General features: G+C 71.1%; 98 protein-coding genes (1 of these 98 cut by a window edge). 62 read left to right on the top strand and 36 right to left on the bottom strand.

The features are described 5' to 3' along the window. Positions 1-29 precede the first annotated feature (29 nt). Positions 30-923, top strand: coding sequence for a LysR family transcriptional regulator (locus HB662_RS03440; protein ID WP_168047138.1), 894 nt, complete (start codon positions 30-32; stop codon positions 921-923). Between the two features lie 4 nt (positions 924-927). On the opposite strand, the gene HB662_RS03435 is transcribed toward HB662_RS03440, so the two are convergent. Both HB662_RS03435 and HB662_RS03430 read right to left on the bottom strand, forming a co-directional pair. Next, positions 928-1,923, bottom strand: a complete 996-nt coding sequence (locus HB662_RS03435) for a Bug family tripartite tricarboxylate transporter substrate binding protein (RefSeq protein ID WP_168047136.1) — start codon at positions 1,921-1,923, stop codon at positions 928-930. Between the two features lie 2 nt (positions 1,924-1,925). After that, positions 1,926-2,768, bottom strand: a complete 843-nt coding sequence (locus HB662_RS03430; RefSeq protein WP_168047134.1) for an IclR family transcriptional regulator — start codon at positions 2,766-2,768, stop codon at positions 1,926-1,928. A gap of 123 nt (positions 2,769-2,891) precedes the next feature. On the opposite strand from HB662_RS03430, the gene HB662_RS03425 reads away from it, so the two are divergent. The 5 genes from HB662_RS03425 to HB662_RS03405 all read left to right on the top strand — a co-directional run bounded on the left by HB662_RS03425 (position 2,892) and on the right by HB662_RS03405 (position 9,751). Beyond that, positions 2,892-3,158: a (2Fe-2S)-binding protein gene (locus HB662_RS03425; protein WP_342449433.1), complete on the top strand. Its 267-nt coding sequence runs from the start codon at positions 2,892-2,894 to the stop codon at positions 3,156-3,158. Beyond that, a complete protein-coding gene (locus HB662_RS03420; protein ID WP_168047130.1) occupies positions 3,155-4,549 on the top strand; it encodes an FAD-dependent oxidoreductase in 1,395 nt (464 codons plus the stop codon). The genes HB662_RS03425 and HB662_RS03420 overlap by 4 nt, the downstream gene beginning before the upstream one ends. Continuing rightward, complete coding sequence (locus HB662_RS03415; protein ID WP_171970204.1) at positions 4,546-5,664, top strand: NAD(P)/FAD-dependent oxidoreductase; 1,119 nt, start codon at positions 4,546-4,548, stop codon at positions 5,662-5,664. Before HB662_RS03420 ends, HB662_RS03415 begins: the two co-directional genes overlap by 4 nt. A gap of 89 nt (positions 5,665-5,753) precedes the next feature. Then, entirely contained in the window at positions 5,754-7,787 is a 2,034-nt protein-coding gene (locus HB662_RS03410; RefSeq protein ID WP_168047128.1) for a hydantoinase/oxoprolinase family protein, read from the top strand. Continuing rightward, positions 7,787-9,751: a hydantoinase B/oxoprolinase family protein gene (locus tag HB662_RS03405; protein WP_168047126.1), complete on the top strand. Its 1,965-nt coding sequence runs from the start codon at positions 7,787-7,789 to the stop codon at positions 9,749-9,751. Before HB662_RS03410 ends, HB662_RS03405 begins: the two co-directional genes overlap by 1 nt. Before the next feature lie 24 nt (positions 9,752-9,775). Here HB662_RS03405 and HB662_RS03400 read toward each other — a convergent pair whose 3' ends face one another. After that, positions 9,776-10,444: a cyclic nucleotide-binding domain-containing protein gene (locus HB662_RS03400; protein WP_168047124.1), complete on the bottom strand. Its 669-nt coding sequence runs from the start codon at positions 10,442-10,444 to the stop codon at positions 9,776-9,778. A 264-nt stretch (positions 10,445-10,708) separates the two neighbouring features. Between HB662_RS03400 and HB662_RS03395 the strand changes: the two genes are divergently transcribed. From HB662_RS03395 to HB662_RS03350, 10 genes are all read left to right on the top strand, one after another. Then, a complete protein-coding gene (locus tag HB662_RS03395) occupies positions 10,709-13,405 on the top strand; it encodes a nitrate/nitrite transporter (protein WP_209443073.1) in 2,697 nt (898 codons plus the stop codon). Positions 13,406-13,418: 13 nt separating this feature from the next. Further along, positions 13,419-17,141, top strand: coding sequence for a nitrate reductase subunit alpha (locus HB662_RS03390; protein WP_168047120.1), 3,723 nt, complete (start codon positions 13,419-13,421; stop codon positions 17,139-17,141). Next, positions 17,141-18,772 carry a nitrate reductase subunit beta gene (narH, locus tag HB662_RS03385; protein WP_168047118.1) on the top strand — a complete coding sequence of 544 codons (1,632 nt, stop codon included), beginning with the start codon at positions 17,141-17,143 and terminating at the stop codon, positions 18,770-18,772. Before HB662_RS03390 ends, narH begins: the two co-directional genes overlap by 1 nt. A gap of 2 nt (positions 18,773-18,774) precedes the next feature. Continuing rightward, entirely contained in the window at positions 18,775-19,485 is a 711-nt protein-coding gene (narJ, locus tag HB662_RS03380) for a nitrate reductase molybdenum cofactor assembly chaperone (protein ID WP_168047116.1), read from the top strand. Between the two features lie 5 nt (positions 19,486-19,490). Continuing rightward, entirely contained in the window at positions 19,491-20,189 is a 699-nt protein-coding gene (narI, locus tag HB662_RS03375; RefSeq protein ID WP_168047114.1) for a respiratory nitrate reductase subunit gamma, read from the top strand. Beyond that, positions 20,189-21,010 carry a peptidylprolyl isomerase gene (locus HB662_RS03370; protein WP_168047112.1) on the top strand — a complete coding sequence of 274 codons (822 nt, stop codon included), beginning with the start codon at positions 20,189-20,191 and terminating at the stop codon, positions 21,008-21,010. The genes narI and HB662_RS03370 overlap by 1 nt, the downstream gene beginning before the upstream one ends. 107 nt (positions 21,011-21,117) lie before the next feature. Beyond that, positions 21,118-22,401 (top strand): molybdopterin molybdotransferase MoeA, encoded by a 1,284-nt coding sequence (locus tag HB662_RS03365; protein ID WP_168047110.1) that lies wholly within the window; start codon positions 21,118-21,120, stop codon positions 22,399-22,401. Positions 22,402-22,405: 4 nt separating this feature from the next. Next, positions 22,406-23,113 carry a carbonic anhydrase gene (locus HB662_RS03360; RefSeq protein WP_168047108.1) on the top strand — a complete coding sequence of 236 codons (708 nt, stop codon included), beginning with the start codon at positions 22,406-22,408 and terminating at the stop codon, positions 23,111-23,113. After that, a complete protein-coding gene (locus tag HB662_RS03355) occupies positions 23,110-24,276 on the top strand; it encodes an NnrS family protein (protein ID WP_168047106.1) in 1,167 nt (388 codons plus the stop codon). Before HB662_RS03360 ends, HB662_RS03355 begins: the two co-directional genes overlap by 4 nt. Before the next feature lie 43 nt (positions 24,277-24,319). Beyond that, the gene (locus tag HB662_RS03350; protein ID WP_168047104.1) at positions 24,320-24,667 is read left to right on the top strand and encodes a carboxymuconolactone decarboxylase family protein; all 348 of its coding nucleotides are present in this window, start codon (positions 24,320-24,322) and stop codon (positions 24,665-24,667) included. Between the two features lie 4 nt (positions 24,668-24,671). On the opposite strand, the gene HB662_RS03345 is transcribed toward HB662_RS03350, so the two are convergent. From HB662_RS03345 to HB662_RS03335, 3 genes are all read right to left on the bottom strand, one after another. Beyond that, positions 24,672-25,370, bottom strand: a complete 699-nt coding sequence (locus HB662_RS03345; protein ID WP_209443072.1) for an NnrU family protein — start codon at positions 25,368-25,370, stop codon at positions 24,672-24,674. A gap of 115 nt (positions 25,371-25,485) precedes the next feature. After that, positions 25,486-26,583 carry a YeeE/YedE thiosulfate transporter family protein gene (locus tag HB662_RS03340; RefSeq protein ID WP_168047102.1) on the bottom strand — a complete coding sequence of 366 codons (1,098 nt, stop codon included), beginning with the start codon at positions 26,581-26,583 and terminating at the stop codon, positions 25,486-25,488. A 1-nt stretch (position 26,584) separates the two neighbouring features. Further along, positions 26,585-27,070 carry a DUF302 domain-containing protein gene (locus tag HB662_RS03335; RefSeq protein WP_168047100.1) on the bottom strand — a complete coding sequence of 162 codons (486 nt, stop codon included), beginning with the start codon at positions 27,068-27,070 and terminating at the stop codon, positions 26,585-26,587. A 504-nt stretch (positions 27,071-27,574) separates the two neighbouring features. Between HB662_RS03335 and HB662_RS03330 the strand changes: the two genes are divergently transcribed. Both HB662_RS03330 and HB662_RS03325 read left to right on the top strand, forming a co-directional pair. Next, positions 27,575-29,056, top strand: a complete 1,482-nt coding sequence (locus HB662_RS03330; protein ID WP_168047098.1) for a SulP family inorganic anion transporter — start codon at positions 27,575-27,577, stop codon at positions 29,054-29,056. 17 nt (positions 29,057-29,073) lie between these two features. Further along, a complete protein-coding gene (locus HB662_RS03325; RefSeq protein WP_168047096.1) occupies positions 29,074-29,928 on the top strand; it encodes a universal stress protein in 855 nt (284 codons plus the stop codon). A gap of 37 nt (positions 29,929-29,965) precedes the next feature. Here the strand turns inward: HB662_RS03325 and HB662_RS03320 are convergent, their stop codons facing one another. The 5 genes from HB662_RS03320 to HB662_RS03300 are packed head-to-tail and all read right to left on the bottom strand — an operon-like array spanning position 29,966 to position 34,815. Further along, positions 29,966-31,243, bottom strand: a complete 1,278-nt coding sequence (locus HB662_RS03320; protein ID WP_168047094.1) for an ABC transporter substrate-binding protein — start codon at positions 31,241-31,243, stop codon at positions 29,966-29,968. Between the two features lie 31 nt (positions 31,244-31,274). Then, positions 31,275-32,105, bottom strand: a complete 831-nt coding sequence (locus HB662_RS03315) for a carbohydrate ABC transporter permease (protein WP_168047092.1) — start codon at positions 32,103-32,105, stop codon at positions 31,275-31,277. Continuing rightward, positions 32,102-32,977 (bottom strand): carbohydrate ABC transporter permease, encoded by an 876-nt coding sequence (locus tag HB662_RS03310; protein ID WP_168047090.1) that lies wholly within the window; start codon positions 32,975-32,977, stop codon positions 32,102-32,104. The genes HB662_RS03315 and HB662_RS03310 overlap by 4 nt, the downstream gene beginning before the upstream one ends. Next, positions 32,974-34,128, bottom strand: a complete 1,155-nt coding sequence (locus HB662_RS03305) for an ABC transporter ATP-binding protein (protein WP_342449432.1) — start codon at positions 34,126-34,128, stop codon at positions 32,974-32,976. The genes HB662_RS03310 and HB662_RS03305 overlap by 4 nt, the downstream gene beginning before the upstream one ends. 60 nt (positions 34,129-34,188) lie before the next feature. After that, positions 34,189-34,815 (bottom strand): TIGR00725 family protein, encoded by a 627-nt coding sequence (locus HB662_RS03300; protein WP_168047088.1) that lies wholly within the window; start codon positions 34,813-34,815, stop codon positions 34,189-34,191. A gap of 75 nt (positions 34,816-34,890) precedes the next feature. Between HB662_RS03300 and HB662_RS03295 the strand changes: the two genes are divergently transcribed. After that, on the top strand, positions 34,891-35,670 hold the full coding sequence (locus HB662_RS03295) for a DeoR/GlpR family DNA-binding transcription regulator (RefSeq protein ID WP_168047086.1): 780 nt from the start codon (positions 34,891-34,893) through the stop codon (positions 35,668-35,670). 9 nt (positions 35,671-35,679) lie between these two features. On the opposite strand, the gene HB662_RS03290 is transcribed toward HB662_RS03295, so the two are convergent. Both HB662_RS03290 and HB662_RS03285 read right to left on the bottom strand, forming a co-directional pair. Next, the gene (locus HB662_RS03290) at positions 35,680-36,996 is read right to left on the bottom strand and encodes an NtaA/DmoA family FMN-dependent monooxygenase (protein WP_168047084.1); all 1,317 of its coding nucleotides are present in this window, start codon (positions 36,994-36,996) and stop codon (positions 35,680-35,682) included. A 43-nt stretch (positions 36,997-37,039) separates the two neighbouring features. Then, positions 37,040-38,329: an NtaA/DmoA family FMN-dependent monooxygenase gene (locus HB662_RS03285; protein ID WP_209443071.1), complete on the bottom strand. Its 1,290-nt coding sequence runs from the start codon at positions 38,327-38,329 to the stop codon at positions 37,040-37,042. Positions 38,330-38,562: 233 nt separating this feature from the next. On the opposite strand from HB662_RS03285, the gene HB662_RS03280 reads away from it, so the two are divergent. The 4 genes from HB662_RS03280 to HB662_RS03265 all read left to right on the top strand — a co-directional run bounded on the left by HB662_RS03280 (position 38,563) and on the right by HB662_RS03265 (position 43,095). After that, positions 38,563-39,471 (top strand): LysR family transcriptional regulator, encoded by a 909-nt coding sequence (locus tag HB662_RS03280; RefSeq protein ID WP_168047080.1) that lies wholly within the window; start codon positions 38,563-38,565, stop codon positions 39,469-39,471. A 116-nt stretch (positions 39,472-39,587) separates the two neighbouring features. Then, positions 39,588-40,751, top strand: a complete 1,164-nt coding sequence (locus tag HB662_RS03275) for an FAD-dependent monooxygenase (protein ID WP_168047078.1) — start codon at positions 39,588-39,590, stop codon at positions 40,749-40,751. A 17-nt stretch (positions 40,752-40,768) separates the two neighbouring features. After that, positions 40,769-41,761: a Bug family tripartite tricarboxylate transporter substrate binding protein gene (locus HB662_RS03270; RefSeq protein WP_168047076.1), complete on the top strand. Its 993-nt coding sequence runs from the start codon at positions 40,769-40,771 to the stop codon at positions 41,759-41,761. Between the two features lie 101 nt (positions 41,762-41,862). Next, positions 41,863-43,095: an NAD(P)/FAD-dependent oxidoreductase gene (locus tag HB662_RS03265; RefSeq protein WP_342449431.1), complete on the top strand. Its 1,233-nt coding sequence runs from the start codon at positions 41,863-41,865 to the stop codon at positions 43,093-43,095. 13 nt (positions 43,096-43,108) lie between these two features. On the opposite strand, the gene HB662_RS03260 is transcribed toward HB662_RS03265, so the two are convergent. Then, positions 43,109-44,716, bottom strand: coding sequence for an ABC transporter substrate-binding protein (locus tag HB662_RS03260; protein WP_168047072.1), 1,608 nt, complete (start codon positions 44,714-44,716; stop codon positions 43,109-43,111). Between the two features lie 14 nt (positions 44,717-44,730). Next, positions 44,731-46,254 carry a serine hydrolase domain-containing protein gene (locus HB662_RS03255; RefSeq protein WP_168047070.1) on the bottom strand — a complete coding sequence of 508 codons (1,524 nt, stop codon included), beginning with the start codon at positions 46,252-46,254 and terminating at the stop codon, positions 44,731-44,733. A gap of 129 nt (positions 46,255-46,383) precedes the next feature. Here HB662_RS03255 and HB662_RS03250 point away from each other — a divergent pair, with 129 nt between their 5' ends. The 8 genes from HB662_RS03250 (at position 46,384) to mnhG (ending at position 54,572) form a co-directional block, all read left to right on the top strand. Beyond that, positions 46,384-47,844: an amidase gene (locus HB662_RS03250; RefSeq protein WP_245185387.1), complete on the top strand. Its 1,461-nt coding sequence runs from the start codon at positions 46,384-46,386 to the stop codon at positions 47,842-47,844. Positions 47,845-48,025: 181 nt separating this feature from the next. Beyond that, positions 48,026-48,505 carry a PTS sugar transporter subunit IIA gene (locus HB662_RS03245; RefSeq protein WP_168047068.1) on the top strand — a complete coding sequence of 160 codons (480 nt, stop codon included), beginning with the start codon at positions 48,026-48,028 and terminating at the stop codon, positions 48,503-48,505. Between the two features lie 9 nt (positions 48,506-48,514). After that, complete coding sequence (locus HB662_RS03240) at positions 48,515-51,481, top strand: monovalent cation/H+ antiporter subunit A (protein WP_168047066.1); 2,967 nt, start codon at positions 48,515-48,517, stop codon at positions 51,479-51,481. Next, on the top strand, positions 51,481-51,825 hold the full coding sequence (locus HB662_RS03235; protein WP_168047064.1) for a Na+/H+ antiporter subunit C: 345 nt from the start codon (positions 51,481-51,483) through the stop codon (positions 51,823-51,825). Before HB662_RS03240 ends, HB662_RS03235 begins: the two co-directional genes overlap by 1 nt. After that, on the top strand, positions 51,822-53,432 hold the full coding sequence (locus tag HB662_RS03230) for a monovalent cation/H+ antiporter subunit D (RefSeq protein ID WP_168047062.1): 1,611 nt from the start codon (positions 51,822-51,824) through the stop codon (positions 53,430-53,432). Before HB662_RS03235 ends, HB662_RS03230 begins: the two co-directional genes overlap by 4 nt. Continuing rightward, the gene (locus HB662_RS03225) at positions 53,429-53,947 is read left to right on the top strand and encodes a Na+/H+ antiporter subunit E (RefSeq protein WP_168047060.1); all 519 of its coding nucleotides are present in this window, start codon (positions 53,429-53,431) and stop codon (positions 53,945-53,947) included. The genes HB662_RS03230 and HB662_RS03225 overlap by 4 nt, the downstream gene beginning before the upstream one ends. Beyond that, positions 53,944-54,225 (top strand): K+/H+ antiporter subunit F, encoded by a 282-nt coding sequence (locus HB662_RS03220; RefSeq protein ID WP_168047058.1) that lies wholly within the window; start codon positions 53,944-53,946, stop codon positions 54,223-54,225. Before HB662_RS03225 ends, HB662_RS03220 begins: the two co-directional genes overlap by 4 nt. Next, positions 54,222-54,572, top strand: a complete 351-nt coding sequence (gene mnhG / locus HB662_RS03215; protein WP_168047056.1) for a monovalent cation/H(+) antiporter subunit G — start codon at positions 54,222-54,224, stop codon at positions 54,570-54,572. The genes HB662_RS03220 and mnhG overlap by 4 nt, the downstream gene beginning before the upstream one ends. 9 nt (positions 54,573-54,581) lie before the next feature. On the opposite strand, the gene HB662_RS03210 is transcribed toward mnhG, so the two are convergent. Beyond that, complete coding sequence (locus HB662_RS03210) at positions 54,582-57,260, bottom strand: HAD-IC family P-type ATPase (protein WP_245185386.1); 2,679 nt, start codon at positions 57,258-57,260, stop codon at positions 54,582-54,584. A 138-nt stretch (positions 57,261-57,398) separates the two neighbouring features. Here HB662_RS03210 and HB662_RS03205 point away from each other — a divergent pair, with 138 nt between their 5' ends. Further along, positions 57,399-59,672: a xanthine dehydrogenase family protein molybdopterin-binding subunit gene (locus HB662_RS03205; RefSeq protein ID WP_168047052.1), complete on the top strand. Its 2,274-nt coding sequence runs from the start codon at positions 57,399-57,401 to the stop codon at positions 59,670-59,672. A gap of 57 nt (positions 59,673-59,729) precedes the next feature. On the opposite strand, the gene HB662_RS03200 is transcribed toward HB662_RS03205, so the two are convergent. Together HB662_RS03200 and HB662_RS03195 are read right to left on the bottom strand one after the other, a co-directional pair. After that, positions 59,730-59,936, bottom strand: a complete 207-nt coding sequence (locus HB662_RS03200; protein WP_168047050.1) for an HVA1 family protein — start codon at positions 59,934-59,936, stop codon at positions 59,730-59,732. Next, entirely contained in the window at positions 59,933-60,997 is a 1,065-nt protein-coding gene (locus HB662_RS03195) for an SDR family oxidoreductase (protein ID WP_168047048.1), read from the bottom strand. The genes HB662_RS03200 and HB662_RS03195 overlap by 4 nt, the downstream gene beginning before the upstream one ends. A 156-nt stretch (positions 60,998-61,153) precedes the next feature. On the opposite strand from HB662_RS03195, the gene HB662_RS03190 reads away from it, so the two are divergent. The 6 genes from HB662_RS03190 to HB662_RS03165 all read left to right on the top strand — a co-directional run bounded on the left by HB662_RS03190 (position 61,154) and on the right by HB662_RS03165 (position 68,225). After that, positions 61,154-62,353, top strand: coding sequence for a M20 aminoacylase family protein (locus HB662_RS03190; protein WP_168047046.1), 1,200 nt, complete (start codon positions 61,154-61,156; stop codon positions 62,351-62,353). Between the two features lie 135 nt (positions 62,354-62,488). After that, positions 62,489-64,279 carry a peptide ABC transporter substrate-binding protein gene (locus HB662_RS03185; RefSeq protein WP_168047044.1) on the top strand — a complete coding sequence of 597 codons (1,791 nt, stop codon included), beginning with the start codon at positions 62,489-62,491 and terminating at the stop codon, positions 64,277-64,279. 12 nt (positions 64,280-64,291) lie between these two features. Then, positions 64,292-65,251 carry an ABC transporter permease subunit gene (locus HB662_RS29900; RefSeq protein WP_168047042.1) on the top strand — a complete coding sequence of 320 codons (960 nt, stop codon included), beginning with the start codon at positions 64,292-64,294 and terminating at the stop codon, positions 65,249-65,251. Further along, positions 65,217-66,146, top strand: a complete 930-nt coding sequence (locus tag HB662_RS03175) for an ABC transporter permease (protein WP_168047039.1) — start codon at positions 65,217-65,219, stop codon at positions 66,144-66,146. The genes HB662_RS29900 and HB662_RS03175 overlap by 35 nt, the downstream gene beginning before the upstream one ends. A 115-nt stretch (positions 66,147-66,261) precedes the next feature. After that, on the top strand, positions 66,262-67,254 hold the full coding sequence (locus HB662_RS03170; RefSeq protein ID WP_168047037.1) for an ABC transporter ATP-binding protein: 993 nt from the start codon (positions 66,262-66,264) through the stop codon (positions 67,252-67,254). Beyond that, on the top strand, positions 67,251-68,225 hold the full coding sequence (locus tag HB662_RS03165; RefSeq protein ID WP_168047035.1) for an ABC transporter ATP-binding protein: 975 nt from the start codon (positions 67,251-67,253) through the stop codon (positions 68,223-68,225). Before HB662_RS03170 ends, HB662_RS03165 begins: the two co-directional genes overlap by 4 nt. On the opposite strand, the gene modC is transcribed toward HB662_RS03165, so the two are convergent. Genes modC through modA form a run of 4 tightly spaced genes read right to left on the bottom strand, consistent with a single transcriptional unit; the run spans position 68,222 to position 71,434 of the window. After that, positions 68,222-69,310 carry a molybdenum ABC transporter ATP-binding protein gene (gene modC, locus HB662_RS03160; RefSeq protein WP_168047033.1) on the bottom strand — a complete coding sequence of 363 codons (1,089 nt, stop codon included), beginning with the start codon at positions 69,308-69,310 and terminating at the stop codon, positions 68,222-68,224. The genes HB662_RS03165 and modC overlap by 4 nt on opposite strands. Then, positions 69,310-69,966 (bottom strand): HAD family hydrolase, encoded by a 657-nt coding sequence (locus HB662_RS03155; RefSeq protein WP_168047031.1) that lies wholly within the window; start codon positions 69,964-69,966, stop codon positions 69,310-69,312. The genes modC and HB662_RS03155 overlap by 1 nt, the downstream gene beginning before the upstream one ends. An 11-nt stretch (positions 69,967-69,977) precedes the next feature. Further along, complete coding sequence (gene modB / locus HB662_RS03150; RefSeq protein WP_168047029.1) at positions 69,978-70,670, bottom strand: molybdate ABC transporter permease subunit; 693 nt, start codon at positions 70,668-70,670, stop codon at positions 69,978-69,980. Further along, positions 70,670-71,434: a molybdate ABC transporter substrate-binding protein gene (gene modA, locus HB662_RS03145; RefSeq protein ID WP_168047027.1), complete on the bottom strand. Its 765-nt coding sequence runs from the start codon at positions 71,432-71,434 to the stop codon at positions 70,670-70,672. Before modA ends, modB begins: the two co-directional genes overlap by 1 nt. A gap of 91 nt (positions 71,435-71,525) precedes the next feature. Between modA and HB662_RS03140 the strand changes: the two genes are divergently transcribed. Then, a complete protein-coding gene (locus tag HB662_RS03140; protein ID WP_168047025.1) occupies positions 71,526-71,870 on the top strand; it encodes a winged helix-turn-helix domain-containing protein in 345 nt (114 codons plus the stop codon). A 4-nt stretch (positions 71,871-71,874) separates the two neighbouring features. On the opposite strand, the gene HB662_RS03135 is transcribed toward HB662_RS03140, so the two are convergent. The 3 genes from HB662_RS03135 to HB662_RS03125 are packed head-to-tail and all read right to left on the bottom strand — an operon-like array spanning position 71,875 to position 74,139. Further along, positions 71,875-72,699 (bottom strand): substrate-binding domain-containing protein, encoded by an 825-nt coding sequence (locus tag HB662_RS03135; protein WP_168047023.1) that lies wholly within the window; start codon positions 72,697-72,699, stop codon positions 71,875-71,877. A gap of 16 nt (positions 72,700-72,715) precedes the next feature. Next, positions 72,716-73,438: an ATP-binding cassette domain-containing protein gene (locus HB662_RS03130; protein WP_168047021.1), complete on the bottom strand. Its 723-nt coding sequence runs from the start codon at positions 73,436-73,438 to the stop codon at positions 72,716-72,718. After that, positions 73,438-74,139: an ABC transporter permease gene (locus HB662_RS03125; protein WP_168047019.1), complete on the bottom strand. Its 702-nt coding sequence runs from the start codon at positions 74,137-74,139 to the stop codon at positions 73,438-73,440. The genes HB662_RS03130 and HB662_RS03125 overlap by 1 nt, the downstream gene beginning before the upstream one ends. An 85-nt stretch (positions 74,140-74,224) precedes the next feature. On the opposite strand from HB662_RS03125, the gene HB662_RS03120 reads away from it, so the two are divergent. Then, positions 74,225-75,097, top strand: coding sequence for a helix-turn-helix transcriptional regulator (locus tag HB662_RS03120; protein ID WP_168047017.1), 873 nt, complete (start codon positions 74,225-74,227; stop codon positions 75,095-75,097). Here HB662_RS03120 and HB662_RS03115 read toward each other — a convergent pair. Beyond that, the gene (locus HB662_RS03115; RefSeq protein WP_168047015.1) at positions 75,087-76,274 is read right to left on the bottom strand and encodes an MFS transporter; all 1,188 of its coding nucleotides are present in this window, start codon (positions 76,272-76,274) and stop codon (positions 75,087-75,089) included. The genes HB662_RS03120 and HB662_RS03115 overlap by 11 nt on opposite strands. 180 nt (positions 76,275-76,454) lie before the next feature. Here HB662_RS03115 and HB662_RS03110 point away from each other — a divergent pair, with 180 nt between their 5' ends. Then, positions 76,455-77,489, top strand: coding sequence for a YeiH family protein (locus tag HB662_RS03110; protein WP_168047012.1), 1,035 nt, complete (start codon positions 76,455-76,457; stop codon positions 77,487-77,489). A gap of 6 nt (positions 77,490-77,495) precedes the next feature. On the opposite strand, the gene HB662_RS03105 is transcribed toward HB662_RS03110, so the two are convergent. Next, positions 77,496-79,391 (bottom strand): AI-2E family transporter, encoded by a 1,896-nt coding sequence (locus tag HB662_RS03105; protein WP_168047010.1) that lies wholly within the window; start codon positions 79,389-79,391, stop codon positions 77,496-77,498. Between the two features lie 121 nt (positions 79,392-79,512). Between HB662_RS03105 and HB662_RS03100 the strand changes: the two genes are divergently transcribed. The 12 genes from HB662_RS03100 (at position 79,513) to HB662_RS29595 (ending at position 91,475) form a co-directional block, all read left to right on the top strand. Continuing rightward, positions 79,513-80,448, top strand: a complete 936-nt coding sequence (locus tag HB662_RS03100; protein WP_168047008.1) for a methyltransferase domain-containing protein — start codon at positions 79,513-79,515, stop codon at positions 80,446-80,448. A gap of 91 nt (positions 80,449-80,539) precedes the next feature. After that, positions 80,540-81,517 (top strand): Bug family tripartite tricarboxylate transporter substrate binding protein, encoded by a 978-nt coding sequence (locus HB662_RS03095; RefSeq protein WP_168047006.1) that lies wholly within the window; start codon positions 80,540-80,542, stop codon positions 81,515-81,517. Positions 81,518-81,556: 39 nt separating this feature from the next. After that, positions 81,557-82,576 (top strand): Ldh family oxidoreductase, encoded by a 1,020-nt coding sequence (locus tag HB662_RS03090; protein ID WP_168047004.1) that lies wholly within the window; start codon positions 81,557-81,559, stop codon positions 82,574-82,576. Positions 82,577-82,639: 63 nt separating this feature from the next. After that, positions 82,640-83,782, top strand: a complete 1,143-nt coding sequence (locus HB662_RS03085) for a 2OG-Fe(II) oxygenase (RefSeq protein WP_168047002.1) — start codon at positions 82,640-82,642, stop codon at positions 83,780-83,782. A gap of 44 nt (positions 83,783-83,826) precedes the next feature. After that, a complete protein-coding gene (locus HB662_RS03080; RefSeq protein WP_342449430.1) occupies positions 83,827-84,573 on the top strand; it encodes a TrmH family RNA methyltransferase in 747 nt (248 codons plus the stop codon). 53 nt (positions 84,574-84,626) lie between these two features. Further along, complete coding sequence (locus HB662_RS03075; protein WP_168047000.1) at positions 84,627-85,877, top strand: flavin monoamine oxidase family protein; 1,251 nt, start codon at positions 84,627-84,629, stop codon at positions 85,875-85,877. A 45-nt stretch (positions 85,878-85,922) separates the two neighbouring features. Next, positions 85,923-87,008, top strand: coding sequence for an ABC transporter permease (locus HB662_RS03070; RefSeq protein WP_342449429.1), 1,086 nt, complete (start codon positions 85,923-85,925; stop codon positions 87,006-87,008). 65 nt (positions 87,009-87,073) lie between these two features. Beyond that, complete coding sequence (locus HB662_RS03065) at positions 87,074-87,820, top strand: ATP-binding cassette domain-containing protein (RefSeq protein WP_168047607.1); 747 nt, start codon at positions 87,074-87,076, stop codon at positions 87,818-87,820. After that, the gene (locus HB662_RS03060; protein WP_168046996.1) at positions 87,820-88,836 is read left to right on the top strand and encodes an MlaD family protein; all 1,017 of its coding nucleotides are present in this window, start codon (positions 87,820-87,822) and stop codon (positions 88,834-88,836) included. Before HB662_RS03065 ends, HB662_RS03060 begins: the two co-directional genes overlap by 1 nt. Beyond that, positions 88,833-89,435, top strand: coding sequence for an ABC-type transport auxiliary lipoprotein family protein (locus HB662_RS03055; protein WP_168046994.1), 603 nt, complete (start codon positions 88,833-88,835; stop codon positions 89,433-89,435). The genes HB662_RS03060 and HB662_RS03055 overlap by 4 nt, the downstream gene beginning before the upstream one ends. 139 nt (positions 89,436-89,574) lie before the next feature. Beyond that, positions 89,575-90,327 (top strand): hypothetical protein, encoded by a 753-nt coding sequence (locus tag HB662_RS03050; protein WP_168046992.1) that lies wholly within the window; start codon positions 89,575-89,577, stop codon positions 90,325-90,327. A gap of 455 nt (positions 90,328-90,782) precedes the next feature. Further along, entirely contained in the window at positions 90,783-91,475 is a 693-nt protein-coding gene (locus HB662_RS29595) for a DUF2939 domain-containing protein (RefSeq protein ID WP_168046990.1), read from the top strand. On the opposite strand, the gene HB662_RS03040 is transcribed toward HB662_RS29595, so the two are convergent. The 3 genes from HB662_RS03040 to HB662_RS03030 are packed head-to-tail and all read right to left on the bottom strand — an operon-like array spanning position 91,459 to position 94,266. Beyond that, positions 91,459-91,668, bottom strand: a complete 210-nt coding sequence (locus HB662_RS03040) for a DUF2783 domain-containing protein (RefSeq protein WP_168046988.1) — start codon at positions 91,666-91,668, stop codon at positions 91,459-91,461. The genes HB662_RS29595 and HB662_RS03040 overlap by 17 nt on opposite strands. Next, positions 91,665-93,275 (bottom strand): FAD-dependent oxidoreductase, encoded by a 1,611-nt coding sequence (locus HB662_RS03035; RefSeq protein WP_168046986.1) that lies wholly within the window; start codon positions 93,273-93,275, stop codon positions 91,665-91,667. The genes HB662_RS03040 and HB662_RS03035 overlap by 4 nt, the downstream gene beginning before the upstream one ends. 4 nt (positions 93,276-93,279) lie before the next feature. After that, positions 93,280-94,266 (bottom strand): MBL fold metallo-hydrolase, encoded by a 987-nt coding sequence (locus tag HB662_RS03030; protein WP_168046984.1) that lies wholly within the window; start codon positions 94,264-94,266, stop codon positions 93,280-93,282. Between the two features lie 183 nt (positions 94,267-94,449). Here HB662_RS03030 and HB662_RS03025 point away from each other — a divergent pair, with 183 nt between their 5' ends. Then, positions 94,450-95,190, top strand: coding sequence for a Crp/Fnr family transcriptional regulator (locus HB662_RS03025; RefSeq protein ID WP_168046982.1), 741 nt, complete (start codon positions 94,450-94,452; stop codon positions 95,188-95,190). A gap of 102 nt (positions 95,191-95,292) precedes the next feature. Then, the gene (locus HB662_RS03020; protein WP_168046980.1) at positions 95,293-95,952 is read left to right on the top strand and encodes a hypothetical protein; all 660 of its coding nucleotides are present in this window, start codon (positions 95,293-95,295) and stop codon (positions 95,950-95,952) included. Between the two features lie 33 nt (positions 95,953-95,985). On the opposite strand, the gene HB662_RS03015 is transcribed toward HB662_RS03020, so the two are convergent. From HB662_RS03015 to leuC, 5 genes are all read right to left on the bottom strand, one after another. Next, positions 95,986-98,313 carry a xanthine dehydrogenase family protein molybdopterin-binding subunit gene (locus tag HB662_RS03015; RefSeq protein ID WP_168046978.1) on the bottom strand — a complete coding sequence of 776 codons (2,328 nt, stop codon included), beginning with the start codon at positions 98,311-98,313 and terminating at the stop codon, positions 95,986-95,988. A gap of 91 nt (positions 98,314-98,404) precedes the next feature. Then, entirely contained in the window at positions 98,405-101,587 is a 3,183-nt protein-coding gene (locus tag HB662_RS03010; protein WP_168046976.1) for an efflux RND transporter permease subunit, read from the bottom strand. A gap of 6 nt (positions 101,588-101,593) precedes the next feature. Beyond that, on the bottom strand, positions 101,594-102,823 hold the full coding sequence (locus tag HB662_RS03005) for an efflux RND transporter periplasmic adaptor subunit (protein WP_245185385.1): 1,230 nt from the start codon (positions 102,821-102,823) through the stop codon (positions 101,594-101,596). Between the two features lie 70 nt (positions 102,824-102,893). Continuing rightward, positions 102,894-103,487 (bottom strand): 3-isopropylmalate dehydratase small subunit, encoded by a 594-nt coding sequence (gene leuD, locus HB662_RS03000; RefSeq protein ID WP_168046974.1) that lies wholly within the window; start codon positions 103,485-103,487, stop codon positions 102,894-102,896. After that, positions 103,487-104,857: a 3-isopropylmalate dehydratase large subunit gene (gene leuC, locus HB662_RS02995; protein WP_168046972.1), complete on the bottom strand. Its 1,371-nt coding sequence runs from the start codon at positions 104,855-104,857 to the stop codon at positions 103,487-103,489. The genes leuD and leuC overlap by 1 nt, the downstream gene beginning before the upstream one ends. 55 nt (positions 104,858-104,912) lie before the next feature. Between leuC and HB662_RS02990 the strand changes: the two genes are divergently transcribed. The 5 genes from HB662_RS02990 to HB662_RS02970 all read left to right on the top strand — a co-directional run bounded on the left by HB662_RS02990 (position 104,913) and on the right by HB662_RS02970 (position 109,254). Further along, on the top strand, positions 104,913-105,800 hold the full coding sequence (locus tag HB662_RS02990; RefSeq protein ID WP_168046970.1) for an SMP-30/gluconolactonase/LRE family protein: 888 nt from the start codon (positions 104,913-104,915) through the stop codon (positions 105,798-105,800). Beyond that, positions 105,797-106,318 carry a dihydrofolate reductase family protein gene (locus HB662_RS02985; protein ID WP_209443070.1) on the top strand — a complete coding sequence of 174 codons (522 nt, stop codon included), beginning with the start codon at positions 105,797-105,799 and terminating at the stop codon, positions 106,316-106,318. Before HB662_RS02990 ends, HB662_RS02985 begins: the two co-directional genes overlap by 4 nt. Positions 106,319-106,415: 97 nt before the next feature. Then, positions 106,416-107,387 carry a Bug family tripartite tricarboxylate transporter substrate binding protein gene (locus HB662_RS02980; protein ID WP_168046968.1) on the top strand — a complete coding sequence of 324 codons (972 nt, stop codon included), beginning with the start codon at positions 106,416-106,418 and terminating at the stop codon, positions 107,385-107,387. Then, on the top strand, positions 107,384-108,073 hold the full coding sequence (locus tag HB662_RS02975) for an IclR family transcriptional regulator (protein ID WP_209443069.1): 690 nt from the start codon (positions 107,384-107,386) through the stop codon (positions 108,071-108,073). Before HB662_RS02980 ends, HB662_RS02975 begins: the two co-directional genes overlap by 4 nt. After that, positions 108,070-109,254: a CaiB/BaiF CoA transferase family protein gene (locus tag HB662_RS02970; protein WP_168046964.1), complete on the top strand. Its 1,185-nt coding sequence runs from the start codon at positions 108,070-108,072 to the stop codon at positions 109,252-109,254. Before HB662_RS02975 ends, HB662_RS02970 begins: the two co-directional genes overlap by 4 nt. Positions 109,255-109,260: 6 nt before the next feature. Here the strand turns inward: HB662_RS02970 and HB662_RS02965 are convergent, their stop codons facing one another. Next, positions 109,261-110,250: a Bug family tripartite tricarboxylate transporter substrate binding protein gene (locus tag HB662_RS02965; RefSeq protein WP_168046962.1), complete on the bottom strand. Its 990-nt coding sequence runs from the start codon at positions 110,248-110,250 to the stop codon at positions 109,261-109,263. A gap of 128 nt (positions 110,251-110,378) precedes the next feature. On the opposite strand from HB662_RS02965, the gene HB662_RS02960 reads away from it, so the two are divergent. Both HB662_RS02960 and HB662_RS02955 read left to right on the top strand, forming a co-directional pair. Next, positions 110,379-111,623, top strand: a complete 1,245-nt coding sequence (locus HB662_RS02960) for an amidohydrolase family protein (RefSeq protein ID WP_209443068.1) — start codon at positions 110,379-110,381, stop codon at positions 111,621-111,623. 710 nt (positions 111,624-112,333) lie between these two features. Beyond that, a protein-coding gene (locus tag HB662_RS02955) for a hypothetical protein (RefSeq protein WP_168046958.1) crosses the window boundary here: on the top strand, positions 112,334-114,039 show its 5' portion. It continues 70 nt past the right edge of the window; 1,706 of the gene's 1,776 nt are visible here — the first part of the coding sequence; it begins with the start codon at positions 112,334-112,336; its stop codon lies beyond the right edge, outside the window.

The following is a 114,039-nucleotide window of genomic DNA, read 5'->3' as shown; positions in this document are numbered from 1 at the left end:
TGGCAGGGCCAGGTGCCGGGAGCCACGCCATGAATGCACGCGACATCGAGATCTTCTGCGAGATCATGCGCAGCAACTCCCTGAGCCTGGCCGCCAAGGCGCTGGGTGTCTCACAGCCCGCCTTGTCGCAGGCCCTGCGGCATTGCGAGGATCGCATCGGCTATGCGCTGTTCCGCCGCCATGCCGGCCGCCTGACCCCCACGGCGGAGGCGACCGCGCTGTGGCCGGAGGCGGAGCGCCTGTTCCATGAACTCCGCAGCTTCCGCAGCCTGGCGCGCGACCTCGGCGGCAGGCAGGGCGGGCTGCTGCGGCTGGGCACCACCTCCTCGCTCGGCGTGTCGCTGGTGCCGAAGGCGGTGGCGCAGCTACGGCAGGAATGGCGCCTGGCCCGCATCTCTGTGAACCTGATGCCGGTGCGCGAGCTGGGGGAGGCGCTGCTGGCGCGCCGGCTGGATGTCGGGCTGGCGCTGACCTCCGTCGAGGTGCCGGGGCTGGACCATGTGCAGCTCGGCAGCGTGCCCTGCATCGTGCTGCTGCCGCAGGATCATCCCCTGGCCGCGGAGGCCGCGCTGGGTCCGGCGCAGCTTGCCGGGCTGCCCGAGATCGGCTTCGGCGGCTGGCAAGATTTCGGCCACAGCCTGGACCTTGCCTTCGCCGCGGAGGGTATCGAGCGCCGCATCGCCGTGGAGATCGGCAATACCGTCGGCGCCGTGGCCATGGTGCGGGAGGGCATCGGCTTCGCCATCGTCGATGGCTTCGCCCGCTTCGTGCTGCCGCAAGGCGTGGTGGCGCGGCCCTTCCTGCCCCGGGTGGACCGCGCGGTGGTGCTGCTGCGCAGCCGCATGCTCGGCAATCCGGAAATGGTGGACCGGCTTGCCGAGGTCATGCGGACGCTGTGCCAGGCGGGGCCGCCGCCCGGCTGAAGCATCAGTCCAGCCTTGCGCCGCTCGCCCGGACGATCGGCAGCCAGTAGCGGATTTCCTCCTGCAGGAAGGCCGCGAAGCGGGCCGGCGTATAGCCGGGCATCGGCGGCAGGCCGAGGTCCGTCTCAAGCCGCCGGGCGACCGTCGTGTCGGTCAGCGCGGTCTCCACCGCCGCCGCCAGGCGCTCGACGATCGGCATCGGCGTATTGGCCGGCGCGAACAGGCCGAACCAGGAATAGGCCCGGTAGCCCGGCAGCCCGGCCTCCGCGCTGGTCGGCACGTCCGGCAGCAGGGAGGAGCGTTCCTGCGTCGCCATCACCAGCGCACGGATCGTGCCGGCATCATGGTGCGGCTTGATCAGGCCGGGGACATCGGCGGTGAAATGCACCACGCCGGCCAGCAGGTCGTTGAACACCGGCCCGCTGCCGCGATACGGCACATGCAGCGCCTGCGTGCCGGTCTGCTGCAGGAAGGCGACGGCGGAGATGTGGCCGGAGGCGCCATTGCCCGCGCTGCCATACTGGTAGCGGCCCGGATTGGCCTTCAGCAGGGCGATGAATTCCTGCAGCGTGCTGACGCCCAGGCTGGACTGCACGGCGATGCCGATCGGCGCCATCACGCAGGGCGCCACCGGCACGAAATCCTTCACCGGGTCATAGGGCAGCCGGCTGTACAGCCCCTGCGCCAGCACCAGGTTGGACACGGATGCCATGACGAAGGTGTAGCCATCTGGTGCCGCCTTGGCGACGTAGTCGGCGCCGGTGGTGCCGCCGGCGCCCGGGCGGTTCTCGATCACCACCGGCTGGCCGAGCAGCTCGCTCAGCTTCTGCGCCACGATGCGCGCGCTGCCATCGGTCGCGCCGCCGGCGGCGAAGGGAACCACGATCCGCACCGGGCGGGACGGCCAGGCCGGCTGCGCGGCGGCGGTGCGGGACAGGGCCGGCAAAGCGAGCGCGGCGGCGAGCACGCTGCGGCGCGACGGCAGGATGATGCGTTGCATGGTCATGTTTCTCCGTTTCTGGAATGCCGTGTGCGGCGGGGCGGCAGGCTCATGCCCGCTTCGATGGATTGGACTTCCTGCTTCAGCAGGGTGAGCCACGCCTGGCGGTTGGCGGGCTCAAGCCGGGTGGTGATGAAGTTGATGGCGATCGCCGCGGTCACGTCGCGCCCGGGCGGGCGGATCGGCATGGCGATCACCGACAGGCCCTGGATCAGCGATCCGTTGGCCAGCATGTAGCCCTGTTCCCGGATGCCGCCGAGGCTGCCGCGAACCGCTTCCACGGTGGTGCCGTATTCGCGGTAGCGCGGCGCATTGGCGGCCAGGATGGCCTCGACCTCCGCCGCCGGCTGGCAGGCCAGGATCGCCAGGCTGCCGGAGCCGATGCCGAGCGGCAGCAGCCCGCCGGTGCCCTGGGTCAGGCTCTCGATCACGTAGCTGCCTTCCTGCCGGTCCACGACCACGGCGTTCAGGCCGCTGCGGACGATCAGGAAGGTGGTCTCCTGCGTCTCGGCGGCGATCCGCAGCAGGGCCGGACGGCACAGCCGCCGAAGCCCGCTGCCATCCGCCGCGCGCCCGGCCAGCGCAATCAGCCGCGTGCCCAGGCGGTGGCGGCGCGTCGCTTCCTCGCGGTCCACCCAGCCATGCTGTTCCAGCGCCGCCAGCAGCCGGTGCACGGTGGAGGCCGAGAGGCCGAGGCCGGTGGCCAGCCGCGAAAGCTGCTCCCCGCCATCGCCCGCCTCGCCCAGCCGCTCCAGCAGCCGCACGACGCGGTCCAGCACCTGAATGCTGGAGGTGGCCGTTGCGTCAGGCTGCGGTTCGGGCGTGAGCGTTTCGGGGTGGTCCAAGAATGCGATCCACGGTCTGGGCTCCTCGGATATAATTCCACATGATGGAAAAGAGAAGCTTTTCTTTCCGTCTGACAGAAACTACGATCGGCGCCGATGCGGCAGGAGGTGGCCTTGCGGTTGGTGCGACTGGTCGATCAGGACCGCCCCGAAATCAGCTTCACCTTCGAGGACCGCGCGATGACCGCGCGCCAGGGCGATACGTTGCTGACCGCCATCCTCGCCGGCGACGGGGCCTTCCTGCGGGAAAGCGAATTCGGCGATGGCCACCGCGCCGGCTTCTGCCTGATGGGCGCCTGCCAGGATTGCCGCGTGGTGCTGGAGGGCAGCGGTCGCGTCCGCGCCTGCACCACTTTGCTGCAACCCGGCATGCGGGTGCGCCGCGCATGAGGGTCGCCGTGGTCGGAGCCGGCCCCGCCGGGGTGCGCGCCGTGGAACAGCTGGTCCGCGCCGGTCTGCGCCCGGTCTGGATCGACGAGGCGCCGGATGGTGGCGGCCGCATCTACCAGCGCCCGCCCGCCGGCTTTCACCGCACGCCCAAGGCGCTGTACGGGTGGGAGGGCGGCCGCGCCGCCGCGCTGCATGCGACGCTGGATGCGCTGAAGCCGCAGGTTGATTGGCGGCCGGAGACGCTGGTCTGGAACATCCAGCCGGGCCTGCTTGATCCGGGCCGGCTCGATACGGTGAGGGATGGCGCGGTCGAGCAGCTCGGCTTCGACGCCGCCATCCTGTGCACCGGTGCCATGGACCGCGTGATCCCCATCCCGGGCTGGACCCTGCCGGGCGTCACCGCCATGGGCGCGGCGCAGATCGCGCTGAAGACGCAGGGCTGCGCCATCGGCCGCCGCGTCGCCTTCGTCGGCAGCGGGCCGCTGCTGTGGCTGGTGGCCTATCAATACATGAAGTCCGGCGCCGGAATTGCCGCGGTGATCGACACCACGCCGTGGCGAACGAAGCTGCACGCGCTGGCCGGGCTGCGCGACGGCGCGGCGACGCTGGCGAAGGGCGCCTGGTACGTCGCCCGCCTGCGCGCCGCAGGCATCCTGGTCCGCGAAGGCGCCACGCCGATCGCGATCGAGGGCGAGGACGGCGTCACCGGCCTGCGCTGGCGCGACGCATCCGGGGTGGAGCAGCGCCTGGATTGCGATGCCCTGGCGCTCGGCTGGGGTGTGCGGCCGGAGACGCAGCTTGCCGATCTGGCGGGCGTGCCGATGCGCTTCGATGCGCCGTCGCATCTCTGGGTGCCGCAGCGCGATGCGGCCGGGCGCAGCGCGGTGCCGGGGCTTTACCTGGCCGGCGACGGCGCGGGCATCGGCGGCGCCGATGTGGCGGAAATGGCCGGCGCCCGCGCGGCGCTTGCCTTGCAGGAGGATGCGGGCATGAAGGCCGATGTCGAACTGGCCACACGGCTGGACCGCCGGCTGCACGCGCAGGCGCGGTTCCGCGCGGCGCTGGACCGCGCCTTTCCCTTTCCCGCGCGCCTCGCCGCCACGATGCCCGACGCGACCATCCTGTGCCGCTGCGAGGCGGTGCGGGCCGGGGAGCTGCGCCAGGCGGCGCGCGCCGATGCGGCGACCGGCGCGGCGCCGGAGGTGAACCGCGCCAAGGCCTTCACCCGCATCGGCATGGGGCGTTGCCAGGGCCGCATCTGCGGCGCGGCGGCGTCGGCGGTGCTGGCCGATGCCCTGGGCTGCGACGTCACGGAGGTCGGCCGGCTGCGCGGCCAGGCTCCGGTGAAGCCGCTACCCATGCCGATGCCGATTCCGGCGGGGACGCCATGAGCGGCGTGGTGGAGACCGAGGTTCTCGTCATCGGCGGCGGCGGCGCGGGCTGTTCCACGGCGCTGCATCTGGCGCTGCGCGGCGCCAAGGTGGTGCTGCTGGAGCGCGGGCTGGTCGGGTCCCAGGCCTCCGGTGCGAATTACGGCGGCGTGCGCCAGCAGGGCCGCCACCCGGCGGAGCTGCCGATCGCCAAGCGGTCGCATGCTATCTGGCAGGATCTGCCGCGGCTGCTCGGCACGGATTGCGAATTCGTCGCCACCGGCCATCTGAAGCTCGCCCGCAGCGCGGCGGATGAGGCCGACCTCGTCGCCTATCTGGACGTGGCGCGCGACTACCAGCTTCCGGTGCGCTTCCTGGATCGCGCGACGCTGCATCGGGACTATCCCTGGCTCGGCGCCTCCGTCGTCGCGGCGTCCTTCGCGCCGGAGGATGGCTCGGCCAATCCGCGCCTGCTGTCCCCGGCGCTGGCCCAGGCGGCCCGCGCGGCGGGTGCGGCGATCCGCGAGCAGATCCAGGTCACCGCCTGCCGGCATGAGAATGGCCGCTTCGTGGTGGAGGCGGGGGATGCGGTGTTCCACGCCGACACGTTGGTGAACACCGCCGGCTTCTGGGGCGGCCAGGTCGCCGAATGGTTCGGCGAGCCGGTGCCGGTGCGCCCGCACACGCCCAACATGGGCGTCACGGAGCCGATCCCCTATTTCATCCGCCCCAATATCGGCGTCGCGGGTGGCGGCATCTACCTGCGCCAGATCCCGCGCGGCAATGTCATCTTCGGCGGCGGCCGCGGCACCGGCGATCCCGCGGTGCCCTTCTCCCGCGCCACGCCGGAGGCGACGCTGGCGGCGATGCGCAAGGCGGTGGAGATCGTGCCTTCGCTGGCCGGTGTCTCCGTCATCCGAAGCTGGAGCGGCATCGACGGCATGATGCCGGATGGCATCCCGGTCGTCGGTCCCAGCAGCACCACGCCGGGCCTGTTCCACGCCTTCGGCTTTTCCGGCCACGGCTTCCAGCTCGGCCCGGCAATCGGCGCCATCCTCAGCGAACTGGTGCTGGATGGCAGGACGGATGTGCCGCTGGAGCCGCTGTCCATCCGGCGTTTCCAAACCACCCCATAAGCCAGCCTTATGCGCGACGCCGGATTCACCGTCTGGCACGCGCCGGGAACATGGCGGATTCTCCGCGCGACGTGACGGAAAGGCAGAAGATGGCTTGGCGCATCGGCGTTGATATTGGTGGCACCTTCGCGGATTTCGTCGCGCTGGAGACCGGAACCGGACGGCTGGAGACCCTGAAGGTGCTGACCACGCCGGCGGAGCCTGGCCAGGATGTCGCCACCGGCCTGCGCCGGCTGGCCACGGAAGGGCTGGTGCCGGCGCAGGTCGAGCGTTTCGTGCACGGCACCACGGTCGGCGTGAACACCATCATCCAGCGCCGCGGCGCGAAGCTGGCGCTGTTCACCACCGCCGGCTTCACGGACATGCTGGAACTGGCGCGGCTGCGGATGCCGGATCCCTACAGCCTGTTCTGCGAGCGCCCCGCACCGCTGGTGCCGCGCGAATCCGTCTTCGGCATCACCGAGCGGATGGATGCCGAAGGCCATACGCTGACGCCGCCCGACCGCGCCTCCGTCGCCGCCGCGCTGGACGCCGCGCTGGCGCAGGGCTGCGAGGGCGTCGTCGTCTCCTTCCTGCATGCATGGCGCAATGCGGCGCATGAGGATGCGGTCGCCGCGATGATCAGTGAGATCGCGCCGCAGCTCTTCATCTTCCGTGGCAGCGAGGTGTGGCCGGCGATCCGTGAATATGAGCGCACCACCACCTCCGTGCTGAACGCCTATGTGCATCCGCGCATCGCCGGCTATCTGGAGCGCGTGCAGGGCCAGTTGACCGCCGCCGGCATCGCCGCGCCGCTGCTGCTCACCACCTCGGCCGGCGGCACCATGACGGCGCAGCGCGGGCGGCGGGATTGCGTCGGCATGCTGCTGTCCGGCACCGCGTCGGGCGTCGTCGGCGCCGGCGTGGTGGCGCGTGCGGCGGGCGAGAAGCTGGTGCTGACGCTGGATATCGGTGGCACCAGCGCCGACGTCGCGCTGCTGGAAGATGGCGCGCCCTCCTTCGGCAGCGGCCAGGCGATCGGCGAGTTCCCGCTGGCGATCCCCACCGTCGCGGTGATTTCCTCCGGCCAGGGTGGTGGCTCGATTGCGCGGGTCGATGCGCATGGCGTGCTGCAGGTCGGCCCGGAGAGCGCCGGCTCCACCCCCGGCCCGGCCTGCTTCGGCCGTGGCGGCAACCATTTCACCGTGACGGATGCGGCGCTGCTGTGTGGCATCCTCGGCCAGGGGCAGCTCGGCTTCGGCGCCATCGCGCCGGACCGCGCCTTGGCCGAAGCCGCCGCGCTGCCGATCGCTGAGCGTCTCGGGCTCGATGTGCCGGCGGTGGCGGAGGGTGTGCTGCGGGTCGCGATCAGCGGCATGCTGGTGGAGATCGACAAGCTGCTGGCGCGTGCCGGCGCGCATGCCAGCGAGCTGACCCTGATGCCCTTCGGCGGCGCCGGCCCGATGCTCGGCGCCTTGCTGGCGGAGGCTGCGGGCATCCGCCGCGTGCTGGTGCCGGCGGTGCCGGGCACGCTCTGCGCGCTGGGTGCGCTGGCCGCCGATCTGCGCCGCGACACCATGCGCAGCCTGCTGCTGCCACTGGCCGAACCGGCGCTGCCCCTGCTGCACGAGACCTTCGACGCGCTGGCGCGGGAGGCGCGGACGACGCTGGAGGAGATGGGCGGCGACGGGGACTCCACCATCAGCCTCGGCGCCGATCTGCGCTACCAGGGCCAGTCCTTCGAGGTGCCGGTGCCGCTGCCCGCGACCTGGCGGGAACAGGGCACCGCCGCCGATCTCGCAGCGCTGTTCCACGCCGCGCACAAGGATGCCTTCGGCCATTGCGATCCGGAAGCGCCGGTGGAAGTGGTCGGCCTGCGCGCCGCCGCGCTGCGCCGTGCGCCGCCTTTGCCGGTACGCGACGACACCGTGAGCGAAGCCGAGGCGGTGCCCGAGGCCACCATCCCGCTGCGGCTGGCCGGCGCCTGGCATGATGCGGGCCTGTACCGGCGCGAGGCGCTGGGCGCCGGAGCGCGACTCAAAGGCCCGGCCGTGGTCACGCAATCCGATTGCACCGTGCTGGTCCCCACCGGCTGGCAGGTACGCGCCGATGCCCAGGGCAACCTCGTGATGGAGACGATCTGATGCGCACCGACCCCATCACGCTGCAGGTGCTGCGCAACCATTGCCGCGCGGCCGCCGAAAGCATGGCGACGACGCTGTATCGCACCGCGCATTCCACCTTCGTCAAGGAGACGGAGGATTTCACGGTCCAGTTTCTCGACGCGCAGGGCAAGACCTGCGCCGTACCGCTGGACCTCGGCGCTACCTGGTATCCCGGCGTGGATTACGAGGCGGCGATCGGCCTGGTGCCCGGCGGCTACGCGCCGGGCGACATCGCGATGACCAACGATCCCTATTCCGGCTACCTCGCGACGCATTCGCCGGACACCAACATGTGGAAGCCGGTGTTCCATGAGGGTCGCATCATCGCCTTCGCCGGCGGCCACATCCACAATGTCGATGTCGGCGGCGCGGTGCCGGCGAGCCTGTCGCGCACGCTGACGGAAGTGCACCAGGAAGGCATCCGCGTGCCGCCGTCGAAGCTGTTCCATGAAGGCGTGCTGGACGAGAAGCTGCTGCGCGTCATCCTCGCCAATGTCCGCGTGCCCGACCAGAACTGGGGCGACCTGAAGGCGCTGATCGCCGCGGTGAACACCGGCGAGCGGCGCATCCTGGACCTGGTGCGGCGCTTCGGGGTTGAGACGCTGGTCGATGGCATGGCGGACCTGCTGGACTATGGCGAGGCGCAGGCGCGCGCCGTGCTGGCCGGGCTGCCGGATGGCGAATACGCCTTCGCCGATTATTGCGACGAGGACGGGCCGGATGGCGACCCGCTGCGGCTGAAGCTGACGCTGCGGATCACCGGCGATTCCGCCGTGCTGGACTTCACCGGCACCGATCCGCAGACGCTGTCATCCATGAACGTGCCGACCGGCGGACATGCGCGGCATTCGCTGGTGATGGTCGGCGTCTATTACGTGCTGTCGGCGCTCAGCCCGAAGATCATGCTGAATTTCGGCACGACGCGGCCCTTCACCTGCATCCTGCCGGAAGGCAGCGTGGTGAACCCGCAGCATCCGGCCGCCGTCGGCATGCGCAGCCTGACCTGCGCGCGGCTGCGCAGCCTGGTATTCGGCGCCTTCGTGCAGGCGGCGCCGGAACGGCTGCCCGCCGCGCCGGCCGGGTCCTCCTCCATCATCAACATCTCCGGCGAGAACCGCCGCACGGGCAAGCGTTCCATCGTGGCGGTGGCGCCGATCGTCGGCGGTGGCGGCGGCATGCCGCATCGCGACGGCACCGATGGCTCCGGCGCCGATGCCGCCTACCTCAAGAACAGCCCGATCGAGATCACGGAATCCGAGGCGCCGGTGCGCGTGCTGCGCTACGGCTTGATGCCGGATAGCGGCGGCGCCGGGGCACATCGCGGCGGCATGGCCACCGTGCTGGAGTTCACCACGGATGCGCCGGATGCCGTCGTCACCGCGCGCAACCGCGACCGGTCCGTATTCCAGCCCTGGGGCACGCTCGGCGGCCGGCCCGGCGCGGCGAGCACATTCGCGCTGAATCCCGGCACCCCGGCGGAACACGACCTGCGAAACACGGATCTGTTCAACCTGCCGCCGGGCGGGGTGGTGCGGATTGTCTCGCCGGGCGGCGGCGGGCGCGGCGACCCCTTCACCCGCCCCGCCGAGGCGGTGCTGGCCGATGTGCGGTCCGGGCGGGTCACTCCGGAAGCTGCGGCGCGCGACTACGGCGTCGTCATCCGCGATGCCGGGGTGGATGAGCAGGCGACCGCCGGCCTGCGCGCGGCGCAGCCGAGCAGGGCAGGCCAGCGCTTCGATTTCGGCCCGGCCCGGCTGGCGCATGAGCGTGTCTGGACGGAGGAGGCTTACGCCGCCCTGCACGCGATGCTGGCGAAGCTGCCGGTAAGTTGGCGTTCGCGGTCGAAGAAGGCAGTCTTCGCCGCGCTGCGCGGCACGCCGGATTCAACGCCGGCGGAGGTGATCGCCCGGCTGCAGGACCAGGCCGCCGCCCGGCGCGGCTGAGCGACCATCCGGCGACGCTCAGGCTCATTTCTTCTGGTTCCTGAGCAGCCTGTCGCGGTCCGGCACGTCGATGCGCTTGCCGGCGCTGCGCAGCAGGCCATCGCCTTCCATGCCCTTCAGGGTGCGTGACAGGGTCTCCGGCGTCATCCCCAGCCGGGCTGCGATTGCCGTCCGCGGTTCCGGCAGTTCGGCCGACCCGGCGCCCGCCTCCTCGGACACGCGCCGCGACAGGAAGCGGGCGACGCGGCGCTCGGCCGGCCGCAGCTTCAGGTCCACCACCTGGTCCACCATCAGCCGCCAATGCCGCGCCAGCAGCTCGACCGTGGCGCGGGCCAAAGCGGGGTCCTCCGCCATGCCCGCGCGGAACGCCTCGGCCGGGATCATCAGGACGCGGACATCGGTCAGCGCCGTGGCGGAGGCGAGGTAGGGCAGCTGCAGCACGACGGGTGGCACCAGGAACAGCTCACCCGCCCCGAAGATCTCGACGACCGTCTCCGCGCCGCTCTCGTCGCGTGCGACCAGGCCGACGGAGCCGGCCAGGACAAGGTGGAGGAAATCCGCCTGCTCATCCTGCTCGAACATCACCGCGCCGCGCGGCAGTTGCTGGGCGAAGGACGGCCGGAGCAGGCGGGCCATCGCAGCTTCCCCGGCGACGACGAAGAACGGGCTGCGGCGAATGAGGTCGATGTTCATCGGTCGGTCCACGACGAGGCTCCCGTGACGCTAGGGGTGGTCGTCAATCATTCTCTTGATCCATATCATGAAAAGATCCGATTTCGGTCACCGATTCGCTTGTCCGGCTTAGCTTTGAGCCAATTTCTATGGGGCATCCTCACCGCGACTTGATTTGAATCAAGACGGCTGCTTCGTCACGGCATCAGGGTCCGCCCGCACGGCAAAAGGTGTGGGCAGATGGACGGCGCAGTTGGCGCAGCGGTACGGGACCGGGACCGGAGCATGGCGCTCTGGTCCAGCACGGCGGCCTTCACGGTCTGCTTTGCCGCCTGGACGATCTTCTCGATCATCGGCATCCAGGCGAAGCGCGATCTCGGCCTCAGCGAGTTTCAGTTCGGCCTGCTGGTCGGCACGCCGATCCTGACCGGCAGCCTGGTGCGCCTGGTGCTGGGCATCTGGGCGGACCAGCATGGCGGGCGCCTGGTCTTCACCGGCGTGATGCTGGCCGCCGCGGCGGCGACCTACCTGCTCAGCCATGCCTACAGCTACGAGACCTTCCTGCTGGCGGCGCTCGGCGTCGGCATCGCCGGCGGGTCCTTCTCGGTCGGCGTCGCCTATGTCTCGAAGTGGTTCCCGCCGGAGAAGCAGGGCACGGCGCTCGGCATCTTCGGCGCCGGCAATGTGGGCTCCGCGGTCACCAAGTTCCTGGCGCCGACGGTGATGGTTGCCTTCGGCTGGCAGATGGTCGCGCAACTCTGGGCGCTCGGCCTGCTGGTCGCCGCGATCGCCTTCTACGCCACGACGCGCGACGATCCGGACCTGGCGCGCCGCCGCGTGGAAGGCACGAAGCCCGAGAGCTTCACCGCCATGCTGGAGCCGCTGCGCAACGTGCAGGTCTGGCGCTTCAGCCTGTACTACTTCTTCGTCTTCGGCGGCTTCGTTGCGCTGGCGCTGTGGCTGCCGCGCTATGTCATCGAGACCTACGGGTTCAGCATCCAGACCGCGGGCCTGATCGGCGCCGCCTATTCCGTGCCGGGCAGCATCTTCCGCGCCTATGGCGGCGTGCTGTCGGATCGCTACGGCGCGCGGCGCATCATGTACTGGACCTTCGGCGTCGCGGTCGCCTGCACCTTCCTGCTGTCCTACCCGCCGACCGACTATGTGGTGCAGGGCATCGGCGGCCCGCTGCGCTTCCGCATCGAGACCGGCGTCTGGGGCTTCATCGTGCTGGTCTTCGTCCTCGGCTTCTTCATGAGCTTGGGCAAGGCCGCGGTGTACAAGCACATCCCTGTCTACTACCCGGGCCGTGTCGGCGCCGTGGGCGGCATCGTCGGGCTGATCGGCGGCTTGGGCGGCTTCATCCTGCCGCTGGCCTTCGGCCTGCTGAACGACCTGACCGGCATCCGGCAGAGCTGCTTCATGCTGCTCTTCGCCGTGGCCCTCATCAGCCTGGTGTGGATGCATGTCTCGGTCCGCCAGATGGAGCGCCAGGCCGCGGCGCCGCTGCTGAAGGCGCTGCCCGAGCTGCCGGAGATGCAGCCGATCCATGGCCCGGCGCAGCAGGGCGCGCTGGCCGGCCGTGCGATCGAGGACTGGCAGCCGGAGGATGCGGATTTCTGGGCCCGGCGCGGCCGTGCCGTGGCGCGGCGCAACCTGTGGGTTTCCATCCCCTGCCTGTTCCTGTCCTTCGCGGTGTGGATGGTGTGGTCCGTGGTGGTGGCCAAGCTGCCGGCGGCGGGCTTCCGCTTCAGCACGGACCAGCTGTTCTGGCTGGCGGCGCTGCCGGGCCTTTCCGGCGCCACGCTGCGCATCTTCTACAGCTTCATGCCGGCGATCTTCGGCGGGCGGCTGTGGACCACGCTTTCCACCTGGTCGCTGATGATCCCGGCGCTCGGCATCGGCTGGGCGGTGCAGGATGCGACGACGCCCTACTGGATGTTCCTGGCCCTGGCGCTGCTGTGCGGCTTCGGTGGCGGCAACTTCGCCTCCTCCATGGCGAACATCGCCTTCTTCTTCCCGAAGCGGGAGAAGGGGAATGCGCTGGCGCTGAATGCGGGGCTCGGCAATCTCGGCGTCAGCGCGGTGCAGGTCGCGGTGCCGATCGCCGTCTCCCTGGGCATGTTCGGCGCCATGGCGGGCGGCCCGCAGGTCACGCCGCAAGGCGGGCAGATCTGGCTGCAGAATGCGGGGCTGATCTGGATGCCGCTGATCGCACTCGCCGCCTTCGCCGCCTGGTTCCGCATGGATGACCTGGCCGCGATGAAGGCGAGCTTCGCCGACCAGGCCGTCATCTTCCGCCGGCGCCACAACTGGATCATGTGCTGGCTCTACACCGGCACCTTCGGATCCTTCATCGGCTTCTCTGCCGGCTTCCCGCTGCTGGCGCGCACCGAATTTCCGGCGGTCGATGCGCTGTCGCTTGCCTTCCTCGGGCCACTGGTCGGCGCGCTGGCACGGTCGATGACCGGCTGGGTGTCCGATCGCTGGGGCGGCGGGCGCGTCACCTTCTGGGTGTTCACCGGCATGGTGCTCGGCACGCTGGGCGTCATCCACTTCCTCGGTGCCAAGCAGGAACCGGGTGCCTTCATCGGCTTCTTCGCCAGCTTCCTGGTGCTGTTCACGCTGACCGGCATCGGCAACGCCTCCACCTTCCAGATGATCCCCGCGATCATGGGGCGGGAGATGTCGCGGCTGATGCCGGACGCTACGGCCGCTGCGCGGCGGGCGCAGGGCGAACGCGAGAGTGCCGCGATCATCGGCTTCACCTCCGCCATCGCGGCCTTCGGCGCCTTCTTCGTTCCCAAGGCCTATGGCAGCGCCATCGCGCTGACCGGCACGCCGATCGCCGCGCTCTACGCCTTCGCCGGCTTCTACCTCACCTGCATCGCCCTGACCTGGGCCATCTACACCCGCAAGGGCGGGCTGCTGCATGACATCGAGCGCGCGCCGCGCGCCGCCGCCATCCAGCCCGCCGCGTAAGGAGACCACGACGATGTCGCATTTCCTCGACCGCCTCGGCTTCTTCAAGCGCGCCGCGGAACCCTTCGCCGATGGCCACGGCCAGGTGGTGGACGAGCCGCGTGGCTGGGAGGACGCCTACCGCCAGCGCTGGTCCACGGACAAGGTGGTGCGTTCCACCCATGGCGTGAACTGCACCGGGTCCTGTTCCTGGAAGATCCACGTCAAGGGCGGCGTGGTGACGTGGGAGACGCAGCAGACCGATTACCCGCGCACGCGGCCTGGCCTGCCGAACCACGAACCACGCGGCTGTGCCCGCGGCGCCAGCTATTCCTGGTACCTGTACAGCGCCAACCGCGTGAAGCACCCGCTGATGCGCAAGCGCCTGCTGAAGCTGTGGCGCGCGGCGAAGGCGGAGCACGCCGACCCCGTCACCGCCTGGGCCAGCATCCAGGCCGATGAGGCGAAGCGCCGCGACTACCAGAAGGTGCGCGGCCTCGGCGGCTTCGTGCGCGTGGACTGGGCGGAGGCGGAGGAGATGATCGCCGCCGCCAATATCCACACCGCGAAGCAGCACGGGCCGGACCGCATCATCGGCTTCTCGCCCATCCCGGCGATGTCGATGGTGAGCTACGCCGCGGGCAGCCGCTACCTGTCGCTGATCGGCGGCGTCTGCATGTCCTTCTACGACTGGTACTGCGACCTGCCGCCCTCATCCCCGCAGACCTGGGGCGAGCAGACGGACGTTCCCGAAAGCGCCGACTGGTACAATGCCGGGCTGATCATGATGTGGGGCAGCAACGTGCCCCAGACCCGCACGCCCGACGCGCATTTCATGACCGAGGCGCGCTACCGCGGCGCCAAGACCGTGGTGGTGACGCCCGACTATTCCGAGGCTTCGAAATTCGCCGATCTCTGGCTGCACCCGAAGCAGGGCACCGATGCGGCACTGGCCATGGCGATGGGGCATGTGATCCTCAGCGAGTGGCACGCGCAGGGCAAGGGCGACTACTTCCTCGACTATTGCCGCCGCCTGACCGACCTGCCGATGCTGGTGCTGCTGGAGGAGAAGGATGGCGGCCTGGTCGCCGGCCGCCAGCTGCGCGCTGCCGACCTGGCGGATGGCCTTGGCGAGGCCAACAACGCAACCTGGAAGACCGTCGCGGTGGATGATGCGACGGGGCGCCTCTATGCGCCGATGGGCTCCATCGGCTTCCGCTGGGGCGAGGAGGGCAAGTGGAACCTCGAGGGCCGCGACGCGCGGACGCTGGAGGTCACGACGCCGCGCCTCACGCTGCTCGGCAGCGAGACGGTGGCCGATGTCGGCTTCCCCTATTTCGGCGGGCGCGCGCCGGAGTTCTTCAATCCGACCGCGCATGACGAAGTGCTGACGCGCCGCGTGCCGGCGATGCCGGTGACGATGGCCGATGGCAGCACGCGGCTGGCGACGACCGTGTATGACCTGTTCCTCGCCAATTACGGGGTGGAGCGCGGCTTCGGCGACGGCGCGGACAGCTTCGACGAGGATGCGCCCTATACGCCGGCCTGGGCCGAGAAGGTCTGCGGCGTGCCGCGCGGCCACATCATCGCCACCGCGCGCGAATTCGCCGGCAATGCGGAGAAGACGCAGGGCAGGTCGATGGTCATCCTCGGCGCTGCCGTGAACCATTGGTACCACGGCGACATGATCTACCGCGGCATCATCAACCTGCTGGTGATGTGCGGCTGCATCGGCAAATCCGGCGGCGGCTGGGCGCATTATGTGGGGCAGGAAAAGCTGCGCCCGCAGACCGGCTGGGTGCCGCTGGCCTTTGCCACGGACTGGACGCGTCCGCCACGGCAGATGAACTCCACCAGCTTCTTCTATGCCCATACCGGCCAGTACCGGTACGAGAAGCTGCGCGTGGAGGAACTGCTCGCCTCGACGGCACCGGCCGGCATGACGGGATCTCTGATCGACTTCAACGTGCGCGCGGAGCGCATGGGTTGGCTGCCCTCCGCGCCGCAGCTCGAACAGAATCCGCTGCGCCTTGCCGCCGCGGCGGATGCGGCGGGCCTGGCGCCGGCGGATTATGTCGCGCAAGGCCTGGCCGCGGGTTCGCTGCGGATGTCCTGCGAGGACCCGGAGAACCCGGCCAACTGGCCGCGCAACATGTTCATCTGGCGCTCCAACCTGCTGGGCTCCTCCGGCAAGGGGCACGAGTATTTCCTCAAGCACCTGCTCGGTACGACGAACGGCGTGCAGGGTAAGGATCTTGGCGAGGAAGGCGGCGTGAAGCCGGATGAGATCGTCTGGCGCGACGCGCCGGATGGCAAGCTGGACCTGCTGGTGACGCTCGACTTCCGCATGAGCACCACCTGCGTGCACAGCGACATCGTGCTGCCGACCGCCACCTGGTACGAGAAGCACGATCTCAACACCTCCGACATGCATCCCTTCATCCATCCGTTGAGCGCCGCGGTGGACCCGGCCTGGGAAAGCCGCACCGACTGGGCGATCTTCCGCGGCATCGCCAAGCGGTTCTCGGAGCTTTCGGTCGGGCATCTCGGCGTGGAGAAGGACGTCGTCCTCAACCCGCTGATGCATGACACGGCGCAGGAGCTTGCCCAGAACGACGTGCGGGACTGGAAGCGCGGCGAATGCGCGCCGATCCCGGGGCGCACCATGCCGGCCGTGGTGGTGGTGGAACGCGACTACCCCGCCACCCATGCGCGCTTCACGTCGCTCGGCCCGCTGCTGGAGAAGCTGGGCAATGGCGGCAAGGGCATCGGCTGGAAGACCGGGCATGAGGTGGAATTCCTCGGCACGCTGAACGGCACCCGCGACGTGCCCGGTGCCGGCCAGCGCCCGCGCATCGAAACCGACGTGCAGGCCTGCGAGGTCATCCTCTCCCTCGCGCCGGAAACCAACGGCCATGTCGCGGTGAAGGCTTGGGAGGCACTGGGGAAATTCACCGGGCGCGACCACACGCATCTCGCTGCCGGCAAGGCGCATGAGGCGATCCGTTTCCGCGACGTGCAGGCGCAGCCCCGGAAGATCATCAGCAGCCCGACCTGGTCCGGCATCGAGAGCGAGGAGGTCTGCTACACCGCCGGCTATACCAACGTGCATGAGCTGATCCCGTGGCGCACGCTGTCCGGCCGCCAGCAGCTGTACCAGGACCATCCCTGGATGCTGGCCTTCGGCGAAGGGCTGTGCGTCTACAAGCCGCCGGTGGATCTGAAGGCGCATCTCGCCATGGTCGGCGCCAAGCCGAATGGAGAGCGCGAGATCGCGCTGAACTTCATCACGCCGCACCAGAAATGGGGCATCCATAGCACCTACAGCGACAACCTGATCATGCTGACGCTGAACCGCGGCGGCCCGGTGGTGTGGCTGAGCGAGATCGACGCGGTGAAGGCCGGCATCGTCGACAATGACTGGATCGAAGCCTTCAACCTCAACGGCGCGCTGACCGCCCGCGCCGTGGTGTCCCAGCGCGTCCCGGAAGGAATGGTGATGATGTACCACGCGCAGGAGAAGATCGTGAACACGCCGGGCAGCGAGGTGATGCTGACCCGCGGCGGCATCCACAACAGCGTCACCCGCACCACGCCGAAGCCGACGCACATGATCGGCGGCTACGCGCAGCTGTCCTACGGCTTCAACTACCACGGCACCATCGGCACCAACCGCGACGAGTTCGTGGTGGTGCGGAAGATGGCGAAGGTCGACTGGATGGACGAGCCCGCAACCACCACCCCGGAGACCGTGTGATGAAGGTCCGTGCCCAAATCGCGATGGTGCTGAACCTCGACAAGTGCATCGGCTGCCACACCTGCTCCGTCACCTGCAAGCAGGTCTGGACCAGCCGCGAGGGTGTTGAATACGCCTGGTTCAACAATGTGGAGACCAAGCCCGGCATCGGCTACCCGAAGGACTGGGAGAACCAGGACAAGTGGAAGGGCGGCTGGACGCGCAAGCGCAACGGCAAGCTGCAGCCCCGCATCGGCGGCCGCCTGCGCGTGCTGGCGAACATCTTCGCCAACCCCGACATGCCGCAGATCGACGACTACTACGAGCCCTTCACCTTCGACTACGCGCATCTGCAGAGCGCGCCGGAAGCGAAGGCGATGCCAACCGCGCGCCCGGTTTCCCTCATCACCGGCAAGCGGATGGAGAAGATCGAGTGGGGCCCGAACTGGGAGGAGATCCTGGGCGGTGAATTCGCCAAGCGCTCGAAGGACCGCAACTTCGAGGGCGTGCAGAAGAAGATCTACGGCGAGTTCGAACAGACCTTCATGATGTACCTGCCCAGGCTGTGCGAGCACTGCCTGAACCCGGCCTGCGTCGCCGCCTGCCCCTCGGGCTCCATCTACAAGCGGGAGGAGGATGGCATCGTCCTGGTGGACCAGGACAAGTGCCGCGGCTGGCGCATGTGCGTCTCCGCCTGCCCGTACAAGAAAATCTACTACAACTGGCAGTCCGGCAAGGCGGAGAAGTGCACCTTCTGCTTCCCGCGCATCGAGGCCGGGGAGCCCACCGTGTGCTCCGAAACCTGCGTCGGCCGCATCCGCTACCTCGGCGTCATGCTCTACGATGCCGACCGCATCGAGGAAGCGGCGAGCGTCGAGAACGAGCAGCATCTGTACCGCTCGCAGATGGACATCTTCCTCGATCCCTCGGACCCGGAGGTGATCGCCGCGGCGAAGCGTGATGGCGTGCCGGATCTGTGGATGGAGGCGGCGCGCAAGTCGCCCGTCTACAAGATGGCGATCGAATGGGGCGTGGCCTTCCCGCTGCACCCGGAATACCGCACGCTGCCGATGGTCTGGTACGTGCCGCCGCTGTCGCCGATCCAGTCCGCGCATCAGGCCGGCCATATCGGCTGGGACGAGAAGGGTCTGCCGGATGTCAACAAGCTCCGCATTCCCGTGCAGTACCTGGCGAACCTGCTGACCGCGGGGGCGGAGGCGCCGGTGGTGCTGGCGCTGCAACGCATGATGGCGATGCGGATGCACATGCGCGGCCGTACCGTGGATGACCGCATGGATGTGGATGTGCTGCGCCAGGTCGGCCTGACCGTCGAGCAGGTTGAGGAGATGTACAAGGTCATGGCGCTGGCGGATTACGAGGACCGCTTCGTCATCCCCTCCACCCATCGCGAATACGCCGAGAACACCTTCGACCTGAAGTCGTCCTGCGGCTTCACCTTCGGCAATGGCTGCTCCACCACCGGCACCAGCGCCGCCAACCTGTTCTCCACGCAGCGCACCTCCGCCGGGCACCAGGCGCCGCGCGTGGAAATCCGCCGCGTGCCCACGGTGGCCAGCACCGCGCCGGCCATTCCGCCGATCCGGCCGCTGCAGCCCCCGCCAACGCCATCGCGCGCGAAGGAGGAGGCGTGACCATGCGCACCTCCCTCCGCGCCCTGGCGGCGCTGATCGCCTACCCCACGGCCGAACTTCTCGACGCGCTGCCGGAGGTCCGGCGCGCCCTATCGCAGGATGCCGCGCTGGACGGCGCATTGCCGGCGCTCGATGCGCTTGTGCGTCACCTGTTGGATGCCGAGCTGCTGGACCTGCAGGAAGAATATGTCGGCCTGTTCGACCGCACCCGCTCGCTCTGCCTGAACCTGTTCGAGCACGTCCATGGCGACAGCCGGGAACGCGGCCCCGCCATGGTGGAGCTGATCGGCATCTACGCCGCCGCGGGCCTGGCGCCCGCGACGGGTGAATTGCCGGATCACCTGCCGCTGCTGCTGGAACATGCCGCAGTCACCGGGGATACCGGCCTGCTGGCCAATGCGGCGCCGGTGATCGACCTGCTGCATGGCCGCCTGCTGGCGCGCGAGGCCGCCTGGGCCGGCGCGCTGGAGGCTACGCTGCGCGCCGCCGGCGCAACCCCCGGCTCCGTGCCCGCTCAGCCCGAGGTCGCGCAGACGGCGGAGGCGCTGGACGCGGAATGGGCGGAAGCGCCGGTCATCTTCGGCCAGGGCGCGGACCCCGCCGCCGAATGCGGGCCGGACATCCTGGCCGCCAAGCTGCGCGCTGCCCGGCGCGCCCCCAATCCCGCGCCGCGCCGCCCGGTCATCCGGCGCGTCGCCGCCATCCAAGGGTGAACCCCATGTCCGGCTACCTGAACCACCTGGCCTTCGGCATCTTCCCCTATGTCGCCATCGCCATCCTGCTGCTCGGCAGCCTGATCCGCTTCGAGCGGGAACAGTATTCCTGGCGCAGCGGCTCCTCCCAGCTTCTGCGGCGCAGTCAGCTCATGGTCGGCAGCATCTGCTTCCATGTCGGCATCCTGTTCCTGCTGGCGGGCCACACCATCGGCCTGCTGACGCCGCATGTGCTGTATGAACTGGTGATCACCGCGCCACAGAAGCAGCTGCTCGCCATCGTCTCCGGCGGTGCGGCAGGCGCGCTGTGCTTCGTCGGGCTGACCATGCTGCTGCACCGGCGGCTGTTCGATGCGCGCATCCGCGCCACCTCCTCGATGGCCGATATCGCCATCCTCGCGCTGCTGTGGCTGCAGCTTGTGCTGGGGCTGCTGACCATCCCGTTCTCGCTCGGGCATCTCGACGGGCATGTGATGATCCAGCTCAGCGAATGGGCGCAGGGCATCGTCACCTTCCGGGGTGACGCGTCCTCCCACCTCCTTGGCGTGGCGCCGGTGTTCAAGGCGCATATCCTGCTGGGGCTGACGCTGTTCGTCGCCTTCCCCTTCTCCCGCCTCGTGCACATCTGGTCCGCGCCGGTCGGCTATGTCCTGCGGCCCTACCAGCTGGTCCGCCGTCACGGCCGCAACGCGCGGGTGGTGTGATGTCCGTGCACCATCACCCGAAGCCCGCGCCCTTCACGCCGCCAATCGTGCGGGTGGATGAGGTCGAGATCACCGCGGCCGAGATCGCCGCGGAGATTCAGCACCACCCCGCCGCGGATGCCGCCACCGCCTGGCACGCCGCGGCGGAGGCGCTGGTGATCCGCCGCCTGCTGCTGGCGGAGGCGGCGCGCCGCGAGGTCGATGCGACGCCCGAGGCCGATGAGACGCCGGAGGAGGCGCAGGTCAACCGCCTGCTGGCCGCCGAGCTGCGGTTGCCGGAGGCCGACGAGGCCACCTGCCGCCGCTGGTTCGAGGCGAACAGCGCCAGGTTCCGCAGCCGCGCCGCCTGGCATGCCGCGCATGTCCTGCTGGCCGCGGACCCCGCCGACGCGGAGGCCCGTGCCGCCGCCCGGGCGCGGGCGGAGGCCATGCTGGTCACTGTCCAGGCGGAGCCGGACCGGCTGGCCGCGCTCGCCGCGCAATTTTCCGACTGCCCGTCCCGCGACCAGTCCGGTGATCTCGGCCTGGTGGAGGAGGGCAGTACGGTGCCCGCCTTCGAGGCGGCGCTGCGCGCGACCTTCACCGGCAGCGTGCATCCCGCGGTGGTCGAGACGCCGTACGGCTTCCACGTGCTGCGCGTGTTCGAGGCCGTGGCGGGGCAGCAAGTGCCCTTCGAGGCGGCGAGGGTGCGCGTCGCCGAATGGCTCGCCGAAGCCGCCTGGCGCCGTGCCGCCTACCAGTACATGACCATCCTTGCCTCCCGCGCCGTGGTGGAGGGCATCAGCCTCTCCGCCGGCGCGGATGGCCCGCTGGTGCAGTAGTTGGCGGCGCGGATGGCACCCCGACGCCGCAACCCGGGGCCCGGCGACGCCCAGCGCGCCCGGGCCGGGACGAAGGCCGCCCGGCGCGGCCTGGTGGGAGATGGCAGATGCCCGATGGAAGCCTGATGAACACCCGTCCGGACGCCGCGCGGGCGCCGTCCTGCTGCGACGAGGAAGCCGGACTGATGCCGCCGGCGGAAGCGCGACGCCGGCTGCTGGCCGATGCCGTGCCGGTCGAGGGGCTGCCGGTCGAGGGGCAGGAGACACTGGCGCTTGCCGACGCGCTCGGCCGGATCCTGGCCGAGGCGCCCGCCGCCACGCGGGACCTGCCGCCCTTCGACCAGTCGGCGATGGATGGCTACGGGCTTGCCGAGGCCGATCTGGCGCCGGCCGCCGCACCAGCGCTCGGCCGCACCATCACCGCCGGCGCCGATCCGGGACCGGCGATCGCCGCGGGCGAGACGGTCCGGCTGCTGACCGGCGCGGCGCTGCCCGAAGGTGTCGCCGCCGTGGTGATGGAGGAGCATGTCGCGCTGCGCGCCGGCCAGGTCCTGCCGCGCCGCGCGCTGCGCCCCGGCGACAACATCCGGCGCCGCGGCGAGGATGTCGCATGCGGCGAAATCCTGGTGGCGCCGGGCACGCGGCTGGATGCCCGCCACCTGGCGCTGCTGGCGGCCGCCGGCATCGCGCAGGTCGCCGTGCGGCCCCGGCTGCGGGTTGCCGTCCTGTCCAATGGCAACGAGCTCGGCGGCGCGATCCATGACAGCAACCGGCCGATGCTGCTGGCGCTGCTGGCGCGGCCGGAGGTGGCCTGCACCGATCTCGGCGTGCTGCCGGATGACCGGGCCGCCATCGCCGCGGCGCTGCGCGATGCGGCGCGGGACCACGACCTGATCCTGGCCAGCGGCGGCGTCTGCGGCAGCGATGCGGACCATCTGCCGGGCGCCATCCGCGATGCCGGCGGCTGGGTGCGGACGCTGCGGCTGGCACTGAAGCCGGGCAAGCCGCTGGCGCATGGGCGGATCGGCCGGGCGGCCTGCCTCTGCCTGCCGGGCAACCCGCTGGCGGCGCTGGTCTCCATGCTTCTCCTCGGCCGTCCGCTGGTGGCACGCCTGGCGGGGGCGCCGGACCTGCCCATGGTGCCGCAGGCTGCGGTGGCCGGCGAAGGCTTCGCGCGCAAGCCGGGCCGCGCGGAATACGCGCCCGCTCGCATCGTCGGCCATGATGCGGCGGGCCTGCCGATCCTGGTCCGCGAGGGAAGTGGCGGATCGGCGCGGCTGAAGCCGCTGTCGCGTGCCGATGGCCTGTTGTGCCTGCCGGCCAGCTGCACATCCGTGGCGGCGGGCGATGCGGTGCAGTTCCACCCCTTCGCCACGCCGCTCGGGCTCTGAGCCGATGGAACTGCACCTGCCCGCGCCTGGCGGCGCCCTCGGGCGGCTGGTCGCCGGCTTCGACCGCTTCCGCCACAGCCATTTCGAGGCGGATCACGAGCTGTACGACCAGCTTCTGGAGGGCCAGCGGCCGGAGGTGATGGTCATCGCCTGCTCCGACAGCCGCACCGACCCGGCCATCATCTGCGGCGCCCGGCCGGGCGAGCTGTTCGTGATCCGCAATGTCGCCGCGCTGGTGCCGCCGCCTGCGCGCGACGGCGCGCCGCATGGCACGGCCTCCGCCATCGAGTTCGGCGTGAAGGCGCTGGGCGTGCGGCACATCGTGGTGCTCGGCCATGCCTTCTGCGCCGGAGTGCGCTGCCTGCTCGGCCACGACCACGGTGCCGCGCAATTCGACTATGTCTCGGACTGGGTCGGCGTCGCCGGCGAGGTCCGCGCCGAGATGGATGGGCTGGTGACGGAGGCGGATCGCAGCCTGGTTGCCCGCCGGGGCGAACAGGCGGCCGTGCTGACCAGCCTGCGGCACCTGGCCGCCTATCCCTTCGTGGCGGACCGCGTCGCGGCGGGCCAGCTCGCCCTGCATGGCTGGTACTTCCATCTCGGCTGGGGCGTGCTGCAGGCGGCGGAGGGGCCGTGCGGCCCGTTCCGCCAGCTCGATGCCGGGGAGGCACCGCGCCCGGCCATCGGCCATGTCGCGGAGCCCGTCGCATGATGCCCGCCCTGTTCCGCCACGGCTTCCGGCCGTTCTTCCTGCTCGCCGGGGCCTGGGCGCTGTTCGCCATGCTGGCCTGGATCGCCGCCCTGCACGGCGCCCCGCTGCCGGAGGGGCCGCTGCCCCCCCTGCGCTGGCACGCGCATGAGATGATCGCCGGCTTCATCGGTGCCGCCATGGGCGGCTTCCTGCTGACGGCGGTGCCCAACTGGACCGGGCGGCCGGGCTATGGCGGGGTGCCGGTGATGTTGGTGGCCGGGCTGTTCGTGCTGGCCCGGCTGGTGCTGCTGCCCGGATCGCCGGTGCCGCCGGATGCCGCCGCCCTGCTGGCGCTGCTGCCGATCCCGGCGCTGCTGCTGATGGTGCTGCCGGCCGTCGTCGCGGCCCGGACGCCGCGACTCTTCGGCCCGCCGGCGCTGATCCTGCTGTTCTGGGCCGGCGACCTGCTGATGCTGGGGGATGCGGCGGGGTGGTTCACGGAAAGCTGGGCCGCCGGGCAGTTGCTCGCGCTGGATGTCGCGCTGGCGCTGGTCGGGCTGATCGGCGGGCGCATCCTGCCGGCCTTCACGCTGAACGCACTTCGCAAGGCAGGCCGGCCGGTGGAACTGCGCCCGCTGCCCGGTGCCGACCGCGCCGGCATCCTGGCGTTGCTGCTGGTGGTGGCGGTGGACCAGGTGGCGCCCGGCGGCATGCTGGCCGGTGGCGTCGCCGCCGTGGCCGCGCTGCTCGCGGCGCTGCGGCTGTCGCGCTGGCATGGCTGGCGCAGCTTCCACGCGCCGCTGCTCTGGGTGCTGCACCTGGCCTATGCGCTGGTGCCGGTCGCGCTGGGCGTGAAGGCGGCGCATCTGCTGACCGGCGCGTCCTGGGCCGCCGCCTGGCTGCACCTGCAGGGGGCGGGGGCGGTCTCGCTGATGATCCTGGCGGTGATGACGCGCGCCACGCTGGGCCATACGGGACGCGCGCTGGTGGCGGCACCCATGGTGACGGCCGCCTACCTGCTGCTGTTCGCCGCCGGGCTGGTGCGCGCCTTCGGCCCGGCCCTGCTGCCGGCGGATGGCGCCCTGGCGCTGGCCGGGCTGCTCTGGGTACTGGCCTTCGCCGGCTTCCTGGTGGTCTTCGTGCCGATGCTCGCCAGCCCCCGGCCGGATGGGAAACCCGGCTGAGGAGCCGCCGTTGGAACCGATTGCGACAACAGGAGACCCTGCGATGTCGGAGGATGAGGAACTGCCCGCCGCTGCGGGACAGGTGGCACGGGCCTACCCGGAGATCTGGCGAGCCTATGCCGCGCTCGGCGCGGCCTGCGCGGCCAGCGGCCCGATCGAGGACCAGGCGCTGCGGCTGGTGAAGCTCGCTTTGGCGATCGGCGCAGGCTCCGAAGGCGGGGTGCATTCGCATTGCCGGCGGGCCCTGGAGGAAGGCGTGCCGGCGGCGGCGCTGAAGCAGGTCGCCCTGCTGGCCATCCCGACCCTGGGCTTTCCCCGGTCGGTCGCGGCGCTGACCTGGGTTGAGGATGTCACGGACCCGGAGGCGCGGCGGCACGCTTCCACCGGCTGAACGCTCAGCCCGGGGGCAGCGGCGACACGCCGAGCACCACCGGATGCAGCGCGAGCAGGCCGAGCCACAGCAGCAATCCCGCCGCCAGCCGGCCGGGGGCGGGGGCCGAGCGGGGGTGCCACCGGCCATCGATGAGCGCGCCGAATGGCCAGTTCGAGGAACGGGCGGCCAGCCTCGTCCATTCGGCCGTACCCAGGATGCGCCGCTTGCGCCGGTCCAGCAGGCGCATCCCCAGCAGCGCGAAACCGGCGAAGCTGCCGAACAGCAGCAGGTGGGCGAGGTTTCCATTGGCGAGGGCGTGCACCCCCGACCACAGGAAAATGGCGAGCAGCAGCGGGTGGCGCGCGACGCCGACGATGCCGGGCCGCTGCGGATCGAAACCGCCTTCTCGGCCGCCGAAGGACAGCGGATTCGGCGCGCCGGCCGCGCAGGCGACCAACAGGCAGGCGAGGGGCATGACCAGGTTGGCGAGCCAGGCCTGCCACGCGGCATAGGGCCATAGCAGGACGAAGGGCGCACGGCCGGCGGCGGCGACCAGCCAGGCCAGCACCGCCACCGAGGCGACGCTGTAGAGGATGAGGTAGGGCCGTTCCCCGCATGCCGAAACCAGACGCCGCCGGACCGCGGGCCGCGCCGGCACGGCGTGGGACAGCAGGAAGACGGCGAAGGCCGCAGCGAATTCAGCCCAGCCTGCCATGGTCATCCAATCGATCCGGCGCAACGCGTGGCCCGGCGGCGGGCAAGGGGCGCCACCGGCCGGGCCGGCGAGACCGTGCCGCCCATGGCGACCAAGGTCGAGCCTGCGGCGCGGCCCCGGTTCAGCGCAGGCCGAACAGCGGCCGCAGCCTGATGCCGGCCCAGCAGCCCGGCATCGCCGCCAGCATCCAGACGAAGCCATGCAGGCTGCCGGATGATGCGCCACCAAGGAAGGCGCCGACATTGCAGCCGAAGGACAGCCGCGCGCCGACCCCCATCAGAAGCCCGCCGATCGCAGCCCCCAACGCGCCGCGCCAGCCGATCGGCACGCCATGGCGCAGCCGCCCCTGCGCCGCGGCAGCCAGCAGGGCGCCGAGCAGCAGCCCGAGATCGCTCAGTGACCCATGCAGCGCCAGCAGCGGACCCTCCAGCGCCTCCCGCGTCCAGCCGCCGGACCAGAAGGCGAAGCCGGTCAGGTCGGCGCCGAGCGCCTGCATCGTCTGCGCGCCCCACAGCGTCAGCCCCATGGTGATGCCCCAGGGCAGGCCGGAGACCAGGAACAGCAGCGCCGCCGCCGCGCCGATGGCGGCGCCGGCCAGCAGCCTGTCCCGCCGTGGCCGCGCCCCGCGCAGGACCAGCAGCGCCCCGGCCAGCAACAGTGCCTCGGTCGCCGCCAGCCCGGCCCAGGGGCCGAGCAGCACCGGCAGGTCCACCGTGCCAAGATCGGGCAGGCGCAGCGCCGCCGGCAGCACCAGGCTGCCCAGCACGCCGCCCAGGCAGAAGAAGGGCAATGCCACCCACATGCGGCGCGAGCCCTGGCCGGCCGCGACCAGCGTGCCGGAGCCGCAGCCATTGGTGATCTGCATGCCGATTCCGAATACCGCCGCGCCGACCACCAGCGGCGGCCCGATCGGCGCGACGAAGCGGCCATAGCCCTCGGCCAGCGTGCCGACCGGCAGGATCACCAGCGCCGCCACGGCCGGCACGATGAAGCTGGCGCCCAGGGTGCGGCCATCCCGGTCCACCAGCAGGCTGCGGAAGCCGCCGGTGAAGCCGAAATCCAGCAGGACGAGCAGGGCGCCCAGCAGCATGGCCACCGCCAGGACCGGCACCAGCGTCGTGTCGCCGAGGACGGACAGGACCGCCGCCGTGCCGGCAAGGCCGAGCGCCAGGCCCGGCAGATGCGCCTGCGGCGGCGCGGCCGCGAGCGCACCCGCCATGCTATTCCGCCGCCTTGCGGACCAGCCCGGCGAGGAAGTCCTCGGTATTGCGCTGGCCCTGCGGCGGCACGGTCACGCCATGGCGAGCGAAGACCCGCTCGGCCAGGTCGGCGCCGGTGCTGCGGGTTATGAAGACGCGGTCCTGGCCATCCTGCCACACCAGCACCCGCATCGGCAGGTCCAGGGCGAGGGTCGGGTTCGCCGCCATGCCCGGCGTGCCGGCGCGCGGGCTGCCGAACAGCAGCACGGTCCGCGGCCGCAGCGTCATGCCGACATCCCGCGCGGCGGCGGCGTGGTCGATCTCGGTGAAGACCTGCCAGCCGGCTTCCCGCACCGCGGCGGCGAAGCGATCCAGCGTGGCGCGCACCGGATGCGCGCTCGGCACCGTCACCAGGCCGTTCTGCTGCGCCAGCGCGGGGGCGGCCAGGACCGTGCCGGCCAGGATTGTACCGGCCAGGATGGTGGCCGGGATCATGCGGCGGCGCATCAGCATGCCCCCTGGGCCGGCGGGGTGGTGAGGGTGTCGCTCATGGCCGTTTTCCTCTCGTTTGCCGCCGGCGGTGGCCCGGCAGCGGGTGACAGCAATGGGGGGGTGGTGGGCAGGGGCCGGCGGTGCGGATGCGGCATCGGGGAGAATCTCTCCGCGGCCGGCAGGCGCTGCCATATACTTCGCCGCGGGCGACCCCCTGGTTACGGCAGCCTGCGGCCATGCCGGTCGGTACGGCGACGGCGGCTGCGACCATCGTCAGGCGAGCGCTTCGCCCCGTGGCCGAGAAATCCGACAGAACAGCGTTGTGCGTCGCAGCGAAAGTCTGTTACAGGCGATGGATGACATCGAACGCGCCGCCCTGACCCCGGAGTGACGCGTGCCCGACTGGGCACGTGACGCCATACGTCCGGCTTGCCGCCGTGGCCGCGCTTTTCCTTCCCATGCCCTGTTTCGGTCCCGGCTGAACACGCCGCTTGGCGGGCATCGCCTCCGGAGTACCCCATGTCCCTGTCCCGTCTTCGGGCCGAATGGTTCCCGAACATCCGCGCCGACATCCTGGCCGGCACAGTCGTCGCCCTGGCGCTGATCCCGGAGGCGATCGCCTTCTCCATCATCGCCGGCGTCGATCCGAAGGTCGGGCTCTATGCCTCCTTCTGCATCGCGGTGGTCATCGCCTTCACCGGCGGCCGGCCCGCGATGATCTCGGCGGCCACCGGCGCCATGGCGCTGGTGATGGTGACGCTGGTGCGCGAGCACGGGCTGCAATACCTGCTGGCCGCCACCATCCTGTGCGGCGTACTGCAGATGATTGCCGGCGCGCTGAAACTCGGCGTGCTGATGCGCTTCGTCTCACGCTCCGTCATGACCGGCTTCGTCAATGCGCTCGCCATCCTGATCTTCATGGCGCAGGTGCCGGAGCTGATCGGCGTCACCTGGGTCACCTATGCGGTCGTCGCGGTCGGGTTGGCCATCATCTACCTGTTCCCGCTGCTGACCCGGGCGATTCCCTCGCCGCTGGTCGCCATCGTGCTGCTGACCGCGGTCGCGATCTGGTTCGGGCTGGATGTCCGCACCGTGGGCGACATGGGCGAACTGCCCGCGGAGCTGCCGGCCTTCTTCTTCCCCGACGTGCCGCTGACGCTGGAGACGCTGTGGATCATCCTGCCGACCTCCCTGACCCTCACCGTGGTCGGGCTGCTGGAATCGCTGATGACGGCGCAGATCGTCGATGACCTGACCGATACCAGCTCCGACAAGATCCGCGAGAGCTACGGCCAGGGCATCGCCAATATCGTCGCCGGCTGCTTCGGCGGCATGGCGGGCTGCGCGATGATCGGGCAGTCGGTCATCAACGTTAAATCCGGCGGCCGCGGGCGGCTGTCCACGCTGTGGGCCGGGCTGTTCCTGCTGTTCCTGATCCTGGTGCTGGCCGATCTGGTGCGGCAGATTCCGATGGGCGCGCTGGTCGCCGTGATGATCATGGTCTCGATCGGCACCTTCTCCTGGAAGTCGCTGTCCGATCTGCGGGTGCATCCGAAAAGCTCATCCATCGTCATGTTGGCCACCGTCGCGGTGACGGTGGCGACGCATGACCTGGCGCAGGGCGTGCTGGTGGGCGTGCTGCTGTCCGGCATCTTCTTCGCCCGCAAGGTCGCCAATATCTTCCGCATCCGGTCGGAGCTGTCGGCCGACGGCCGGCAGCGCACCTACACCGTCACCGGCCAGATCTTCTTCGCCTCCGCCGAGAGCTTCGGCCAGGCCTTCGACCTGAAGGAGGCGATCGAGCGGGTGGTGATCGATGTCGCCGGCGCCCATATCTGGGACCTCACCGCGGTTGCCGCGCTGGATCGCGTGGTGCTGAAGTTCCGCCGCGAGGGGACGGAGGTGGAGCTCCTCGGCATGAACGAAGCGAGCGCCACGCTGGTGGACAAGCTCGGCACGCATGACAAGCCGGGCGCATCCGACGCACCGGCTCTGCATTGAGGGGAGCGGACAAAGCCATGGCGCAGATTCTCGCCTGCACGGATGGATCGGTCTATGCCGAGAGCATCCTCGACCACGCCGCCTGGGCCTCCGCCCGGATGGGTGGTGCCTCGGTGCGCGTGCTGCATGTCCTGGACCGCACGATGGCGGAGGCACCGGCGGATCACAGCGGCGCGCTCGGGCTGAATGCCTCGGATGAATTGCTGCGCGAATTGGCGGAGCTGGATGCCGCACGCGGCAAGGTCGCGCTTCGCCGTGCGCGGGCCCTTCTGGAGGCGGCGGAGGCGCGGCTGAAGGCGGCCGGCGTGGCGCAGATCGGCACGGTGCAGCGGCACGGCGCGCTGGTCGATACGGTGGTGGAGTTCGAGGGTGAGGCCGACCTGCTGGTGGTCGGCAAGCGCGGCGAGGCGGCGGATTTCGCCGTGGGCCATCTCGGCGCCAACCTGGAACGCGTGCTGCGCGCCAGCGTGCTGCCGGTGCTCGTCGCCTCCCGCGCCTTCAAGCCGATCACGCGCTTCGCCATCGCCTATGACGGGGGGGCATCAGGCCGCAAGGCCGTGGCCTATGCCGCCGGCACTGCCTCGCTGGATGGGCTGGAATGCGAGCTGGTGACGGTGGCGGCGGATGCTGCGGCCGGGCATGCGCTGCTGGCGGAGCCGGTGCGGCAGCTCGCGGCCGCGGGCAAGCGGGCCACGCCGGTCGTGCTGCAGGGCGATGCCGAGGCGGCGATCGCCGGCCATGTGGCGCAGGCCGGGATCGACCTGCTGGTGATGGGCGCCTATGGGCACAGCCGGCTGCGCAACCTGATCGTCGGCAGCACCACCACCGCGCTGCTGCGCAGCTGCCGGATCCCGGTGCTGGTCTTCCGCTGACGAGGCCCGGCCTGCGCCGGGCCGCGTCTTCCGCCGCTCAGGCGCGCATCATGCTGCCGGTCTGCTGCACCATGCGCTGCAGCCCGGATTCCGGCGCCACGTCGCCACGCATCACGGCGGTCAGGATTTCCTGCTGCATGCGGTGGATGCGCGGGCCATTGGCGCCGTAATCCTCCCAGGGCAGCGACTTGTCCGCCTGCATCGCGGCGCTGCGGGCGTTCGGGTTCTGCTCGTACCAGGCGCCGAGGAATTCGGGGCCTGCCGCGCGCTGGTTGGTGGGCAGGTAGCCGGTCATCTCCACCGCCACTTTCTGCGCCTCCGGCCCCGCGCTGTACTTCACATACTTCCAGGCGGCTTCCCGCTTGGCCGCATCGCGCGTCAGGATGACAGCCGCGTTGCCGCCGGTCGGCACGCCGCCATTGGTCGCATCGGTGATGGGGAAGGGCGCGGTGCGCAGCGGGAAGCGGCCGCCGACCAGGCCGGTGATGACGCCGAGCCGCGCCGGGCTGTCGAAGATCACGCCGATGCCACCGGTGCCGAATTGCTGGCGGTTCTGGTCGGCGCCGATCAGCCCCATGCCGGCATCCGTCACGAAGCGCCGCGCCAGGGCCATCGCCGCCTGGCCCGCCGGGCCGCCGAAGCCGATGCTGCCATCGGCGTTCAGCATGCGCCCGCCGCCCTGCTGCACCAGCGCCTGCCACAGCCAGTCGCTGTCGAAGGAGTTGATGTAGTAGGACACGCCCATCGCCTCCGGCACCGCCGCCTTGATGCGGCCGCCGAGCGCGACGATGCCATCCCAATCCTTCGGAAAGCTGTCCGGGTCACCGCCCGCGCGACGCACCAGCTCCGGATTGTAGTAGGCGATGGGGGAGGAGGCGTTGAACGGCATGCCGTATTGCGTGCCATCCACCTGGCCCAGCGCCAGCATGCGCGGGCTGAAATTGGCGTCCTTCCAGGCATCGCCCTCGGCCGCGATCATCGGCGCGAGGTCGGCGATCTGGTTGCGCGGCGCCAGGGTGCGGGCCAGTTCCGGCAGGCGGTTGAAGCCGGGGAAGGTCACGTCCGGCAACTGGTTGGTCAGCGCGCCGCGCAGCAGCGCCTGGTGCTGCTCGTCGTAATTCGGCGCCGGCTGGCGGAAGGCGATGCGGATGCTCGGATTGGCGCGGGTGAAGGCTTCCGCGATCGGCGTGAAGAAGCGCGCGAAGGACGGGTTGGCGAACAGCACGTCCAGCGTCACCTGGCCCTGCGCGTGGCTGATGGCCGGTGCTGCGAGCAAGGCGGCGCCGCTGGCGAGAAGGGTTCTGCGGGTCGTCATGGTGTGGGTCCTCTCCGTGGTTGGGGCCGCTTCAGCGCGGCCCGGTCATGGTGATCCCGCGCAGGAAGGCGCGGCGCGCGGCGAAGAAGCCGATGATCAGCGGCGCGGTGGTGATCGCGGCCGCGGCCATCAGCGCGCCGTAATTGCCGCCCGTCTCGCTGTCCCGGAATGCCAGGATGGCAAGCGACGGCACGGACCGCTCCGCCGAGGTCACGACGATGAGCGGCCAGTAGAGGTCGTTCCAATGGGCGACGATCGAGAAGATGGAGAAGGCGGCGATCGCCGGCAGCGCCGCGGGCGCGGCCAAGCGCCAGACGATCTCGAACTCCCCCATGCCATCCAGCCGTGCCGCGTCCAGCACCTCATCCGGGTAGGATCGGAAGAACTGGCGGAACAGGAACATGCCGAAGACCGTCAGGAAGAAGGGGGCCATCAGCGCGAAGAAGCTGTCCAGCAGCCCGGCCTGGGCGAGGCCGAGATAGAGCGGCAGCGCCGGCACCTGGATCGGCACGCAGAGCCCGAACAGCACCAGCCCGAACAGCCATTCCCGCCCGCGGAACTTCAGCTTCGCCAGCGCATAGGCGGAAGGAATCGCGAACAGAAGCTGCACCGCCAGGATGCCGAGGCAGACGATGGCGCCGTTCAGCAGCGCGCGCGGCAGGTTGCTCTCGACCAGCGCCACCCGATAGTTTTCGTAACCCGCGAAGCGGGTCGGGATGAGGTTGAAGACAGTCCCGAACACCTCCTCCGGCGGGCGGATGGAGGTGAGCAGCATCCACAGGAAGGGCGCGGCCATCAGCACCGCGCCGGCCAGCAGCACGGCATGCGAGAGCAGCGCGCCGAGGAGCCCGCGCCGCCTCATGCGTAATGCACCCGGCGGTCGATCACCCGCGCCTGGAGGAGGGACAGGATGATGAGGAAGGCGAGCAGCACGATGGTCATCGCCGCCGCATAGCCGGTGCGGAAATACTGGAAGCCTTCCAGATACAGCACATACAGAAGCGTCTCGGTGGACCCCAGCGGGCCGCCCTTGGTCAGCACCGCCACCGTGTCGAACACCTTGAAGGCGGCGATGGTGCTGGTGATGGTGACGAACATCGTCGTCGGCCCCAGCAGCGGCCAGGTGACGCGCAGGAAGCGGTCGATGCCGCCGCCCGCGCCATCCAGCGCCGCGGCCTCGTAGAGGTCGCGCGGAATCGCGGAGAGGCCTGCCAGGAACAGCACCATGTTGAAGCCGACCTGCTGCCACAGCCCGATCATCGCCAGCGTGCCGAGTGCCAGCGACGGGTCATTCAGCAGATCCACCCCCGCCATCCCGAGTGCCGCGAAAACCGCGCTGACCGGGCCGAGCGAGGGGTGCAGCATGAACTGCCAGACGGTCGCCATCGCCACCAGCGTGGAGGTGACGGGCAGGAAGTAGATCACCTCGTAGAAGCTGCGCGTCCGCACCCGCGCATGCACCAGCAGCGCGATGCCGAGGCCGCCGAAAACCGCTCCCGGCAGCACCAGCGCGACATAGAGGAAGGTGTTGCGCAATGCGCGCTGGAATACCTCGTCCTGGAACAGCGCCGCATAATGGCCGAGGCCGACCAGCTTCACCGCCATGGCGCCGAGCCGGTAATCCGTGACGGACAGTGCCAGCAGCACCAGCAGCGGCCCGATCAGCAGCGCCAGCATCAGCGCGAAGGCGGGGGCGGCGAAGGCGGCGCCCGCCAGGGCCTTGGCGCGGTTCATGCCGGCACCCGCAGGCCGAGCCGGGTGACGAGGCGCTGGCCATCCGCGCCGAACAGATGCAGCCGCGCCGGGTCGATCGCCAGGCTGAACCGCTCCGGCACCGGTGCCGTGGCGGGCACCCGGGCCACCAGGTCGGTGCCGCCGGGCGTCACCGCATGCAGCAGCCATTCGGCGCCGAGATTCTCCGCCCGCCGCAGCGAAACGGGCAGCGTGCCCGGCGTCTCCGGCGGCGCGAGCTCCAGCGCCTCCGGCCGCAGACCCAGCGTCACGCGGCCGGCCGGCAGCGCGCCGTGGGCGTGCAGCCGAAGACCTTCCGTCATAATGGCACCATCGGCGCGCGCCTCGGCCGGCAGCAGGTTGATCGGCGGGCTGCCGATGAAGCGCGCCACGCTGATGCTGGCCGGCGTGTCGTACAGGGCGGCCGGCGTGCCGAGCTGCAGGATCCGTCCCGCCTCCATCAGCGCGACGCGATCCGACATGGTCATCGCCTCGACCTGGTCGTGCGTGACATAGACGAAGGTGGCGCCGAGCCGCTTGTGCAGTTCCGCCAGCTCGGTCCGCATCTGCACGCGCAGCCGCGCATCCAGGTTGGACAGCGGCTCGTCCATCAGGAAGGCGGCCGGGTCGCGCACCATGGCGCGGCCGAGCGCCACGCGCTGCCGCTGGCCGCCGGAAAGCTGCGCCGGCTTGCGCGCCAGCAGCGGCAGGATGTCGAGCTGCCGCGCCACCGCCTCGACCTCCGCCATGATCTCGCGCCGAATGCGCGGGCGGCGGGGGGATGCCAGGCGCAGCAGCGGCAGGCGCTCGGCCAGCGACAGGCGCCGCATTTCCAGCGGCGTGGCGATGTTCCCGGCCACCGTCATGTGCGGGTACAGCGCGTAGGATTGGAACACCATGGCGACGTCGCGCTCGGCCGGCGGCAGCCGGTCCACCACCCGGTCACCGATGCGGACCTGCCCTTCATCCTGCGGCTCGAACCCCGCGATGGTCCGCAGCAGGGTGGATTTGCCGCAGCCGGAGGGGCCGACCAGCGTCAGGAACTCGCCCGGCGCGATATCCAGGTCGATGCCATCCAGCACCGTCGCCGGACCGTATCGCTTGACGATGCCGCGCAGGGTTATGCCGGCAGGGGGGCGGCGATTAGTCGGCACGGGCGATCCTTTGCTGCGGCGCAGATACGAAATCTTCCATGGCGATGGCGAATGATCGTTTCATGACATGCCCAGCAGGTGCCGCGCCACATGCGCCACCGCCGCCTCCGGGCTGTCGCAGCGCAGCACGCCCAGCACCTCCGGCGCGCGCCCAAGGGCGAGGACCAGCCGGTTGAACTGCATCGCCAGCGCCATTTCCGACAGCGTGCCGTAGGCCCCGCCGACCGCGATCAGCGCCACCGACGCCCGGGCCAGGATGGCATTGCGGGCGGGGCCGATGCCGGTGGCGAGCGGGATCGCCACATGGTCGTTGGCGCCCTGCCATTCCTCATCCGGCAGCAGTCCGAGCGTCAGCCCGCCGGCCCGCCGGGCGCCGCGGCAGGCGGCTTCCATGGCGCCGCCCTTGCCGCCACACAGCAGCACCAGGCCGGCCTGGGCCAGGCCATGCCCGACCGCTTCCGCCGCCGCCAGTTCCTCGGCCGAGGCCTCGCGCGGCCCGATCACCGCCACCGGCACGCCGCGCAGCAGCCGGGCGGCGGCCAGCGCGGCCAGCGCCGCCTGGGGCGTCACCACCTCGCCGCCCGCGCGCGGGGCGGCGGGCTGCCAGGCCAGTTGCCAGGGGTCGAAGGCGGCATCCGGCCGGTGCAGGCTCGGGCCATCCGGTCCCCCATGCAGTCGCAATTCCATCGCCGCCTCCCGCTTGGGCACAAGCCTCGCGCCGATGCTTGTCCCGGCGCAAGCTCTCAATGTAAGAAAGCTTCCATGGACCAGCCGCCCGAGCAAGACGTCGCCGCCAATCCGCGCCAGCAGGCGATCCTGCGCCTGGTCGCCGAGCAGGGCTTCGCGACCATCGAGGCGCTGGCCCGGCGCTTCGGCACCTCGGCGCAGACGGCTCGGCGGGACATCATCCAGCTTTCCCAGGCCGGGCTGCTGCAGCGCTTCCATGGCGGCGCCGGGCCGGTCGGCGCGGTGCGGCTGGGCTATGCCGAGAAGCGCGAACGCCAGCCGGCCGCGAAGTCCCGCATCGGCACCGCCCTGGCCGCGCTGCTGCCGCCGCGGCAATCGCTGTTCCTCGATGTCGGCACCACGGTGGAGGCAGCGGCGGTGGCACTCGCCGGGCGCGGCGGCGACCGCATCTTCACCAACAGCATGGTCGCCGCGCTGGCCTTCGCCCGCACGGAGCATCCGGCCGTGCATGTGCTGCCAGGGCGGCTCGGCGGCGGCGACGGGTCGCTGGTGGGCGGGGAGACGGCGGCGGCGCTGGCCAATCTGTCGCTGGATGTCGCGGTGATCGCCTGTTCAGGCTTCGATGCCGCCGGCGCGCCGATGGATTTCGACCCCGAGAAGGTTGCCATCAAGCGCGCCGCGATGGCGGCGGCGCGGATGACGGTGCTGCTGTGCCAGGCCGAGAAGTTCGGCCGTGGCGCGCTGGTCCGGGTGGCGCCGGCGCAGGCCTTCGCAACCCTGCTGAGCGACGAGCCGCCACCGGAGAAGCTGCGGCAGGCGCTGCTGGAGGCCGGGGTGGAGCTGCGCCTGGCGTAGTGCCGCGCGTCAGAATTCCAGCAGATTGTCGCGGAACTGGGCGTGCGCATAGGCGCGCCGCGCCAGGCCGCGCGCCTGCAGGGCGGGAACCAGGCCATCGGCGATCTCCGCCACGCTGCGCCGGCTGACATCGCCGAGCGACAGCAGGAAGCCATCGCCGCCGGCTTCCTGCATCGCCTCCGCCATCTGGGAGGCCACGGCATCCGGCGTGCCGGTCAGCTCCACCGAGCCGGGGTTGCCGCGATAGGCCAGCATCGCCTCCCGCAGGCTGCGCTTGCCGGCGACGCGCTTGAAATCGTCCAGCGATTGCTGGTGGCCGTTGGTGTGCAGGTCGAGCTGGTCCACCGGCGTGTCCATGTCGTAGCGGCCGAAATCGATGTTGGTGATCTTGCCGAAATGCGCCAGGAACTGCGGCACCTGCGCCTCCGCCCGGGCCTTGCGCTGGCGGCGTCGCAGCTCCGCCTCCTCCATCGTTTCGCCCAGCGTGGGCGCCACCAGGAACAGGATTTTTACATCATCCGGGTTGCGCCCCTGCGCCACCGCGTTGGCGCGTACGTCATCGCGATAGGCGCGCATCGCGGCCACGCCCTTCACGCTGGCCACCACGGTATCCGCATGCAGCGCCGCGAAGCGCTTGCCGCGCGCGCTGCCGCCGGCCTGGGCGATGACGGGGCGGCCCTGCACGCAGGGGCCGGAATTCAGCGGCCCGCGCGTTTTGAACCACTTGCCCTCGAAATCCGCGGCATGGACCTTGCTGTGGTCCACCAGCACGCCGCTGGCGGTATCGGCCAGGATGGCGCCCGGCTCCCAGCTGTCCCACAGCGCGTTGACGGCGCCCATGTACTCATCGGCCATATCGTAGCGCAGGTCATGCTCGGGCATGCCGGACATGCCGTAGTTCATCGCCGCGTAGTCGCTGCTGCCGGTCACCATGTTCCAGCCGATGCGGCCGGCGGAAACCTGGTCCAGCGTCGCCACCAGGCGGGCCAGCAGGTAGGGCGGATAGGCGAAGGTGGACAGGGTGGGCACGATGCCGATGCGGCTGGTCGCGGCCGCCATCAGCGTCGCGATCACGCTGGGGTCCTGGCGCGGCACGGCGAGGCCATTGGCCAGGTAGATCTCGCGCGACCCGCCATAGCTTTCCCCGACATAGGAGCTGTCCTCGATCAGCACATAGTCGAAGCAGGCGCGTTCCAGCGCGCGGGCGATGTCGCAGAACAGCTCCGGCACCATCCAGTCGCGGCCGATCGCGCCGGTCCAGGGCTCGCCCCAGGCCTGCACGGAAGACCCCTGGAGGAACCAGCCGAGATGGAACGGTCGCGTCATGGGCAGGGTCTCGTTCGTGATGGGGAGGGGTGGGCCGACGGCTTCAGGCCGCGGCCAGATTCTCGCGCAGTGTGCGGCCGGCATACTCCGTGCGGAACAGGCCACGGCGCTGCAGTTCCGGTACCACCAGGCGGCCGAAATCCTCGAACATGCGGGGGAAGACAGTGGGGAAGACCACGAAGCCGTCGCAGGCGCCGGAGGTGAACCAGTCCTCCATCTCGTCGGCGATGTTCTGCGCGGTGCCGACCAGCAGGTTGCGTGGCCGGGCGGCGGCCTCGGCAAAGCTGATGTTTTCCTTCTGCATCAGTTGCAGCACGCGATCCTGCGATCCGGTGATGCCCTGGTTGCCCTGCGCTGCCGCCACCGCCTCCGCCGTCTGGTGCCGCGACAGATCCGCGCCGAGCAGGGCGGAATGCAGCATGGTCTGCGCCTCCGGCTCGATCAACGATTGCAGGTAGGCGGCCTTCTCCCGCGCGATGGACGACGTCTCGCCGACCACCACGGCGATGCCCGGCAGCACCTTGCACGCGTCCGGCGTGCGGTCCTGCGACTGCATGCGAGCATGCATGTCGGTGCGGAAGGCGATGCCATCCGTCTTGCCGTGCGGCGTGCAGAAGACGGCCTCCGCCCAGCGCGCCGCGAATTCCCGGCCGCGGTCGGAAGCCCCGGCCTGCAGGAACACCGGCCTGCCCTGCGGCGTGCGCGGAATGCTCAGCGGGCCGCGCGTGCTGACCGAGCGCCCCTGGTAGTTGGCGTAGCGCACTTTCTCGGGGTCGATGAAGACACCGGCCTCGCGGTCCATCACGAAGGCATCCGGGTCCCAGCAATCCCACAGCGCACTGCAGGCCTCCAGCACCTCATCCGCGTGGTCGTAGCGGTCCGCCTTCGCCGGGATGCCCTGCATGCCGAGGTTGCGGGCTTCCAGATCCGTGGCGGAGGTGACGATGTTCCACGCCGCGCGGCCACCCGTCAGCATGTCGAGCGAGGCCAGGCTGCGCGCCAGATGGTAGGGATGCAGGAAGGTGGTCGACAGCGTGGCGCCTAGGCCGAGATGCCGCGTCACCCGGCCCATCACCGGCAGCACCGTCATCGGGTCCAGGTAGCTGATCTGCCCGCCCTTGCGCAGATAGGCGTCGAAATTGCCGCCATGGATGTCCGGCAGGCCGAGCAGGTCGGCGAAGAAGCAGGCATCGAAGCAGGCATCTTCCAGCACGCGGGCGATGTGCTCGTAGCGTTCGGGCGTGAAGATGTCGTGCAGCGCCGCCTCGGGGTGCCGCCAGCCGCCGGGGTGGTTCGCGGTCGGGCCCGTCTTGAGGTAGGCGACCAGATGCATCCGCCGCTGTATCACGGTACGATTGAATCCTCGGGGACAGGTGGGTGGGCGGCGGAACGGAGCATGCAACCTCCACGAGCGGCGGGCGGTCGGCCGTAGGATTTGTTCTGGCGCTTGTCAGCACCATGCCGGGCCTTCCCGCACGGCGCAAGGCGGGGCGCTCTGCGCGGCCATGCTGGACCTGGGCGAGCGAACCGGCATGATCCGATCCCAACTGGAGGATGCCCCTCGCGATGGACCTTCGCGAATTGCGCAGCTTCATCCATGTCGCCCGGCTCGGCAGCGTCTCCGCCGCGGCGAAGGAACTGCGCATCGCCCAGCCCGCGCTCAGCCGCCAGATCCGCAAGCTGGAGGAGGAGCTGGGCGTTGCCCTGATGCTGCGGGGCGCGCGCGGGGTGGAACTGACGGCGGCCGGCACCGTGGTGCTGCGCCGGGCGGAACTGCTGCTGCGCTCCGCCCGGCAGATCAAGGACGAGGTGGCGGAGCTGGAGCGCTCCGTCTCCGGCCACGTCGTCATCGCCGTGCCGCCGACCACCGGCGCGCTGGTCATGCCGCGCTTCCTGCTGCGGATGCGGCAGGACCATCCCAACATCTCGATCCACGCGATGGAGGGGGTGAACGCCACGCTGCTCGACTGGGTCACCACCGGCCGAGCCGACCTCGCCTTGATGCACGACCCGCCCGACCGCCACGCCCTGGCGCGGGAGACCTTGCTGCGGGAGGCGCTGTACCTGGTGGCGCCGCCGGGCGAGCCCCCGCGCGCGACGCCCTGGCGGGTGCGGGACCTGCGCGGGCTGCGCCTGATCCTGCCGGCGCATCCGCATGTGACCCGGCTGATGCTGGAACAGGCGGCAGCCGAGGCCGGCATCCGGCTGGACATCGTGCTGGAGGCGGATGGCGTGGCGCTGACCCGCAACCTGGTCGCGGCCGGCTTCGGCCATGGCGTGCTGACCTTCGCCACGGTGCGGGAAGCGGTGGCCCGTGGCGAGGTGACGGCGACGCGCCTGCTGGCAGCGCGGCTCGATACCGCGCTGTGTCTGGTGCGGCTGCGGGAGGCGGCGGCAGCCCCGGCGCGCAACCTCGCCGAGGATATCCTGCGGCAGGAGGTGGCAGGGCTCGCCGCACAAGGCGCCTGGGGCTAGCCATGCCGGCGCCAGGCCACCCTATGCCGTCGCGGCATGGGAGGCGATGACGAGACGGCATTTTCCAGGACCTTCCCGGCTTTGTAGGTAGCCCCGGGACACAAGGGGAAACGCCAATGCAAGGCAGGGGTCACATCGGCATCGTCGGTGCCGGGCTGGGCGGGCTGGCCGCGGCCGCGCTGCTGCTGCGCGCCGGCTACCGCGTCACCGTCTTTGAGCAGGCGCCCGGCTTCGCCCGCGTCGGCGCCGGCATCCAGATGGGCGCCAACGCCATGAAGGCGCTGCGCGCATTGGGGCTGGACGGCGAGGTGCGGCGCATCGGCTTCCGCCCCGAAAGCCTGCTGAACCGCGACCATGACACCGGCGCCGTGACCAACGAGCTGCCCGGCGGCGATGCGCTGGAGGCGCGCTACGGCGCCCCGCACATGTGCCTGCACCGCGCCGACCTGCACGCCGCCCTGGCCGCCGCCGTGCCGGCCGAGCATCTCCGCCTCGGCCGCAAGCTTGCCGGCCTCGACCAGCATACCGCCGGGGTCACGCTGACCTTCACGGATGGCGCGCGGGAGACGGTGGATGCGGTGATCGCCGCCGATGGCGTGCATTCCGTGGTGCGGGAACAGATGCTGGGCGCGGAGGCGCCGCGCTTCACCGGCCGTGTCGCCTATCGCACCGTCTTCCCGGCGGCGCTGCTGGGCGACCGGCAACTGGGCAATTCCCGCACCAAATGGTGGGGGCAGGACCGGCATCTGGTGATGTACTACATCACCGCCGCGCGGGACGAAGTGTACTTCGTGACCAGCCAGCCGGAGGATCCGTCCTGGATGACGCCGGAAAGCTGGTCCGCGCGCGGCGATGTCGAGGCGCTGCGCGCCTCCTTCGCGGATTTCCATCCGGATGTGCGCCATGTGCTCGCCGCCTGCCCGCAGGTGTGGAAATGGGCGCTGCTGGCGCGCGACCCGCTGCCGCATTGGGTGGAAGGGCGCGTGGCCCTGCTGGGCGATGCCTGCCACCCGATGTCGCCCTACATGGCGCAGGGCGCGGCCATGGCGCTGGAGGATGCGGTGATCCTGTCCCGCTGCCTGGCCGAGACCGAGGCCGATGGCATCGCCGGCGCCTTCCGCCGCTATGAAGCCAACCGCATGCCGCGCGCCACGGATATCCAGAGCCTCTCGGCCGAGAACACCTTCCTGCGCCGGCCGGGCGGCACCGACTGGGTCTATGGCTACGACGCGACGACGGCGCCGCTGGATGAACCCGGCACGCGGCGCGCGGCGGCCTGAACGGAGGAGGAAACGTCATGAACAATCCGATGAACCGCCCCACGCGGCGCCGCCTTCTGGTCGGCGGCGGCCTGCTCGCCGGGGGCCTCGCGGCGCCCGCTTTGGCGCAGTCCGGCGCGCTGCCGGACCGCCCCATCCGCATCGTCTGCCCGCATGGGCCCGGCGGCGCCTCCGACACCTGGGCCCGCATCGTCGCGGAGCCGATGGCGGCGCTGCTCGGCCGGCCGGTGGTGATCGAGAACAAGCCCGGCGCCAGCACCATGCTGGCGGCGGAGACGGTGGCGCGGGCGCGGGCGGATGGCACGACGCTGCTGATGGGCTCGGTCACCACACTGTCGATCAACCCGAGCATCTTCCCCAATATCCGCTACGACGCGGCGAAGGATTTCGCGCCGCTGTCCATCGTCGCGACGGCGCCGATGGCGCTGGCCGTGCCGAACGACCTGCCGGCGCGGGACGTGGCGGAGCTGGTGGCGCTGGCCAAGGCGCGGCCCGGCGCGCTGAACTACGGCTCCCCGGGCGCCGGCACCTCGCCGCACCTGACCGGCGCGCTGTTTGCCAGCATGACGGGCGCGCAGGTGGTGCATGTTCCATACCGCACCGCGGCTGAATCCGAAGTCGCGCTGATGCAGAACGAGATCCACTTCGCCTTCAGCGGCGGCTACCTGCCCGGCATCCGCGCCGGCCGGGTGCGCGGCCTGGCGATGACCAGCCTGCGCCGATCCGCCCTGGCGCCGGAACTGCCGACGGTGGCGGAGCAGGGGCTGCCGGAATTCGAATCCTCCGTCTGGAACGGCCTGCTGGCCCCGGCCGGCACGCCGGAGGAGACGCTGGCCGCGCTGGTGAACGCGATCCGCACCGCGTGCCAGCGCCCGGAGGTGGCGCGCAGCTTCGCCCAGGTCGGCGCGGAGGTGGTCGGCTCCTCGCCACAGGATTTCGCCGCGACGATGACCGGCGAACGCGCGAAATGGGCCCAGGTGATTCGCGATGCAGGGGTGCGCGCCGGCTGACGCCACGCCGATAGGTTCGGGGGCTACCGAATCCCGCGGATCCGACCCACTCTGCCTGGATGGCGCTGGCAGATGGAGTCGGGACTCGGATGGCGGGATCGGTGCTTGTGCTCGGGGCCGGCATGGTCGGCGTCTCGGTCGCGTTGCAACTGCAGCGGCGTGGCCGGCAGGTGGTGCTGGTGGATCGCCAGCCGCCGGGCGAAGGCGCCAGCTTCGGCAATGGCGGGCTGATCCAGAGGGAGGCGGTGTTCCCGCATCCCTTCCCGCGCAAGCTGTCCGAGATTCTCCGAATTGCGCGCAACCGGTCCGTCGATGCGGTGTACCACCCGACCGCGCTGCCGGGCATCGCCCTGCCGCTGCTGCGCTACTGGTGGCACTCCTCGCCGGAGCGCTACGCCCAGGCGCAGGCCGGGCATGCGGCACTGATCGCCACCTGCCTGGATGAGCATCTGGCGCTGGCCCGCGGAACGCCCGCCATGGCGCTGCTGCGGCCGATCGGCTGGATGCGTCTCTACGCCACGCCCGAAGCCATGGCGGCGGCGCTGGCGGAGGCGGAGCGCGCGCATCGCCTGCATGGCGTGAATTTCGTCGCCCTGGACAGCCAGGCGCTGGCGGCGGCGGAGCCGCATCTGCTGGCGGCGCGCGAAGGCGCGATCCACTGGACCGACCCGCTTTCGGTCAGCGACCCGCAGGCCCTGACGCTGGCCTATGCGGCACTGTTCACTGAAGCCGGCGGCAGCATCGCGCGTGGCGATGCGACGACGCTGGAACGCCACGGCGCCGGCTGGCGCGTCACCACGCCGCAGGGGCCGGTGGAGGCGGCGGAGGTGGTGATCGCGCTCGGCGCCGGGGCAGGGGCGGTGACGCGCCGCCTCGGCTACGCGCCGCCGCTGTTCGGCAAGCGCGGCTACCACATGCATTACCGGCTGCGCGGCAATGCCGTGCTGCACCGGCCGATCCTCGATACGCAGAGCGGCTTCCTGCTGGCGCCGATGCGCGCCGGCGTGCGGCTGACCACCGGTGCGGAATTCGCAGTGGCCGAGGCGCCGCCGACGCCGGTGCAACTTGCGCGGGCGGAGCCGCTGGCGCGGCGCCTGCTGCCGCTGGAGGATCGCGTGGAGGACAAGCCCTGGCTGGGCGTGCGGCCCTGCACGCCCGACATGCTGCCGGTGATCGGCCGGCTGCCCGGCCAGCAGGGCGCCTGGTGCGCCTTCGGCCACGCGCACCAGGGCCTGACGCTGGGGCCGACCACCGGCCGCCTGCTGGCGGAGATGATGACCGGCGAGGCCCCCTTCCTGCCGCCGGAGCCCTACCGCGCCGAGCGGTTCCGGTAGGCGGGCCGCGCCCTCAGTTCTTCTCGATGTTCCAGAACACCATCACCGGCGCATTCAGCACGCCCTGCACATTGGCGCGCCGCGCATAGGGCTGGTCCACCTGGCCGAGCACGCGGTAGGGCTGCACCTCCGCCAGCCGCCGGTGCAGCGCCTCCAGCGCCGCATCGCGCGCCGGTCCCTCGGCGGCATCGAGGAAGGCGGTGCGCAGGCGCTCGGCTTCCTCGTCGCAGGGCCAGCCGGACCAGTTGCGGCCGTCGCAGGACATGTTGGTGCCGATATTGGTCAGCGGATGCTGCATGGTGGCGCCGGAGGCGTAGGTGACGAACAGGTTCCAGCCACCCTGGTCCGGCGGGTCCTTGCGCGGCTGGCGGGAAACCACCGTGCCCCAGTCATTCACCTGCAGGTCGATGTTCATGCCGATCTGCCGCAGGTTGGCCGCCACCACCTCCGCCATCCGGCCGATCGGCGCGATGTCCGTGCTGGTGACGAAGACGATACGTTCGCCGCGATAACCGGATTCCTGCAGCAGCGAACGGGCGCGTTCCAGGTTCGGGCTGGCATAGCCCTCGGTCCCGGCCTCCGTGCCGAGCGGCGTGCCACAAATAAAGTAGGCGCGGCAGCGCCGCCACCATTGCTCATCGCCCCAGCCGCCGGCCATCACCTCCGCCTGGTCCGTCGCATAGGCCAAGGCGAGGCGGGCGCGCGGGTCGTTGAAGGGCGGGTGCAGGCTGTTCGGCCGCAGCATGCCCTGGTTGCCGAGGCTGTTCAGCCGCTCCACCTGCACATCGCGCCGCCGCGCCACCACCGGCAGCAGGTCCAGCGCCGGCTGTTCCCAGATGTCGATCTCGCCGGTCTGCAGCGCCGCCGCCGCCGTCGCGGCATCCGGCATGATGCGCCATTCGACGCGGTCCAGCTTCACCACGCGCCCGCCGGCCAGGCCATCCGGCGGCTCCGCGCGCGGCACGTATTCGGCGTTGCGGTCATAGACGACCCGCTGGCCGGACATCCACTGGTCGCGGTTGAAGCGGAAGGGGCCGGAGCCGATGGTGGTGGTGATCGGCCGCGAGGGATCGCTGGCGGCATCGGCCTCCCGCATGATGGCCGGGATCTGCCCGACGGCGGAACCCAGCGCCTGGGTGACGAAGCCATGCGGCCGGGTCAGCTTCATCTCGAAGGTCTTGTCGTCCACCGCATCCAGCGAGGCGACGCGCGCGCCGAGATGGCTGCCCACCACGTCCCGCGCCATCCAGCGGCGCAGGCTGGCGATGACGTCCCGCGTTGAGACCGGCTGGCCATCATGGAAGCGCAGCCCGTCGCGCAGCGTGAAGCGCCAGACCAGGCCATCCGCGCTGGTGGTCACATCACGCACCATCTGCGGATGCGCGCGCAGTTCGGAGTCCCAGGCGAACAGCGTCTCATAGATCATCAGCCCATGCATGCGGGTGATGACGACGGAGACGGCGACGGGATCGAGCGTGCGCAGATCCGCATGCGGCACCACGCGCAGCACGCGCCGGTCATCCTGGGCCTGCGCCGTGGCCGCGCCCAGCAACACCGCCGTAGCGGAGCCCACCAGCAGCACCGTAGCGGCGACGGCGCCCTTGAGGATCGACCTGGTCATGCGCAGCCTCCCGTTCAGACAGGCCGAAACGTAAGCACGCGGCTGCGATTGGTGACAACCCGCAGCACCCCGGGCGCTTCCAGCCAGAGGCAGGCGCGGCTCGGCCAGGGTGCGGCGCCGATCGGCAGCAGGGCGCGCGTGGCATCCAGCGCGGTCAGTTCGGCGCGGCGGTGCAGCGGGCCGGCGCCCATCGCGCAGGTGGCGCTGCCGTCACGCGCAATCGTGATCTCCATCTCCGCATGCTGCGCCGTGGCCCGCCAGGTGCCGGCCATGCCGGAGGACAGCGAGGCGGGCCGCACGGGATGGAAGTGGCGCGGCGCGTGGCCGATCTCGCCGGCGATGCCCTCGCCATCACGCCGCAGCCGTATCGGCAGATAGGGCGAAAGCGAGATCGCCTCGCCAGGCTGCGCACCCGCATACAGCGCCTCCGTCGCGCCGAGGAAGCTCAGCGCGCCGGCGCGGTGTTCGATCCAGGCGGGGCCTGCGGCCTCGATGAACAGGCCCTCCGGCAGCAGCTCCGGCGCCCGTGGCGGCAGCTCCAGTCCAAGCAGCGCCGCCATCACGCGCAGCGCCGGCAGCATCGGCTCCGTCTCCTCCCGGTTCGAGAGCAGGATCACGCCGGCGCCGCTTTCGGGGTCGAGGAGGAAGTGGTTCTTGTGGCCGGGCAGGCTGCCGCCATGGCCGATTAGGCGGCGGCCGCCGATCTCGGCCAGCGCAAGGCCCAGCCCGTAGCCGGTGGGCCGCCCATCGGCCAGTGGGGCGGGGGCGGCCAGCCGCGCCAACACATCGCCCGCCGGGCCATCGCCGCGCAGCAGCGCGCGCAGCCAGGTGGCGAGGTCCCGCGCGCTGCCGGTCAGCGCGCCGGAGGCCGACAGCGCCATGCCATAGCTGCCGGCATGCCATTCCTGCTGCGGCGCGCTACGCCAGTAGCCATCGGCCAGCCCGGGCAGCGGCCGGTCCCAGGCGGCGGGGAAACGGAAGCCGGTGCCGAGCGCCGCATTCAGCGCGCCTTCCACCCAGACGCCGAAAACCTGCCCGTGCCGCGCCATGGCCTGTTCCACCAGCCGGTAGCCGGTGTTGCTGTAGGACACCTCGGTGCCCGGCCGCGTATCCAGCCCCGGCAGCGTCGCGGTGAAGGCATCCAGCGCCGCATTGTCCAGCGCCGTGGTATAGGGCACGCCGCACAGGCCATAGCTCTGCATCAGGTCCGGCAGGCCGCCGGTCATACCGAGCGCACGCCAGGCCGGCACGCCGGCCAGCGCGTCCGGCAGATCGGGCAGCAGCGTGCCGAGCGGCGCCGCCAGGTCCAGCCCGTGATGCAGCGCGAAGGCGCAGAACACATGCTTGGTGAGGGAGGCGTAGCGCGTCGGCGTCGCTGCGCTGAAGGCGATGCCATGCGCCAGGCTGGCCAGGCCGCCGGCGAACTCGCCGCGGATGCCGTCGCGGTCGAACAGCAGCACGGCGCCGCCCGGTTCGCTGGCGGGCCAGGCCCGCGTGATTGCCTCGGCCTCGGTGGCGGCGGCTTTCCAATCCGGCATCCATAGCTCTCCCTGCTGCGTTGGGCAGCCTATCACCGGCCCGGCGTGGCGCGGAGGGTGGGGCGGCGGTTGTCCGGCCGGGGGCGATGGGTTGGAATGGCCCTCATGCAGGGCAGGGGGAAGACACGGATGGACACGAGCATGGGGACCTCGCTCTGCGATCTGCCGGCGGTGGAGCTGCGCCGGCTGATCGGCACGCGCCGCATCTCCCCGGTCGAGTTGCTGCAGGATTGCCTGCGCCGGATCGAGGCGGTGAACCCGGCGGTGAACGCGATCGTCGCGCTGGATGCGGAAGGCGGGCTGAAGGCGGCGCGGGCAGCGGAGGCGCAGGTGATGCGCGGCGACAAGCTCGGCCCGCTGCACGGCCTGCCGGTCGGCATCAAGGATCTGAACGACACGGCCGGGCTGCGCACCACCTATGGCTCGCCGATGTTCCGCGACCATGTGCCGGAGCGCGATGAGCGCGTGGTGGCGGCGCTGCGCCAGGCCGGCGCCATCATCCTGGCCAAGACCAACACGCCGGAATTCGGCACCGGCGGCAACACCATCAACGATGTCTATGGCGCCACCGGAAATGCCTTCGACCCGGCGCTGTCCTGCGCCGGGTCCTCCGGCGGGTCCGGCGTGGCGCTGGCCACCTCCATGCTGCCGCTCTGCACCGGCTCCGATACCGGCGGGTCGCTGCGCAAGCCGGCCGCCTGGTCCGGCGTGGTGGGGTTCCGGCCGACGCCGGGGCTGGTCGCCTCCGAACGAAGGCGGCTCGGCTGGTCGGTGCTGTCCGTGCAGGGGCCGATGGGGCGCAACGTGGCGGATACGGCGCTGCTGCTGGACGCGATGGCCAGCGTGGACAGTCGCGATCCGATGGCCAGCAAGCAGCGTGAGCCCCTGGCGCTGCGGCGGCCGCTGGACCTTTCCTCACTGCGGGTCGCGATTTCCGCCGATCTCGGCTTCGCCCCGGTGGCGCCCAGCATCCGCCGGGTTTTCCAGGCGCGCATGGCGGCTGTGGCGGGCGACTTCGCGGCCTGCGTGGAGGAGGACCCGGACATGGAGGGGATCGACCGCGCCTATCGCGTGATCCGCTGCACCAACTTCCTGGCCGCCTTCCGCAAATACTACGAGCAGGACCCCGGGCTGCTCGGCGGCAATACCCGCGGCAATTACGAGGAAGGGCTGCGCTACACGCTGTCCGACCTGGCGGAGGCGCATGCCGAGCAGACCCGCATCTACCGCGCTTTCCAGGATTTCTTCACCCGCCACGACCTGCTGCTGCTGCCCTGCCAGGCGCTGACGCCCTTCCCCAAGCAACTGCCTTACCCGACCGAGATGGAGGGCATGCCGCTGGAGGGCTATTTCGCTACGTCCGGCATCACCTACGGCATCTCGATGACCGGGCATCCCGCCATCTGCATCCCCTGCGGGCGGGACGAGAAGGGCATGCCCTTCGGCCTGCAGGTGGTCGGGCCGCGCGGGGCGGATGGCTTTACCCTGGATGCCGCCCAGGCGCTGGAGGCGCATTTTCAGGCGCTGCCGGAACTGGCCCGGCCGATCCCGGACCTGGCGCGACTGGCCGGTGGCAGCACCAGGGATTGATTTTTTGTAACCTTTCTTCTAGGGGCGGACCCCACTACCATGGGTCCGCCGAGTCCCGCCGGGGCGTCGCGGTCTTGCCCCGGCTGGACGCTTCGAGCCGGACACGTCGAGCCGGGCGCTTCGCCTCGGGCGCATCGGATCGGGGCGAGGCATTGGCGGCACAGGACAGGATCGGGACAGGATGGTGACCCCGCAACACATCTCGGCCGCCGATGTCCTGCTGGACATGGAGGCTGGCAACAAGCGCCGGGTGCTGGAGGCGCTGTCAACCGAGGCCGCCCGCCGCAGCGGCCGGGCGGAGGCCGATATCCTGGCGGCGCTGCAGGCGCGGGAGGAACTTGGCTCCACCGCGCTCGGCCGAGGCGTGGCGCTGCCGCATGCGCGGATGGCCGGCGACCACCCGCCGCTGATGCTGTTCGCCCGCCTGTCCAAACCCATAGACTACGAGGCGCGGGACGAGGAACCGGTGGATCTGGTGATCCTGGTGCTGTGGCCCGAGGCCTCGCCGGAGGGCTTCCTGCCCACCTTGGCGGCCACCTGCCGGCCGCTGCGCGCCCCCGCCGCGCTGCGCCGGCTGCGCGGCGCCACCGCACCGGAGGAGGTGGTGGCGGTGCTGGAGCGCTACGGCGCCGCCGGCGCCGATGCCGAGGATGACCGGTGAGGCGCCTGGATGCCTGACGCCCTGCTGCTGTCAGCCCTGGTCGGCCTGCCCTTCGCAGCCTCCATCCTCGCCGCGATCATGCCCAAGGCGTCCCGCAACCTGGCGGCGGGGCTGGCGGGCGGCGTTGCGCTCGCCTGCCTGGCGCTGGTCTGGGCGGCCTATCCGACCGTCTCGGCGGGCGGCGTGCTGCGTGCGGAATTCGCCTGGCTGCCCTCGCTCGGGCTGAACATGGTGCTGCGGATCGATGGTTTCGCCTGGCTGTTCGCCGGGCTGGTCAGCGGCATCGGCGCGCTGGTGGTGCTGTATGCGCGCTACTACATGGCGGCCGAGGACCCGGTGCCGCGCTTCTTCAGCTTCCTGCTCGCCTTCATGGGGGCGATGACCGGGGTGGTGACGGCGGGCAACCTGGTGCAGCTCGCCTTCTTCTGGGAACTGACCAGCCTCTTCTCCTTCCTGCTGATCGGCTATTGGCATCACTCCGCCGCGGCGCGGGACGGTGCGCGCATGGCGATGACCATCACGGCCACCGGCGGGCTGGCGCTGTTCGGCGGCGTGCTGGTGCTGGGGCATATCGTCGGCAGCTACGACCTGGATGTGGTGCTGGCCTCCGGCGACCTGATCCGCGAGCATCCGCTGTACCTGGTCGCGCTGGTCCTGGTGCTGCTCGGCGCGCTGACCAAAAGCGCGCAGTTCCCGTTCCATTTCTGGCTGCCGCACGCCATGGCGGCGCCGACGCCGGTTTCCGCCTATCTGCATTCCGCCACGCTGGTGAAGGCCGGCGTGTTCCTGATGGCGCGGCTCTGGCCGGTGCTGGCGGGGACCGAGGAATGGTTCCTGCTGGTCGGCACCGCCGGCCTGGTGACCATGCTGGTGGCCGCCTACATCGCCATCTTCCAGAACGACCTGAAGGGGCTGCTGGCCTATTCCACCATCAGCCATCTCGGGCTGATCACGCTGCTGCTCGGGCTGAACAGCGAATTGGCGCTGGTCGCGGCGGTGTTCCACATCATGAACCACGCGGCCTTCAAGGCATCGCTCTTCATGGCGGCCGGCATCATCGACCATGAGACCGGCACCCGCGACATCCGCCGCCTTTCCGGCCTCAACCGATCGATGCCCTTCACCGCAAGGCTGGCGCTGGTTGCCGCCGCGGCGATGGCCGGCGTGCCGCTGCTCAACGGCTTCCTGTCTAAGGAGATGTTCTTCGCCGAGGCGCTGACCGCGGAGGCACCGCTGAGCGGCGTGCTCAACCTGCTGCCGCTGGCGGCGATGCTGGCGAGCGCCTTTGCCGTGGCGTATTCGCTGCGCTTCATCCACGGCGCCTTCTTCGGCCCGGACCCGGTGGATCTGCCGCGCACGCCGCATGAGCCGGAAACCTGGATGCGCTTCCCGGTCGAGATCCTGGTGCTGGCCTGCATCATGGTGGGCGTGCTGCCGGCGGCCACCGTGGGGCCATTCCTGGCGATTGCCGTGCAATCCGTGCTGGGCGAGGACGTGCCGTATTACAGCCTGTCGGTCTGGCACGGCTTCAACCTGCCGCTGCTGATGAGCGTGGTGGCGCTGGCGCTGGGCGTGGCGCTGTACCTGCTGCTGGCGAAGCGCCTGCGCCGGGGCCTCGATTGGCCACCGCTGTTCCGCGGGCTGGAGGCGCGGCGCATCTTCGACCGGGTGATGGTCTTCCTGTCCTGGCGCCTGGCGCGGCGGCTGGAGGCGATCCTCGGCACGAGGCGGCTGCAGCCGCAGCTTCGCCTGATCGTCGGCGGCGGCATCCTGGCCGGTGCGGCGGCGATCTGGGCCGGCGGCATCGGGCCGGGCAATCTCTCGCCCTCCCCGGTCGATCCGGTGCTGGCGCTGGTCTGGGTGGTGGGCGCGGCCTGCGCCGTCGGCGCCGCCTGGCAGGCGAAGTACCACCGGCTGGCGGCGCTGATCCTGGTCGGCGGGGCCGGGCTGGTGGTCTGCGTCACCTTCGTCTGGTTCTCCGCCCCGGATCTCGCCTTGACGCAGTTGACGGTGGAGGTGGTGACCACGGTGCTGCTGCTGCTCGGCCTGCGCTGGCTGCCGAAGCGCCTGCCGGGCCCGCAGGATCGCGGGCCGGAGGTGATGACCAATACCCGCCGCATCCGCGACCTGGCCATCGCGATCGGTGCCGGCGGCGGGCTGGCGGCGCTGTCCTATGCCGTGATGGTCCGCACCCCGCCCGACCTGCTGGCGCTGGATTTCCTGGCGCGCGCCTATGCCGAGGGCGGCGGCACCAATGCGGTGAACGTCATCCTGGTGGATTTCCGCGGCTTCGACACGCTGGGCGAGATCTTCGTCGTCGCCGCGGTGGCGCTGACCACCTTCGCCCTGCTGCGCCGCTTCCGCCCGGCGGCGGACAGCGTGGAGGTACCGGAACAGCAGCGTGACCAGGGCGAGGGCGAAGCGGGCGTCGCGGTGACCGGCGGCGCCGACGGCAGGCGTGGCGCGGACTGGCTGCTGGTGCCCTTCACCCTGACGCGGATCCTGTTCCCGGTGATGCTGGTGGTCGCGGTGTTCCTGCTGCTGCGCGGGCATGACCTGCCGGGCGGCGGCTTCTCCGGCGGCATGGTCGTCGCCATCGCCATCATCCTGCAATACATGATCGGCGGCACCGATTGGACCGAGGACCGGCTGCGGCTGCGGCCGCCGCTGTGGCTTGGCGGCGGCCTGCTGATCTCGGCCGGGACCGGGCTGGCCGCCTGGCTGTTCGGGCGGCCCTTCATGACATCGTATTTCGGCTACGTGGAGTTGCCGCTGATCGGCCAGGTACCGACCGCCAGCGCGCTGATCTTCGACATCGGCGTGTTCATGCTGGTGGTGGGCGCGACGCTGCTGATGCTGGTGGCGCTGGCGCACCAATCCGTGCGTGGCCATCGCGCGGCGCCACCGCGCGTGACGCCGCCCGCCATGGCGCGCCGCGATCCGGCGCCGGTGGCAACCCCGGCGGGAGAGGGCTGATGGAACTGATCCTGTCGCTCGGCATCGGTGTGCTTGCGGGGTCCGGCGTGTGGCTGTTGCTGCGGCCGCGCACCTTCCAGGTCATCATCGGGCTCTGCCTGCTGTCCTATGCGGTGAACCTGTTCATCTTCTCCACCGGCGGGCTTCGCACCGGGGCGGCCGCCATCCTGCAGCGCGGCGAGGTCGGCACCCTGGCCGATTACGCGGACCCGCTGCCGCAGGCGCTGGCGCTGACCGCCATCGTCATCAGCTTCGCCACCACGGCGCTGCTGCTGGTGGTGCTGCTGGCATCGCGCGGCCTGACCGGCACCGACCACGTCGATGGCCGGGAGCGTAACCGGTGAACGGCTGGACCGACCATCTGGTGATCGCGCCGATCGTCGTGCCGATGCTGGCCGGCGCGGCGATGATCCTGGCGGGTGACCGCCGGCGCCGCCTGACGGTGGCGATCGGCTCCCTTTCGCTGCTGCTGATCGTCGCGCTGTCGATCCTGCTGCTGGTGCAGGCGCAGGTGCCGGAAGTGCGCATCTACCGGCTGGGCGACTGGCCCACCCTGTTCGGCATCGTGCTGGTGGCGGACCGGCTTTCGGCGCTGATGCTGGTGCTGACCGGCTGCCTCGGCCTGGCCGCCTTCGTCTTTTCCCTGGCGCGCTGGCACCGGGCGGGGGTGTATTTCCACCCGCTGTTCCAGTTCCAGCTCATGGGCCTGAACGGCGCCTTCCTGACCGGCGACCTGTTCAACCTGTTCGTGTTCTTCGAGGTGATGCTCGCTGCCTCCTACGGCATGGCGCTGCATGGCTCGGGCGTTGCGCGGGTGCGGGCCGGGCTGCACTACCTGACCATCAACCTGGTCGCCTCCCTGCTGTTCCTGGTCGGCGTCTCCGTCGTCTATGGCATCGGCGGCACGCTCAACATGGCGGACCTCGCCGCGCGAATCCCGCTGGTGGCGGTAGAGGATCGCGGGCTGCTGGAGGCGGGGCTGGCGGTGATGGGGGTGGCCTTCCTCATCAAGGCGGCGATGTGGCCGCTCGGCTTCTGGCTGCCCGGCACCTATGCCGCCGCGGCGGCGCCGGCGGCGGCCATCCTGTCCATCCTCAGCAAGGTCGGCATCTACGCCATCCTGCGCGTCTGGCTGCTGCTGTTCGGGCCGGAGGCCGGGGCCTCCGCCGGTTTCGGCGCCGATTGGCTGCTGGCCGGTGGGCTGCTGACCATCGGCTTCGGCTCCATTGCCGTGCTGGCGACGCAGGACCTGCCGCGGCTGGCGGGCGCCAGCGTGCTGGTTTCCTCCGGTACGCTGCTGGCCGCGATCGGCACCGGGCAGGTGGCGGTGACCGCCGGCGCGCTGTTCTACCTGACCGGCTCCGTGCTCGCGATCGGCGCGCTGTTCCTGCTGATCGAGCTGGCCGAGCGGTCGCGGGAGGTTGGCGCCGACGTGCTGGCCGTGACGCGGGAGGCGCTGGGACCCGGGGAGGATGACGGCGAGGGCGACGCGGCGGAGGAAACCGGCGTCGCCATTCCGGGCATCCTGGCAATACTGGGCCTCGGCTTCATGGCCTGCGCGCTGCTGCTGGCCGGGCTGCCGCCGCTGTCGGGCTTCCTGGCCAAATTCGCCATCCTGTCGCCGCTGCTCGGCACCGCGCCGACGCCGGTGGCCACCACGACCTGGCTGATGATGGCGGCGCTGATCCTGTCCGGGCTCGCCACGCTGATCGCCATGGTGCGGGCCGGCATCGCCGTGTTCTGGGCGCCCCAGGCCATCCGCGTTCCGCGGGTGCGGGTGGTGGAACTGGCGCCGGTGCTGCTGCTGCTGGCGCTGAGCGGGGCGCTGACCGTGGGGGCGGGGCCGGCGCTGGCCTATATGCAGGCGACGGCGGAGGCGCTGCACGCGCCGGGCGGCTATTTGCGGGCCGTGCTGGGCGCGCGGACCGCGCTGCCGGGCGGCATGCCGTGAGGCGCCTGCTGCCCTACCCGCTGCTCGGGCTGTCGCTGCTGCTGCTGTGGATGCTGCTGCAGGACAGCGCATCCCCGGCCGCGCTGCTGCTCGGCGCCGTGCTGGCGCTGGCGGGCTGCCGCGTGCTGGTGGCGCTGCGCCTGCCACCCACCGGCCCGCGCGGCCTGGCGGCGCTGGCCTCCCTGCGGCGGCTGCGGGCGTTGGTCGCGCTGCTGGGCGACGTGGCGGTGGAGGTTGTTCGCTCCAACAACGCCGTGGCGCGCATCATCCTGCGCGTGCCCGGCGCGCGGGAGGGCCGGTCCGGCTTCGTGCATGTGCCGCTGGACATGCGGAACCCCTACGGCCTGGCGGCGCTGGCCTGCATCCTGACGGCGACGCCGGGCACGGTCTGGGTGGATTACGACGAGGCCGAGAGCATCATGCTGCTGCATGTGCTGGACATGATCGACGAGGAGCAGTGGGTCCGCATCGTCAAGGACAAGTGGGAGCGGCAGTTGATGGACCTGTTCGAATGAGCGCCACCCTGTTCGGCTGGGCCGTGCTGGCGGCGCAGATCCTGCTGGTGGCGGCCATGGCCTGCCCGCTGTGGCGCGTGCTGCGTGGCCCGCGGGCGCAGGACCGGGTGCTGGCGCTGGACACGCTGTACATCATCTCCGCCATGCTGCTGCTGGTCTTCGGCATCCGCACCGGCAGCACGCATTACTTCGAGGCGGCGCTGCTGATCACCCTGCTCGGCTTCGTCGCCACCGCCGCCCTGGCCAAGTTCCTGATGCGGGGCGAGGTGATCGAATGAACGGCGCGGCCGACCTGCCGCTGTGGCTGGCACTGCCGGTCGCGCTGCTGCTGCTGGCGGGGGCCGGCCTGGCGCTGGTCGGTTCCATCGGCCTGATGCGGCTGCGCGGTTTCTACGACCGCGTGCACGCGCCGGCCGTGGTCAGCACGCTCGGCATCGGCTGCGTGCTGCTGGCCTCCATGCTGTATTTTTCCGTGCTGCAGACCCGCTTCGTGCTGCATGAACTGCTGATCATCGTCTTCGTGGTGGTGACCACGCCGGTCACGCTGATGCTGCTGACCCGCGCCGCGCTGTACCGCGACCGGCGCGAGAACAGCGACGAGGTGCCGCCGCTGCCGGAGGATTGAGGCAGCCCTTCAGCCGTGGCGTCGCCGCAGCCATTTCTCTGCCTCCACGATTACCAGCAGCACCGCGCCGCAGGCCAGCACCAGCGCCGATTCCACCATGCCCAGCGCGGTGGTCCGAAAAGCCTGCTGCATCCACGGCAGCCAGGTGAAGGCGATCTGCGCCAGGATGATCGCCGCAAGCCCCGCCAGCACCGCCGGCGTGCCGACCACGCCACGCCAGGTCAGCGAGGTGCCGTGCACGTAGCGCACGCTGAACAGATACGCGATCTCCATCACCACGATGGCGTTCACCACCATGGTGCGCGCCGTCTCCATCGGCAGGCCCTGGGCCTGCGCCCAGAAGAACACGCCGAAGGCGCCGCAGGCCATCAGGACGGAGGTGAAGATGATCTGCCAGGCCAGCGCCCCGGTCAGGATCGGCTCCTGCCGCGGCCGTGGCGGGCGGGCCATGGTGCCCGGCTCCGTCGGCTCGAAGGCCAGCACGGTGCCGAGCGCGACGCTGGAGACCAGGTTCACCCACAGGATCTGCACCGGCGTGATCGGCAGCGCCATGCCGGCCAGGATCGCGGCGATGATGGTCAGCGATTCGCCGCCATTGGTCGGCAGGGTCCAGCCGATGACCTTGCGGATATTGTCATAGACCGTGCGGCCCTCGCGCACCGCGGCGACGATGGAGGCGAAATTGTCATCCGCCAGCACCATGTCGGCGGCCTGCTTCGCCGCCTCCGTGCCCTTGGCGCCCATGGCGACGCCGACATCGGCGCGCTTCAGCGCCGGCGCGTCGTTCACGCCGTCCCCGGTCATCGCCACCGTGTGGCCCTCGGCCTGCAGCGCCATCACCAGGCGCAGCTTGTGTTCGGGCGTGGTCCTGGCGAAGACCGTCACATGGCCGACGGCGCGGCGCAGCGCGGCATCGTCCAGCTTTTCCAGCTCGGCGCCCGTCAGCACCTCCGGCGCCTCCGCGAGGCCGAGCTGGCGGGCGATTTCGCGGGCCGTGGCGGCGTGGTCGCCGGTGATCATCACCACGCGGATGCCGGCCTCCCGCGCATCCCGCACCGCGGCCATCGCCTCCGGCCGCGGCGGGTCGATGAAGCCGATCAGGCCGAGCAGGCGCGGGCCGCCGGCCAGCGTCTCCGCCGCAAGCTGCACCGCGCCGGCGGGGGCGGACAGCGCGGCGAAGCCCAGCACGCGCTGACCCTCCGCCGCCAGCGCCTCAGCGCGCGCTGTCCAGGCGGCACGGTCGAGATCCGGCGTATCGGCGCAGAGGTCCAGGATGCGCTCCGGCGCGCCCTTCAGCAGGATGAGGTCGCCGCCCTCCGGGTCCGGATGCAGGGTCGCCATGAAGCGGTGCTGGCTGTCGAAGGGAATCTCGTCCCGCCGCGGATGCGCCTGGCGCTCGGCCGCGGGGTCGAGGCCGGCCTTGCGCGCCAGTACCACCAGGGCGCCCTCCATCGGGTCGCCCTCCACCCGCCAGGCGCCATCCACCTCGCGCAGCTCCGCATCGTTGCACAGCAGCGCGGCGCGCAGCAGGTCGCGCAGCGCGGCTTCCGCCCCGTGTTCCAGCGGCGTGCCGTCGCGCAGGATCTCGCCGCCCGGCTCGTAGCCGACGCCGGTGGCGGCCAGGGCGTCGCCGGGCAGCAGCAGGGTGGTCGCCACCATCTCGTTGCGCGTCAGCGTGCCGGTCTTGTCGGTGCAGATCACGCCCACCGCGCCCAGGGTCTCCACGGCCGGAAGCTGGCGGATGATGGCGCGGCGGCCGGCCATGCGCTGCACGCCGATCGCCAGCGTGATGGTCATGATCGCCGGCAGCCCTTCCGGAATGGCGGAGACCGCCATGCCGACCACTGCCATAAAGGCCTCGCTCGCCGGCTGGTCGCGCAGCAGCGTGGCGAAGCCGAACAGCAGCGCGGAGACGGCCAGCACGGTGCCGGAGACCTGGCGCGCGAAATGCGACATCTGCCGCAGCAGCGGCGTCTGCAACGTGTCCACCGCGCCGAGCATGGTGCTGATCCGCCCCAGCTCCGTCGCCGCGCCGGTGGCCACGGCGACGCCCGCGCCGCTGCCGGCGGCGACCAGCGTGCCGGACCAGGCCATGGCGCTGCGCTCCGCCAGCGGCGCCTCGGCTGGCACGGCGGCGATGCCCTTCTCCACCGGCACGGATTCGCCGGTCAGCGCCGCCTCCTCGATCCGCAGGTTGCGGGCGCGCAGCAGGCGGAGGTCGGCCGGCACGCGGTCCCCGGCCTCCAGCAGCACGATATCGCCGGGCACGATCTCCGCCGCCGGCACGCGCAGCCGGCGGCCGTCGCGCAGCACCATGGCGGAGGGGTCGATCATGCCGCTGATCGCCTCCATGGCGCGGGCGGCCTTGCCTTCCTGCACGAAGCCGATCACCGCGTTCAGCACCACCACGGCCAGGATCACGCCGGCGTCCAGCGCATGGCCCAGGGCCAGGGACAGCGCGGCGGCGGCGAGCAGGACGTAGATCAGCACATCGTGGAACTGCCGCAGGAAGCGCCGCAGCGGGCCCTCGCCCCTGGCCTCCGGCAGCCGGTTCGGGCCGTGCCGCGCCAGCCGTGCCGCCGCCTCCGCGCCCGACAGACCCTCGGCAGCCGTCTGCAAGGTGGCGAGCACGGAAGCGGGTGTTGCGGCATGTGGCGGGTCGCGGGATGGCTGGGGCGTGGCGGCCAAGTCCGGGCGCTCCTCGATCACGTGACGCGGACCGGATGCCACGAGGCGGCGCGGCCCACCAGTTGCCAGGATGGCAGGCTCGCGCCGGCGTGATGCACGCCGCTTGCCCGCGCCGGACCCGCATCCTAGGCTTCCCGCATGGCGTTCGACGTTCTTCCCGGCCTCGGCCAACCGCTGCGCCGGTTGGAGGATCCCCGCCTGCTGACCGGCGGCGGGCGCTTCACCACGGATGTCGCGGCCCCCGGCGCGCTGCATGCGGTGTTCGTCCGGTCCCCCCACGCGCATGCGCGCATCCTGGATGTGGATGCCTCCGCGGCGCGGGTGCTGCCCGGTGTGGTCGCGGTGTTCACGGCGGCGGAGACGGCCAGCCTCGGCCACAACCCGGCGGTGACGGAAATCCGCGACGCCGCCGGCGCCCGCCACATCGAGCCGCCGCGCCTGCCGATCCCGGCCGATCGCGTGCGCCATGTCGGCGAGATCGTCGCCATGGTGGTCGCCGAGACCCCGCATGCGGCGCGCGATGGGGCGGAGGCGGTGGCGGTGGATTACGACCCGCTGCCCGCCGTGGTGCGCGGCGATGACGCGCTGGAACCCGGCGCGCCGCTGATCCACGCGCAGGCGCCGGACAATCTGTGCTGCCTGTGGCAGAAGGGCGATGCGGAGGCGGTGGATACTGCCTTCGCCGGCGCGGCGCAGATCGCCCGCGTCAGCTACCGGTCCCCGCGCATCCTGGCAGGCTATCTGGAAATCCGCGCGGCGCTGGCGCAGTGGCAGGACGGGCGCGTGACGCTGACCACGCCATCGCAGGGCGTGCATCTGCTGCACCGCGTGCTGTGCGACCACATCCTGCACTGGCCGCGCGACAGGCTGCGGGTGGTGACGCCGGATGTCGGCGGCGGCTTCGGCCCCAAGCTGCCGCCCTATCCCGAACAGGCGCTGGCCTGCTTCGCCGCCTGGGAATTGCAGCGCGACGTGCGCTGGGTGCAGGACCGCAGCGAGCACCATCTGGCGGATACCCATGCCCGCGACCTGGTGGCGGAAGCCTCGCTCGCCCTGGATGCGGAAGGCCACTTCTTGGCGGTGCGCGTGGAGGGCGTGGCGAATTTCGGCGCCTTCGTCTCCACCGTGAATCCCACCATCCCGACCAGCGGCATGGCGAAGGTGCTGGGCGGGCTGTACCACATCCCGTCCATGCACATCGCGCTGCGCTGCGCCTTCAGCAACACCGCGCCGGTGGATGCCGTGCGCGGCGCCGGCAAGCCGGAGGCGCTGCTGCTGCTGGAGCGCCTGGTGGATGTGGCGGCGCGCGATGCCGGGCGGGACCCGGTGGCGCTGCGCCGGCTGAACCTGCTGCCGCGCGATGCCTACCCGTACCGCACCGCGCTCGGCTATCGCTACGACAGCGGCGATCCGGCGGCGCTGCTGGATGCGGTGCTGGAACTCGGTGATGCGGCGGGCTTCGCGGCACGGCGCCAGGCCTCCGCCGCGCGCGGGTTGCGGCGGGGGCGCGGCGTGGCGTGCCACCTGCACGGCTCCGGCGGCTGGGGCGACGAGACCTCGATGGTGGAGGTGCAGGCCGATGGCCGCATCACCGCGCGCACCGGCACGCAGAGCCAGGGGCAGGGGCATGCCACCGCTTATGCCCAAGTGCTGGCCGCCGCCTTCGGCGTGGATGCGGCGCAGGTCGAGATCATCCAGGGCGACAGCGACCGCATCCCGCGCGGCGGCGGCACCGGCGGATCCTCCTCCACCATCATCTCCGGCACCACCCTGTCCCGCGCCGCGGCGGCGGCGATCGAGGACGGTCTGCCGGCGGCGGCGGAGATGCTGGAGGCGGCGGCGGCCGATGTGGCCTGGGCCAACGGCGCCTATGAGATCGCCGGCACCGATCGCCGCGTGACGCTCGCCGCCGTCGCCGAACGCCAGGGCGGGCTGCGCGGCCAGGCGGATTTCGAGGGCACGGTGGAGACCTGGCCCGCCGGCATCGCCTGGTGCGAGGTGGAGGTGGACCCGGAGACGGGGCAGGTGGTGCTGGACCGTTTCGCGGCCGCCATCGATGCCGGCACCGTGGTGAACCCGGTGCTGCTGGCGGGCCAGTTGCAGGGCGGCTGGGCGGCCGGCATCGGCCAGGCGCTGTCCGAGGATGCGTGCTACGACGCCGAGGGCCAGATGCTGGCCGCGACGCTGATGGACTACGCCATGCCGCGCGCGGCGGAACTGCCGGATTTTCGGCATGCGGTGCTGCCGGTGCCGTCCCCGAACAATGCGCTCGGCATCAAGGGCGTCGGCGAATTGCCGACCAATGGCGCGCCCGCGGCGGTCGCCAATGCGGTGGCGGATGCGCTGGAAGGCGCGCATGTGGAACTGCCGATGACGCCGCAGCGCGTCTGGCACGCGCTGCGGCAGGTCTGAGCATTTTCAAGCCCTGCAGCTTCGCAGGGCAACTCGGATAATGCGCCAAACCACCGGTTAACGCTTCTTCAGCGCCTCCGGCTTGTGCGCCGCCTGGGCGCCGGTCTTGTCGCTTTCGACGATGTATTGCGGATCGCCCTTCGAGGCGGCGACCTTGTGGCTCTTGATGTGGGTCGGGCTGGTCTGCTTGCGGACCACCTCGCCCTGGGTCTCCCCCTGGCTGGTGTTCCACGAAACCTTGTCGCCGGGCTTGAGCTCGGTCACGGCCCGGCCGTCCCACCGGTGCTGCCGAACACGCCGCCGCTGGCGAAGCTGTATTCGCCGGAGGCCAGCATGACATAGACCGGCGCGATCTCCGCCGGCTGCCCCGGCCGGCCGAGCGGCACCTGGCTGCCGAACTCGGTCAGCGCATCCGTCGGCTGCCCGCCGCTCGGCTGCAGCGGCGTCCAATAGGGGCCGGGGGCGACCGCGTTCACGCGGATGCCCTGTTCCGCCACCTGCTTCGCCAGCGCCTGCGTGAAGGTGATGATCGCCGATTTCGTCATCGAATAGTCCAGCAGCATCTTCGGCGGATCGAAGGCGACGACGGAGGCGGTGTTGATGATGGTGGACCCGGCCGGCATGTGTGGCAGTGCCGCCTTGGTGATCCAGAACAATGCGTAGATGTTCGCTTTGAAGGTGTTGTCGAACTGCTCCGTGCTGATCTCGCCGATCGAGGGCTGCGCCGTCTGGCGGCCCGCATTGTTCACCAGGATGTCGAGCCCGCCGAGCTCCTGCCGCGCACGGTCCACCAATTGCCGGCAGAACGCCTCCTCCTGGATATTGCCCGGGATCGCCACGGCCTTGCGGCCGGCCTGGCGGATCAGCTCCACCACCTCCCGTGCATCGCTTTCCTCGGCTTCCAGGTAGTTGATCGCGACGTCGGCACCCTCTCGCGCATAGGCGATGGCCGCGGCACGGCCGATGCCGGAATCGCCGCCCGTGATCAGCGCGCGGCGGCCGGTAAGCTTGCCGGAGCCGCGATAGCTGTCCTCGCCATGGTCCGGCCGCGGTTGCATGCGGGAGGCGAGGCCCGGCCATTCCTGTTCCTGCCGCGGGAAGGGCGGGCGGGGATAGGCCTGGCGCGGGTCCTCCAGCGAAGGCGCGCCACCGCTGCCGGAACTGCTCCGCTGATTGGCCCGCTGGTTGGCCTGCTGGCCCGATTGCTGGGCGCTGGCCGGCATGGCGCCGAGCAGCGCCGGGGCTGCCATCAGCCCGCCGCCAACCCCGCCAATGATCGCGCGCCGGGATGCGGCGTTGGCATCGCCTTGGTTCCTGTCTGTCATGATGAGTGTCCGTGTCGGTGTCCGCCCCCCAAAGCCGCGCGCACGTCGCCCGGTTTCGTGCGCCGGCGAGACGGCCGCCCCCGCGCCGGGAAACGTCATCTCGCCATCCGCAACGCCCCGGTCCATCCTTCCGCGTGCAGTATGGGAGACGGCGCAATGGACGGGACGGTGATCGAGGGCGTGAAGGCCTGGCAGGCGGAGCTCGCCGCCATCCGCCAGGACATCCACGCGCATCCGGAGATGGGCATGGAGGAGGTCCGCACCTCCGCCCTGGTCGCGAAGCAGTTGCGTGACTACGGGGTGGAGGTGGCGGAGGGCATCGGCCGCTTCGGCGTGGTCGGCACCATCCGCGGCACCAGGCCGGGCCAGCGCGTGATCGGCCTGCGCGCGGACATGGACGCGCTGCAGATTCCGGAGGCGACGGGCAAGCCCTATGCCTCCACCAACCCCGGCATCATGCATGCCTGCGGCCATGACGGGCACACCACCATGCTGCTCGGTGCCGCGCGCTGGCTGTCCGAACACCGTGATTTCGCCGGCACCGTGCACCTGATCTTCCAGCCGGCCGAGGAAGGCCGCGGCGGTGCGAAGGCGATGCTGGCGGATGGGCTGTTCGATCGTTTCCCCTGCGATGCCGTCTATGGCCTGCACAACAAGCCCACTTTGCCGGCCGGTCAGTTCGCCACGCGCAAGGGCCCCGCGCTGGCGGCCGCCGACCGCTTCGCCGTCACCTTCCGCGGCACCGGCGGGCATGGCGGATCGACGCCGCACCTGGCCACCGACGTCACCATCGTGCAGGCGCATTTCGTGCTGGCGCTGCAGACCATCATCGGCCGCAACGTTGCCGCGGTGGATGCGGCGGTGCTCAGCGTGGGCTCCATCCAGGGCGGTTCGCCGGTCTCCTCCAATGTCATGCCGGCGGAGATCACCGTCACCGGCACCTCCCGCAGCTACACACCCGCGGTGCGGGATCTGCTGGAGCGGCGGATCGGCGAGCTGGCGCAGGGTCTGGCCGCGATGCATGGCTGCACGGCGGAGGTGGCGTACCGGCGCGGCGTGCCGGCGCTGGTGAACCATGCGGAGCAGACCGACCTCGCCATCGCCGCCGCAACGGCCCTGGTCGGCAATGCCGCGGTCGATGCGCAGTTCCCGCCGGTGACCGGCGCGGAGGATTTCGCGCTGATGCTGGAGGCCCGGCCGGGCGCCTTCATGTTCCTCGGCGGCGGCAGCGGGCCGGATGGCACCTCGGCCAACCTGCACACGCCGCATTTCGACTTCAATGACGCGATCATTCCGATGGGCGTGGCGTATTGGGTCAGTGTTGTGGACCAGGAACTGGGCCAGCAGCGGCGTTGAACGACAGATGAAAAATAGGGGTTAGACAGGCCGTCTCCATGCTGTAGCGTTCCAGTCACAGGGGTTCCTCAAGGCAGCCGGGCGGTCGAACAGACCCGGCGCCGGAGGGCAATTCGGGACTTGGGAGAGTTGGGCATGAACGAGGACGACCTGCGCCAGATGATCGGGCGCGTGCAGCGCGGCAGCCTGTCCCGCCGTGGCTTCGTGAAGCGGATGGCGGCCGTGGGGCTGACGGCGCCGATGGCGACGCAGCTTCTGGCGATCGCCGGCGCCGCGCCGGCCGCCGCCCAGACCGCCAGCGCCTATCCCGCGCAGCGCGGCGGCGGGGCGCTGAAGGTGCTGTACTGGCAGGGCGCCACGCTGCTGAACCCGCATTTCGCGGTGGGTACCAAGGACCAGGACGGCAGCCGCGCCTTCTACGAGCCATTGGCCGGCTGGGCGCAGGACGGCACGCTGGAGCCGATCCTGGCAGCCGAGATTCCGTCCCGCGAGAATGGCGGCCTGGCCGAGGATGGCCGCTCCGTCACCTGGAAGCTGAAGCGCGGCGTGAAGTGGCATGATGGCCAGGACTTCACCGCCGACGACGCCGTGTTCAACTGGGAATACGCCAAGGACCCTGCCACCGCCTCGGTCACCACCGGCAGCTATCGCGACGTGAATGTCGTGAAGGTGGATGACCATACGGTGCGCGTGGAATTCCAGCGCCCGACGCCGTTCTGGGCGGATGCCTTCGTCGGCTCCCGCGGCATGATCGTCCCGAAGCACCTGTTCAAGGACTATACCGGCGCCAAGTCACGCGATGCGCCCACCAACCTGCGCCCGGTCGGCACCAGCGCCTACAAATTCGCGGATTTCCAGCCCGGCGACATGCTGCGCGGCGAGGCGAACCGCAACTACCACATGCCGAACCGGCCCTTCTTCGACACGCTGGAAGTGAAGGGCGGCGGCGATGCCGTCTCCGCCGCGCGGGCTGTCATGCAGACCGGCGAATTCGACTATGCCTGGAACATGCAGGTGGAGGACGAGATCCTCAAGCGGCTGGAGGCCAATGGCCGCGGCAAGGTGAACGTGCTGCCGGGTGGCGGCATCGAGTTCATCCAGCTTCAGACGCGGGATCCGTGGACGGAGGTGGAGGGCGAGCGTGCCCATATGAGCACCACTCACCCGACGCTATCCGACCCCGCGGTGCGCCAGGCACTGTCGCTGCTGTGCGACCGCAACGCGCTGGAGCAGTTCATCTACGGCCGAGGCGGCCCCGCCACCGCCAACTTCCTGAACAACCCGCCCCGCTTCCGGTCGGAGAACATGAAGTTCGAGTTCTCCATCGCCAAGGCGAACGAGATCCTCGATGCCGCGGGCTATGTCCGCGCGCGGGACGGCGTCCGTGCTAAGGACGGCAAGCGGTTGAAGTTCGTCTTCCAGACCTCGATCAACACGCCGCGCCAGCGCACCCAGGCGGTCATCAAGCAGGCGGCGCAGCGGGCCGGCATCGAGATCGAGGTGAAGGCCGTCACGGCTTCGGTCTTCTTCTCCTCCGACGTCGCGAACCCGGACACGTACACGAAGTTCTGGTCCGATATCCAGATGTACACCACGACGATGCCGCAGGCCGATCCGCAGCTCTTCATGAACCAGTACGTGTCGTGGGAGATGTCGACCAAGGCGAATTCCTGGCAGGGCCGCAACATCGTCCGTTGGAAGAACGACGAGTACGATGCCGCCTATCGCGCCGCGGAAGGCGAGCTGGACCCGGTGAAGCGCGCCGCGCTGTTCATCAAGATGAACGACCTGATCGTCGGCTCCAACCACGTAATTCCGCTGGTCGGCCGGCCCACCGTCTCGGCCAGCCTGAACACGCTGAAGCACAAGCTGAGTGCCTGGGACCTCACCTTGGGCTTCCTGCACGAATGGTACCGCACGGCCTGACGCCCGCCGCACGTGACCAACTATGTCGTCCGTCGCCTGCTGATCGCGATCCCGAGCCTGCTCGGGATCAGCCTCATCCTCTTCACCGTGCTGGCGCTCGCGCCCGGTGATCCGTTCGAGGAGCTGGCGACCAACCCTGCCATCCCGCCCGATGTGCGCGCCGCGCTGCGCGCCAGCCTCGGGCTGGATGATCCGGTCTGGACCCGTTACTTCAGCTGGCTGACCGCCATGCTGCGGGGCGACTGGGGCTATTCCTTCGTCAGCCGCGTGAATGTGGACCAGCTTATCCTGGCGCGGCTGCCGACCACGCTGGCGATCATCGGCGCGTCGCAGATCCTGGCGCTGGCCATCGCGCTGCCGGTCGGCGTGATGGCGGCGACGCGCCCGTATTCCATCTTCGACCAGGTGGCGAACACGCTGGCCTTCATCGGCTTCTCGCTGCCCACCTTCTTCACCGGGCTGCTGCTGATCCTGCTGTTTTCCATCACGCTGGACTGGCTGCCCTTCGTCTATCGCGCGGACCTGTCCTCAACCGGCTGGACCTGGCTCTGGGAACAGGTGCGGCAATCCATCATGCCGGTCGCGGTGCTGGGGCTGTTCCAGGGCGCGGCCTGGACGCGCTTCGTGCGGTCCGCCGTGCTGGACGTGATCCGGCTGGACCATGTGACCACGGCGCGCGCCAAGGGGCTGCCGGAAGGCAGCGTCACGCTGCGCCACATCGTCCGCAACGCGCTGATCCCGGTGGTCACGCTGGTGGCGCTGCAGATGCCCACGGTATTCGGCGGCGCGATCGTGACGGAGCAGATATTCCGGATCCCGGGCATCGGGTCGCTGCTGATCAGCGCCATTCTCGCCAACGACACGCCGGTGATCATGGCCGTCACCTTCGTCTTCGCCATCCTTGTCGTCTTCTTCAACCTGTTGGCGGATGTGATCTATGGCTGGCTCGACCCTCGCATCAGCTACAGCTAGCGCGCCCGCACCCCGGCGCCGGGTGACGCCGGGGCAGGAGGCCTGGCGCCGCTTCCGCAAGCACAGGCTGGCGGTGGTCAGCCTGTTCACGCTGGGCCTGCTGGTGCTGGCGCTGCTGGTCGGGCCGCTGGTCTGGACGCTGCCGATCGACGAGATCGATTTCACCGCGCGGCTGCAGGGGCCGAGCTGGGAACATCCCTTCGGCACGGATGACCTCGGCCAGGACATCCTGGCGCGGGTGCTGCATGGCGGGCGGATCTCGCTCGCCGTCGGCGTCGCCGCCATGCTGGTGGCGGTCTTCGTCGGCGTGCTGGTCGGCGCCATCGCCGGCATGTCGCGCGGCCGGGTCGATGCGGCGCTGATGTGGCTGACTGACCTGTTCCTGTCGCTGCCGGAACTGCCGCTGCTGCTGCTGATCATCTACCTGTTCCGCGACGGGCTGGGCGCCATCGTCGGGCCGGAGGCCGGCGTCTTCATCATGATCGTCGCCGTCATCGGCGGTTTCCGGTGGATGCCGGTCGCGCGCCTGGTTCGGGCGCAGTTCTTCTCGCTGCGGGAGAAGGAATTCGTCGAAGCCGCCCGCGCGCTCGGTGCCTCCCGGTCCCGCCTCGTGGTGCGCCACATCCTGCCGAATGCGCTGGGGCCGGTGATCGTGGCGGCGACCATCGACGTGGCTGCGGCGATCATCGCAGAGAGCACGCTGTCCTTCCTCGGCCTCGGCTTCCCGCCGGATATCCCGACCTGGGGCCGGCTGCTGTTCGATGCCAAGGACAACCTGGATTTCGCGCCGCATTGGGCGCTGTTCCCGGGGCTGGCCATCTTCCTGACGGTGCTGACCATCAACTTCATCGGCGACGGCTTGCGTGACGCCCTCGACCCGAGGCGCGTGACATGAGCCATTTTTGCCTCCCTCAAGCGCCGGGCGGCCGCTCCGCGGCCTTGGCTCGCCGCATTGGCGGCGGACGCCATTCGGCGCCTCGGCCGGCTTCGCCTGCCGCCGGGGCCTCCGCATGAACGACGCCCCGCTGCTCGCGCTGCACGGCCTGAAGGTGCACTTCAAGACCGATGACGGCATGGTCCGCGCGGTGGATGGCGTGGACCTCACCGTCAACCGCGCGGAGACGGTCTGCGTCGTCGGCGAGTCCGGCTGCGGCAAGACCGTCACGGCCATGACCATCCTGAAGCTGATCGCCATGCCGCCCGGCCGCATCGTCGCCGGCGAGATCCGCTTCGAGGGCCGCGACCTGGTGCCGCTGCCGCCGGCCGAGATGCAGAAGATCCGCTCCAAGGAGATCGGCTTCGTCTTCCAGGAACCGATGACCAGCCTGAACCCGGTCTATACCGTGGGCCAGCAGATCGCGGAGACGGTGCGCCAGCACGAAGGCCTGTCCCGCCGCGCCGCCATGGACCGCGCGGCGGAGATGCTGCGGCTGGTGAACATCCCGAATCCCCAGCGCCGCGTGAACGATTATCCGCACCAGTTCTCCGGCGGCATGCGCCAGCGCGTGATGATCGCCATGGCGCTGTCCTGCAACCCGAAGCTGCTGATCGCGGACGAGCCCACCACGGCGCTGGACGTGACGATCCAGGCGCAGATCCTGGAACTGCTGAACGAGATGAAGCAGCGCCTCGGCATGGCCGTGCTGCTCATCACCCACGCGATGGGCGTGGTGGCGGAGACCGCGCAGCGCGTCGTCGTGATGTATGCCGGCAAGGTGGTGGAGGAAGCGACGGTGGAGGCGCTGTTCGCCGATCCGCGCCACCCCTACACCCAGGGCCTGATCCGATCGATCCCGCGCATCGACCTGGCGGCGACGACGCATACGCGGCTGGAGGCAATTCCCGGCACCGTGCCCTCCCTGCTCAACCCGCCCATCGGCTGCCGCTTTGCCGCGCGCTGCCGCCACGCCATGCCCGACTGCGTCGCGGCGGAGCCGCCGTTGCGGGAGGTGACGCCGGGCCACAAGGTGGCCTGCATCCTCTACCCGGAAGTCCACGCATGACCGAACCCTTGCTCAGCGTGCAGGATTTGCAGAAGCGCTTCGCCGTCACCGGGGGCCTGTTCAGGCAGAAGGTGGAGGAGGTGCACGCCGTCTCCGGTGTCAGCTTCGACATCGCTCCGGGGGAGACGCTGGGCCTGGTCGGCGAATCCGGCTGCGGCAAATCCACCACCGGCCGGCTGATCCTGCGCCTGATCGAGCCCAGCGGCGGCCAGGTGTGGTTCGACGGGCGGGACGTGACGGCGCTGGATCGCAACCAGCTCGGCACGCTGCGGCGCGACATGCAGATCATCTTCCAGGACCCGTTTGCCAGCCTCAATCCGCGCATGACGGTGGGCGCGATCATCGGGGAGGCGCTGGTCATCCACAAACTCGGCCGCACACGGCAGGAGCGCGAGGACCGGGTGGTGGAGCTGCTGGAGACGGTCGGACTGAACGCCGACCAGATGCGCCGCTTCCCGCATGAATTCTCGGGTGGACAGCGGCAGCGCATCGGCATTGCGCGGGCGCTCGCCGTGTCGCCGAAGCTGATCGTCTGCGACGAGCCGGTCTCGGCGCTGGATGTCTCGATCCAGGCGCAGGTGGTGAACCTGCTGGAGGATCTGCAGGAGAAGCTGGGCCTCACCTACCTGTTCATCGCGCATGACCTGTCGGTGGTGGAGCATACCAGCGACCGCGTCGCGGTGATGTATCTCGGCCGCATCGTGGAGATCGCCTCCTCGCGCGACCTCTACACCAACCCGACGCATCCCTATACGGAGGCGCTGCTGAGCGCGGTGCCGATTCCGGACCCGACGGTGAAGCGCCAGCGCATCATGCTGCGCGGCGACGTGCCGAGCCCGCTGAACCCGCCGAGCGGCTGCCACTTCCACACGCGCTGCCCGATCGCCAAGGCGGAACCGTGCCAGACCGTGGTGCCGGAATTGCGGGAGGTGGCGCCGGGTCATCGCGTGGCCTGCCATTTGCGGGGCTAACGCGCCCCGCCGAGATGGTCGAAGGTCACAGCCTTCAGCAGCGCCCAGACCCGTAGCCCGGGCCGCAAGCCGAGTCGCGAAACACTGTCCTGCGTCACCCGCGCCAGCAGCGTGCTCGGGCCGATGGCAAGCTGCAGAAAGACCTCCTGCGGCCCGCTGCCGGGGCTGATCGCGGCGATCTCGGCGGCCAGGATGTTGCGGGTGGACAGGCCGCGCGGTTCCTCCGTCGCCACCGCCACGTCGCGCGCACGGATGCGCAGCCGCAGCCGCGTGCCCACAGCCTCCGCCCGCATCACCGCCACCAGCGACCCGCCGGCGAAGTCCAGCCGCGTCAGCCCATCCTCCGCGCCCGCCACGGTGCAGGCCAGCACGGCGCCGGCGTCGCGGCGCGCGGCCAGCGGCAGGTCGGTGCGGGTGGCGAGGTCTTCCACTGACCCCTCGGCCAGCACGCGGCCGGATTGCAGCAGCACCAGGCGATCGGCCAGCGCGTCCACCTCCTCCAAGGCGTGCGTCACATACAGGATCGGCAGGCGCGCCGCGTCGCGCAGCCGGGCGAGGAAGGGCAGCACCTCCGCCCGCCTGGCCGCATCCAGCGCCGCCAGCGGTTCGTCCATCAGCAGCAGGCGGGGGCGCGCCAGCAGGGCGCGGCCGAGCGCGACGCGCTGCCGCTCCCCACCCGAGAGCGCGGCCGGGCGGCGCGGCAGCAGGGGCTCGATGCCCAGCAGTTCCACCACCTCCGCGAAGCCGGGCCCTTCCGCATCGGGCGGCGCGCGCTTCAACCCGTAGCGCAGATTGCTCGCCACGCTGAGATGCGGAAACAGCCGCGCCTCCTGGAACACCACGCCGCAGCGGCGACGTTCGGGCGGCACGCTCACACTCGCCGCCGTGTCCAGCAGCACCGCGCCGTCCAGCACGACGCGCCCGAAATCCGGCCGCAGCAGCCCCGCGACAACCGCCAGGATGGTGGATTTGCCGCAGCCGGAGGGGCCGAACAGCGCCGTCACCCCGGCCTCGGGCAGGGTGAAGCCGGCCTCGATGCCGAAGCCGTCGCGTCCGTAGCGGTGGCGCAGCGTGACCTCCAGCATCAGCCGAGCAACGCGCAGACGTCGTGCAGGTCGGTGGCCACCAGGTGGCACAGGGCGCGCAGCTCGTCGGTCGGCGGCAGGAGGTCCGGCACCATCACGGTGCGCATGCCCGCGGCGGCGGCGGCGCGCACGCCGTTGTGGGAATCCTCCAGCGCCAGGCAAATTTCGGGCGCCACACCCAGCACCTCCGCCGCGCGCAAAAAGGGGTCGGGCGCCGGCTTGCCGCGGGCATAGTCGCCGGCGGCCACCACGGCGTCGAAGCGCCCGGCCAGCCCGTGCAGCGCCAGGTTATGCGCGACGTCGGCATGGCTGGAGGAGGTGCAGATGGCGCGCGGCAGGCGCAGCGCATCCAGCCGGTCCAGCAGCGCCACCACGCCCGGCTTCAGCGCGAGATCAGCGCGCATGCCGTCATAGTGCCGGACCCAGGCCAGGCGAAACGCCTCCACATCGCCCTCCGGGCCGACATGGCGTTGCAGCGTCACCCGGTTCAGCGCCCAGGACCGGCCGACCAGCTCCGGGAAATCGGCGGCGGTGAAGGCATGCCCCAGCTCCCGCGCCGCGGCCAGGATGGCCTCGCGGTAAAGCACCTCGCTGTCGAAGAGCAGCCCGTCCATGTCGAAGATCACGGCGTGGCAGAGGCGGGAGACGGCGGGCATCAGGCTGCGTATCACACCCGGCCGAGCAGCACATGCATGCGCCGCGCGATCAGCTCCGCCAGCAGCAGCCCGGCCACCGCCAGGGCCAGGGAAATGCCTGCGAGCCTGGCCGCCACCGCCTCCCCGCCCGGCGATTGCGTGGCGGTGTAGATCGCCAGCGGCAGGGTCTGCGTCTCGCCGGGGATGTTGGAGGCGAAGGTGATCACCGCGCCGAATTCGCCTAAACCTGCGGCGAAGGCGGTGACGGCGCCGGCCAGGATGCCGGGGGCCATCAGCGGCAGGGTGATGGTCAGGAAGCGGTCCCACCAGCCGGCGCCAAGCGTCCGCGCCGCCGCCTCCAGCCCGGGGTCCACATGCTCCAGCCCCAGGCGCACGGCGCGCACGATCAGGGGGAAGGACATGACGGCGGTGGCCAGCGCCGCGCCCTCCGTCGTGAAGACCAGGCGGATGCCGAACCAGTCATGCAGCGGCGCGCCGATCGGGCCGCGCAGGCCGAAGAGCATCAGCAGCGCCCAGCCCACCACCACCGGCGGCACCACCAGCGGCAGATGCACCAGCGCATCCAGCAGGAAGCGCCCGGGAAAGCGCCCGCGCACCAGCAGCACGGCGACGGCTACCCCTGGCACCAGGCCGAGCGCGACCGAGCGCAGCGCGACCTCCAGGCTGAGGCGCACGGCCAGCCATTCCTCCGCGGTCAGTTCCATCAGCGCGTCAGGCGGAAGCCGAAGCGGTCCCAGGTGGCCGCCGCCTCCGGCCCCGCCAGGAAGCCGTGCAGCGCCGCGGCCTGCGGGTTGTCTGCGGCGCGGCGGGTCAGGGCGAAGGGGTAGGTGATGGGGGTGTGGCTTTCGGCCGGGAAGCTGCCGAGCACGGCCACGCCGGGGCTGATCGCGGCGTCCGTCGCATAGACGATGCCGAGCGGCGCCTCCCCCCGCGCCACCAGCAGCAGGGCGGAGCGGACATTATCGGCGCGGGCCAGGCGGGGCGAGACCGCCTCCCACTGCCCCATCCAGCGCAGCGCGGCCTCCGCATAGCGGCCGGCGGGCACATGGGCGGGGTCGCCGGTGGCGATGCGGCCGCCGGCGGCCAGCGCCAGCAGATCCGTGCCGCGCCCCAGCGCCACCGGCGCGCGGGCGGGCGTGGCGGGCGCCACCAGCACCAGGCGATTGCCGATCGGGCTGATCCGCGAGGCATTCACGATCAGCCCGCGCGACTGGAGAAAATCCATCCAGGGCTCATCGGCCGAGAGGAACAGGTCCGCGCCCGCCCCCTGCTCGATCTGCCTTGCCAAAGCGGAGGAGGCGGCGAAGGACAGGCGCGGCGCCGGGTTGCCGCGCGCGGCCCAATCCTGCCCCAGGGCGCGCAGCGCATCCGTCAGGCTGGCCGCGGCGAAGACCGTGACGGGGGCGGGTTGCGCAAGGGCAGGCGTCGCCAGCATCAAGGCGAGGGTGGCCAGGATCAGGCGGCGCATCGGCGGGCTCCTTCCCCGCCAACGATATCCACGGTGGAAGATAACGCAAGTCCCGTTTCCGCGCGGCCCGGTCCGTGTTTCCCTGCCCGCCATGCCCGAAACCCCCCTCCGGATTCGCGTCCTGCTGGCCAAGGACATGCCCTTCGGCCCGGGCAAGGCCGATCTGCTGGAGGCGATCCGGGAGACGGGGTCGATCGCCGCGGCGGGGCGGCGGCTGGGCATGTCCTACCAGCGGGCCTGGGACCTGGCCTCCGCCATGAACACGCATTTCCGCGCGCCCGTGCTGGCCCCGGCCAAGGGTGGCGCGCGCGGCGGCGGCAGTGCGCTGACGCCCTTCGGGGAGGAGGTGCTGGCCGCCTACCGGGAGATCGAGGCCCAGGCGGCGGCGGCCTGCGCCGACCGCCTGGACTGGTTCCGGCGCAACCTGGCGCCGTGAGGGGTCAGGAGACCGGCTCGGGCTGCGCCGCATTCGGGAAGAACAGCTGCTCCCCATTGATCCTGTAGCCAGCGATGGCGGCCTGGCCGGCGCGGGAGACGATCCAGTCGATGAAGCGCTGGCCGTCGGCCTGCTTCACGTGGGGGTGGCGCTGCGGGTTCACCAGCATGACGCCATACTGGTTGAACAGCCGCACATCGCCCTCCACCACCACACGCAGCCCCTGGCGGTTGCGGAAGGACAGCCAGGTGCCGCGATCGGTCATCGCATAGGCGCCCTGGGCGGCCGCCGTGTTCAGGGTTGGGCCCATGCCCTGGCCGATCTCCCGGTACCAGGCGCCGCGCCCGGCCAGCGGATCGACGCCCGCCTGCTGCCAGAGCCGCAGCTCCGCCGCATGGGTGCCGGACCGGTCGCCGCGGGAGATGAAGGGCGCGCGGGACTCGGCGATGCGCTTCAGCGCCGCCGCCGTATCGCGCGACCCGGCAATGCCGGCGGGCTCCGCCTCCGGCCCGACGATGACGAAGTCGTTGAACATCACATGCTGGCGGGCGACGCCATGGCCCTCCGCCACGAAGCGCTGCTCCGCCACCCGGTCATGCACGAAGACCACATCGGCATCGCCGCGACGGCCGACGTCCAGCGCCTGGCCGGTGCCCAGCGCCACCACGCGCACGGTGATACCGGTCTCCCGCGTGAAGATCGGCAGGATATGGCCGAACAGCCCGGATTGCTCCGTGCTGGTGGTGCTGGCCACCGTGATGGTGCGGTCCTGCGCCGCCAGCGGCAGCGGCGAGGCGAGAAGGGCGAGAAGCAGCAGGCGACGCAACATGCCGGGGATCCTCCGGTTACCAGATCAGCTCGCCGCGCAGGAAGGCCGCGGCCTCCCCGGTCTCGGGCGAGGCGAAGAAGCGGGCGGCCGGGCCGTGTTCCAGCAGGCGGCCGCGATGCAGAAAGGCGATCTCCCCGGCCAGGCGGCGGGCCTGGGCCAGGTCATGGGTGGTCATCACCAGCTTGGTGCCGCGCGCGGCCAGCGCCTGGATGATCTGTTCCACCGCGCCCGTCGCGGCGGGGTCCAGGCTGGCGCAGGGCTCGTCGAGGAACAGCACCTCCGGCCGCAGCGCCGCGGCGCGGGCCAGGGCCAGGCGCTGCTGCTCGCCGCCCGACAGCCGGCGGGCGGGGCGGTCGGCCAGCGCCTCCAGCCCGACCAGGGCCAGCGCCTCCGCCGCGCGGGCATCCTGCTCGGCGCGGTCCAGCCCGGCCAGGAAAAGCGGGTAGCGAAGGTTCGCCAGGACGGAGCGGCGCAGCAGAACCGGGCGCTGGAACACCATGGCCTGGTGGCGGCGCGGATCGGGCGCCGGCCCATCCCACGCCACCCGGCCGGCGCTGGGGGCCAGCAGCCCGTGCAGCAGCCGCAGCAGCACGCTTTTCCCCGCGCCATTCGGCCCGAGGATCAGCGTCGGCGGGCCGGCGGCGAGGGTGAAGGACACATCCTGCAGCACCGCCACGCCGCCGGCGCGAAAACCCAGCCCCTCCGCCCGCAGCGGCAGGATGGCGTCCGGCGCGCGCATCAGGCCAGCCGCAGGCCGCGCTCGCGCAGCCCCTGGGCCAGGGCGTTCACCGCCAGCACGATCGCCATCAGCACCAGGCCGAGCGCCAGCGCCAGGGGCAGGTCGCCCTTGCTGGTCTCCAGCGCGATGGCGGTGGTCATCACGCGGGTGAAGCCCTCGATATTGCCGCCGACGATCATCACCGCGCCGACCTCCGCACTCGCCCGGCCGAAGCCGGCCAGCAGCACGGTCAGCAGGGCGAAGCGGCCATCCCACAGCAGGGTGGGCACGGCCCGGGCCGGCCCGGCGCCGAAGCTGCGGAGCTGTTCGGCATATTCCTCCCACATTCCCTCCAGCACCTGGCGGGTCAGCGCGGCCAGGATCGGCGCCACCAGCACCGCCTGGGCGATGACCATGGCGGTCGGCGTGAACAGCAGGCCGAGCGAGCCCAGCGGCCCGGCGCGGGACAGCAGCAGGTAGATCAGCAGCCCCGCCACCACCGGCGGCAGCCCCATCAGCGCGTTGAGGAAGGCCACCACCGCGCCGCGCCCCGGAAACCGCGCCACCGCCAGCAGCGCGCCAAGCGGCAGGCCGACCAGCGCCGCCAGCAGCACCGCCGTCAGGCTGACGCGCAGCGACAGCAGCACGATCTGAGCCAGGGTCGGGTCGCCCGCGGCCACCAGGCCGATGGCCTGCGTCACGGCGGCTTGCAGGTCATACATGCCCGCAGGCTGACCATGGCAGCGCTTGACGTCAATTGCGGCGAAGGCTTGGGTGGCGCCATCATCTGCCGGGATTTGCCGCCATATGCCGGATGTTCTGACGCTGAAGGAGGCCGCCGCCTGGCTGCGCCTGTCGGAACGCGCGCTGTACGACCTGGCCCGCGCCCGGCGCCTGCCGGCGGTGCAGCTCGGCGGCAAGTGGCTGTTTCCCCGCGCCCGGCTCGCCGCCTGGCTGGCGGAACAGGCGGAGGCGCGGGAGGTGCCCACGCCGCCGCCGATCCTGGCCGGCAGCCACGACCCGCTGCTGGACTGGGCGGTAAGGCAATCCGGCTGCGGCCTGGCGCTGCGGGCGGGCGGCAGCCTGGATGGGCTGGCCGCGCTGGCCAAGGATGCGGCGCTGGCCGCCGGGACGCATCTGCTGGACCCGGATAGCGGCAGCTTCAACGAACCGGCGGTGCGGGATGTGCTGGCCGGGCGCGGCGTGGTCGGCATCACCTGGGCCTGGCGCGAACAGGGGCTGCTGCTGGCCCCCGGCAATCCCGCCGGCATCCTGCGCGTGCAGGACCTCGCCCGGCCCGGCCTGCGCGTCATTGGCCGCCAGCCCCGTGCCGGCAGCCATGTGCTGCTGATGCATCTGCTGGCGGAGGCCGGGCTGCGGCTGGAGGCGATCGGCTTCCTGCCCGAACCCGCCCTGGCGGAGGATGAGGTGGCCGCCGCCGTCGCCGAGGGCCGCGCCGAGGCCGGCTTCGGCATCCGCGCGGAAGCCGCCGCCCGTGGCCTGGATTTCGTGCCCCTGGTGCGGGAACGCTTCGACCTGGTGATGCGCCGCCGCGCCTATTTCGAACCCGCCCTGCAGGCGCTGTTCCACTTCGCCCGCGGCCCCGCCTTCGCCGCCCGCGCCGCGCGGATGGGCGGCTATGACATCACGGAAACCGGGCGGGTCGCCTTCAACCCCTGAGCTTCAGCCAGCCGAGCGGTGCCAGCGCCAGCCCCGCCAGCATCAGGAAGCCTGCCACCGGCGCGCCGGTGGCGGAGAACAGCGCGCCGAACAGCGCCGGGCCGAGGCAGGCGCCGACATAGATCATCATCATGATGCCCGAGGTCGCCGCCGCCACCTGGCCCGGCGCCGCCAGCCGCGCCGTCTCCGCCAGGCAGATGCCGTTCCAGCCGAAGGCGGCGAAGCCGAACAGCCCGGCCACCAGCCAGGCCAGCCAGACGGGCGTCGCCGGCCCCAGCCCGGTGCAGGCCAGGCAGGCGAGCGCGATCACCACCCCCAGCCCACCCAGCACGCGGGCCGGCGCCACCCGGTCCGCCACCCAGCCGAGCACCAGCCGCGCCGCGATGGAGACCAGCAGCCCCACCGTCAGCGTCAGCCCCGCGGCGGCGATGCTCCAGCCTGCCACCGTCACCAGCACCGTCACCAGGAAGGCGGAGAAGCTGAACTGCACGCAGGCGAAGCACAGCGCGGCGAGGCCCAGCCGCAGCGTCGGCCCGCCCGCCAGCACCGCGGCGAAGGGCGCGAGCAGCCCCAGCCCGCCGCCGCGCGGTGCCAGCGACCCCGCATCCAGCCGCCAGCGCCAGGGCTGCACCGCCAGCACCGCCAGCCCCAGCGCGGCGGCCAGCCCCAGGCAGGCCGCCTGCCAGCCGAGGCCCGCCGCCAGCACCGGCACCAGCAGCCCGGCGGTCGCCCCACCCACCGGAACCGCCACCTGCTTGATGGAGAAGACCCGGTTGCGCAGCCGGGCCGGCGCCAGGCGGGCGAGCAGGGCGGAGCTCGCCGGGTTGGCGGGGCCATAGGCCAGGCCGACCAGCACGGCGCTGCCGGCCAGCGCCGCCGGATGCGCCACCGCCAGGGCGAGCAGCCCGCCCGCCGCGCTGCCCAGCATCGCCTGGTGCAGCCGCACCGGGCCGAGCGCCGCGACGAGCTGCGGCGTGAACAGGGTGGAGACGGCGCCGGAGGCGAACAGCAGCGCCGCATACCAGCCGACCGCCGCCTGCGGCAGCCCGGTGGCCGGCAGCACCAGCGCCGCCGTCACCGGCAGCACGAGCGAGGCCAGCACCACCAGCGCCTGCGCCCCCAGCGTCACCCCCACCGCGGCGGGCAGCAGGGCGGCATCGGCCTGCGGGTCGGTCATCGCCTTCGGGAGTCCTGCGGTTGCAATGCATCCGGCATGCCGGGAATGCGCCACGCTGTCCACCGGCGGCGGGTTGGCCGCCCGGAAGCCCGCGCCTATACGGGATGGGCCGGCCACCAGGAGCCGGTTGCGCGACATGATCCTGCCGTCGGATGCCGGATCGGAGTTGGAGTTTTCGGCATGGCAGCGGTCGCATCCGGTGGACAGGGCGGCCCTTCCGGCCGCGTTGCGAAATTTCGGAAACTGGCGCCGGGCCTGCTGGTCTGCCTAGTGATCGCCGCGGCCTCCGTCTGGCTGCGCAATGCATCAGGCATCGCGGCGCTGAACCCGGTGGTGATCGCGCTGCTGGTGGGGCTGGCCTGGCGGTCCGCCCGCGGGCGCCAGCCGGTGCTGGATGCGGGGCTGGCCTTCTCGATCCGCCCGCTGCTGCGCTTCGCCATCGTGATCCTCGGCCTGCAGGTGACGGCGACGGAGGTGCTGGCGCTCGGCCCGGGCGCGCTGGCGCTGGCGGTCACGGTGGTGGGCGTCACGGTGCCGGCGGCGATCTGGCTCGGCCGGCTGCTCGGCGTGCAGCCGGGGCTGGCCGCGCTGCTCGGCATGGGCACCGGCATCTGCGGGGCGTCCGCCATCGTTGCCACCAACCAGGTGGTGCGCGCGAAGGACGAGGACGTGACCTACGCGCTGGCCGTCATCACCCTGTGCGGCACGGTCGGCCTGGTGCTGCTGCCGCTGCTGGCGGAACCGCTGGGCATGTCCGCGCTCGCCTATGGGCTATGGGCCGGTGCCTCGCTGCATGAGGTGGTGCAGGCGGTCGGTGCGGCGGCGGCGGGCGGGCCGGAGGCGGCGCAATCCGGCACGGTGATGAAGCTGGCCCGCGTGATGCTGCTGGCACCCGCCATCATGGCGCTGGGCTGGTGGGTGGCGCGCGGCGCGGCGGCGGGCGGCGGCACGGCGAAGGTGCAGGTGCCGTGGTTCGCCGTGTGGTTCCTGGTGATGGTCGGCATCGTCTCCACCGGGCTGGTGCCGCGCATTGTCATCGATGCCTCGCGCTTCCTGGTGCCGCTGCTGATGGCGGCGAGCGTCGCCGCGCTCGGCCTGTCCACGGACCTCAAGGCGCTGCGAGCGCGCGGCTGGGCGCCGCTGGCGCTCGGCATCGCGCTCAGCCTGCTGATCGCGGCGATCGCCTTCATCGGGGTGACGCTGATCGGGGTGTAGCGGCGGCTACTGGCTGGCCGCCGCCACCTTGTTCTCCGCCGCCGTTGCCAGCCGCAGCGCGACGCGGCCGACATCGGCCAGCGCGCCTTCCACCGCCAGCGCGCCTTCCGTGCGCAGCGCGTCCGGCAGCTTGCTGTCTGGGCCGGCGCCAATCACCAGGGCCGCGAGCTGCGCCTCCGGGAAACGCCGCTTCATCCGCCGCAGCAGGTAGCGGGAGGCGGCGACGGAGGCACCGCCCTCGACCGTGCAGAACCACGCCTGCCGCACCAGCCCGGTGTCCAGCCCGGTCAGGTCGCCACCGCGCAGCAGGTCCACCGGGGCGGCGACCGCGCCGATGCCGCGCTTGCGCAGCATCTGCGCCAGCATCGCCGCCGCGGCTTCATCGAAGGGGCCGCGGCCGGCCACGCACATCGCGGAGCCTGGCGGCACCAGCACCGCCGGCGGGGGCGGGATCTCGTTCCTGGCGGGCGCCGCGTCCTTGTCCTCCTGCTCGGTCAGGGGAACCTCCGGCGCTAGGTCATCCTCGACCTCCTCCTCCAGATCCTCGACCAGGGCGCCGATGCGGGCACGCAGCGCGGTCAGGCGTTCCGGGGCGAAGCTGCCGCGCATCGCATCGGCCTGCGCCAGCGCCAGCGCCGGCAGTGCCACCTCGTCGTAATAGGCGGAAAGCCGCTTGTCCCGCAGGACGTCCTCGGCCTGTTCGGCCAGCGCATCGCCATCGCCGGACAGCGCCCGCTGGTAGAAGGTCTCCGGTGGATCGAGCGGCGGCCGGTCGCCAAGCGCGACCTCGAGGAATTCGAAGCGCTCCACATGCCGCCCCAGCACCACGAGGCAGACGGTCAGCGGCACCGCGACGATCAGCCCGATCGGGCCCCACAGCCAGGTCCAGAAGGTCGCGGCGGCGATCACGGCGACCGGCGAGATGCCGGTGGAACGGCCGAAGACCAGCGGCTCGAACACCTGGCCCATCAGGCCCTCGCCGATGGCGAAGAGCACCAGCACCAGCAGCGGCATGGTCCAGCCGGGCTCGACCGCCAGCGCCAGCAGCAGCGGGAAGGCGACCGCGACGATGGTGCCGACGAAGGGCACGTAGCGCATCAGCCCGGCGACGATGCCCCAAAGCATCGGCTGCGGCACGCCGATCAGCAGCAGCGCGCCGGTGATGACCACGCCATAGGCGGCGTTCATCGCCGTCAGCGCCAGGAAGTAGCGCGACAGGCGATAGGCGGCATCGTCCATCGCCGCCATCGTGCGGTGCAGGTCGCGCGCGCCGACCAGGCGGATCACCCGGTCGCGCAGATCCTCCCGGTACAGCAGCACGAAGATCACCAGCACCACGACGATGCCGAAGGTGGCCAGCGGGTAGAGCAGCGGCTCCAGCACGTTCTGCAGCAGCTCGAACGGCTTCGGGTCGGGCAGGCGGAGCTCCACCGGCAGCGGCTGCACGGCGTCCGCATCCAGCGAAGGCGCGGGCTGCGGCGCGGCACGTTCCGCCCCGGCCGCCAAGCCGCGCAGCATTTCCTGCGCCCGCTCGACAATGCCGCCGCTGGCGTTGACGGAGGCCAGCTTGCGGGTCAGTTCGTACTGGTACAGCGGGAGGTCGACGGCCAGTTCGGCAAGCTGGCGCCCCATGATCAGGCCGAGCATGCCGATCACCGCCACCGCCGCCAGCACCGCCGCCAGCACGCCGGCGACGCGCGGAATGCCGATGCGCCGCAGCGCACGGGCGATCGGCGCCAGCACGAAGGACAGCAGCACCGCGAGTGCCAGTGGCACCAGCAGGTCGCGTGCGAAATACAGCACCGCGACCACCACCAGCGCAGCCTGGGCGATGGTGGCACCACTCTCTGGCACGCCTGCGGCACGGACGCCGCGATTTGCGGCGGGTGGGAAATCGGGCATGCAATGCCGGTCCTAAGTATGTCCACATCCGGAACGCGGTCGCACCGTTCGGGTTCATCGCGCCCGGCGGCTTTCCGTGCCCCGCTTTCGCTGCCGGCGCGTTGCGCTACCCTGGGCCGCGATGATCCCTGTCCAGACCACCCACAGCCCGCACCAGGATGACCCGGTGGATGTTCCCGTGCCGGTCGGCTACGCCGCCGGTGCCCCAGCCCCCTGGTGGCTGAAATTCGGCGTCAAGCTGGTACTCGGCGCGCTGCCGGTGCCACCCGGCGCCTGGCGCGCCATCGGCCTGCGCCGGCATTCCTTCGACGCGCTCGACCCCGCCCGGCTGGTGGAGCCGCTGTCCTGGCGCGCCGGGCGCTTCCAGGCCGTGGCCGGCCGCGCGCCGCGATCGGTGCTGGAAGTCGGGCCGGGCGCGATGGTACTGCGCGCGCCGATCGCGGCGGCGCTGGGCTTCGGCCCGGTCTGGTACCTGGATGTGGAGGATGCGGCGCCGCGCGACCTCGCCCCCTATCGCGCCGCGGCGGAGGCCGCGCGCCAGGCCGGGCTGGTGCCGCCCGACCTCTCCGCCTGCACCAGCCGCGAGGACGTGCTGGCCGCCTGCAATGCCCGCCTGCTGGTGGGCGGGCCGGAGGCACTGGCGGCCGTGCCCGCCGGGTCCGTCGACCTGGTCTTCTCGGAGGTGGCGCTGGAGCATGTGCGGCGCGAGGCGCTGGCGCCGCTGCTGGCGGCGCTGCGGCGGGTGACGGCTCCGGGCGGCCTCGGCCTGCATGCGGTGGATTTCCACGACCATCTGGGCGGCAGGCTGCGGCACCTGACCTTCCGGCCGGAATTCTGGGATGGCCGGGCCGTGGCGCGGGCCGGGCTGTACTGCAACCAGCTCGGCCTGTCGCAATTCCTCGCCGCCTTCGCCGCCGCCGGCTTCCGGGCCCGCGCCAGCCATCGCCTGGTCTGGCCGCTGCCGCTGCTGCCGCCGGGCGGCGCGCATCCGGATATCGGCCGGGCGCCGGAGGATGACCGCATCTGCCATGCGGCGCTGGAGGTGCGGCCGGCCTGAAACCGCGCCGGTCCGCAACGATTTTGCTTCGCCGCGCGGCATCGCGGCTGCCACTCTTCCCGGGCGCATCCAAGACGCATTGGGAGGTTACATGCTGCACCGCCGCACCACGCTCGGCCTCGCCACCCTGCTGCCCAGCCTGCTGCCCGGCAGCCTGCGGGCGCAGGGCTTTCCCGAACGCAACCCGCGCTACATCGTGCCCTTTCCGCCCGGCGGGCTGACCGACATCATGGCCCGCCTGGTCGGCCAGCGGCTGGGCGAGGGCTGGGGCCGCCCGGTGGTGATCGACAACCGCGCCGGCGGCAATGCGATGATCGGCGCAGACCTGGCGGCGAAGGCGGACCCCGATGGCCATACGCTGCTGGCCATCACCCTGACCCATGCCGTGAACGCCACGCTGTTCCCCAACGCACCCTATGATTTCCGCCGCGCCTTCCACGTGGTCTCCGTGCTGGGGTCGCTGCCGCTGGCGGTGGTGGTGAACGCCGAACGCAGCCCGGCGCGGGATTTGCAGGCGCTGGCCGAGCTGGCGCGCAGCCGGTCGCTGAATGGCGGGTCCTCCGGCACCGGGTCGCCGCCGCATCTGGGGCTGGAGCTGTTCCGCCGCGTCACCCGGGCCGGGGAGAACATCGTGCATGTGCCCTATCGCGGCGGCGCACCCTCCGTCACCGATCTCGCCGGCGGCAGCCTGGACCTGATGGTCTCCAACCTGCCCGAATGCCTGGCGCAGATCCGCGGCGGAAGGCTGCGGGCGCTGGCCGTGACCAGCGCGGAACGCCACCCCCTCGTGCCGGATGTGCCGACGGTGCGGGAGGCCGGGCTGCCGGAGCTGGAGATCACCAACTGGACCGCGGTGCTGACCAATGCGGCGGTGCCGGATGCCATCAAGGCCCGGCTGGAGCGTGACGTGATGGCGGCCATCCACCATCCGGAGACGACGAAGCGGGCGCAGGATGGCGGCTTCCAGGTGCTCGGCTGGGACAGCGCGCGGTCGGCCGCCTTCGTCCGGGCGGAGACGGATCGCTGGGCCTCCCTTGTCACGGAGGCCGGAATCAAGCCCGATGCATGAAACAGCCGGATGAGACCCGCCCCCGATGAGACCTGACCCATGCCGCGCCTGACCCTCGCCGAAGCCGAAGCCCTGGCCACCGCCGCCCTGTCGGGTGCCGGGGCCAACCCCGCCATGGCGGCCCTCACCGCCCGCGCCCTGGTGGCCGGGGAGGCGGAAGGGCAGGGCGGCCATGGCCTGTCCCGCGTGCCGCAATACGCCGCCTTCCTGGCCAATGGCCGGGCGGATGGCGCGGCGGTGCCGGCGGTGGTGGCCGAGCGTGGCGGCGCGGCGCTGATCGATGCGCGGCACGGCCTGGCCTATCCCGCGCTGGATTTGGCGGTGCGGGAGGCTGCTTCGCGTGCGAAGGCGCATGGCGTCGCCTGCCTCGGCATCACCAACAGCCACCATGCGGGTGCCATGGGCCTGCCGGTGGCGGCGCTCGCCCGGCAGGGCTTTGTCGCGCTGGCCTTCACCAATTCGCCCGCCGCCATGCCGGTGCCGGGTGGCAGGCGGCCGCTGATGGGCACCAACCCCGTCGCCGCCGCCTTTCCGCGGCGCGATGCGGCGCCGCTGGTGATCGACATGGCGCTGTCGGAGGTGGCGCGCGGCAAGATCATGGTCGCCGCCAAGGCGGGCAGGAAGATCCCGCTCGGCTGGGCCCTGGATGCCGATGGCAACCCGACCACGGACCCCGATGCCGCGCTGTCCGGCGCCATGCTGGCGATGGGCGGCAGCAAGGGGGCTCTGCTGGCGCTGATCGTGGAATTGCTGTGCTGCGCCCTGACCGGCGCCGCCTTCGGCTTCGAGGCGGACAGCTTCTTCACCGCGGAGGGCAACCGCCCGCGCCTCGGCCACACCCTGCTGGCGATCGACCCGGGCGCGCTGGCCGGCGAGGCCAGCTTCGCCGAGCGCATCGAATTCCTGCTGGCCGCGATGCAGGGCGACCCCGGCGTGCGCCTGCCCGGCAGCCGCCGCGCCGGCCTCGCCGCACATGCGGCGACGGACGGGCTGGAGGTGCCGGAGGCGCTGCTGGCGCAGATTCATACCCTGGCGCAAAAACCCCCATCGATGGCATGAGGGACCGCCCTTAGGGCCCAGGTATTCCCGGCGGGCCCGTATTCCGAGGACGGAGAAGTCGCCATGTCGCAGCACAGCCAGACGCCGGGCCTGACGCCGGGCGAGCCGATCCCGGCCTTCCATGCCCGTGCCGCCAGCAACCCGCGCTTCGCCTTCGACACCACCGCCGGGCGCTGGCTGATGGTGCTGATCCCCGGTTCGCTGGCGCAGGATGGCCTGGGGCAGCGCCTGGCCGCCGCCATCACGCCGCATGCTGCGCGGTTCAATCTGGATCACGCCTATCTGGTGGTGATCGGCACCGATGCGGAGGATGAGCGCGCCGGCCGGATCACCGATGGCCCGGGCCGCAGGGTGTTGTGGGATGATGACGGCAGCGCCCGCCGCGCCTTCCGGGCCGTGGCACGGGATGGCGCGCTGCGGCCGGGCTGGGTGCTGCTGGACCCGATGCTGCGCGTCTTCGGCGTCTGGGCGCTGGACCAGGGGGCGGAGGCGATGGCAACCCTGGCCGCCCTGCCGCCGCCGGCGGAGCATGCCGGCGTGCCGGTCATCGCCCCGATCCTGGTGCTGCCGCGCATCTTCGAGCCGGAATTCTGCCGTCGGCTGATTGCCGAATACGAGGCGGTGGGCGGCGGCGAAAGCGGCTTCATGCGGGATGAAGGTGGCCGCACCGTGGGCGTGATGGACGCCAGCCACAAGCGCCGGAAGGACGCCTTCCTGACGGATGAGACGCTGCGCGGGCAGATCCGCGCCCGGCTGAACGCCCGGCTGGTGCCGGAAATCCGTCGCGCCTTCCAGTACAATGTCACCCGGCTCGAACGCTACGTCGTCGCCTGCTATGATGCCGCCGACAAGGGCTTCTTCCGGGCGCACCGGGACAACACCACCAAGGCCACCGCGCATCGTCGCTTCGCCGTGACGATGAACCTGAATACCGGCGAGTACGAGGGCGGCGAGCTGAATTTCCCCGAATTCGGGCCGCAGACCTACAAGGCCCCGGCCGGCGGGGCGGTGGTGTTTTCCTGCTCGCTGCTGCATGAGGCCCGCCCGGTGACGCGCGGTCGGCGATACGCCTTCCTGCCGTTCCTGTATGATGACGCGGCCGCGGCCGTTCGCGAGGAGGGTGCAAGATTCCTGGACCAGAGAGAGGCGGCTTCCGCGGCGGACAAGGCGGAAGCGAAGACCGAGACGGCGACCGCCGGGGCCTGAACCGGCCCGCCGCCAATCCGCGCCCGCCGGTCGAGCCCGGCCAGGTGCCGGTGCGCGGCTGGCGTGACTCGGACCTCGACCGGCTCTGTGGCCCTGCCGCCGCGGCGGCCGCCTTCGCCGTGCGGCCGGATGCGGTGCTGCGGATGTTCTATGTCGAAGGCCGGCGGCGTGAAGTCGGGCCGCTCTGCGCCCAGATGGCGCGCAACCGCCGCCCCTACCGGGAAGTGACGGCGGAGGAACTGGTCCGCATCGCCGGCACGGAACACCATGGCGGCGTCGTCGCCATCGCCGTGCCGCGCACCATCGCCGAGATCGGCATCGGCCCGTTCCCGGCCGCGCTGCTGACGGCGCCGGTGCTGCCGCTGCTGGACGGCATCGGCAATCCGCACAACCTCGGCGCCATCGCGCGCTCCGCCGCCTTCTTCGGCTGCACCGGCATGCTGCTGTCCGGCGACCCGCGCCAGGCCGGGCTGTCGGACGCCGCCTACCGCATCGCGGAGGGTGGGCTGGAGCATCTGGAGGTGCTGCGCCTGCCCGACCCCGCCGTGGGGCTGCGGGCGCTGGCACCGAAATTCACCACCGTCGCCGCGGTGGCCGCCGGCGGCATGCCGCCCGAGGCGCTGCCGCGCGGCAAGCCCTTCGTGCTCGCGCTGGGCAATGAGGAGGTCGGCCTGCCCGGCCTGACCGCCGCCGCCTGCACCCACCGGGTGACGCTGCCGGGCAGCGGCAAGGTCGAGAGCCTGAATGTCGGCGTTGCCGCCGCGGTGCTGCTGCATGCCATGTCGGCCTGAGCGCCGCCTGGATTTTCCAAGCCTGGAATTTCCAGCCTGGGGTTGCGAGACGTATGACTGAGCCGGATGTCCTGGTCATCGGCGCCGGGGCGGCGGGCATCGCCGCCGCCCGTGCGGTGCAGGCGGCCGGCCGCAGCGTGCTGGTGCTGGAGGCGCGCGGGCGGGTCGGCGGGCGGGCGGTGACCGACCACCGGCTCGGCCTGCCCTTCGACCTCGGCGCCGCCTGGCTGCACAATGCGGAGGACAACCCGCTGGTGCCGCTGGCGCGCGAGATCGGCCTCACGCTGGCCGATTCGGATGCGCTGCGGCAGGAACGCACCCTGGTCGGCGACCGCCCCGCCAATGCGGCGGAGCTTGCGGCCTATGACGAGGCCTGGGATCGCTTCCAGCACGCGGTGGCGGCGCGAATTGCCGCCGGCGGGCCGGATGTGAGCGTGGCGGAGGCGGTGCCGCGGGGCGGCGCCTGGGATGCGACGGTGGCCGCCTGGCAGGGCGACATCATTGCCGCGGCGCCGCTGGATCGCGTCAGCCTGGCGGATTTCGCCGCCACCGCGCTGGATGGCCGCAACCTGGTGGTCGAGGCCGGCATCGGCACGCTGCTGGCCAGGCTGGCGGAGGGGCTGCCGATCCGGCTCTCCGCGCCGGTGGAGCGGCTGGCCTGGGGTGGCGACCGGGCGGTGGCGGAAGGCGGCTTCGGCACCATCCGCGCCCGCGCCGTCATCGCCACCCTGCCAAGCAGCCTGCTCGCCGCCGGAACCCTGCGCTTCGACCCGCCTTTGCCGGCCGAGCTGCTGCAGGCGGCGCGGGATCTGCCGCTCGGCCAGGTCGCGAAGGTGGCCTTCCGCGGCGCGGCGGCGCTGGGGCTGCCGGATTTCAGCTCGATCGACTGCCAGGTGGCGCCGGGCGAGGCGCTGGTGGCGATGAACGCCCGGCCCTTCGGCCGCGACCTGCTCGCCTGCCATGTCGGCGGCGATGCGGCGGCGGCGCTGGAGGCGGAGGGCGATGCGGCGCTGGAGGCCTTCATGCGGGCCGAGGTGGCCCGCCGCTTCGGCCATCGGGCGGCGCAAGCCCTGGCACCGGACCCGATCGTGACCACATGGCAGCGGGACCCGATGGCCCGCGGCGTGTACAGCTACGCCCGGCCGGGTCGCGCTTCGGCACGCGGCATCCTGGCGCAGCCCCTGGCCGGCGGCCGCCTCTGCCTGGCGGGGGAGGCCTGCCACGCGCGGCTGGCCGGGACGGTCGGCGGCGCCTGGCAATCCGGCATGGTTGCAGCCGAAACGGCACTTGCCGCGTTGCGGTAAAGTCAGGTGCGAATGAGGAGCGGGACGCTGGCGGATAGCTTGCAGGTGCAGGAGGGTCAGGACGGTCGCGTTGTCAGCCTGTCCGGCCGCCTGGACACGCCGGCCGCGGCCTCGCTCTGGACCTCCCTGATGGCGGAGGCCCGCAAGCCGGGTGCGCCGCTGGTGCTGGACCTGGCGGCGGTGGAGGCGGTGGACACCACCGGCGCCACCCTGCTGCTGACCGCGCAATCCGCCGCCGAGGGGGGGCGGATCGAGAATGCCAGCCCCGGCGTGGTGGCGGTGCTGGACCGGGTGCGGGACGCGCTGGCGGCACCGCGGCCGAAGGTGGTGCCCTATCGCTTCTCGCCGCTGTCCGGGATCGGCCGGCGCGTGGTGAATGCGCTGCGTGGCGGCGTGGAATCGCTGGCATTCCTGGGCGAGCTGCTGATCAACGCCCTCGGCACGCTGATCCGCCCCGGAAGGCTGCGGGCGCGGGAGCTGCTGCGCCATTTGGATGAGGCGGGAACCCGGGCCTTCGGGCTGGCGGTGCTGCTGGGCTCGCTGCTCGGCGTCATCCTGGCCTTCCAGTCGGCCATCCCGCTGCGCCAGTTCGGCGCGGAGGTCTTCGTGCCCAGCCTGGTCGGTATCTCCCTGCTGCGCGAATTGGGGCCGCTGATGGCCGGGGTGGTGCTGGCCGGGCGTACCGGTTCCGCCTACGCCGCGGAACTCGGCACCATGACGGTGAATGAGGAGGTGGCGGCGCTGCGGATCATGGGCATCGACCCGATGGCCCTGCTGGTGCTGCCCCGGGTGCTGGCCGGCATCCTGGTGATGCCGGTGCTGTCATTGGTGCTGACCCTGGCGGGGCTGGTGGGCATGGCCATCGTCATGGCGCTGCTCGGCTTCCAGATGACCACGGTGGCGCAGCAATTGACCAATTTCGTCAGCCTGAAGGACCTGATGGGCGGGTTGTTCAAGGCGGCGGTGTTCGGGCTGGCGATTTCCGTCGTCGGCTGCCGCGCGGGCCTCGGTGCCGGGCGTGGGCCGCGGGCGGTGGGCGATGCGGCGACCGCGGCGGTGGTCGGCGGCATCGTCGCCATCGTCGTGCTCGATGGCGCCTTCGCGGTGCTCTACGAAAGGCTCGGATTGTGAGTGAGGCAGCACAGATAGTGGAGCCGGTCGCCGATCCCCCCCTGACCGACTCCCCGGGTCCCGAGGTGCCGGCGGTGATCGAGGCGCGGGACCTGACGGCTGCCTTCGGCAGCAACGTGCTGTTCCGCCACGTCAGCTTCGATGTGCGGCGCGGCGAGGTCTTCGTCATCCTCGGCGGTTCCGGCTGCGGCAAATCCACCCTGCTGAAGCTGATGATCGGCCTGGTGCCGCCGGCCCAGGGCAAGGTGGACATCCTCGGCACCGACATCTGGGCAACGCAGGGCGCGGCGCGGCTCGACCTGCTGAAGCGCATCGGCGTGATGTGGCAGCAGGGCGCGCTGTTCGGGTCGCAGACCCTGCTGGAGAATGTGGAAATGCCGCTGGCCGAGCACACCACCCTGCCGCCCGATGCGCGGCGGGAAGTGGCGCGCGCCAAGCTCGGCCTGGTCGGGCTTTCGGCGGCGGCGGACCAGCTGCCCTCCGAGATCTCGGGCGGCATGCTGAAGCGCGCCGGCATCGCCCGCGCGCTGGCGCTGGACCCGCCCATCCTGTTCCTCGACGAGCCTTCGGCGGGGTTGGACCCCGTCACTTCGGCAGGGCTGGATGAGCTGATCCGCGACCTGTCGCGTTCGCTGGGGACGACTTTCGTGGTGGTGACGCATGAACTGGCCTCGATCCTGGCCATCGGCGACCGCTGCATCATGCTGGACAAGGGAGCCAAGGGAATGATTGCCGAAGGCGACCCGCGCGAATTGCGCGACCACAGCACCCATCCGGTGGTGCAGGCCTTCTTCCTGCGAAAGGCTGCGTGATGGCCTCGGGCAGGATGCTCTATGCGCGCGTCGGCGCGCTGGTGCTGGTCGGCATCGTGCTGGCCGTGGCCTTCGTGCTGTTCCTGGCCGGCGGCCGCGGGCTGCAGGCGACGCAGATGTTCGAAAGCTATTTCGAGGAATCGGTGCAGGGCCTCGATGTCGGCGCGCCGGTCCGCTACCGCGGCGTCGCGGTCGGACGGGTGACGCAGATCGGCCTGGTCACCGCCGAATATCCGCGGCCGCAGGGCGTCGCCTATTCCGCCGGGTTCCAGCGGGTATTCCTGCGCTTCGGCCTGGATCTGAGCCAGGTGGGGGAGACGCCGGACATCGGCGAGGCGGTGCGCCTCGGCCTGCGCGCGCGGATCACCGCGCAGGGCATCACGGGCGTGAACTACCTGGAGCTGGATTTCGTCAGCCCGCAGCGATTTCCCGTGGTGAACCCGCCCTGGCAACCGCGCTACCCGGTGATTCCCGGCGTGCCCTCCACCGTCGCGCAGGTAACCAATGCGGCGGAGCTGCTGATCCAGCGGCTGGCGGACCTGCCGGTCGACCAGATCTCGAACGACATCGCGGGCCTGCTGTCCAACCTCAACCGGCAGACCAGCGATGGTGACCTGGCGCAGGTGCTGCGCGAGGCGGCCAACACCATGACCCTGCTTCGGACCGCGGTGGAGGGCGGCGACCTGGCCGGCGCGGTGGGCGAATTCCGCGCCGCCGCCACCGATGCCCGCGCCCTGATGAGCGGCCCGGAGATCCGCGGCGCCATGGCCAATGCGGCCGGTGCCGCCGCCGAGCTGCGGCGCGCCGCCCAGAACCTGCCCGGCGCGGTGGAGGGGATGGAGCGCACCATGCGCGCGGCGCGGGAGACGACGATCGATGTGCAGGCGGAGCTGCTGCCCATCCTGATCGACCTGCGCGCCACCACCGCCAACCTGCGGGCCACCGCCGAACAGCTGCGATCCGCCCCCTCGCAGCTTCTGTTCGGCGCACCGCCGACCCCGGATCGCCGCCGATGAACCGTCGTGCCCTGATCGCCGCGCTGCCCTTGCTGGCCGCCGGCTGCTCGATCTTTCCCGACAGGCCGCATGTGCCGGTGCGGCGCTACGCGCTTTCGCCGGTGCGGCAGACGGCGCAGGGCGCGCGGCCCGGGGCGCCGGTTCTGCTGGTGCGCCTGGTGCGGTCCGTACCGGGGCTGCAGGACCTCGGCCTGCGCCGCGTGCGGCCGGACGGGTCCTATGAGATCCTGGTCTATGAGCAATGGATCGCGCCGCCGGCCGGGTTGGTCGATGCGGCGCTGCGGGCGTGGCTGCAGGGCTCCGGCCTGTTCTCCGCCGTGGTGCCGCAGGGCAGCAGGGCGGAGGCCAGCCTGGTGCTGGAACTGCAGTTGACGGCGCTGGAGGCAATGCCCGCCTGGGGCCGCGCCCGCGCCGGCCTGGCCGGCGTGCTGCTGCGGGAGGAACGCCTGGCATCGCGCGTGGTGGAGACGCTGGAGGCAACCGGGGAGGCGCCGCTGGCCCCGGATGCGGAGGCCCCGGCGATGGTGCTCGCCATGACGCAGGCGCTGGGGGTGGCGCTTGCCGGGATCGAGGCGCGGCTGGCGCCACTGGTGCGGTAGGCTTCGGCCCTTCGGGCTGCATCGTCGCGGGCATCGCCCAGCCAAGAAGCGTCCCGCATGTCCGGTCGATCGAGCGCCGAAATATTGCGAGGCGCGATCCCTGATGCTCCACTTCGCTGCGCGAGGGCACGGAGGGAGCATGCCGGTCGACGCCACCCAGGACGGACCGCCGCGGCAGCCGCCCTTGCAGGCGCTGTTGCGAGGCTGGCGAATACTGGGCGGCATCCTGGCCGCGCAGCTTCTGTTCCTGACGCTGGAATGGCCGATGATGGGCCTGCTGGCCTGCGGCTTCATCGCGCTGTTCTTCGGCATCCTGGCGATGCGCGACTTCCTGGCCTTCCTGCTGCTGGCCGGGCTCGGCATGCTGATGGTCATCCTGCAACTGGCGCTGCTGGAGACGCGGGTGACGCCGCTTTCGCTGCTGAACCCCGGCGCCGTCCTGGTGCCCACCGCCGGGCTGCACATCCACCCGGACGCGCGCCGTGCAACGCGGCGGGCGGCGGGGCGCGTCAGGCACTTCCAGGTGGCCGCACTGGTCCCGGCAGGGTGGGAGCCAGGCCAGCCGGTGCCCTATTGGGTGCTGGTGGTTGGTGGGCCCGGACCGGCGCGGCAGCCCTGGGCGCAGCCGCTGGCGCAGGCCGCGCTGGCGCCGGCGCTGGATATCGATGAGGGCCGGGACCTGGCGCGCGAAATGGCGGCGCGGTGGGGCAGCCCGATGCCGGATCCGCCGGTGATGGTGCTGTGGGTGCGCGATGCGGCGGAGGTGGCGCGCCGGTCACGCGACAGGGTCGTGGCGATCGCGGTCGCCTGCCTGGCGGCCTGGCCGGTGCTGTTCAGCGTGGCGCTGGCGTGGTCCGCCTTCAGCCGGCACCGGGCGCGGCCCTCCGCCTGAAGCGGTGCGATTGGATTTCATGCTTCAGGAACAACAGCTTCTTAAGCACGAGATCCGTTTGATCGGACGGATCCTGCTCAGCAGCCACGGGCCACATCGGCAAGCGAGGCCTGGGCGGACCTGGCAGGGGCGCCGCGCTTCACCGTGTGTTGAACGTCCCCCGCGTCGCCGGCAGCGCAATGCGCATTTCTGCGCGAAAGCGTTCACAGTGCGACTAGTCTCGTAAAAAACACAGTATAGCCTGTCTCGTTAATCCTTTTCCCATCATTCAGGCCTCATTCTCAGGACGCGGAGAACGAACCTGTTTCGTCTCTTTCGGAGGGAAGTGGCCACCCCGTTCTCGCGGGGTGGCGGAACATCCTTCCGATGGGGGCGTCTCACAAGTTGTTTCGCAACTTAAAGTTGTCTTTCCTGCAGAATTGGAAGACGGCGCAATCTTAACTTGTGAGGCAGTCGTGGACACACGGAGCGTGGGAGCGGCGGAGCACTGGGACGAGGTCTGGGCGGAATACGATGCGCGCCAGCCGGCGCCACCCGCGCCCCTGCCGCCGCGTCGCCCGGTGCGCCCGCCGGAGATCATCGCCCCGCCGCCGGCGGTGCAGGCCACCAGCCTGTCCCGCGAAAGCCGGTCCCGCAGCCCCTGGGCGGCGCTGGCACTGCTGCCGCTACTGGGCCTGGGCTGGATGGGCGCCCCCTACGCCACCGCCTGGAACCTGGCGCAGGCGCTGGAGGCGCGCGACGGTGCCGAGATGTCCCGCCATTTGGACCTGCCTGCGATGCAGGCCGCGGTCCGCGAGAGTCTGCTGCCGCATACCGCTTCGGGCGACCGGACGCCGGAGGCGCGTGCCTTCCTGTCCGGGATGGCGGAGGACATTGCCGCCGCCTGGGCCAACCCGACCGCCCTGGCCGAGGTCGCCCGTGCCCGTGGCGTGCCGGCCGGTGCGGCGGTACAGGCGCTGCGCGGCACCGTGCCGACCGGGCTGACCCGCTTCGAGATGGCGCTGGAGGGCAGCGTCGCGCCGATCCGGCTGCAGATCGAGCTGACCGGCGCGGCGCCCGCGCCGCGCTGGCAGGTGACCGGGGTGCGGCTGGAGAATCGCCAGCCCATCCCGGCCCCGTCGCCGATGCGAGTCAGCGCCTTGCGTTAGGCGGGGCAGGGTCCCGCGCCAGCGCGATCGCCTGGCGCAGCACGGCCTCGTCGCCCACATGATTGGCCAGGATCAGCACCAGCCTGGCATCCAGGCGGCGCGATGCCGCCTCATCTAGCCCGAGATGCGCCTCGACCAGCCGCGCGAAGATCGCATCCGGGTCGGCCAGCCGGGGCGAGGTGTCCAGCTTCATGCGGCATGCTCCATCTGGCCGAGGGCGCGGGCCAGCGCGGCGCGGATGGCGCCGGGGCGTGGCGCGGCGAAGCGGGCGGCGATGTGCTGGTCCGGGCGGATCAGCACCGCCCCGCCCGGCGGCGCGCCGTAGCGGGCAGCGGCCAGGCCGCTGTGGTCCCACAGCGTGCCGGGCGTTTCCTCCGCCGTGACGAAGACGGCGCGCAGGCCGGGGACCGGCGTCCAGACCGCGTCGAAGACCAGCAGCGCGAATTCGCCGCCGAGATGGCGCAGCAGCCAGTCCGGCCTGCCCTGGTGCCGCACCGGCGCATCCGGCGCCGGGCTGCCGGTCTCCGCGCCGCCTGGCCAGGTTCCGTCATCGGCGGCGTTCAGCGGGCTGTCCGCCAGCACCGCGGGGCGGGACAGGCGGCCGGAATTGACCAGGGCGCGGGCAAAGGCGTGGCCTTCCGCCAGTTCCAGCACCGCGTCGCGATAGGCCCGCGCGGCGGGCGTCTTGGGGGAGATGAAGTCGGTGGCACGCGTCGAGTGCAGGATGTTCTCCTCCGCCGCCGCGATCCGTTCCGCCTCATAGCTGGCGAGCAGCGCCGGGCCGGCTTCCCCGCGCAGGATGGCGGCCAGTTTCCAGGCGAGGTTGTCCGCATCCTGCACTCCGCCATTGCCGCCGCGGGCCCCGAAGGGGCTGACCTGGTGCGCCGAATCACCGGCGAGGACCACGCGGCCCTGCACGAAGCGATCGAGCCGCCGGCAGCGAAAGGTATAGAGGCTGACCCATTCCAGTTCGAAGGGCACATCCGGCCCCAGCATGGCGGCGACGCGGGCGCGCACGCGTTCGGGCTGCTGTTCGGACTCCGGATCGGCCTCCGCGCCCAGTTGGAAATCGATGCGCCACAGCTCGTCCGGCTGCTTGTGCAGCAGCACGGATTGGCCGGGGTGGAAGGGCGGGTCGAACCAGAACCAGCGCTCGGCGGGGAAGGCGACCTCGCCGCGGATCACCACATCGGCGATCAGGAAGCGGTCCTGGAACACCTGGCCGTGGAGGGGCAGGCCCAGGCTGCGCCGGATGAAGCTGCGGGCGCCGTCGCAGGCCAGCAGCCAGTCGGCGCGCAGCGCATAGGCGCCGCTGGGGGTGGTCACGGTGAGCGTCACGCCATCCGCATCCGCGGCCAGGCCGGTGACCTGGTGGCGCCAGCGCAGGTCGACGCCGGCCTCGGCGCAGGCTTCCACCAGCCAGGCCTCGACATGGTATTGCTGGATGTTGACGAAGGCCGGGTAGCGGTGGCCTTCCTCGGGCAGCAGGTCGAACGCATAGACCTGGCGGTCCTGGTGGAAGACCCGGCCGGTCTTCCAGGTGACGCCGCGGGCCAGCAGCTTTTCGCCCAGGCCGAGGCGGCCATAGATCTCCAGCGTGCGCTTGGCGAAGCAGATGGCGCGGCTGCCGGTGGCGACGCTGTCCTCCTCATCCAGCAGCGTCACCGCCACGCCGTGCCGCGCCAGATCCAGTGCCAGGGTCAGGCCGACCAGGCCACCGCCAACCACCACGACGCGGCGGTGGTCCCGGCCGCTGGCGGGGGGTGGCGTGGCGGGGTAGCGAGGGTTGGCGTGCGGCACGGGCTCAGGCTTCGGCGGGCTTCATCGCCGTGCCGTGCTCCAGCGCCTGCCACATCGCCAGATCCCGCTCCGCCGTCCAGATCCGCGGGTGGGTCAGGCCGCCGGCCTCGTCGAAGGCCCGGGTGACGTTGAAGGGCATGCAGTGCTCGAAGATCACCCAGGACCCGTATTTCGGGCGCATGAAGCCCATGGTGTCGTCATACACCGCCTTCAGATCCCAGCCCTTCGCGACACCTTCCCGCACCCGGCCGAACAGGTCGGAGGTGAAGGCGCGCGTGCCCTCGATCGCCTCGGCGCAATCGGCCTTCGTCATCAGGGCGCGGCCGCGGCCGGGCACCAGCTTTTCGGCGCCCAGCGCGGCCACGGCATTCAGCGTGGCGGACCAGTCGGCGAAATGGGCGTCGCCGCAATAGGGTGTGGCGCCGAATTCCACCGTGTCGCCGGCGAACAGCACCTTCTCCTTCGGCAGCCAGACCACCGTGTCGCCGGCCGTGTGGCTGCGGCCGATATGGATGATCTGCGCCTCCCGCTCCCCCAGCCACAGGGTCATGCGCTTTTCGAATGTGTGGGTCGGCCAGGTCAGGCCGGGAATGCTCTCCTTGCCGCGGAACAGGCGCGGGAAGCGGCCGATCTCGCTGTCCATGTCGGCCTGGCCGCGCTCCACGATCAGGTCGCGGGTCGCCTGGCTGGCCAGGATGACGGGGTTGCCCCCGGGGGAGAAGTAGCCGGACGCGCCGAGCACCCTGACCGCGTGGTAATGCGTCAGCACCACCTGGCGGACCTGGCGCGGCGTGACGGTGGCGATGCGGGCCATCACATCCTGCGCCATGGCGGGTGTCGCCTGGGCGTCCACCACCACCGCGCCGTCCGGGCCGATGATGATTCCGGAATTGGGGTCGCCTTCCGCCGTGTAGGCGAACAGGCCCGGACCAAGCTCGTCGAAGGAGATTGTCTTCTCGGCCAGATCATTGGCGGAGGCGAATCCGGACATCTGCATTGGCTCCCTGCTTGCCCTCAGGTTCCACCGGTGCGGGTCGCGGCGGCAAGTTCGATCTTCTCCGGCTCGTCAAGCATCCCAGTCATGCCGGGTTTGTATGTTCCCTTCAAAGGCCCGTCAGCGTAGGTTGCAATGCTTGGACGGCAGTCGCGCGCGCTGCCATGGATCAATCCCACGATGAGCCGTAATCCAAACCTGACCCCGCTACCTGGTAGTTGCGCGGCTTGCACGGTACGACCCTTCGCGCTGTTCCGGGTGATCCCGCAGGCGCGCGTGGGCGAAATCGCCCGGATCCGATCCGGTGTGCGGCTGGTGCGGGCAGGGGACGCCATCATGGATGGCGTCTTCACCATGTATGCCGGTTGGGCCTTCACCTGGACCGCGACCAATGATGGCCGCCGGCAGATCCTGGATTTCCACCTGCCTGGCGACCTGGTGGAGCGCACCGAGGATGCCGCGGAGGTCGAGGCGCTGACCGATTCCTCCTTCTGCATCCTGTCCAAGGAACGGCTCTGCGCCTTCATGGGCAACGATCCCGGCCTGGCGCTGTCCTATGTCGAGGGGCTGACGCGGGATCGCGCGCGGATGCGCGAAAGGCTGACCAGCCTTGGCCGCCGCGATGCCGCCGGGCGGGTGGCGCATCTGCTGCTGGAACTGCATGGCCGGCTGCTGCGGCGTGGCGGCGGCGATGCGCGCGGGGCGGCGGTGCCGCTGAAGCAGGCACATCTGGCGGATGCGCTGGGGCTTTCCGTGGAACACGCCAACCGGGCGCTGGCCGCGCTTCGCAAGGACGGCATCGCCACGCTGAACAAGGGCCGGCTGGAGATCCTCAACCGGCACGAGCTGGAGGATCTGGCTGGCTGGACCGGCCATCCGCCGTCCAGCAGCTCGCTGGCGCCGCAGACCATGACCGGCTGAACCGGAGGCTTCGGCCGGCCGGCGGCTGGGCCCTTGCGCCGGCTTGGTCCTCTACGGCGGAGGCTGTAGCCTTCCGCCAGACCCGGAACGGACCCGACGCCGATGCGCCTTGCACCCCCGCGCCTCGCCCACCTGCTGGGCTGCCTGCTGCTACTGTTGTGCTGCGCGGCCGTGACCACGCCCGCGCTGGCCCAGCGCGATCCCTCCTTCAACCTGGTGAACCGCAGCGGCCAGCCGATCCGGGAGATCTATGTCTCCCCCAGCGAGGATCGCTACTGGGGACACGACCTGCTGCAGGCCGACCTGCTGCCGGATGGCGGCAGCTTCCCGCTGCGCCTCGACCCCTCCGCCGGCTGCCTGCAGGATGTGCGGGTGGTCTATGTCGATGGCCGGCCGGAGGAGCGGCGGCGGCAGGATACCTGCCGGATGGTGCAGATGGTCTTCGGCAGCGGGGCGGGCGGCCCGGCTGCGCGCGGCCCGGCCCGGCCCGACGCGGTCCCGCAGGGGCGCGGCAACCCGTCCTTCAACCTGGTCAACCACGGCGCGGGGATGATCCGGGAGGTCTATGTCTCCTCCGTCCAGCTCAACAACTGGGGCGAGGACCGGCTGGGCGAGCAGGTGTTGCCGCCGGGCCGGCATCTGGCGGTGCGGCTGCCGGCCGGCGATTGCGTGAATGACGTGCGGATCGTCTGGATGGATGGCCGCAGCGAGGAACGCCGGCGCCTGGACACCTGCGCCCTGGTGAACCTGGTCTTCCAGTAGGAAAGGGGCCGCGGCGCGGCCCCCCCAGGTTACTCAGGCGGCCTTCGCCGCCTCCAGCGCCTTCCACACCGTCTCCGGCGTCGCCGGCATGTCGATGTGCTTCACCCCGGCACCGGACAGCGCATCCACCAGCGCGTTCATCGCGGCGGGCGGGGAGCCCACGGCACCGGCCTCGCCGGCGCCCTTGACGCCAAGCGGGTTGGTTTCGCAGGTCACCTCGATCAGGTCGACGTCGATATCCGGCAGGTCCTCCGCCCGCGGCAGGGCGTAGTCCATGAAGGATGCGGACAGAAGCTGGCCGGAGCCGTTGTCGTAGCTGGTGCGCTCATGCAGCGCCTGGCCGATGCCCTGCGCCACGCCGCCATGCACCTGGCCGCGCACGATCAGCGGGTTCAGCGCGTGGCCCACATCATCCACCACGATGTAGCGCGGCACGGTGACGATGCCGGTCTCGGGGTCCACCTCGACCTCCGCCACATGGCAGCCATTGGGGAAGGTGTGGGTGTCGATGTTCGCGGTTTCCATCGCGTCCAGCAGGATCGCGCTCTCCCCGGCCGCCACCCGCTTCCGCTGCACCGCGGCCAGGTCGAGGATGCCGATGCCGCGATCGGTGCCCGCCACCTCGAACCGCCCGCCCGTGGCGGAGAATTCGATGTCGGCGACCGAGGTCTCGAGCTGCTCCGCGGCCGCCTGCTTGCCCTTCTCCACCACGCTGGCGGTGGTCACCAGGATGGCCTGGCCTTCGGAATAGAGGCTGCGCGCGCCGCCGGTGCCGCCGCCGGAGGGCAGCGTCTCACTGTCGCCCTGCCGCACCCGGATCTTGTCGATCGGGATGCCCAGCTCATGGCTGGTCATCATGGCATAGGCGGTCTCGTGGCCCTGGCCGGTGGACTGGGTGCCGACATAGAGGTCGACCAAGCCGTCTTCCGCGAAGACGACCTTGGCGTTCTCGGTCGCCGCGCCGCCGGTGGCCTCCAGGTAGTAGGCAAGGCCGATGCCACGCTGCTTGCCGCGCTTTGCCGCTTCCGCACGCCGCGCCGGAAAACCGTCCCAATCAATCTTGAGCAGGGCGGCATCCATAAGTTGCGAAAAGTCGCCGCTGTCATAGCGCTGGCCCATGGCGGAGACCCAGGGCATCGCCTCCTGCTTCACCATGTTGCGGCGGCGCAGCTCGATCCGGTCCACGCCGATCTCGCGCGCGGTGGCGTCGATCAGGCGTTCCACCAGGTAGTTGCTCTCCGGCCGCCCGGCGCCGCGATAGGCGTCCACCGGCACGGTGTTGGTGAGCACGCCGATGACATGCGCGTGGATCGCCTCGAACCCATAGACGCTGGCCAGCACCTTGGTGCCGGCGCCGGTCGGGATGAAGGGCGCGAAGGTGGAGAGATAGGCGCCCATGCCGGCATAGTTGCGGGTCCGCAGCGCCAGAAACTTGCCCTCGGCGTCCGTCGCCAGCTCGCCCAGGGTGATGTTGTCCCGGCCATGGGTGTCGGACAGGAAGGCCTCGCTGCGATCGCTGGCCCACTTCACCGGGCGGCCGACCTTGCGCGCCGCCACGGCGACCAGGACGTGTTCCGGATAAAGGAAGATCTTCATCCCGAAGCCACCGCCCACATCCGGCGTCACCACGCGGACATTCTCCGCCGGGGTGTTGAAGATGTTGCCGGACAGGATGTTCTTCAGCAGCCAGGAGCCCTGCGTATTGGTGTGCAGGGTCAGCTTGTCGCCTTCCCAGGCGGCGACCGCCGCGCGGGCCTCCATGCTGGCGACGACCACGCGATTGTTCACCACGGTCAGGCGCGTGACATGGGCGGCGCGGGCGAAGGCGGCATCCGCCTTGGCCTTGTCGCCGGCTTCCCAGTCGAACACCACGTTGTTGGCGATATCCGGCCAGACGGCAGGCTGGCCCGGCTCCCACGCCGTGGCGAGGTCGGTCGCGGCCGGCAGCGCGTCGTATTCCACTTCCACCGCCTCGGCGGCGTCGCGGGCGGCCTGGGGGGTTTCGGCGACGATGAAGGCGACCGGGTCGCCGACATGGCGCACCACGCCATCGGCCAGCGCCGGGCGCGGCGTGTTGCCGCGCGGCGTGCCGTCCCGGTTCTTCATCGGGATCAGGCAGGGCAATTCGCCGATGCCTTCCGCCTTCAGATCGGCGGCGGTGAGCACCGCCAGCACGCCGGGCAGCGCCAGGGCGGCGGCGGTGTCGATGCGGGTGATGGTGGCATGTGCCTGCGGGCTTCGCAGCACGATGGCATGCGCCTGGCCGGGCATGGCCAGGTCATCCGTGTATTCGCCCCGGCCGGTCAAAAGGCGCGGGTCCTCGACCCGGCGTACCGACTGGCTCAATCCGAACTTCGCCATGGCGTCACATCCCCGCTTGGTTCCGGTGAGTATCTGCTGTCCCGGGGGCGTCCGTGAAGGGGGGGCGTGCCCCGGCGCGCCGCCTTTCCGGTCACGCCGCCGGTGGCGGCGTCGGTGGCGGCGTCAGTGGCGTTGCGACCTCCGGCTTGCCGCCGAAGCGCCGCTTCACCCCCTCCCGCATCGATTGGAACACGACGTAGAGCATCGGGATGATGAAGATGCCGACCAGCGAGGCCGCCAGCATGCCGCCGAACACCGGCGTGCCGACCGCGCGGCGCGACGCACTGGCGGCGCCCGAGGCGATCACCAAAGGCACCAGGCCCAGGATGAAGGCCACCGAGGTCATGATGACGGCGCGGAAACGCAGCCGCGCGCCCATCACCGCCGCCTCCCGGATCGGCATCCCCGCCTCCCGCCTTTCCTTAGCGAATTCGACGATCAGGATGCCGTTCTTGGCGGCGAGCGCGATCAGCACCACCAGCCCCACCTGCGCATAGACATCGAGCGATAGCCCGGCCAGCACGATGGCCCCGAACGACCCCAGCGCGCCGACCGAGATCGACAGCAGCACCGGGATCGGGATCACCCAGCTTTCATACAGCGCGACCAGGAACAGGTAGGCGAACAAAAGGGCCAGCGCCATGATGATGCCGGTCTGGCCGCTCGCCTGCTTTTCCTGGAAGGCCGTGCCGGTCCATTCATAGCCATAGCCGGCCGGCAGCGCGGTTTCGGAAAGCGCCTCCATCGCCGCCAGCGCATCGCCCGAGGAAATGCCCGGCCGCGGCGACCCGCCAATGCGCACGGAGCGCACATTGTTGTAGCGGTTGATGGTCTGCGGCCCGAGCACGATGCGGATATCCGCGATGGAGCGCAGCGGCACCATTTCCCCGGCGCTGTTCCGGACATGGATGCGCCACAGGTCCGGGATGTCGTCGCGGTCCGTCGCCTCGCCCTGGATGTTCACCTGCCAGGACCGGCCATACAGGTTGAAGTCGTTGACGTAGAAGCCGCCCAGCGTGGTCTGCAGGGCATTGAAGATATCGCTGATGCGGATGCCCAGCGCCTGCGCCTTGTCGCGGTCCACGTCCAGGAACAGGGAAGGGGTGTTGGCGGAGAAGGTGGAGAATACCGCCGTCAGGCGCGGGTCCTGGTTGGCGGCGGCCGTCAGCCCCTGCATGGCGGCGAACATCTCCTCCGGCGGGCGGCCCTCCAGGTTCTGCATCTGGTATTCGAAGCCGCCGCCGGTGCCGAGGCCGATGATCGGCGGGATGTTGAAGGCGAAGGTGTTGGCGGAGCGCACCTGCTGCGTCGCGCCAAACACCGTGCGGATGGCGGCGAAGACGCTTTCCTGCGCCCCGGCCCGATCCTCGAAGGGCTTCATCCGCACCACGATGAAGGCGGCGTTGGATTGCGCGCCGCCATCGATCAGGCTGAAGCCGACGATCGCCAGCACGCGGTCCACCCCGGGGACCGGGGCGATGATCGCCTCCACCTGTTCCACCGCCGCGCGGGTGCGCGACAGGCTGGCGCCGGCGGGCAGCTGCATCTGCACGAAGAAGGCGCCCTGGTCCTCCTCCGGCAGGAAGCCCTGCGGCGTGCGGCTGCCGAGGAACATGATGGCGGCGCCGAAGGCGGCAACGAGCACCAGTGACAGGATGGAAAACCGCACCAGCCGGGCGACGATGGCGCCGTAGCGGTCCCGCACCCAGTCGATGCCGCGCATCACCGCCGCCAGGAAGCCGCGGCGCGGCCCATGCCCCGGCGGATGCGGTCGCAGGAACAGCGCGCAGAGCGCCGGCGACAGGGTCAGGGCGTTGAAGGCGGAGATCACCATGGCGACGGAGACGGTGACCGCGAACTGGCTGAACAGCACGCCCGACAGGCCCGGGATGAACCCCACCGGCACGAAGACCGAAAGCAGCACCAGCGTGATGGCGATGATCGGTGCGGTGATTTCCCGCATCGCCTGCTTGGTGGCCTCGGCCGGGGTCCAGTCCGGGTGCTCCGACATCACCCGCTCGACATTCTCCACCACCACGATGGCGTCATCGACGACGATGCCGATGGCCAGCACCATAGCCAGAAGCGACACGGTATTGGCCGAATAGCCCAGCACCAGCAGCGCGGCGAAGGTGCCGATCAGGCTGACCGGCACGGCGATGGTCGGGATGATGGTGGCGCGGAAGCTGCCGAGGAACAGCAGCACCACCAGCACCACCAGCACGAAGGCCTCCAGCAGCGTCTTGATCACCTCCTCGATCGTGTCCACGACGAAGGTGGAGGTGTCGTAGAAGACCGAGGTCTGCATGCCTTGCGGGAAGCGGCGGGACATCTCGTCCAGCACCGAGGTCAGGCTGGCCGCCGCCGTCACCGCATTGGCGCCGGGCGACAGGTAGGTGGCGAGCGTGATGGCGGGCCGGCCGTTCAGGCGGCTTTCGGTGTCGATCCGCGCTGCGCCCAACTCCACCCGCGCCACGTCGCGCAGCCGCAGCAGCGACCCCTCGGCATTGGCGCGGATGACGATGGCGCCGAATTCCTCCGGCGTGGTCAGGCGGCCCTGGGTCTGCAGGTTGATCTGGTATTGTTGGTCGTCCGAGATCGGCTGCGCGCCGATGCGCCCGACGGCGGCCTGCACGTTCTGCGCCTGGATCGCCGCGATCACGTCCGCCGGCGTCAGGTTCAGGCTGATCAGCCGGTCCAGCTCGAACCAGATCCGCATGGAATAGTCGAGCGCGCCGAAGATCTGCGCCGAGCCGATGCCGGGCGTGCGCGCCAGCCGGTCCAGCATGTTGATGGTGACGTAGTTCGACAGGAACAGCGCGTCATGTTCCGGATTCTCGGAGGTGATGGTGATGAATTGCAGCACGGCCGAGGATTGCTTGCGCACCGTCACGCCGGCGCGCTGCACCTCCGCCGGCAGCCGGGCCAGCGCCGATTGCACGCGGTTGTTGACGTTGACGGTGGCGATGTCCGGGTTGGTGCCCAGCGCGAATGACACCGACAGGGTGTAGCTGCCGTCATTGGCGCTGTTGGAGGACATGTAGATCATGCCCTCCACCCCGTTCACCGCGCTCTCGATCACCTGGCCCACGGTCGATTCCACCACGGCGGCGGAGGCGCCGCCGTAATTGGTGGTGACCGAGACCTGCGGCGGCACGATATCCGGGAACTGCGCCACCGGGATGCGCAGCATGGCCAGCGCACCCGCCAGGGTGAGCAGGATCGACAATACGATCGCCAGCCTGGGGCGATCGACGAAGACGGCGGAAATCATGTCGGATCAGCCCTGCCGGCCGGTCGGCGCCGCAGCGGGCGCGCTGCCGGGGGCGCGGATCGGCGCGCTGGCCGGGCCGGGCTGCACGGGCTGGCCGGGGCGCACGCGTTGCACGCCCTCCACCACCACCCTCTCCCCGGTCTCCAGCCCCGCTTCGACCACCACCTGGTCGGCGATGGAGCGTCCGAGGGTCACCGGGCGGCGCACCGCGCGGTTCTCGGCATCCAGCCCCCAGACATAATTGCCGGCCTGGTCCTGCAGCACGGCGCTGCGCGGGATCACCACCGCCTGCACCGGCTGCGCGCCTTCCACGAACACGTTCACGAACATGCCGTCGATCAGCGCGCGGTCCGCGGCGCCCTCGATGGGCGGGCTGCCATTCGGCTGGTTGCGCGGCGGGTTCGGGATCAGGGCGCGGACCAGCACCGTATCCGTGTTGCGGTCCACCTGCGGGTCGATGAACTCGATCCGGCCCACCTGGTCGTAGATCTCGCCGGTCACCAGGCGGATCCGCACGCGCGTGGCATCGGCCCCGCCGCGCCCGGCATAGCGGTCGCGCAGCTCCGTCCCGGTGCGGAGGTTGACGGGGAAGGCCACGCGCATCGGGTCCTGGCTCACCACCGTGGCCAGCTTCTCGCTGGTCGGCCCGACCACGGCGCCGACGGAGAAGGTGGAGCGCCCGACCTTGCCGGCGAAGGGCGCGGTCACCTCGGTGTAGCCGAGGTTGATCTCCGCCACCCGAAGCTGCGCCTGGGCGGCCAGCACATTGGCCTGGGCGGTGCGCTGCGCGGCCGTCGCATTCTCCACATTCACCTGCGTGCCGGCGGAGCTGCGCACCAGGTCCCGCGCGCGGGCCAGCGCGCTGTTGGCGTTCTGCAACTCAGCCTCGGCGGAGGCGACGGCGGCGCGGGCGCGGGCCACCTCGGCCTCGAAGGGCGGGCGCTCCAGGCGGAACAGCACCTGGCCCTCCGTCACCTCCTGGCCCTCCTGGAAGGGGCGTTCCTGCAGGAAGCCGGTGATGCGGGCGCGCAGGTCGACGCGGTTCTGCGCCTCCACCCGGCCGACGAATTCGGTGCTTTCCGTGACCGGGCGGCGTTCCACCTCCACCACGCCGACCGCGGGCGGCCCCTGCGGGCCGAACTGCGCCTGGGCGGGGGCTGCGATGAGGCAAAGGCCCATCAGGGCGGCCAAACCCGAAAAGGCCGCGCGGGACGCGGCCATGGTCTTCATCGGCATGGATGCAATCCAGTATTTGGAAGGCAGCCAAACCGATCCCGACCTGCCGCGTCAAGTTTCCTGAACGTGCCTAGCCGCCGGCGCGGCGGGCCTCGAAAGCCGCGATTTCCGGCTCCAGCGTCATTGTCAGTCCGATTTCATCCAGTCCACGCAGGAGACAGTCGCGCGCAAAGCCGGGGACGGTGAATTGATGTGTCGAGCCGTCCGGCGCCGTCAGTTCCTGACGTTCCAGATCAACCGAAATTGTCGTGCCCGGCGCGGTGGCGACGGCTTGGCGCAGCCCGTTCACCGTCGACTCGAGCAGCCGCACCGGCAGCAGGCCGTTCTTCAGCGCGTTGGAGAAGAAGATATCGCCGAAGGAAGCGGCGACGACGCAGCGGAAGCCCATGGCCGCCAGCGCATAGACCGCAGCTTCCCGCGACGAACCGACGCCGAAATTGCGGCCCGCCACCAGGATGCCAGCCGTGTCGAAGGGCGGCTGGTTGAGGATGAAATCGGGCCGCTTCGCGCCATCCGGCGTGAAGCGTTGGTCGTGGAAGCCGTAGGTCGCGTAGCGCTCATCCCGCGGGCGCCGCATGAAGCGGGCCGGCATGATCTGGTCGGTATCGACATTCGCCTGGTCGAACGGCGCGGCGATGGCAGTGTAGCGGGTGAAGGGTTCCATCAGGCGGCCCCCACCAGACGGCCCGCGACGGCGGAGGCTGCGGCGGAAGCCGGCGAGACCAGGTGGGTGCGCGCCCCGCGCCCCTGCCTTCCGGCGAAATTGCGGTTCGAGGTGGAGGCGCAGCGCTCGCCTTCGCCCACCACCTCCCCATGCATGGAGACGCACAGCGCGCAGGAGCTTTCCTCCCACCGCGCCCCGGCCTCCTTGAAGATCCGGTCCAGCCCCTCCGCCTCCGCCGCCCGCTTGACGCGGGAGGAGCCGGGGGAGACCAGCATCGGCACGGCGATACGCTTGCCGCGCAGCACGGCGGCGGCATCGCGCAGATCCTCGATCCGCGCATTGGTGCAGGAGCCGAGGAAGACGCGGTCCAGCGCGACATCGGCCATCTCCTCGCCACCCCGCAGGCCCATGTAGTCCAGGCTGCGCGCCCAGGCCTTTTGCCGAGCTTCGTCGGGCGCTTCATCCAGGCGAGGGACGCGGCCGGAGAGCGGCACGGCCTCCTCCGGGCTGGTGCCCCAGGTCGCCATCGGGCGGATCTGCGTGGCGTCGAGCGTCACCTCGGAGTCGAAGCGGGCGTCCGGGTCGCTGAACAGGCGGGACCAGGCCGGGTCGGGCTCCGCCGGGGCGTAGGGGCGGCCGATCAGCCAGGCCGCGGTGGTGGCATCGGGCGCCACCATGCCGGTCCGCGCACCGGCCTCGATTGCCATGTTGCACAGCGTCAGGCGGGCCTCAATGGACAGCGCGCGCACGGCGGGGCCGGCGAATTCGATGGCGCCGCCCAACCCGCCGCCCGTGCCGATCTGGGCGATCAGGGCCAGCGCCATGTCCTTGGCGGTGCTGCCGGCGGGCAGGGCGCCCTCGAAATGGCAGCGGATCTGCTTCGGCGGGGACTGCCAGATGGTCTGGGTGGCCAGCACATGCGCCACCTCGCTGGCGCCGATGCCGAAGGCCAGCGCGCCGAGCGCGCCATGGGTGGAGGTGTGGCTGTCGCCGCAGACCACCGTCATGCCCGGCAGGGTCAGCCCCTGTTCCGGCCCGGCGACATGGACAATGCCCTGGTCCGGGTCCGCCAGCTCGAAGGCGCGGATGCGGTTGGCGCGGGCATTGGCCTCGAAGGTCTCGATGATGCCGCGGATTTCCGGGTCCGCCACCTCGGGCGTGCTGCGGCCCACCGTGGGGGCGTAGTGGTCGCCGAAGCCGAAGCTGAGGTCCGGCCGGCGGACCTTCAGGCCGCGGGCCTTCAGGATGTTGAAGGCGTGGAAGCTGCCCTCGTGGAAATAGTGGCGGTCCACATACAGCAGCGCCAGCCCGTCATCGCGGGCCTGCACCACATGTGCGTCCCAGATCTTCTGAAAAAGCGTCTGTCCCATGTGATGACACTGGCGCCGGCTTGGCGGCCAGGCAAGACCCGGGCAGGTTCAAGCCATGTGGAACACGCCCCCCGCCGTCATCGCGCCCTCCCTGCTCTCCCGCCTGCCCGACGCGCTGCGCCGGCCCCGCCGCAGCGCCTGGGCGGATGCCAACCGCGCCGGTGCGCCGGTCGACAGTTTCCTCGAGGGCCCCTGCTTCGACGCGGGCGGCAACCTGTTCTGCACCGACATCCCGCATGGCCGGGTGTTCCGCGTCTCCGGCAGCCAGTGGGAGGCGGTGGCGGAATACGAGGGCTGGCCGAACGGCCTGGCGGCGCGGGAGGATGAGTTGCTGGTGGCGGATTACCGCCACGGCGTGCTGACCCTGGACCCCAGGACCGGCGCCATGACGGCGGTGGCGGAGAACATCAACAGCGAGGGTTTTCGCGGGATCAACGACCTGATCCTGCACCCGGATGGCTCGATCCTGCTGACCGACCAGGGCCAGACGGGTCTGCAGGACCCCACCGGCCGGGTCTGGCGGCTGCACCCGGATGGGCGGATGGACCGGCTGATCTCCAACGGCCCCAGCCCGAACGGCCTGGTGCTGAACCGCGCCGGCACGCATCTGCTGGTGGCGATGACGCGGTCCTGCGAGATCTGGCGCTTCGCCCTGCGGCCCGATGCGGTGGTGGCGAAGGCAAACCTGTTCTTCCGCATCCCCGCCGGCACCTCCGGTCCCGACGGCCTGGCGGTGGATGCGCATGACCGGCTGTTCGTGGCGAATCCCGGCCATGGCCAGGTCTGGGTGGTGGACCCGCATGGCGTGGCGACGCATCGGGTGGATTGCACCCCCTTCGGCCGCATGCCGACCAACTGCGCCTTCGCCCCGGATGGCCGCACGCTGGTGATCACGGAAAGCCAGTCCGGCAGCCTTTTGGCGGCCGAAATCCCGGCGCCGTGACGCTGTTCCACTGCCACATCGCGGTGTCGCTGGACGGCATGATCGCCCGTCCGGATGGCGGGGTGGACTGGCTGGAGCAGGGCGCGCCGCCGCCCGAGGCCTTCGGCTTCACCGAATTCTACAGCCAGGTCGAGACCATCCTGATGGGCCGCGGCACCTATGACGTGGTGCGGCGCATGGGCGACTGGCCCTATGCCGGCAAGCCGGTGCGCGTGGTCACCAGCCGGGAGCTGCCCGACGCCCCCCCTGGTGTCGAGGCCCATTCCGGCGACCTGCCGGCGCTGGTGGCGGAACTGCGCCAGCGCGGCCTCGGCCGCATCTGGGTGGAGGGCGGCGGGCAATTGCTGCGCGGCCTGCTGGCCATCGGTGCGCTGGACCGTCTGGAGATGGCGGTGCTGCCGATCATTCTCGGCGAGGGCATCCGGCTGTTTCCGGCCGGCACGCCGGAGACGCGGCTGGCGCTGCGGCAGAGCAGGACGGTGGGTGACGCGCTGCATCTGATCTACGAACCGGCGTGAGATGAGATCCCGCTTGACCAGCGCGGGAGAACTGCGCGCAGTATGGCAAATAAACAGAACGTCGTTCTATCCAACAGAACACATGGAAGGAAACGCCATGACCCTCGCCCGCCGCAGCCTGCTCGCCGCCCCCGCCATTCTGCTCGCCCTGCCCGCGCGCGCGCAGGATGCCTGGCCCAGCCGGCCGATCCGCATGATCCTGCCCTATGCCGCCGGGGGCGCGACCGATGTGATCGGGCGGCTGGTCGCGGATCGCCTGTCCCAGCGCCTGCCGCAGCGCGTGGTGATGGAGAACCGCACCGGCGCCGGCGGCGCCATCGGCAGTTCCTTCGTCGCCAAGGCACCGGGCGATGGCCACACGCTGCTGTTCCACAACATCGGGCACGCCGTGACCAAGGCGATCTACCCGCAGCTGGACTATGATCCAGCCGCCGACCTCAAGGCGGTGTCGATCGTCGCGGAAAGCCCGATGGTGCTGCTGGTGCCGCCGAATTCGCCGCACCGGACGCTGGCCGATTTCGTCGCCTTCGCCCGCGCCAACCCCGAGAAGCTGACCTATGGCAGCACCGGCGGCGGCGGCGCGCTGCAATTGGTGAGCCTGCTGTTCCTGCGCGCCGCCGGCATCAAGATGACGGAGATCCCCTATCGCGGCGGCGCCCCGGCGGCGCTCGATCTCGCGGCCGGCACGCTGGACATGCTGTACGATGCCGGCCTGACCGCCTTCGGCCTGGCCCGCGGCGGCCGCGCCCGCGCGCTCGCCATCTCCGGCCCCAGCCGCAGCCCGGTGATGCCGGATGTGCCCACCATGGCGGAATCCGGCTTTCCGGACGCCACCTTCATGGTCTGGCAGGCGGTGCTGGCGCCCGCCTCCACGCCCGATGCGCTGGTTGCCCGCATCCAGGCCGAGGTCGCCGCCGTGCTGGCCGAACCCACCACCCGTACCCGCCTGGCCGAACTCGGCGCCGAGCGCCTGGTCGGCAACAGCCCGGCCGAGGCCCAGGCCTTCGTCGCGGCGGAGATGGCGAAATGGGCGGTGATCCTGCGCGAGGCCGGGGTCCGCGCCGGGTGAGCGCAACGCCTGAAACGGGCGTCGCCGCCGTCGATCGCGCCCTGTCCATCCTGGGCGCGTTCCGGGAGGGGGATGCGGCGCTGACCCTGGCGGAGCTCGCCGCCCGCACCGGCCTGTACAAATCCACCATCCTCCGCCTGCTCGCCTCGCTGGAGCGCAGCCGCTGCGCCGCCCGGCTGGCGGATGGGCGCTGGGCGCTGGGGCCGATGCTGTTCCACTGGGGCGCCCTCTATGCCCGGTCGCTGCCGGTGGAGCGGCATCTGCCGGCGCTGCTGGCGGCGCTCGCCGAGCGCAGCGGGGAGACGGCCAGCTTCTGGGTGCGCCATGAGGGCCAGCGCCTGTGCCTGGCCCGTGTCCGCAGCCCCAACCGCATCCGCGACGACCTGGCGGCCGGCGACCTGATCCCGCTGCCCTCCGGCGCCGCGGGGCGGGTGCTGACGGCGGCGGACCCGGCAGCGCTCGGCGTGGTCGCCACCTTCGGCGAGCGCAACCCGGAGGCCGCGGGCTGCGCCGCCGCGGTGTTCGGCCCGGGTGGGGCACTCGCCGGGGCCATCGGCCTGTCCGGGCCGAAGGCGCGGATGCAGGCCCATGTCGCGGCGCATCTTGCCGCGCTGGCCGAAGCCGCGTCCGATCTGACACGACGACTCGGCGGCGACCTGATGCCGCCCACCGGAGTATCCGCATGACCAGCCCGACCCCGCTCGCCGGGATCCGCGTTCTTGAATTCACCCACATGGTGATGGGCCCCACCGTGGGCATGACCCTGGCCGACCTCGGTGCCGAGGTCATCAAGGTGGAGCCGGCGCCGGCCGGTGACAGCACCCGCCGCCTGACCGGTTCCGGTACAGGCTTCTACGCCGCCTTCGGCCGCGGCCGCCGCAGCCTCTGCGTGGATCTGAAGCAGCCGGAAGGCCTGGCGCTGGTGCAGAAGCTGGCGGCGAAGGCGGACGTGGTGGTGGAGAATTTCCGGCCCGGCGCCATGGCCAAGCTTGGCCTCGGCTATGCCCAGCTTTCCGCCACCAATCCCGGCCTGGTCTATTGCTCCTGCAAGGGCTTCCTGCCCGGCCCCTATGAACACCGCACGGCGCTGGACGAGGTGGTGCAGATGATGGGCGGCCTGGCCTATATGACCGGGCTGGAGGGGCGGCCGCTGCGGGCCGGGTCCTCCGTCATCGACATCATGGGCGGGCTATCCGCCGTCATCGGCATTCTCTCGGCGCTGACGGAGCGCCAGCGCACCGGGCAGGGCGGCGAGATCCAGGCCGGGCTGTTCGAGACGGTGGCCCTGCTGATGGCCCAGCACATGGCGCAGACGAAGATCACCGGGCAGGCGCCGCCGCCGATGTCCGTGCGCCGCCCCGCCTGGCCGGTCTACGACATCTTCGCCACCTCCGATGGCGGGCAGGTCTTCGTCGGCGTGGTGACGGATACGCAGTGGCCCGCCTTCTGCGCCGCCTTCGGGCTGGAGGACCTGGCCGCCGATGCCAGCCTCGCCACCAAGCAGCAGCGCGTGGAGCGGCGGGACCATACGATCCCGCGCATCGCCGCCGCGCTGGCCGCCTATACCAAGCCTGAGCTGATGGCGAAGTGCGAGGCGCTGGGCCTGCCCTTCGCCCCCATCGGCAAGCCGGCGGACCTGTTCGAGGACCCGCATCTGCTGGGCAGCGGCGGGCTTGTGCCGCTGCACCTGCCGGATGGCACGCCGATCGACCTGCCGGCACTGCCGGTGGCGATCGACGGCGTCCGCCCCGGCGGCACCGGCGACCTGCGGCCGCCGGGCGCCGATGGTGCCGCGATCGCGGCGGAGCTCGGCTATTCCGAGGCCGAGATCGCGGCGTTGCGGGAAAGCGGCGCGCTGACCGGCTGACGCCGCTCAATCCACCTTGATGTTGCCGGCGCGGATCACCTCCCGCCACTTGTCCAGCTCGGCGCGGATCATCGCGGTGTAGGCTTCGGCGCCCAGCGTGCCGGGGCGTACGCCGATACGGCCGAATTTCTCGGCGATCTCGGGGGAGGCCATGGCGCGGCCCATCTCCTCCTCCCACCGCGCCTTCACTGCGGCCGAAATGCCGGCGGCGGCGGAGAAGCCGAACCAGTTGGTCGACGCCACGGCGGGAAAGCCGGCCTCGGCGAAGGTCGGCACATCCGGCAAAGCGGGGGAGCGTTCGGCCTCGCTGGTCGCGATCGGGCGCATGCGGCCGGCGCGGAGGTTGGGCAGGGCGGTGGGCAGGCTTTCCATCAGCGCCGGGATCTGGCCGCCCATCACATCCGTCATGGCAGGGGCCGAGCCGCGATAGGGCACATGCGTCAGCTCGACCCCCGCGGCGCGGGCCAGCAACTGGCCGATCAGGTGGTTCATCGTGCCATTGCCGCCGGAGCCGTAGTTCATCTCGCCCGGCTTCGCCCGCGCCTGCGCCAGGAAGGCGGCGAGGTCCGGCGCCGCCACGCCCGGCCCCACCGCCAGCACACTCGGGAAGGTGCCGACCAGGTGGATGTGGGTGAAATCGGCCACCGGGTCATAGGGCACATTGGCGTAGAGCACGGGCCCGATGCCGTGTGAGGCGGCGTTGGAGATCATCACCATGTGCTGGTCGCCGCGCGCCTTCGCCAGCAGGTCGCTGCCCACCATGCCGCCGGCGCCGGGCCGGTTCTCCACCACGATCGGCTGGCCAAGCTTCGTGCCGAACCACTCGGCCAGGATGCGGGAGAGGATGTCCGCCGCGCCGCCCGGCGGGAAGTTCACGATCCAGCGGATCGGCCGCTCCGGCCAGCTGGATTGCGCGCGCGCGACGGCGGGCACGGCCAGCGCCCCGGCAAGGCCGCCGAGCAGCAGGCGGCGGGTCGGGCTGGCGGAATCAGGCATACGAAACTCTCCCCTTGTGGATCCCGTGATCCGGTCGGGCGGTGGGAAAGCAACATCGGTGCCGTAGACGAAGCCGCCCCTGCATGGTTCGCTGCACTGCGAGACCACTGGTATCCCGGAGCATTGCATTGGCCCTCGACCTGATCCTGCGTGAGATGCGCCTGCCTCATTCGGCAGCATCTGACCCGTTGGTGGACATCGGCGTGCAGGATGGCCGCATCGCCGCCATCGCGCCCAATCTGCAGAGCGAGGCGCGGGAGACGGTGCAGGGCAAGGGCAGGCTGGTCTGCGCCGGCTTCGTGGAAACCCACATCCACCTCGACAAATCCTGCCTGTTCAACCGCTGCGACTGCAAGACCACGCGCTTCCCCCATCTGGCGATGGAGCGTGTCTCCGCCATCAAGCCCGACATCACGGTGGAGGATGTGACGCAGCGCGCCAGCCGGACGCTGGAGATGTGCGTGCTGCATGGCTGCACGCGCATGCGCACCCATGTGGAAGTGGACCCGCGCATCGGCCTGCGCTTCTTCGAGGGCGTGAAGGCGCTGATCGACAGCTACGCCTGGGCCATCGATGTCGAGATCTGCGTGATGCCGCAGGAAGGCCTGACCAACAATCCCGGCACCGATGAACTGATGGTCGCCGCGCTGCGCAACGGCGCGAAGGTGGTAGGCGCCGCGCCGAACTACGACAGCGACCGCGCCGCGCAGATCCGCCGCGTGTTCGAGATGGCGCGGGAATTCGACGTCGATATCGACATGCACCTGGACAGCGGCACCAGCGGCTCGGATCTGGATACGCGGCTGGTCTGCGACCTGACGGAGCAATTCAGCTGGGGCGGCCGTGTCGCCATCGGCCATGTCACCAAGCTGTCCACCATGCCGCCGGCGGAGGTGGATGCGGTGGCGCGGCGCATGGCCGATGCCGGCGTGGCGCTGACCGTGCTGCCGGCGACGGATCTGTATCTCGGCGGCCGGCACAAGGATGCGGACGTGCCGCGCAGCGTGGTGGATGCGAACCGGCTGGTGGCGGCGGGCGTGGTGTGCTCACTGTCCTCGAACAACATCCAGAACCCATTTACCCCTTTCGGGGATGGGCAGTTGATCCGCCAGGCGAATCTCTACGCCAACATCATCCAGCGCGGCAACGACGCGGATGTGCGTGCGATGTGGGGCATGATCACGGATGATTCCGCGCGCATCCTGCGGCAGCAGGATTACGGCATCGCCGTCGGCGCGCCCGCCGACCTGGTGGTGGTGGATGCGCCGGATGAGGTGGCGGCGCTGCGCGGCATCGCCCCGGTGCTGGCCGCCTTCAAGCGCGGCCGCCGCACCGTGACGCGCCAGCCGGCGGAGTTGCACCGCCCGGCTTGAACCGGGGCCGAGGAGGGCGGGGATCGGCTTCGGTACCCCGCCTGGCGCCGCCATCCGCAACGGCGGCGTGGCCTGCCTGACCATGTGCGCGGCGCGACGCGGTTCCGCATGAAGCGGCCGCTATTGCGCCGCGGAGAAACGCCCGGGACCCGCCCGCCACACATTCCGAATGATTGGCCGGGGATGCGATCGTTTCTGGCGTCAACGCGTCGGAAACCAATCCGCGCCATATTGCCTGAACGAGACAGGCCGGTCGGTTCCTCCCCGGAACCATGAAGCATCCGCGGCAGAGCCGGCGGATCTTCGCGCATCGCCAAAATCCGATCTCGCCAGCTGCGTCCAGGCTCCGGCCCGGTCGCCAGGCCCCGGGGCGCGAGAAGGACTGGCGGCATGGCTGTTTGCACGACACTGCCTGGGTTGACCCGAGTGACGCATGCCGCGCCGCGTATCGGCGGCTGTGGCGCGGCCGCTGGTGCCCTGCCGCGCGGCATGGGCACGAACCGCGCGAACTGGGCAGTGCGCGCATGCACTCCGTTCGACCGTTTCGGGCTCGCCTTCGGATGGAACGCGGTATCGGCTTCCGGTCGATAGTCGTTCGCGTAAACACCGGAGAAACAAATCAAATTCTAATCTCACCATTAGAATAACCCGAGGTTCGACTTCAGGTTATTTTGATATTGCACCGAACAGATGACCCACGGAGCCATCCTATGAGCCCTCCTGACAACAACGCATGGGTCGATCTTGATGAGGGCTCCCTCGCCTCCGTCGTCGGCGGCAGCGGTTCGACCAACGCAGCGCCGACCGGTGGTGGCGAGGAGGATGAAGCCGAGTTCGGCGGCAGCATCTCCAGCCCGACCGTGGTGTCGGGTGGCGCCTCGACGGGAGAGTCGGTCTCGACCAGCATCGTGGTGAACGGCGTGACGCTGGAAGCCGGCGCGGGCTGGGCGGCGGGCGCCGAATACGAAGTGACGCATACCGGCGCGGGTGCCGGTGCGGGCGTCGGCGCTGGCGTCTACGCGACCGGCAGCGTGACGGACGGCAACGTCACCACCACCGTGACGCTGGAAGCCGGCGCGGGCGCGCAGGTCGGCGTGGAAGTCGGCGTCACCGGCATCGGCTACACCGCCTCGGCGGGCATTGGTGGCAGCGTGACGGTGGAGGTCGCGACCGAGCACGACCTCGGCAACGGCACCACCGCGACCACCACCACCACCACGGAAGTGGGCGTGAAGGCCGGCGTCGAGGGTACCGTCTCGATCGGCACGGAGGGCGTGCAGACCGAGGCCGAGATCATGGCCGGGGCCTATGCCTCGGTGACGGTGGAAGCGACGATCGGCGGCGAGGAAGGCTCCGGCACCGCGTCGGTCGGCTATGTGGATCCGGGCTCGGCGGGCGTCGGTGCGGAAGTCGAGGCCGGCTACAAGGATGGCGAGATCACGATCGGCGTGGGCGGCGAGGTGTCGCTGCTGCTCGGTGGCGTGAATGTTGGCGTCAGCGGCACGGTCGATGTGAACGCGGTTGGCGACGCGGCCAGCGAGGCTGCGGTGCAGGCCGAGGCGCAGGCGCTGGTGGCGGCGGAACAGGCCGCCGCCGAAGCGCGCGAGGCGGTGGCCGAGGCGCGGGAAGCCGCCGAGAAGGCCGAGCAGGCCGCGGACAAGGCGCGCGACATCGCCGAGAAGGAGGCGAAGGAAGCCGCCAACGCGGCGGGCAAGGTGGGTCGCGGCTTCGGCAACATCGCCGGCACCATCAAGGCGCAGATCGAGAAGGCGGAGGCCCGCGCCGCCGATGCGGTGGCCGATGGCCTGGAGGCGGCCGCGAGCAAGGCTGCGGCCACGCTCGCCGCCGCCGAGAAGGTTCTGGACAGCGCCGAAGCCACCGCCGGGAAGCTGCTCGACAGCGCGACCGACGCGGTGAAGGCCACCGCCGAGCAGATCGAGGCGGCAGCCGAGAAGGCGGCGGCCGAGGCGCAGGCTGCGGCCGAGAAGGCAGCGGCCGAGGTGAAGGCGGCGGCCGAGAAGGCTGCGGCCGAGGCGCAGGCGGCGGCTGAGAAGGTTGCGGCCGAGGTGAAGGCGGCGGCCGAGAAGGCGGCGGAGAAGGCGGCGGCCGAGCTGAAGGCGGCGACCGAGCGGGCCGAGGCGGAAGCCCGTGCGGCAGCCGAGCGAGCCGAGGCGGAGGCCCGCGCTGCGGCCGAGAGGGCGGCGGCGGAAGCCCGCGCGGCGGCGGAACGTGCAGCGGCCGAGGCGCAGGCCGCGGCGGAACGGGCGGCAGCCGAAGCGGCGGCAGCTGCGGCAGCGGCGCAGGCCGCGGCGGAGCGGGCGGCGGCGGAAGCGGCGGCAGCGGCCCAGGCGGCTGTGGAGCGGGCGGCGGCAGAGGCCAGGGCGGTTGCGGATGCCGCGGCCTCCGCGGCGGCCAG

The organism is Falsiroseomonas frigidaquae (genome assembly GCF_012163145.1).
Classification (GTDB): Bacteria; Pseudomonadota; Alphaproteobacteria; order Acetobacterales; family Acetobacteraceae; genus Falsiroseomonas; species Falsiroseomonas frigidaquae.
The sequence above is the reverse complement of the archived record's forward strand: the minus strand, read 5'-3'. Positions and strand labels throughout refer to the sequence as shown.

Bases quoted from the DNA above. Each gene is read 5' to 3' on its own strand.
- HB662_RS03195 (WP_168047048.1), bottom strand. From the start codon at position 60,997: ATGACAGACAGGAACCAAGGCGATGCCAACGCCGCATCCCGGCGCGCG.
- HB662_RS03060 (WP_168046996.1), top strand. From the start codon at position 87,820: ATGGCCTCGGGCAGGATGCTCTATGCGCGCGTCGGCGCGCTGGTGCTG.
- HB662_RS03360 (WP_168047108.1), top strand. From the start codon at position 22,406: ATGGAACTGCACCTGCCCGCGCCTGGCGGCGCCCTCGGGCGGCTGGTC.
- HB662_RS03085 (WP_168047002.1), top strand. From the start codon at position 82,640: ATGTCGCAGCACAGCCAGACGCCGGGCCTGACGCCGGGCGAGCCGATC.
- HB662_RS03400 (WP_168047124.1), bottom strand. From the start codon at position 10,444: ATGAACATCGACCTCATTCGCCGCAGCCCGTTCTTCGTCGTCGCCGGG.
- HB662_RS03260 (WP_168047072.1), bottom strand. From the start codon at position 44,716: ATGACCAGGTCGATCCTCAAGGGCGCCGTCGCCGCTACGGTGCTGCTG.
- HB662_RS03370 (WP_168047112.1), top strand. From the start codon at position 20,189: ATGTCCGTGCACCATCACCCGAAGCCCGCGCCCTTCACGCCGCCAATC.
- HB662_RS03105 (WP_168047010.1), bottom strand. From the start codon at position 79,391: ATGCCCGATTTCCCACCCGCCGCAAATCGCGGCGTCCGTGCCGCAGGC.
- HB662_RS03340 (WP_168047102.1), bottom strand. From the start codon at position 26,583: ATGGCGGGTGCGCTCGCGGCCGCGCCGCCGCAGGCGCATCTGCCGGGC.
- HB662_RS03030 (WP_168046984.1), bottom strand. From the start codon at position 94,266: ATGTCCGGATTCGCCTCCGCCAATGATCTGGCCGAGAAGACAATCTCC.
- HB662_RS03255 (WP_168047070.1), bottom strand. From the start codon at position 46,254: ATGCCGGATTGGAAAGCCGCCGCCACCGAGGCCGAGGCAATCACGCGG.
- HB662_RS03345 (WP_209443072.1), bottom strand. From the start codon at position 25,370: ATGACCATGGCAGGCTGGGCTGAATTCGCTGCGGCCTTCGCCGTCTTC.
- HB662_RS03300 (WP_168047088.1), bottom strand. From the start codon at position 34,815: ATGGAATTGCGACTGCATGGGGGACCGGATGGCCCGAGCCTGCACCGG.
- HB662_RS03245 (WP_168047068.1), top strand. From the start codon at position 48,026: ATGGTGACCCCGCAACACATCTCGGCCGCCGATGTCCTGCTGGACATG.
- HB662_RS03110 (WP_168047012.1), top strand. From the start codon at position 76,455: ATGGCAGCGGTCGCATCCGGTGGACAGGGCGGCCCTTCCGGCCGCGTT.
- HB662_RS03120 (WP_168047017.1), top strand. From the start codon at position 74,225: ATGCCGGATGTTCTGACGCTGAAGGAGGCCGCCGCCTGGCTGCGCCTG.
- HB662_RS03410 (WP_168047128.1), top strand. From the start codon at position 5,754: ATGGCTTGGCGCATCGGCGTTGATATTGGTGGCACCTTCGCGGATTTC.
- HB662_RS03050 (WP_168046992.1), top strand. From the start codon at position 89,575: ATGCCGGTCGACGCCACCCAGGACGGACCGCCGCGGCAGCCGCCCTTG.
- HB662_RS03010 (WP_168046976.1), bottom strand. From the start codon at position 101,587: ATGATTTCCGCCGTCTTCGTCGATCGCCCCAGGCTGGCGATCGTATTG.
- HB662_RS03435 (WP_168047136.1), bottom strand. From the start codon at position 1,923: ATGCAACGCATCATCCTGCCGTCGCGCCGCAGCGTGCTCGCCGCCGCG.
- HB662_RS03330 (WP_168047098.1), top strand. From the start codon at position 27,575: ATGTCCCTGTCCCGTCTTCGGGCCGAATGGTTCCCGAACATCCGCGCC.
- HB662_RS03040 (WP_168046988.1), bottom strand. From the start codon at position 91,668: ATGAAGCTGGACACCTCGCCCCGGCTGGCCGACCCGGATGCGATCTTC.
- HB662_RS03140 (WP_168047025.1), top strand. From the start codon at position 71,526: ATGCCCGAAACCCCCCTCCGGATTCGCGTCCTGCTGGCCAAGGACATG.
- HB662_RS03310 (WP_168047090.1), bottom strand. From the start codon at position 32,977: ATGAACCGCGCCAAGGCCCTGGCGGGCGCCGCCTTCGCCGCCCCCGCC.
- HB662_RS03350 (WP_168047104.1), top strand. From the start codon at position 24,320: ATGTCGGAGGATGAGGAACTGCCCGCCGCTGCGGGACAGGTGGCACGG.
- HB662_RS03130 (WP_168047021.1), bottom strand. From the start codon at position 73,438: ATGCGCGCGCCGGACGCCATCCTGCCGCTGCGGGCGGAGGGGCTGGGT.
- leuC (WP_168046972.1), bottom strand. From the start codon at position 104,857: ATGGGACAGACGCTTTTTCAGAAGATCTGGGACGCACATGTGGTGCAG.
- HB662_RS03270 (WP_168047076.1), top strand. From the start codon at position 40,769: ATGAACAATCCGATGAACCGCCCCACGCGGCGCCGCCTTCTGGTCGGC.
- HB662_RS03090 (WP_168047004.1), top strand. From the start codon at position 81,557: ATGCCGCGCCTGACCCTCGCCGAAGCCGAAGCCCTGGCCACCGCCGCC.
- HB662_RS03325 (WP_168047096.1), top strand. From the start codon at position 29,074: ATGGCGCAGATTCTCGCCTGCACGGATGGATCGGTCTATGCCGAGAGC.
- HB662_RS03250 (WP_245185387.1), top strand. From the start codon at position 46,384: ATGGACACGAGCATGGGGACCTCGCTCTGCGATCTGCCGGCGGTGGAG.
- HB662_RS03395 (WP_209443073.1), top strand. From the start codon at position 10,709: ATGGCGCTCTGGTCCAGCACGGCGGCCTTCACGGTCTGCTTTGCCGCC.
- HB662_RS03240 (WP_168047066.1), top strand. From the start codon at position 48,515: ATGCCTGACGCCCTGCTGCTGTCAGCCCTGGTCGGCCTGCCCTTCGCA.
- HB662_RS03170 (WP_168047037.1), top strand. From the start codon at position 66,262: ATGAACGACGCCCCGCTGCTCGCGCTGCACGGCCTGAAGGTGCACTTC.
- HB662_RS03205 (WP_168047052.1), top strand. From the start codon at position 57,399: ATGGCGTTCGACGTTCTTCCCGGCCTCGGCCAACCGCTGCGCCGGTTG.
- HB662_RS03220 (WP_168047058.1), top strand. From the start codon at position 53,944: ATGAGCGCCACCCTGTTCGGCTGGGCCGTGCTGGCGGCGCAGATCCTG.
- HB662_RS02965 (WP_168046962.1), bottom strand. From the start codon at position 110,250: ATGCCTGATTCCGCCAGCCCGACCCGCCGCCTGCTGCTCGGCGGCCTT.
- HB662_RS03365 (WP_168047110.1), top strand. From the start codon at position 21,118: ATGCCCGATGGAAGCCTGATGAACACCCGTCCGGACGCCGCGCGGGCG.
- leuD (WP_168046974.1), bottom strand. From the start codon at position 103,487: ATGGAACCCTTCACCCGCTACACTGCCATCGCCGCGCCGTTCGACCAG.
- HB662_RS03280 (WP_168047080.1), top strand. From the start codon at position 38,563: ATGGACCTTCGCGAATTGCGCAGCTTCATCCATGTCGCCCGGCTCGGC.
- HB662_RS02970 (WP_168046964.1), top strand. From the start codon at position 108,070: ATGACCAGCCCGACCCCGCTCGCCGGGATCCGCGTTCTTGAATTCACC.
- HB662_RS03415 (WP_171970204.1), top strand. From the start codon at position 4,546: ATGAGCGGCGTGGTGGAGACCGAGGTTCTCGTCATCGGCGGCGGCGGC.
- HB662_RS03440 (WP_168047138.1), top strand. From the start codon at position 30: ATGAATGCACGCGACATCGAGATCTTCTGCGAGATCATGCGCAGCAAC.
- HB662_RS03275 (WP_168047078.1), top strand. From the start codon at position 39,588: ATGCAAGGCAGGGGTCACATCGGCATCGTCGGTGCCGGGCTGGGCGGG.
- HB662_RS03165 (WP_168047035.1), top strand. From the start codon at position 67,251: ATGACCGAACCCTTGCTCAGCGTGCAGGATTTGCAGAAGCGCTTCGCC.
- HB662_RS03190 (WP_168047046.1), top strand. From the start codon at position 61,154: ATGGACGGGACGGTGATCGAGGGCGTGAAGGCCTGGCAGGCGGAGCTC.
- HB662_RS02990 (WP_168046970.1), top strand. From the start codon at position 104,913: ATGTGGAACACGCCCCCCGCCGTCATCGCGCCCTCCCTGCTCTCCCGC.
- HB662_RS03320 (WP_168047094.1), bottom strand. From the start codon at position 31,243: ATGACGACCCGCAGAACCCTTCTCGCCAGCGGCGCCGCCTTGCTCGCA.
- HB662_RS03235 (WP_168047064.1), top strand. From the start codon at position 51,481: ATGGAACTGATCCTGTCGCTCGGCATCGGTGTGCTTGCGGGGTCCGGC.
- modC (WP_168047033.1), bottom strand. From the start codon at position 69,310: ATGCTGGAGGTCACGCTGCGCCACCGCTACGGACGCGACGGCTTCGGC.
- HB662_RS02980 (WP_168046968.1), top strand. From the start codon at position 106,416: ATGACCCTCGCCCGCCGCAGCCTGCTCGCCGCCCCCGCCATTCTGCTC.
- narH (WP_168047118.1), top strand. From the start codon at position 17,141: ATGAAGGTCCGTGCCCAAATCGCGATGGTGCTGAACCTCGACAAGTGC.
- HB662_RS03175 (WP_168047039.1), top strand. From the start codon at position 65,217: ATGGCTGGCTCGACCCTCGCATCAGCTACAGCTAGCGCGCCCGCACCC.
- HB662_RS03020 (WP_168046980.1), top strand. From the start codon at position 95,293: ATGCGCCTTGCACCCCCGCGCCTCGCCCACCTGCTGGGCTGCCTGCTG.
- HB662_RS03185 (WP_168047044.1), top strand. From the start codon at position 62,489: ATGAACGAGGACGACCTGCGCCAGATGATCGGGCGCGTGCAGCGCGGC.
- HB662_RS03315 (WP_168047092.1), bottom strand. From the start codon at position 32,105: ATGAGGCGGCGCGGGCTCCTCGGCGCGCTGCTCTCGCATGCCGTGCTG.
- narJ (WP_168047116.1), top strand. From the start codon at position 18,775: ATGCGCACCTCCCTCCGCGCCCTGGCGGCGCTGATCGCCTACCCCACG.
- HB662_RS03025 (WP_168046982.1), top strand. From the start codon at position 94,450: ATGAGCCGTAATCCAAACCTGACCCCGCTACCTGGTAGTTGCGCGGCT.
- modB (WP_168047029.1), bottom strand. From the start codon at position 70,670: ATGGAACTGACCGCGGAGGAATGGCTGGCCGTGCGCCTCAGCCTGGAG.
- HB662_RS03290 (WP_168047084.1), bottom strand. From the start codon at position 36,996: ATGACGCGACCGTTCCATCTCGGCTGGTTCCTCCAGGGGTCTTCCGTG.
- HB662_RS03295 (WP_168047086.1), top strand. From the start codon at position 34,891: ATGGACCAGCCGCCCGAGCAAGACGTCGCCGCCAATCCGCGCCAGCAG.
- HB662_RS03390 (WP_168047120.1), top strand. From the start codon at position 13,419: ATGTCGCATTTCCTCGACCGCCTCGGCTTCTTCAAGCGCGCCGCGGAA.
- HB662_RS03005 (WP_245185385.1), bottom strand. From the start codon at position 102,823: ATGCCGATGAAGACCATGGCCGCGTCCCGCGCGGCCTTTTCGGGTTTG.
- HB662_RS03420 (WP_168047130.1), top strand. From the start codon at position 3,155: ATGAGGGTCGCCGTGGTCGGAGCCGGCCCCGCCGGGGTGCGCGCCGTG.
- modA (WP_168047027.1), bottom strand. From the start codon at position 71,434: ATGCGCCGCCTGATCCTGGCCACCCTCGCCTTGATGCTGGCGACGCCT.
- HB662_RS03135 (WP_168047023.1), bottom strand. From the start codon at position 72,699: ATGTTGCGTCGCCTGCTGCTTCTCGCCCTTCTCGCCTCGCCGCTGCCG.
- HB662_RS03285 (WP_209443071.1), bottom strand. From the start codon at position 38,329: ATGCATCTGGTCGCCTACCTCAAGACGGGCCCGACCGCGAACCACCCC.
- HB662_RS03155 (WP_168047031.1), bottom strand. From the start codon at position 69,966: ATGCCCGCCGTCTCCCGCCTCTGCCACGCCGTGATCTTCGACATGGAC.
- HB662_RS03335 (WP_168047100.1), bottom strand. From the start codon at position 27,070: ATGCGCCGCCGCATGATCCCGGCCACCATCCTGGCCGGTACAATCCTG.
- HB662_RS03095 (WP_168047006.1), top strand. From the start codon at position 80,540: ATGCTGCACCGCCGCACCACGCTCGGCCTCGCCACCCTGCTGCCCAGC.
- HB662_RS03100 (WP_168047008.1), top strand. From the start codon at position 79,513: ATGATCCCTGTCCAGACCACCCACAGCCCGCACCAGGATGACCCGGTG.
- HB662_RS03115 (WP_168047015.1), bottom strand. From the start codon at position 76,274: ATGACCGACCCGCAGGCCGATGCCGCCCTGCTGCCCGCCGCGGTGGGG.
- narI (WP_168047114.1), top strand. From the start codon at position 19,491: ATGTCCGGCTACCTGAACCACCTGGCCTTCGGCATCTTCCCCTATGTC.
- HB662_RS03125 (WP_168047019.1), bottom strand. From the start codon at position 74,139: ATGTATGACCTGCAAGCCGCCGTGACGCAGGCCATCGGCCTGGTGGCC.
- HB662_RS03055 (WP_168046994.1), top strand. From the start codon at position 88,833: ATGAACCGTCGTGCCCTGATCGCCGCGCTGCCCTTGCTGGCCGCCGGC.
- HB662_RS03075 (WP_168047000.1), top strand. From the start codon at position 84,627: ATGACTGAGCCGGATGTCCTGGTCATCGGCGCCGGGGCGGCGGGCATC.
- HB662_RS03015 (WP_168046978.1), bottom strand. From the start codon at position 98,313: ATGGCGAAGTTCGGATTGAGCCAGTCGGTACGCCGGGTCGAGGACCCG.
- HB662_RS03355 (WP_168047106.1), top strand. From the start codon at position 23,110: ATGATGCCCGCCCTGTTCCGCCACGGCTTCCGGCCGTTCTTCCTGCTC.
- mnhG (WP_168047056.1), top strand. From the start codon at position 54,222: ATGAACGGCGCGGCCGACCTGCCGCTGTGGCTGGCACTGCCGGTCGCG.
- HB662_RS03405 (WP_168047126.1), top strand. From the start codon at position 7,787: ATGCGCACCGACCCCATCACGCTGCAGGTGCTGCGCAACCATTGCCGC.